Below are 115,343 nucleotides of genomic sequence, written 5' to 3'. Positions count from 1 at the left end.
CGAACCAGCGATTGAAGTTTTCCGGCGATTTCACCTGGGCGATCGGTGAGCCGACGATGGCGACCAATTCAGTCGAACCCTGAATCATGAGATGTACCCGCTTATTGGCTGTGTTGTGGGGCCGATACTGCAAGCGGGCCACAAGACGAACAATCAAAGCCTGGGGCGAATACGTTGATAATCGCAATGACAGTGCGATAATCGCAGTCTTTGCGTGATAAAGAGTCCGAGTCGATGAAACAGCCCACCATCCATTCGCGGGATTTGATCGTCGGCCTGCAAAAAGGCCTGGCGCTGTTGCAGCTGTTTTCCCAGGAGCATCCGCGCTTGAGCGTGCCGGAAGTGGCGCGCATGGCCGACATGACCCAGAGCGCCGCCCGGCGTTTTCTGCTGACGCTGGTGCATGACGACTTTGCGCAAACCGACGGCCGTTATTACTGGCTGACGGCCAAGACCTTGCGCATCGGCCAGGCCTATGTCGATTCAGCGGTATTGCCGCGCATGCTGCGGCCCATCGTCGAGCAGGTGGCGCGAACCACTCAGGAGCACGTGTCGGTAGGCGTGCGTGACGGCGATGACATTGTGCATGTGGTGCGCAGCCGCTACAGCCACATCACTTCGATGTCGATTCGCCCGGGTTCGAGGGTACCGATGTATTGCACCGGCAGCGGTCGGCTGTGGCTGGCGAGCCTTGCCGAAGAGGCACTTGCCGCCTATTTCGCGCGCAATCCGCCACGGGCTGTCACGCCTTATACCCTGACCGACGAAGCGCAGATCCGCAGCGAAATAGCCTTGGCCGCAGAGCGCGGTTACGTCCTGGTGGATCAGGAATATGAAGTGGGCATGCGGGTTTTGAGCGTGCCGCTGATCGATCGGGAAGGGCGGTTGCAGGCGACGCTCACACTCACCACTCACGCGTCGCGCATGACTATCGAGGACATGCGCGAGCGTTATCTGTCGGCGCTCTACGAAGGGCAGGCACTGCTGCGGCCGATCATGACACTCTGAGCGTAGGCCGCTTGCTCAAGTGAACACCCTTACAACGGCGGGATCCCGGTGTTCGTCAAACCCCATGAACAACGACGCTGTCACGCCGGTTTTGCTGTCCGCTTGCTACCCGTCGTTGCTTTACGCTTGGCCGGCTTGCGCTTGTTTTTCCACGGTGTCGCGCCACGTCCGGCGGGGCTGGCCGGGCCGCTGATGGTCAGGCTCAGGCCGGCGCAACGGCTGACCTGCTTGCTCATCCAGGCGGCTTGTTTGGTGACGAATGCTTCAAGGCTCATTTCGCCGCTCTGCACCATGTCCAGCGCCTGTTCCCAGATGGCCGTGGTGCCCGGATCGGCAATCGCCCGCGGGACTGCATCGATCAGGCTGAAAGCGGCGGGGGTGGCGGCCAGCGCCTTGCCGTTCTTGACCAGGTACCCACGGTCGAGCAGGCCCTGGATGATCGAGGCGCGGGTCGCTTCGGTGCCGATGCCGGTGGTGTCCTTGAGTTTTTGCTTGAGCAGCGGATCTTCCACCAGTTTGGCCACGTTCTTCATCGCCTTGATCAGATCGCCTTCGGTGAACGGTTTGGGCGGTTGCGTCCACAGGTCCTTGAGCTGCACGTTGGCCACTGCGCAATCAATGCCTTCCTTGAGGTTGGGCAGGGTTTGCGGGGCCGGTGCTTCACGGCTCCTGGCCGGGGCAAGGGCTTCGGGCAGCGCACGTTTCCAGCCGGGCTCGACGATCTGCTTGCCAACGGCACGCAAGGCCTCACCGGCGCAGTCGAAGTCGGCCTGGGTCCGGTCGTATTCGTGATTGGGCAGGAATTGGGCGAGGTAGCGTGCGCGGATCAGGGTGTAGACCGCGCGTTGTTTGCCCGCCAGTTTTTCGAGGTTCTTCGCGGCGGCGGTGGGGATGATGCCGTGGTGCGCGCTGACCTTGGCATCGTTCCAGGCCCGTGAACGCCGCTGGGGCTCAAGGTGGTCGTGCAAGGCGTTCAGCGCGGGGTCGGCCTGACGCAGCGCCGCCAGGATACCCGGCGCCTCGCTGTGCTGACTGACGGGCAAATAGCCGCAGTCACTGCGCGGGTAGGTGATGACTTTATGGGTTTCATAGAGCGCCTGGGCGATGTCGAGGGTTTCCTGGGCGCCAAGCCCGAGCTTCTTCGAACAGACTTCCTGCAAGGTGCCGAGGTCGAACGGCAGCGGCGCCACCTCGCGCATGCGTTCGGTGCGCAGCTTGATCACCCGGGCGCTCGCTGCACCGGTCATCGCAGCTGCCGCTTGTTGGGCCAGCGCCTGATTCAGGCAGCGATCCTGATCGTCGCAAACTTCGGAGGCCGCCCGCCATTGCGCGGTGAACGCGGTGCCGTCATGCAGCAGCTGGACATCGATGGCCCAATAGGCGACCGGTACGAAGTTGGCAATGCTGCGGTCGCGATCCACCACCAGGCGCAAGGTCGGCGTTTGCACGCGACCGACCGGCAACACGCCCTGATAACCGGACTGGCGCCCCAGCAGGGTGAACAGCCGACTCATGTTCATGCCGATCAGCCAGTCGGCCCGGGAACGCCCCAGCGCCGAATGGTAAAGGCTGAAGGTTTCCGCCCCCGGCTTGAGGGCGGCGAGGGCCTTGCGGATCGAGGCGTCGTCCAGCGCCGACAGCCATAAGCGGCGGATCGGCCCGCGATAACGGCAATGTTCCACCAGTTCCCGGGCGATCATCTCGCCTTCGCGGTCGGCGTCGGTGGCGATGATCAGTTCGTCGGCTTCGCCGAGCAGGCGTTTGACGGCCTTGTACTGACTGGCCGTGCGCGGTTTGACGGTCATTTTCCATTTGTCCGGAATGATCGGCAGGTCCGCCAGCACCCAGCGCTTGTAGCGCGCGTCGTAGGCGTCCGGCGGCGCGGTTTCCAGCAGATGGCCGATGCACCAGGTCACCGTGACGTCCGTTCCCAGCCAGCAGCCATCGCCACGGCGCCTGGCACCGAGCACAGCCGCAATGTCTTTGGCCTGGGAAGGTTTTTCACAGAGGTACAGCCGCATAACCACCATCGTCGATCAGTGCCCGGAGAGGTGCACAGAATGGCGGGAGATGGACGCGGGGGCAATCTTTATCTGTATGGATGTACAGTTTGTGCGTTGCAATGGTTTGCCTGATCCGTTCGGCTGCAAGGCGGTCGTGAGTGCGGAATTTGGGTTATACCTGATAAATCGTGGTCTCGGGTCATGGGGCTGCCGGGCAGCCCGTCGCGGGCAAGCCACGCTTCCACAGGGTCAATCATCGTCATGAGGAACGAACTCCATGAAAAGCACCGGTCCCAGTCCTGTCATCACCATCGCCGAGCAACCCGGCTGTCTGCTGGTGAAGTTCCACGGTATCCAGGTGGCCGCGTCTTCGCGCGCCCTGGTGCTGCTGGAGGCCAATTATCCGCCGGTGTATTACGTGCCGCGGGAGGACATCGACGAGCAGTATTACGCCCGCACCGATCACACCAGCTATTGCCCTTACAAGGGCGATGCCAGCTATTTCAGTTTGCAGGTGCCGGGGCATGAAGGGGCCAATGCGGTTTGGAGTTACGAAAATCCCAAGGTGTCGGTGGAGCAGATTCGCGGGTATGTGGCGTTCTATCCGGACCAGGTGACATTTGAGGTGGTCGAGCTCGACGAGTGAGTGATGTTCGCAATGCCTGCAGGAGCGAGCAGGCTCGCTCCTGCAGTGGGTTAAGGTCGTCCCTTAATTTTTGTGCAGGTCGACGTTGCGGGTCTCGCGCAAACAGATCAGTCCCACCACCAGGCTGACGCCGGTGATCACCACCGGGTACCAGAGCCCGTAGAAAATGTCCCCGGTGTACACCACCAACGCGAACGACACCGTCGGCAGGAAGCCGCCGAACCAGCCGTTGCCGATGTGGTAGGGCAGGGACATTGAGGTGTAGCGGATGCGCGTCGGGAACAGCTCCACCATCAGCGCCGCCAGCGGCCCGTAGCACATCGCGGAAATGATGATCAGTGCCACGATCAGCGCGACGATCATCGGTTTGTTGATCTGTTGCATGTCGGCTTGCTGCGGATAGCCGGCGAGGGTGACGGCGCCGCGCAATGCCGCTTCGTCAAACCCGTCGATCTTCACGTCGCCAACGCTGACCTGCACAGTGCTGCCGGCCGGCGCCACGGCGCTGGTATAGGGCAAGCCCTGTTTGACCAGGAAGGTTTTGACCTTGTCGCACGGGCTGTCGAATTTCGCCTTGCCCACCGGGTCGAACTGAAAGGTGCAGGTGGCCGGGTCGGCCAGCACGGTGATCGGTGCCTGACGGCTGGCCAGGTCGATGGCCGGGTTGGCGTAGTGGGCCAGGGTCTTGAAGATCGGGAAGTACAGCGCAGTGGCCAGCAGCAGGCCAATCATCAGCACCGGTTTGCGCCCGACCTTGTCCGACAGCCAGCCGAAGAAGATGAAGAACGGCGCGCCAATGGTCACGCTGACAATCAGCAGGCCGTTGGCGACGGCGGGGTCCATTTTCAAGAACTGGGTGAGGAAGAACAGCACATAGAACTGCGCGGCGTAAAAGGTCACGGCTTGCCCGGCGTTGATGCTGAACAGGGCGATAAGCACGACCTTGAGGTTTTCCCATTTGCCGAAGGAGTCACGGATCGGCGACTTGCAGAGTTTGCCTTCTTCTTTCATTTTCACGAAGGCCGGCGACTCGTGCAGGCTCAGGCGAATCCAGGTCGAGATGCCCAGCAGGATGATCGAGAACAGGAACGGGATGCGCCAGCCCCAGACTTCGAACTGATCGCCCGTGAAGTAACGGCAACTGAGCACCACCAGCAGCGACAACAGCAGGCCAAGGGTGGCGGTGGACTGAATCCAGCTGGTGTGGAAGCCGCGCTTGCCGATGGGGGCGTGCTCTGCGACGTAGGTCGCGGCACCGCCGTACTCGCCGCCCAGGGCCAGGCCCTGAAGCATGCGCAGCGCCACGAGGATGATCGGTGCGGCGATGCCGATGCTGGCGTAATTGGGCAGCAGGCCGACGCAGAAGGTCGCCAGGCCCATGAGGACGATGGTGGCGAGGAAGGTGTATTTGCGTCCGATCATGTCCCCCAACCGGCCGAACACCAGGGCGCCGAACGGCCTCACGATGAAGCCGGCGGCGAAGGCCATCAGGGCGAAGATGAACGCCGTGGTGTCGTTGACCCCGGCGAAGAACTGCTTGCTGATCACCGCCGCGAGGGCGCCGTAGAGGAAAAAGTCATACCACTCGAAGACTGTCCCGAGCGAGGAGGCGAAGATGACTTTCTGGGTGTCCTGGCTGGTACGCACGCTGCGTAAGCTTTCCAGGGGCTGAACGTGTTCTGACATATCGGTATCCCTCACAGTGATTGTTTTTGTTGTTCCACTGTCGACGCCGGCTTTGAGGGCGGGCGCCGCTGCTTCGATGTATCGGATGTACGCGTTTCCGTAGGAGCGAGCCTGCTCCGGGCGGCGTTCCGACGATGAACTTGAGAGCGCACATGGGTGTCAGGTTGTCAGCGTTATCGTTGACGACCATCGCGAGCAGGCTCGCTCCTGCAGTGTTCGTGTGGGTTTACGAGTGTGTGACCCGTTCCTTTGTCTCGGTGATGCTCCTTGTATTGGGGTTGAGGATCAGTTGTGCCGCTTTCTCGGCGATCATCAGCGTGGGCGAACAGGTATTGCCCGAGGTGATGCGCGGCATGATCGAGGCGTCGGCGATGCGCAGGCCGGGAATCCCGTGCACGCGCAGTTCGGCATCGACCACCGCGTGCGTGTCATTGCCCATGCGGCAAGTACCGACCGGGTGGAAAATCGTGGTGCCGATCCGGGCGGCGGCTTCGTGCAGCTCTTCTTCGCTTTGCAGGCTGTCGCCGGGCAGGTATTCGACCGGATTGAACGCCTTCAGCGCCGGTGCGGCAACGATGCGCCGGGTCAGGCGGATGGCGTCGGCGGCGACGCGCAAGTCCTCCGGATGGCTCAGGTAGTTGGGTTGAATCAGCGGCGCGTCCTGCGGGTTGGCGGAGCGGATTTCCACCCGGCCGCGACTCTGCGGGCGCAGGTCGCAGACCGATGCGGTGAAGGCGGGGAAGGCATGCAGCGGTTCACCGAAACGCTCCAGCGACAGCGGTTGCACGTGATATTCCAGGTTCGCCGAGGTCTGCTCCGGCCCCGAACGAGCGAACGCGCCGAGCTGGCTGGGCGCCATGGACAGCGGGCCGCTGCGGTCATACAGATAGCGCAGGCCCATGCCCATCTTGCCCCACAGGCTGCCGGCGATCTGGTTCAGGGTGCGGGCATTTTGCAGTTTGTAGATCAGGCGCAATTGCAGGTGATCCTGCAGGTTGCCGCCGACGCCGGCCAGTTCATGCGCGACGCCGATGCCTAGCCGTTGCAGGAGTGGGCGAGGGCCGATCCCGGAACGCTGCAGGATGCTCGGCGAGCCGACCGAACCGGCGCTCAGGACGATTTCCTTGCGAGCCTTGAAGGTCCTGGCCTGGCCCTGCCAGCGAGCGACGACCGCTGCAGCGCGGCCATTCTCCAACAGCACGCGGTCGACTTCGACGCCGGTCAGCACGGTCAGGTTGGGGCGATGGCGGATGGGCTTGAGAAACGCCTTGGCCGCGTTCCAGCGGACCCCGGCCTTTTGATTGACCTGGAAGTAGCCGCAGCCTTCGTTGTCGCCCTGGTTGAAGTCATCGATGCTGGCGATGCCGCTTTGCTCGGCGGCGCTGCGGAAGGCATCGAGAATCGGCCACGACAGACGCTGGCGTTCGACCCGCCACTCGCCGGCACCACTGTGAAACGCCGAGTCGCCGGCAAAGTGGTTTTCGCTTTTCTTGAACAGCGGCAGGACGTCTTGCCAGCGCCAGCCCGGATTGCCCTCAGCAGCCCAGTTGTCGTAGTCGCCTGCCTGGCCGCGCATGTAAATCATGCCGTTGATCGAGGAGCAGCCACCGAGCACTTTGCCGCGCGGATAGCTCAGGGCGCGGCCCTGCAAGCCGGGTTGGGCTTCGGTCTTGAAGCACCAGTCGGTGCGCGGGTTGCCGATGCAGAACAGGTAACCCACCGGGATGTGAATCCACGCATAGTTATCGCGGCCGCCGGCTTCGAGCAGCAGTACGCGGTGTTGCGGGTTGGCTGACAGCCGATTGGCCAGCAAACAACCGGCCGGGCCGGCCCCGACCACGATGTAGTCGTACTCATCAAGGGAAGTCTGCATCCCTGACCTCATGTTGTTGTTCTTGTTGATCCATCCTAGTTGTTAGCTTTCGTCAAAAGAATGTTAGTTTTTACGCAGCTGCTGTGCGTTTTTAAACACCTGTAAACAAGGACGATTCATGTTCGACTGGAATGACCTGCGGTTTTTTCTCGAGTTGCAGCGCAGCGGACGTTTGTTGACCGCAGCCCGACGCTTGAACACCACCCACGCCACCGTGGCACGGCACATCGAGGCCATCGAAAAAAGCCTCGGCACCGCGCTGTTCGTCCAGCATGCGCAGGGCTATGAGTTGACGCCGGCCGGCGAGGCGCTGCTCAAGCACGCCGAAGCCATGGAGAACGTCGCGCTGCTGGCCCAGGAGGAAATCACCCAATCCACGGCGCCCTTGGGCAAGATTCGCGTGGGCGTGACCGAGGGCCTGGGCATCATGTTCCTGGCCAGCCGCATGAATGGCCTGTTCGAACGCTATCCGGGGCTGGAGGTGGAACTGGTGGCGGTGCCGCGCTTTGTCAGCATTCTCAACCGCGAGGCGGAAATCAGCATCCACCTCGAACGACCGGCCGCCGACATGCTGGTCACCCGCAAACTCACCGACTATCGCCTGGCGCTGTACGCCAGCCAGGACTATCTCGATCGTTCGCCGGCGCTGCGTAGTCGCGAAGACCTGGGCCGGCATGCGTGGATCGGTTACGTCGACGATTTGCTGTTCAGCCAGGAACTGATGTTCCTCAACAGCTTCTGCCGCAACCCGCGGGTGGTGTTCCACAGCACCAGCGTCATCGCCCAGCAACAGGCCGCGCGCGCGGGCCTGGGGATCGCGGTGCTGCCGTGTTACATGGCCGGCGCCGATCCCGGACTGGTGCCGTTGCTGCCGGAGGAGAGCATCCAGCGCAGCTACTGGATCAGCACCCGCCGCGAGCTGCACAAATCCGTGCGGCTGCGTGTGTTGTGGGACTACGTGGTGCAATTGTGTGAACGGGAACAGGGCTTGTTGCTCGGCCCCAACCCCCTCTAGGGACGGCATCCCAAGGGGATGCTAGGGAGTAATGAGCGGCCGGGCATCCGGAATCGTCAGGGTTGCCTGCAATCCGCCTTCAGGTCGATTGACCAGGGTGATGCGTCCACCCAGTCGATGGGCAATGGTGTTGACGATCGTCAGCCCCAGTCCCGCGCCCTGGGCGTTGCCACGACTGTAGAAGCGTTCGAACACACGTACGCGATCCGCTTCGTCGATACCCGGTCCCTGATCCAGGACACTCAGCGCGTAGAAACCATCGACCTGTGTCAACTGCACGGTAATGACGCCGTGCTCGGGGGAGAAGTTCGCGGCATTGGTGATCAGGTTGTTCAGCGCGATGTCGATGGCGGCGGGGTCGGCGAAGACCTTGCAGGGGGGGTCACTGGCATCGAAGGCCAGTTCCAGATGTTTGCTCAGCAACCAGGGGGTGAGCTGGACCAGGCTGTCACGCACCGTTTCGTTCAGGTCGATGGCGTGCATTGCCGGTGTCTGGGCTTTGGGTTCGAGGCGGGCCATGGTCAACAGCTGGTTGACCAGGCGGCTGGTGCGATCGACGCCGGCGATCAGGAACGCCAGGGACTCGCGGCGCTCCTCTTCGGTGCCGGCCTCCATCAGGTTCTGCGCGTGCACCCGCAAGACTGCCAGGGGCGTGCGCATTTCATGGGCGGCATCGGCAATGAAGCGCCGCTCTCGGCCGAGCACTTCCTGAATCTGCGCCAGCATGCGGTTGAGTGCCGCCTGCATCGGTTCGAGTTCGCTCGGCAGGGGTGTCAGGTGCAACGGCTCGAGCGAGCCACTGTGGCGTGCCCGCAGGGTCTCTGCCATGTCGGCCAGGGGCTTGAGGCCCCAGCCAATGGCCATCCAGACCATTGCCGCGAGCACCAGGCTACCCAATATGTTCGGCCACAGGGTGTGGCGCACGATGCGATCCACCAGATCCGCGCGTACGTCGTCGCGCTCACCGACCCAGATCCGCAGCTCATTCTGTTTGTCTTCGAGCAGGAAGGCGCGCCAGTGTCGGTTGTTCAGGTCCACCACATCGCTGAAGCCCGGTGTGGCGGGCGGGGCGGTGAATGAGGGGGCGCTGAGGGTGTGCACCAGCACTTCGCCCTTGCGGTTCCAGACCTGGAAGGCGATTTTGGTTTCATAGGGATGGCCATCGACCTTTGGCTCCGCTTCGCTCAGGGCCTGGTTGAACGCCTGATACAGCTCGGCGTGTTGCTTGCTGGCCAATGGCATGCGCATCACGCCCTGCAGCAACCGGGCGTTCTGGGCCAGTTGAGCGTCATAGACCTCGGCGATTTCATGGTTGCTGTCATGCAGGTTGAGCACGCTGATCACGGCGAGACCGGTGAGCATCAGGCCAATGATCAGCGTCAGGGTGCGACGCCGGATCGAAGTCATCGACGCTCCTCCACCAAATAACCGACCCCTCGTATGGTGCGGATCAGATCGGTGGAGAATTTCTTGCGCAGGTGATGGATGTGCACTTCCAGGGTGTTGCTCTCGGCTTCTTCGTTCCAGCCGTACAGCAACTGCATCAGATGATCGCGGGTCATCACCCGGCCGGGTGGCGAGAGCAGTTCGTGCAGCAGTTGATATTCCTTGGGCGTCAGGGCGACCGGCTCGCCGTTATAGCTGACTTGCTGGGTGCCGGGGTTCAGGCTGATGCCGGCGTGTTCGATCAGCACCTGCGCGCGGCCGGCGCTGCGCCGCAACAAGGCCCGAAGGCGGGCCTTGAGCTCGGCCAGGTCAAAGGGTTTGATCAGGTAATCGTCGGCCCCGGCATCCAGCCCGGCGATGCGGTCCTCGGTGGCATCGCGGGCCGTGAGGATCAGCACCGGCAGGTTGGAGCCGCTGTCGCGCAAACGTCGCAGCACGTCGAGGCCGTCCATGCGCGGCAGACCAAGGTCGAGGACCGCCAGATCGAAGGATTCACTGAGCAACGCATGCAAGGCGCTGTTGCCGTCCTGCAACCAATCGACCGTGTAGCCCTCACGGCTCAGGGCCTGATGGATGCCTTCGCCCAAGGCCACGTCATCTTCAACCAGTAGTAAGCGCACACGGACTCCTGTCAGCCGAGTTTTTTATTGACGTCCACCAGCAATGCCTCGATTTCCTTGCGACGACCGGCATCAGCGGTTTCGCGGCCCGGTCTGGGCGCCGCTTGCAGGGCTTTTTGCAAGGCTGCCTTGGCTTCGGTGTAACGCTTTTGACGGTAAAGGTGATCGCCCCAGAAGTACAGGCTGTCGATGCCATTGGGGTTGAGTTGCAACGCTGTTTTGAGCAACTGCTCGGCCTTGTCCGCGTCGCCGAAGCCGATCGGCCAGCCGGGTACGCGATCATACAGCGCGGCAAGGCTGGTGTAGGCCGAGCCTTGCAGCGCCTTGGGGTCCAGGGCCAGGGCTTTTTCCAGGTCGACTTTGGCCTCCTTGACCTTGCTCAGCGCGCCAAGCCCGCCCTGGGCGCCGGCCCAACTGCTGGTGACGATCCCGGACCAGATCCAGGCTTCCGCCACATTCTGGCGCTCCTGGGTGAAGGTTGAGGCCTGGGCGGCAAGCTTTTCGAATGCGGCGGTTCGCTGGCCCTCGGGCAGTTCGTACTGAATGTGTGCCCAGTTTTGCTGGATGCCCAGCAGGCGTTGCTCGTCGGCGGCATCCAGTGCCCAGGCACTTTGGCTCAAGGCGCCCAGCAGCAGGTAAGCGGCGATTTTGTTCATGGTTTGAGATTCTCCTTGTCGGACTTCTGACTCAAGCTACGGATCAGTGGTAATTGCTTGCGCAGGCCTCGGTCCACCAGATTGGGCAGCAGGCTGTTGAGGCGCACGAAAAAACGTTCCGGCCAGCCCAGGTACAGATCGCGACGGTCACCGGCAATGGCGTGAATCACGGCGGCGGCCACGGTTTGCGGGTCGTCGACGTTGGACTTCAGGGCATCGTTGAGCGCCTGCGCCGCCGGGCTGTTCATGCTGGTGCGGGTGGCACGCGGGGCGACGTAGAGCACGCTGACCCGGGTGTCCGCCAGCTCCCGGCGCAGGGCTTCGGAAAACCCGCGCAACGCGAACTTGGTGGCGCAATAGCTGGCGTAGCCGGGATAGCCGATGGAACCGTAGGTTGACCCGACGTTGACCACCATGGCGCTGGTTGCCTGCTTGAGCAGTGGCAGGAGGGTTTTCGTCAGGCAGATCGGTGCACCGACATTCAGCGCGAGCATCGCGTTGATCTCGCTGTCATCCAGTTGTTCGAGCATGGCGAAATGATTGACCCCGGCGGCATTGATCAACAGGTTGATGCCACCGATGCTTTCGGCTTCGGCCAGGACTTCGTTGCGGTCCGCGAGCGACGTCAGGTCAGCTGCGATCCAGCACAGGTTATTGGGGTAACGCTCGAGCAACGGTTCCAACGGTTGTCGATGCCGGGCCACGGCCAAAACCCGGGCGCCGCTGTCGCACAAGGCCGTGGCGATGGCCAGGCCTATGCCGCCGCTGGCACCGGTCAATACCACACGAGCTTCAGACAGGCGCATGGGCGTTCTCCCCGTCACGTGGCAAACCGCGGAACATGTCGGCGTAGAGCTTGTACACCACTTTGGAGGCGTGAATGACGGCGGCCTGATCGTCCGGGTCGTCCAGCGTGTTCATCAAGCGACGGTAGGTCTGCATGTGCTCGATATCCAGGGAACCGTGGGAACTGAGGTAGCTGAAGGCGCTTTCCGGCAAGTCCAGGCGTTCGCGAATACTGCCGGCGGCGTGGGTGGCCAGGGCGATGCTGGTGCCTTCCAGCACGTTGACCATGCCGAACAGACCCACCGGGTTGTCCCGGGCAATCAGGTCGTAGAGAAAGCTCACCATCAACTCGATGGGGAGCGAAGGGCGACCGTCGCGGACAGCGGATTTGTCGCCACCGCAGACTTCGATGTCGTTGAGGATCCACTGTTCGTGGCCGTATTCGTCCTCGATGTACTCGCACACCGCTTGCCGCAGCCATTCCAGGCGTGAGGGCAGGCGCGCGCCACAGGCCATCATCAGAGGCACCGTGTGGCGAACGTGGTAGTAGGCTTGCGTCAGGAACGCCCGGTAGCTTTCCAGGCTGACCTTGCCCTCCAGGGCATCGCGAATGACCGGTAGGGTGAACAGTTCGTGGCGTTCCTGGTGGGTGGCTTCTTGCAGTGCGTCAAAAAAACTCATGATGCGGTGTCCTCTGAAAACGCAGATTCGGTCAGTTGTGCCCGGTACCGCTCGACAATGGCGTCGCGGCGGGGGCGGCCATTGGCGGTCAGCAGGCCATTGGCTGGGGTGAAGGGTTGATCCAGGCGGGTCCAGTGATGGACCTGGGCGTAGTCGGGCAAGTCCGCGTTGGCCTCGGCCACGGCGGCGGCCAGTTGCTCGTCCGGGCAGTCGGGGCGATGGGGCCAGAGCAACGCATGGTTGTGGGGCATGGCTTCGCCGTAGACGAACGCCTGGGCGATATGACGACGTTGGGTCAATTCGGCCTCGACCCACTCGGGGTTCACGTTACGACCGAAACTGGTGACGAACTGATGCTTCTTGCGCCCCTTGAGGTAAAGGAAGCCCTCGGCGTCGAATTCGCCGAGATCGCCGCTGGACCACCATTGATCGGTGTGCGGCGCGTCCCCCAGGTAGCCGAGCAGCGTCGATCCCTTGATCAGCACCTCACCGTCGTCGGCCAGGCGAATCTGCACATGGGGCAGGGGCCGGCCGACACTGCCGGGGCGACATGCCTGCGGCCGATTGAGGCAGACCACTGACGCGCACTCCGACAGACCGTAGCCTTCGTAGACCGGTATGCCCACGCGTTGCGCCCGCTGCAGCAACTCCGTGGCGACCCGCGCACCGCCCACCGCGGCAAATCGCAGGTGTTGCGGGTCGAAGCCTTTCTGCTCGGCGGCGCTGACCAGCATCAACAGCAATTGCGGCACCAGAATCAGACTCTGCGGTGCTCGGGCGGCCAGGCACCCCAGCAAGCGCGGTACATCCACGCCGCTGGCGCCCTGAATGCCCAGGGTTTTCTGGCTGGGCAGGCTCAAGGTCGCCCCCGCGTACAACGCCGCATAACAACCGATATTTTCCAGCAGGATGGCCAGCGGCAGCAGGGCCAGGTGGTGTTGCGGCTGGCTGGGTCGGCTGGCCAGTTCCAGTTCGCGGGCCACCTGCAAAATGCTCTCGGCACTCAGGCAGACGCCTTTCGGTGTGCCGGTGGTGCCGGACGTGAAGGTCAGCTTGGCGGTGCCTTCGGGCATCCGCCCGGGCCCCTTGAAGGTGCGGCGCCAGAACTCGCCGGTGTGCTCATATCCGCACGCTCGCAGGTCGCTGTCTAGCTCCGGCCCGGCGATCACGAGTTCGGCCTGGCTCTGCTCCAGACAATGGTTGCGTTGTGCGGGGCTGAAGAACGGCGGCAACGTCAGGCACGTCAGGCCTTCAAACAGGGCGGCCAGGTCCCAGAGCATCGCGTCGACGCCATTGTCCAGCGCCAAGGCGACCACCTTGACGTTCTCATCGCGCAGGCGCTGTCGGTGGCTCGTCACCTCGGTGTAGAGCGTGGCGTAGTCCAGCTTCGACTGATCGCCCCACAAGGCGATGCCAAGGGGTTTTTCTTCGGCGTGGCGGCGCAGGATCCGGTCGAATCGTTGCATTTCAGGCGACATGGTTGAACCCCTCCATGGACGTCGACAAACCCAGGCGAGCGAACAGTCCGATATTGCGTAAATGAATGAATCCGGCGCGGATATTGCCGACGTGCACCCAAGGCTTGCTCTCGTAATAGCTGCCCCAACTGTGCCGGTCCTCGCCCAGTCGCGCCGGGTCGGCGGCGCACAGGGTCACCGGCTTCAGACCGAGCCGGTGGAAGCTGTTGACCAGGCCGATGTTGCCGGTAAACGCCACCCATTCCAGGCCACCCATGGCCAGCAGGTAGGTGATGGCGATGATGCTCATTCGTGCGCTGCCGGTGTCACTGGCCGCCAGATTGCCCACTTCGACGATACCGGCCCGTTCCACCGGGCGATCAGCCGCGGCGCTGATCAGCGGGTCGATCGGTTCGTCCAGGTAACGCTCCAGAAACAGCTCTCCTTCATTGGCCAGACGCACGCCGGCCACTGCGCAGAGCTCACCCGCGTCATTGCTCATGCCGAACAGCTCCGGCATGAAATGGCGGATGTCGGCGCCATGGGCCTTGCGGAAACGTTGCTGGATAAAGGTTTCGAACGATTTGCGCTGGGGGTCATCCGGCAACGCTCTGGCCAGGCTCATCTGCGGTGTTTCCGCTTGGCCGAACTGCAGAGGCAAAGGGATGTTCCAGTAGGAATGGGGCATTGAAAGACGCCTCCCGGTGAAGTTTGAGAGGAGTATCGGAAGCATTTCTTAACGGAGTCTGAAGGTGAGAAAAAAGTTAAATCAACTCGTCTTCAGGTTCGCTTAAGATTGCGCTGGCAGGGTGGCGCACGATCAGGTTGTGCGAATGAGTCGCCAGCCTGGACTGACGCTCACGAGGCCCACCATGACCCGCGATTCAACGGCACAACGTTACGGAAAACTGTCTATCACGCTGCACTGGCTGATGCTGGCGCTGTTTGTCGGCGTATACGCCTGCATCGAAATCAAGGGGTTATTGCCCCGTGGCAGTACGGGGAGGAGTTTTTTCCTCGGGCTGCACGGTGTGTTCGGCTTGAGTATTTTTGCCCTGGTCTGGATCCGTCTGCTCGGACGGCTGACCCCGCGCCCACCCATCACGCCGGCGCCGCCCACCTGGCAGACCGGTGTTTCGCACCTGATGCATCTGGCGCTGTATGTGCTGATGATCGCCACGCCGTTACTGGCCTGGCTGATGCTGTCGGCAGGCGACAAACCGATGCCCTATTTTGAGTTTGCCCTGCCGGCACTGGTGTCTGTCGATCCCGACCTGGCCAAACAGTTCAAGCACTGGCACGAGCTGCTCGGAAATGCCGGCTACTGGTTGATCGGCCTGCATGCGGCGGCAGGCTTGTTCCATCACTATTGGGTCCAGGACAACACCCTGACGCGCATGCTGCCAGGCCGCTCACGGGATGCGCTCAACCCGCGTCAACCCTGATCTCGAAGGCTGAACTCGCCAGCCGTTCGCCATTGATCAACACATGCACCGCATGCCGGCCCGCATAGTGGCGACGGGTGGTCAGTTCCTTGATGTGCTGGCTGCGGGCGATGGATTCGGTGGCCTTGCCAGGCAATGTCAGGGCCTTGAGCTTGAACACCTTCGCCGACGTGCTGCCGTTGGCCTTGACGTAGTCGACGGCGTAGTCGATCACCAGGCGCTGGCTGACCTCTGCCGTGGATTTGACGGCAAAGGACAGGGTGATTTTTTCCCCCAGGCCAATCACTGGCGGATTGACCTGCAGGTCGATGATCTCGACTTCAGGCTTGCCGCTGGCGCCGATGATGGCCAGTGCCCTTTGATTACCCTGTTTAATCAGGCTGCGCAGCGCGTGCCTGGCGATCCACGCCGTGTGTTTGTTTTCCAGTGACCAGCTTTCGATCAGGTCCAGTACCCACTCGGGATGGTCCTTGGTGATGTCGTTGAGGTGATTGGCCACGGACTTGCGCACATACAGGCTGGGGTCGGCCTTGAGGTTGTCGAGAATGGCGGCCGCCAGGCGTGGCTCGGCCTGGATCGACTCCAGGCGAAACGACCACGGCAACCGTGGCCGGCAGCCTTCACTGGCCAGGCGCCGGACGTGTTCGTTGGCGTCCAGCGACCATTCATGCATCCGCTTGAGGGAACGCTCCAGATCGCGACGCAGGAAGTGGCGGATGGCGAATTCCGAAGAGCCGAAGGCGGTGAAGTACTTGAGTGCGTCCATCGACAGTTCGAATCGTTCGGCGCCATAAGTCGCGACGTAGTGCGGCAGGCACATGCTGACGAAGCCGCTGTTCAGGCGCGGCGCGAGGGCGCGCAACAGCGGCAGAGAGGCTTCGAAGTCCAGCGCCAGCACCGCGTGCAGGCATTCGCTGACGCGGGCCATGCGTTGCATCACCGACAGGTCCGCCAGACCGTTTTTCGCCAGCTTCAGGAACGCCCTGGCGTCGAACCCGGGATGGACCGCGGTCATCTCGGTGGCAATGTGCTGGAGGCGTTCGGTGTTGAAGATTTCCTTGAGGGCGGGGGAGGATGAATCAGCAGCCATTGTGGATTCCTTTGCGTTCGTTATGCATCCGATACAACGCGTGATCGTTCATCGCGGGCAAGCCCGCTCCCACAGGATCGTGGGGCAGGCAAAATTTCAGCTCATCCGAAATCATCGTGGGAGCGGGCTTGCCCGCGATGAGGCCCGTGCCAACGCATCATTCCCTGGCGGCTTGCTCTTCCAGCTGATCCGACTCAAACAGCCGCGCCAGTTCCGCCCGCGCTTCCTGGGCGGTCTGCATGACTTTCACCGCATCGTCGTACACCGCATGCTGGGCTTCAAGCACCTGCTCATCGTGATGTTTGAAGCGCTTGATCCGCGCATCCGCCTGGGCATGGGTCAATCCCAGCCCGATCAAGGTCTGCCGGCTCATTTCCAGGCTGGAATAGAAGGTCTCGCGCACCGGCAGGGCGTCCACGTCCATCAGCCGATGCACATGCTGGCGGTTGCGTGCGCGGGCGATGATTTTCATCTCCGGGTAGAGCTTGCGCACCAGCTCGGCGGTCTTGATGTTGGTGTCCGGGTCGTCGGTGGCAATCACGAAAAACTCCGCTTCGCCGACTTTCGCTGCCTTGAGGATTTCCGGGCGCATCGGGTCGCCGTAGAACACGGGCACGCCGCCGAAGCTGCGGGACAGTTCGATGGTTTCCACCGACGTGTCGAGGGCGACGAACTTGATGTTCTGCGCCCGCAGGATACGCGCGACGATCTGCCCCATCCGGCCCATGCCGGCGATCACCACACGGGGAGCTTCGGTGTCGAAGTCGCGGAATTTCTCAGGCACCTCCACCGGTTGCACCTTGGGGCTGAACAGACGGTCGCACACCAGCAGCAACAACGGCGTCAGCGCCATGGACAGGGTGATGGTCAACACCAGCAAGTCGTACAGATGCGGTTCGAACAGCCCCTGGTCGCGACCGATCTTGAACACCACAAAGGCAAACTCACCGCCGGCCGCCAGCACGATGCCGAGGCGAACGGCGTTGACCTTGCCCAGGCCTCCGGCCAGTCGGCCGACGACAAACAGCAGTGGCAGCTTGCAGGCGATGAGCAGCAGGGTCAGGCCCAGCACCAGGGCGGGCGCACTCAGCAGCAGGCTCAGGTTCGCGCCCATGCCGACACTGATGAAAAACAGCCCCAGCAGCAGGCCCTTGAACGGTTCTATCTGCGCTTCCAGTTCATGGCGGTACTCGGAATCCGCCAGCAGCAGGCCGGCAAGGAAGGCGCCAAGGGCCATCGACACACCGACCAGGTCCATCAACCATGCCGTACCGATGACCACCAGCAGCGCCGTGGCCGTGGACACCTCGGGCAGGCGGGTTTTGGCCACCACCCGGAACACCGGTCGCAACAGGTAGCGTCCGCCGATCACGACGACGGCTATGCTGCCCAGCACCCGCAAGCCGTGGTTCACATCGTCGGCGGTGCTGGAGTTGTGATCGACTCCGGCCAACAGCGGCACCATGGCGATCAGCGGGATCGCGGCGATGTCCTGGAACAGCAGAATGGCAAACGCCAGGCGCCCGTGGGGGCTGGTCAGTTCCTTGCGTTCGGCCAGGCTCTGCAGGCCAAACGCCGTGGATGACAGCGCCAGGCCCAGGCCCAGTACGATCGCGCTGTTGAGCGGCTGACCGAACACCAGCAGCGCCACCACACCGATCACCGAGCCGGTCAACAACACCTGCGCCAGGCCGACGCCAAACACCGATTTACGCATCACCCACAAGCGGCGCGGCGACAATTCCAGGCCAATGATGAACAGCAGCAACACCACGCCGAGTTCCGAGATATGACTGACACTCTGCGGATTGCCGATCAGGCCCAGCACCGAAGGCCCGATGATCACTCCGGCAAACAGATAACCCAGCACCGCCCCCAGTTGCAGCCGCTTGGCCAGCGGCACGGTGAGCACCGCCGCGAGCAGAAACACGACAGCGGCTTGCAGCAGATTGCCTTCATGGGGCATGAGAAAACTCCATTCACTCGGTACGGTGGGGGGGTAAGGATAAAGGCTGGGGTTGCCTCATATCTACCGTGGATCGATGGTGGATGTGCAAGTGACATCGTGGACTTGCCTGTGAGGAGGCCCTGTCAGCCAGGCGTGACAGTGGCTGACACACTGGGCGGCTCTACTCGATCCTGTTGTGGCTCAACGCCTGATCACCCAATCGGTACTGATTGTTCCCGCTGCGCTTGGCCGCATACATCGCCAGGTCGGCAATGTGGATCAGCCGGTCCATGCTCGGCGCATGGTCGGGGAATACGGCCACGCCCAGGCTGGTGCCGATGTGGCGCTGGTCGTTGCCGATGGTGACGGGCGGGGAGAGTTCGACGAAGATTTTCTGACAGATGCTGCGGGCTTCGTCTTGCAGGCTGCGGCCCTGAGGCAATCCCTGGAGAATGATCACGAATTCATCGCCGCCGATGCGGGCAACGGTGTCGGTCGCACGCAGGATCTTCTGGAGGCGGGTCGCGGTGGTCATCAGTACGCGGTCGCCGGCGGCGTGTCCATAGTGGTCGTTGATGGCCTTGAAGCCATTGAGGTCGACGAACACCAGCGCCACCCGCGTGTTGTTGACCCGCGCCTGTTCCAGCGCTTCGGCCAGACGTTCTTCGAGCACCAGCCGGTTGGGCAATCCCGTCAGTGGGTCAAAGTGCGCCAGGTGGCGCAGGTAACTGGCGGAAGCCTTTTCTTCGGTGATGTCGCGCACCACGCCCATCATCTTGATCGTTTTGTCGTGCTCGTTCTTCACCACGTTGCCGGTCTCGCGCAACCAGCGGAGGGTGCCGTCGGGCCAGACCACACGATATTCCTCGTCGTGATTCTCACCGGTTTCCAGGCAACGCAACTCGCCGGCCCGGACCCTGGCCCGGTCATCCGGGTGCACGCAGGCGCAGAACAAGGCGTAGGAGGGGGTCACTTCGCCGATCTTGAACCCGAACATGCCGTAGATCGCGTCCGACCAGTAGAGCCTGTCGGTATCGACCTCCCAGTCCCAGGTGCCGATGCGGGCAAAGTACTGGCTGCGTTTGAAACGCTCCGCGTCGCCTTTCTGGTGGATATGTTGTCCTTTGCAGAGGTTGTCGATCAGTGTGCGGCATTCGCTCAGTTGCTTGCGGAACGTGCGCTCGCGCCAGAGCAGCACGATGACCAGCGCGAGTATTACCAAGCCAAGGGCAGTGTGGGTCGAGAGCAAAATCATTCTGGGGTGGCCATCATGGCGATGCGAACCGTCCGGGGAGGTTCGGTTATCTTGGTTCAGGATACTTCGGCAAACAGCTTTCGACCCCGCGCCTGACGGCAGGAAGGGTTGCCAATCGAGTGCAGATCTGGGAAAACGGCGCCGGTCAGGCCCCTTTCGGGCAAGAAAGCATACGAGTGAATTCAATGAATGACGAGCTTCAGGTGATTGACCTCCAACCGGGCGACGGCAAAGCAGCCGTCAAAGGCGCATTGATCACCACCCAGTACCGCGGCTGGCTGGAAGACGGTACGGAATTCGATTCCTCCTACAGCCGGGGCAAGCCTTTCCAGTGCGTGATCGGCACCGGTCGCGTGATCAAGGGCTGGGATCAGGGACTGATGGGCATGCAGGTCGGCGGCAAGCGCAAACTTTCGGTGCCGGCGCACCTGGGCTATGGCGAACGCACCATGGGCAAGATCCCGCCGAACTCGAACCTGGTTTTCGAGATTGAATTGCTGGAAGTGCTGACCCGTGACGATTGACCGCGACGGCACTCGGGGCAAACCGCGCTGTTCTGGCCGGATGCCTCGGGTGCGGGCCTGATCGAATGATCGATGCAGCCGGTGGCACGAGCCGGCTCGTCACCGCCCCAATGCACCCCTCTGAATAAATATGACCTCAACGCCTTGCCAGCCCCCGGGCTATCGGCGACTATGCGCACCGTATAGGGGTAGGGGGTATAGGTATGTCGCACATTCACGAACACAAAGATGACTTGCTCAAACGGGTCCGGCGCATTGCCGGCCAGGTTCAGGCAGTGGAGCGCGCGCTTGAATCGGATGCCGATTGCGCCAAGACCTTACATTTGGTCGCGGCCATCCGCGGGGCGGTCAATGGGTTGCTGGAACAGTTCATCGACGCCCATGCCCGTGAGCATGTCGCGCATCCGGGGCTCAGCGACGAAGCTCGCGCCGAAGGCCTGGAAGACTTGTTGCAAGCCATCCGCCGTTACTCGAAATAGAGGTCTGGAACCATGACACTGACACCGCAGGCCTCGCGTTTTTCCCATGATCATGTGTTTCTGGGCGCCTCCCACGACGAAAACGCCCGCCGCACCTTATGGGTGGTGGTACTGACGTTTGTGATGATGATCGGCGAAATTGCCGCTGGGTACATGACCGGTTCGATGGCGTTGCTGGCCGATGGCTTTCACATGGCGACCCATGCCGGAGCCTTGGGCATCGCCGCGGCGGCTTACGGTTTCGCCCGCCGCAATGCCAACAACGCGCGTTACAGCTTCGGTACCGGCAAAGTCGGGGATCTGGCCGGGTTTGCTTCGGCCATGGTGCTGGGGCTGGTATCGATCGCCATCGCTGGCGAATCCATCCTGCGCCTGTTCCAGCCGACGACCGTGGCCTTTACCGAGGCGACGGTGATCGCGGTGGTGGGGCTGGCGGTAAACATCGTCAGTGCCTTCCTGCTGGCCGGCGATCACGGCCATCACGATCACGGGCACAGCCATGACCACGGCCATCATCACCATCACGACAACAACCTGCGCTCGGCTTACCTGCATGTGCTGGCCGATGCCCTGACCTCGATCCTGGCGATTGCCGCGTTGCTGGCAGGCCGCTATCTGGGCTGGGTCTGGCTGGACCCGGCGATGGGGATCGTCGGTGCCATCGTGATTGCAAAATGGGCGGTCGGATTGATGCGCGACAGCGCCGCCGTGCTGCTGGACGCGACGGACGAACACGTGGCTGAGGAAATTCGCGAGCTGCTCGAATCGTCGGACGATGCGCGGATCAGCGATCTGCATGTATGGCAGGTCGGCCCGCAGGCACGGGCGGCGATCGTCAGTGTCGTGGCGGCGGCAAACATCAGCGCCGACACCATCCGCGAACGCCTGGCGCCGGTCCACGAGCTGTCACACCTGACGGTCGAACTGCGCAACGTTTAACCAGGTTTCACGCGTTATCGTTGACGACCATCGCCAGCAGGCTGGCTCCTACAGGCCGCGCGTGTGCCAGCGAAAAACGAAAGACGCAAAACGCACTTAAAACAAAGCCCCCCATCGGCAGGCCGATGGGGGGCTTTTGTGCATCAGGCGTCAGGTCAAACCTTGACGATCCAGCCTGCTGGGGCTTCGACGTCGCCGGTTTGCACGCCGGTCAGCTCTTTGTAGAGCTTCTGGGTGATCGGGCCGACTTCGGTTTCACTGTGGAACACGTGCAGATGGTCGTTGTAGCTGATGCCGCCGATCGGCGTGATCACGGCGGCAGTACCGCAGGCACCGGCTTCCTTGAAGTCCGACAGCTTGTCGATGAACACGTCGCCTTCGACCACTTCCAGGCCCAGGCGGGTTTTCGCCAGTTCGATCAGCGACAGACGGGTGATGCCCGGCAGCACGGATGGCGAGTTCGGGGTCACGAACTTGTTGTCGTGGGTGATCCCGAAGAAGTTGGCCGAACCGACTTCCTCGATCTTCTTGTGGGTCATCGGGTCCAGGTAGATCGCGTCGGCGAAATGCGCCTTCTTGGCCTGGGAGCCCGGCATCAGGCTGGCCGCGTAGTTGCCACCGACCTTGGCTGCACCGGTGCCCTGCGGGGCGGCGCGGTCGTAGCTGGAGATCAGGAAGTTATGCGGGGTCAGGCCACCCTTGAAGTAGGCGCCTACCGGAATGCAGAAGATCGAGAAGATGAACTCGGGTGCGGTACGCACGCCGATGTTGTCGCCGACGCCGATCACGAACGGACGCAGGTACAGCGCGCCGCCGGTGCCGTAAGGCGGAATGAAACGCTCGTTGGCGCGGACCACTTCCTTGCACGCTTCGATGAACTGCTCGGTGGATACGTGCGGCATCAGCAGGCGGGCGCAGCTGCGTTGCATGCGCGCGGCGTTCTGGTCCGGACGGAACAGGTTGATCGAACCGTCCTTGCAACGATAGGCCTTCAGGCCTTCGAAGCATTGCTGGCCATAGTGAAGGGCAGTGGAGCCTTCGCTGATGTGCAGCACGTTGTCTTCGGTCAGGGTGCCTTTGTCCCACTCGCCATTACGCCAGTGCGACAGATAGCGCTTGTCGGTCTTGATGTAGTCAAAACCCAGCTTGTCCCAATTGATGCTTTCGTTACCCATGACACCCTCTATCACTTAACAACCGCCGAAACGGTTCAAGGCTTCTGACATTTTTTCGGATGGGCACAACAATACTTCATTCTCGGGCTAAATCGCAGCCCAGACTATCGGATGGCAGGCCGATAAATCGTGTTGGCCTCAAGAATTCGCGAGCAGGCTCGCTCCCACAGGGGATTGCATTTCAAATGTGGGAGCGAGCCTGCTCGCGAAGGGTCCGGTGTTGCCACCACCATTTAGAGGTGCAACGCGTGGCCAAGGGCCCGCAACGCCGCTTCCTGCACCGCCTCGCCGAGCGTCGGATGCGCATGGATGGTGCCACCGATGTCTTCCAGCTGCGCGCCCATTTCCAGGCTTTGCGCAAAGGCCGTCGACAATTCGGACACCCCGACGCCTACCGCTTGCCAGCCCACGATCACATGGTTGTCACGACGGGCGACCACGCGCACGAAGCCGCTTTTCGATTCCAGGGTCATCGCCCGGCCATTGGCGGCGAACGGGAAGCTGGACACGATGCAGTCCAGCCCGGCAGCCTTGGCTTCGTCCGGCGTCTGGCCGACCACCACCAGTTCCGGGTCGGTGAAGCACACCGCGGCGATGGCCGTCGGGTTGAACTCGCGGGACTTGCCGCTGATCAGCTCGGCGACCATCTCGCCCTGGGCCATGGCCCGGTGAGCGAGCATCGGTTCGCCGCTGAGGTCGCCGATGGCGTAGACGTTGTGCATGCTGGTCTGGCAACGATGGTCGATCTTGATCGACGCGCCGTTCATCGCCAGGTCCAGCGCTTCAAGGTTCCAGCCCTGAGTGTTCGGCTTGCGACCGACGGCCACCAGCACCTGATCGGTTTCCAGGTTCAGGGTGTCGCCGTTGGGGGCAAGCACTTGCAGGGTATTTGATTTGGAATCAAAGCCTTGAACGCTGTGCTTCAAGTAAAGTTTCACGCCGAGCTTTTTCAGTTCGTCATGCACAGGCTGGGTCAGTTCGGCGTCGTAGGCCGGCAGAATCCGCTCCTGCGCCTCGACCACACTGACCTCGGCACCGAGCTTGCGATAGGCAATGCCCAGTTCCAGGCCGATGTAGCCGCCGCCCACCACGATCAGCCGTTTTGGGACTGATTTCGGCGCCAGGGCTTCGGTGGACGAAATGATCGGCCCGCCAATCGGCAGCATGGGCAGGTTCACGCTTTTGGAGCCCGTCGCCAGCACCAGATGCTCACATTGAATGCGCGTGTCGCCCACTTCGACAGTCTTGCCGTCGATGACCCTGGCCCAGCCTTGAATGACCTGGACCTTGTTCTTTTTCAGCAGCGCGGCGACGCCGGTGGTCAGGCGATCGACGACGCCGTCCTTCCACTCGACGCTCTTGCCGATGTCCAGGGTCGGCGCCGACACGCTGATGCCCAGGGCCGAATGCTGGCTGTGCTGTTGCGTCTGGTGAAACTGTTCGGCGACGTGGATCAGTGCCTTGGACGGAATGCAGCCGATGTTCAGGCAGGTGCCGCCCAGGGACTGGCCTTCTACCAGAATGGTCGCAATGCCCAACTGGCCGGCACGGATCGCCGTCACATAACCGCCGGGGCCGCCGCCGATGATCAGCAGCGTGGTGTTCAGAGTTTGCATGCATGCCTCTCCAGAAATCAGTCCACAAACAGGGTGGCGGGTTGTTCGAGCAGGCCGCGCATGGCCTGGATGAATTGCGCCGCGTCCATGCCGTCGACCACGCGGTGATCGAAGGAGCTGGAGAGGTTCATCATCTTGCGGATCACGATCTGGCCTTTGATCACCATCGGCCGTTCGACGATCTTGTTGACGCCGACGATGGCCACTTCAGGCAGGTTCAGCACCGGGGTGCTGACGATGCCGCCGAGGGCGCCGAGGCTGGTCAGGGTGATGCTCGAGCCGGACAGTTCATCGCGGCTGGCCTTGCCATTGCGTGCGGCGGTGGCCAGTCGGGCGATTTCCGCCGCACTGTCCCACAGGCTGCGGGCTTCGGCGTGGCGCACCACCGGCACCATCAAGCCGATGTCGGCCTGGGTGGCGATGCCCACATGCACCGCGCCGAGGCGGGTGATGACCTGGGCTTCGTCGTCGTAACGGGCATTGATCTGCGGGAAGTCGCGCAGGGCGACGACCAGGGCGCGGACCAGGAACGGCAACAAGGTCAGCTTGCCACGGGTCGCACCGTGTTTTTCGTTGAGGTGCGCGCGCAGTTCTTCGACAGCGGTGACGTCGATTTCTTCGACGTAGCTGAAGTGGGCCGCACGCTGGGTTGCGTCCTGCATGCGTTGGGCGATCTTGCGGCGCATGCCGATCACCGGGATTTGCTCTTCATCGTTGCGCTGGGTGTAAGCGCTGCTGACGCTCGAGGCATTCGACTGGCCCTGGGCCAGGTAAGTCTCTAGGTCTTCGTGCAGCACCCGACCGGCCGGGCCGGTACCGCGTACCAGACGCAACTGGATGCCCAGGTCCAGTGCATGCTTGCGTACGGCCGGGGACGCCAGCGGACGCTCATTCGCTTCACGGGCCACCATCGGGCCCTGGCACACGGCCGGGCGTGGCGCGGCGGCAGCGACCGGTTTGCTTTCGACCACGGCTTCCACTTTCGGGGCTGCAGTCGGTGCTTCTTTGACAGCGGCCGCTGGCTGAGCCGACTCTTTAACGTTGCCCGCGCCTTCGACTTCAATGCTGATCAGCACACTGCCGACCGCCATGACTTCGCCTGGCTGGCCGCCAAGGGCGATGACTTTGCCATGCACCGGCGACGGGATATCGACCATCGCCTTGTCGGTCATGACATCGGCCAGCACCTGATCTTCGACGACCATGTCGCCGACCTTGACGTGCCACACCGACAGTTCAACTTCTGCAATACCTTCGCCAATGTCCGGCATTTTAATAACGTGCGTGCCCATTCAGACCTCCATGACCCGTTTCAACGCCGCGCCCACTCGGGACGGACCAGGGAAATACGCCCACTCCTGCGCGTGCGGGTAGGGGGTGTCCCAACCGGTGACGCGTTCGATCGGCGCTTCCAGGTGGTGGAAGCAATGCTCTTGCACCAGCGCCACCAGCTCGGCACCGAAACCGCAGGTGCGGGTGGCTTCATGGACCACCACACAGCGCCCGGTTTTCTTCACCGACTTGACGATGGTTTCCAGGTCCAGCGGCCACAGGCTGCGCAGGTCGATGACTTCGGCATCCACGCCGCTTTCTTCGGCGGCGACCAGCGACACGTACACCGTGGTGCCGTAGGTCAGTACGGTGACATCCTTGCCCGGACGGGCAATGGCGGCAACGTCCAGCGGCACGGTGTAATAGCCATCCGGAACCTGAGCGGCGGGGTGTTTCGACCAAGGGGTCACCGGACGGTCGTGGTGGCCGTCGAACGGGCCGTTGTACAGGCGCTTGGGCTCGAGGAAGATCACCGGGTCATCGTTTTCGATGGAGGCGATCAACAGTCCCTTGGCATCGTAGGGGTTGGACGGCATGACGGTGCGCAGGCCGCACACTTGGGTGAACAGTGCCTCGATACTCTGGCTGTGGGTCTGGCCACCGTAGATGCCGCCGCCGCAGGGCATGCGCAGGGTCAGCGGTGCGGTGAATTCGCCGGCCGAGCGATAACGCAGGCGGGCGGCTTCGGAAATGATCTGGTCGTAGGCCGGGTAAACGTAGTCGGCGAACTGGATCTCCACCACCGGCCGCAGGCCGTAGGCGCCCATGCCTACCGCAGTGCCGACGATGCCGCTTTCGGAGATCGGCGCGTCGAACACCCGCGAGGTGCCGTACTTGGTCTGCAAGCCTTCGGTGCAACGGAACACGCCACCGAAGTAGCCGACGTCCTGGCCGAACACCACGACATCGTCGTCACGCTCAAGCATCACATCCATGGCCGAGCGCAGGGCCTGGATCATGGTCATGGTGGTCGTGGTCATGGCGGTGTCCAACTGAATATTGTTGTTGTGATCGTTCATGTCAGATCCCCAGTTCCTGACGCTGGCGCTTCAAGTGCTCCGGCATCTCTTTGTAGACGTCTTCGAACATGGTCGCGGCGCTTGGAATCTGGCCGCCGGCGAGGGTGCCGTACTGTTCGGCTTCCTTCTGCGCGGCGATCACTTCGGCTTCCAGTTCGGCGCTGACGGCGGCGTGTTCCTCTTCGGACCAGTGGCCGACCTTGATCAGGTGCTGCTTGAGGCGCGCGATCGGGTCGCCCAACGGGAAATGACTCCAGTCGTCGGCAGGACGGTATTTGGACGGATCGTCGGAGGTCGAGTGTGGGCCGGCACGGTAGGTGACCCATTCGATCATGGTCGGGCCGAGGTTGCGGCGGGCGCGTTCGGCGGCCCAGGCAGAAGCGGCGTAGACCGCATAGAAATCGTTGCCGTCGACCCGCAGCGAAGCGATGCCGCAACCCACGCCACGACCGGCGAAGGTGGTCGCTTCACCACCGGCGATGGCCTGGAAGGTGGAGATCGCCCACTGGTTGTTGACCACGTTGAGGATCACTGGCGCGCGGTACACGTGGGCGAAGGTCAGGGCGGTGTGGAAGTCCGATTCGGCGGTGGCGCCGTCGCCGATCCAGGCCGAGGCGATTTTGGTGTCGCCCTTGATCGCCGAGGCCATGCCCCAGCCCACCGCTTGCACGAACTGGGTGGCGAGGTTGCCGGAGATGGTGAAGAAACCTGCGTCCTTGACCGAATACATGATCGGCAATTGACGGCCCTTGAGCGGATCGCGCTCGTTGGACAGCAGTTGGCAGATCAGGTCCACCAGCGGCACTTCACGGGCCATCAGGATGCTTTGCTGGCGGTAGGTCGGGAAGCACATGTCGTCGATGTTCAACGCCAGGGCCTGGCCGCTGCCGATGGCTTCTTCGCCGAGGCTCTGCATGTAGAACGACATTTTCTTCTGGCGCTGGGCGACCACCATGCGGTTGTCATAGATCCGCGTCTTGAGCATGGCGCGCATGCCTTTGCGCAGGATCTCGACTGGCACGCCTTCAGCCCACGGACCGAGGGCATTGCCCTGGTCGTCGAGCACGCGAATCAGGCCCTTGGCCAGATCGGCGGTATCGGTCGGTTCAACGTCGATGGAGGGTTTGCGCACCGTGCCGGCGTCGGTCAGACGCAGGTAGGAGAAGTCGGTTTTACAACCGGGACGGCCCGAGGGTTCGGGAACGTGCAGGCGCAGCGGTTCGTACGCTTGGTTCATGGCTTCTACGCTCGATCTTGTGAATTTCTTGTAGTGAGCTGACAGATTTCGTTCTGTGGAAGAAATCTTGTCCTACAAACATCATAGGCCCGGCCAAGAAGAATATTTCTCTCTGTTTCGTTGCGCTGACGATCATTTGCAGATAAAAAATCTCCATAAACATAAAAAACAGGTGGTTTTATCTCATGCGCAAACTGGACCGTACCGATATCGGCATTCTCAACAGCCTTCAGGAGAACGCGCGGATCACCAACGCCGACCTCGCCCGCTCGGTGAACCTCTCGCCGACACCGTGCTTCAACCGGGTCAAGGCGATGGAGGAGCTGGGCCTGATTCGCGAGCAAGTGACCCTGCTCGATGCCGACCTGCTGGGGTTGCACGTGAACGTGTTCATCCATGTCAGCCTGGAAAAACAGGTGGAGGAGGCGTTGCAGCATTTCGAAGAGGCGATTTCCGATCGCCCGGAAGTCATGGAGTGCTACCTGATGGCGGGAGACCCGGACTACCTGATCCGCGTGCTGGTGCCGACCATCCAGTCGCTGGAGCGCTTCATGATGGACTTTCTGACCAAGGTGCCGGGGGTGGCGAACATCCGTTCGAGCTTTGCGCTCAAGCAGGTGCGATACAAGACGGCGCTGCCGTTGCCGGCCAATGGAATGACGCTGGATAAATAACATTCGATGGCGTTGTTATTGTTGTTGAATCAATAAGTCACACCTGTACAACGCCAATCTACAGTTTGGGTCCATGTTTATCTGATAGGGCTCCGTTTATGTTGTTTCCTCCATTGTTAAATAACTGTTGAGGTACAAGATGAATTCCCTATTGGATAAAGTTGCATTGGCTAGTTCGCTGGATGTGTGTGTTGATGATCTGGATGCGCTCGGTCATATAAAAGAATACCTGCCTCCGGTTTTTGGACCTTACTTTGAAAGTGCGGCGGTCATACAGTCGGTAGATCCGCAATCGCTACTGAATCACGGGCCGGCATCCGCCAGCGATGAGTTCGAGATCGGAATAATGGGTGGCTGGTGTCCGGGAGGAAGCTGGAGCGGTGGCGTATGCAAGCCTTTCAATAATAATCGTACGCACTGGATGAGCACTTATACGGGCGTGCGGAATTTGCCGATACATTCGGCCATTTTGCCGGGTACTCATAATTCGGGATTTGACCTGAAGGCCGAGTTCGCTCCTTCTATGGAAGTTTGCCAGGATGTTTCGCCTCATGAACAACTGAACGCGGGCATTCGAGTGCTGGATATCAGGGTTCACCACTATTCCGGATATCTGGCGGGTGATCCCCGGCGATTCATGGTTTATCACAGCACAACCAATGGCCGAACCATTCAGGGCGATATCATTAATGGAATCAAGTCCTTTCACTTCGGTTCGGGATGGGACCGTAGAAAAGAAATCGTGATCGTGAACTTCCATCAATTCCGGAAATTTACCTCTGCGGCGCATGCAGAACTTATAGGTATTTTGAAGTCTTCTTTCGGCGACTCGATTATTTCCCCAACGTATAAGAATTTGAGTGTGTCTCAGATCTGGGGCTTGCCGGGATTCAAAAATGTTGTCGTCTCTTATAACGCTGGCGAGCGAGACCCCGGTTTCTGGCCGGGCGTCAATCAACGCTGGATCGGTTCCAACACCCCTTCGGACTCCGCTCTCAAGGCCTTCATCGACGAGGTGGGTAAAGAGGTCAAGCCTGCGGGTGAGCTCAGATCGATTCAGGCCGCCCGTATGGTGCTTCCTTTTTTTGTGCCGAAAGACATATCGGGCTCACTGATGTCATGGTTCGGGGCCGGTAATGCCAATTCTCCTATCATGAATCATTACATCATCAATACAGACTGGTCGCTCAGGCATCGACTGGTCGATAACATCATCTACTCGAATCAGTTTCGTGCACGTACGTTGGGGCTTCAGGATGTCGAACAGGCCAACCCCACTGTCGCACGTGCCAAAAGCCTGCCCTCGGCCCGTCACATGCTGTTCAGAATCAGTGACGAGCATTGGTCGCCGACGGTCTCACTGCCTCCCATCCTGAGTGCGGAATCACACAGGCTGCTGGTCTGTTCGGACGCCAGCGCTGAATGTGTACTGGATATGCGCAACAGTGATGTCCCGATGGCTCGGGTGACGCTGTCAGCAGGTGATGCAGTGGCCTTCGTCTGTCTCGACGGTAGCGAGCAATGGCAATTACAGGTCCGCGACTGTTCGCCTGAAGATCATTCGCAATCGATTCCTGCACCCTGCGATGGAGAAAAGTTTGTTCGATACACGTTGTCCTACGGCAACTATTTGCCCTTGGTGTATCTACCGGACGTGGCGGCGGCCAATGGCGTAGTTTTGGTCGTCAGCGAGGCACCCTACGAAACCAGGATATGTCATGCCCGGGGGGCGGATGAAATCGAGCATGTCATTGAGGCGGGTCAGACGCTTGCATTCACCTACAACGAGCCTGCCGGCGGCTGGAGTATGGAGCCGGTTTTGACCAACGCTACATCTGATTGATCGGAATTTTCAGGTAGGTCACGCCATTACCTTCCGCGGGCGGCAGATTTCCCGCCCGCACATTGACCTGGATCGCCGGCAGCAACAACGTCGGCATCCCCAGCCCCCTGTCGCGCCGGGTGCGCATGGCGACGAAGGTGTTTTCGTCGATGCCGTCATGTACATGAATGTTGCTTTTTCGTTGCTCGCCAACGGTGCTCTGGCATTGCGCTTGCCGACCTTCAGGCGGGTAGTCGTGGCAGACGTAGAGTTTCACACCGGCCGGGAAGGCCAGCAGCTTCTGGATCGAAGCGTACAGATGATGCGCATTACCGCCGGGGAAGTCGCAACGCGCGGTGCCCACGTCCGGCATGAACAGTGTGTCGCCCACCAGGATCTGCTCGCCGTCGATCACGTAGGCCATATCCGCCGGGGTGTGGCCGGGGACGTGCAGGGCGGTGGCTTTCAGATTGCCGATCCTGAACGATTCGTCCGGGGCGAACAGATGGTCGAACTGCGAACCGTCCACGCAGAACTCTGGCTCAAGGTTGAACAGCGCCTTGAACACCTCCTGGACCTTGCTGATCGATGCGCCGATGGCCATCTGGCCGCCCAGTTCCCGACGCAAATACGACGCAGCCGACAGGTGATCGGCATGGGCGTGGGTTTCCAGCAGCCATTGCACCTGCAACCGGTGTTCGCGAACGAACGCGATGATGCGGTCTGCCTGGGTGCTGGCGGTGCGCCCCGCAGCCGGATCGTAGTCGAGCACGGGGTCGACGATTGCGCACTGACTGCCATCGGCTTCATAGACCACGTAACTGTAGGTCGAGGAGGCCGGGTCGAGGAAGGCTTCAATCAAGGCGGGCATGGTGGCTGTTTCTGTCTGGACGAGTATTGAGGGTAGTTTCATTTTCCCCGTGGTGGTGGCCTGCATGTCATTGAAGGCGGCTGTCCAGTCAGTAGCGGTTCCTGTGGCCCCCACCTCGGGGGCCACAGGCCCTACACCTTAAGTTGCTGGCCCTGCCGACAAGCGGTCTTACGCCGAACTTGTTGCGCACCGCCGGCCGCTCCAAAGCAGCTGCAAACCGCCCCCAAGGCAGCGTATGGCGCCGCCGGTCCGCTTTCGATAATCGCCTCCGACACCTCGTCACCAGTCGCGGAGCGCGCCATGCACAACAATAAGAACTTCAAGCATCGTCTTTTACCGGTCTTCATCGCCAGCCTGCCGGCCCTTGGCCTGAGCTCGATGGCCGAGGCCGAGATCATGCTGTACGACAAGGACCAGACCACGTTCTCCACTGACGGCTATATCAACGCCTTTTACGTGAACAGTGACGTCAACCGTGAAGGGGACCAGTACGACCGTCGGCAGGCGCGGGTGAAGATGGGGTTCCTGCCCAACTACCTGGGCTTCAACATGGGCAAACAGGTCGATGATCTCAAGCTCGGCGCCCGGGCTTCGTTCTGGGTGACCATCAACGACAGTGAAACCAATGGCACCGACACCGCCATCGATGTCCGCCAGTTCTACGGCACCGTGGCCAACCCGCAATGGGGTGAAGTGCTGATCGGCAAGGACTTCGGCCTGTTTGCCCGCTCCAACATCCTGCTCGATGAACTGCTGGCCGGGTACGGCCAGGTCAGCGACACCCTGGGGCTGGTGGACGGTGGCGGGGTCTCGTTCGGCAACATCGGCACCGGTTATCCCTATCCTTTCCCGACGTCGCAGATCACTTACCGCACACCGGTGATGGACGGTCTGCGCGTGGCGGTGGGCATCATGGACCCGGTGGACACCAACGACAGCAGCCCGACCGGCAAGGCCTATCAGGAGAACCCGCGCACCGAGAGCGAAATCACCTACCAGTTCGACCTGGCCGGCGCGCAGATCTATAGCTGGGTCAACGGCAGCTACCAGACATCCGACAATACCGACTCCACCGTCAACAGCGTCACTTCAAAAGGCGTCGGTTATGGGGTGCAGGCGAAAATGGGCGGGCTGACCCTGGTCGGTTCCGGTTTCCAGGCCAAGGGCATCAACCCGTTCTTCACCAACAATGCCGGGGAGCCGACCCTGCGCAACGTCGACAGCGACGGTTATCTGCTGCAGGGCTCCTACAAACTGGGGAAAAACCGCCTGGCGCTGTCCTGTGGCAAGACCAATGACGATGGCAACGGCGTGGTCGGCAGTGGCGCCGACTATGAAACCCGCGGCGTCGCGCTGTTCCATGACGTGAACGACAACCTCAAGCTGGTGGCCGAGTACAACCAGTTCAAAATCGACGGGCACGATACCAGCGCCCAGAACGAAGACACCGATACGTTTGCGGTGGGGGCTGTCGTCACCTGGTAAGGGGTTGATCGTCCGACCCTTTCCAGTGGCGAGGGCGCTTGCTCCCGCTTTGGGTCGCGAAGCGGCCCCTGCTTCTGGTCGCGCATCGGCCAAGCAGGGGCCGCTTCGTCGCCCGGCGGGGGCAAGCTCCCTCGCCACAAAAGCCCCCGCCATCCAGTTTCCACGCTCCGGCTCTCATCCCATCGAAGCGCCTGACCGCTACCCAAGTAGCATAGGTCGCACCCCCGCAGGCTTCGTACACTCGTACCTCATACATGCGCACCTGCGGGAGGCGACGATGCAGCAGGTCCAGAACGAAGGTATCGTCAGCGCGATGTCCCAGGCCACTGATGCCCGGCAGGTGGCGCAGGAGCTGGCGCGACAGTTATTGCATCCGCACCTGGGGTTCGTGCTGTTCTTCTGTTCCGCCGAGTACGATTTGCAGGCGCTGGGGCAGGCCTTGCAACAGAGCTTCGGCGGCATTCGCCTGGCGGGCTGCACCAGCGCCGGGGAAATCACGCCGCTGGGGTATGGACGCAATTGCGTGACGGCGGTCGGTTTCGATCACCGGCACTTCTCCATCGCCCTCGAACTGATCGACGAAATGGAACGCTTCAGCCTGATCGACGCCCAGCAAATGGTCGAGCGCCTGGTCGGCGGCTGTCGCAGCAACACCCTGGCACCGATCAAGGGCAACAGCTTTGCCCTGACCTTGCTCGATGGCCTGTCCAGCCGCGAAGAAATGGTCCTGGCGGCCTTGAGCGCCGCGCTGGGCGACATTCCGCATTTCGGCGGTTCGGCCGGCGACGACAACTACCTGACCCACACCCATGTCTACTTCGACGGCGAGTTTCACAGCGGCGCGGCAGTCGTGGTGCTGGTCAATACGTGGCTGGACTTCGAAGTGTTCACCACCCATCACATCCTGCCCCGGGCGGAGAAACTGGTGGTCACCGGAGCCGACAGCGCTTCGCGGCGGGTCTTCGAACTCAATGCCGAGCCGGCCGCCGCCGAGTACGCCCGACACATCGGCGTGCCGGTGGCCGAGCTCGATCACCGGATCTTCGCCGCGCACCCCTTGGCGGTGCGGATCAACGAGCAGTATTACGTGCGTGCCATTCAGCAGGTTCATGCCGATTTGAGCCTGAGTTTCTATTGCGCCGTGGAGAACGGCATCGTCCTCACCGCCATGACCCCCGGTCCCATGCTGCCGAACCTGCAGAGCCTGTTCGACGGCTTGCAGGAGCGTCTCGGTGATTTGCTGCTGACCATAGGCTGCGATTGTTTTCTGCGGCGCCTGGAGCTGGAGGACGACGGTAGCCTCGAGCAGATCGGCGCCTTCTTGCGCGAGCAGCGGGTGATGGGGTTCAACACCTACGGAGAACAGTTCAATGGCATGCACATCAACCAGACATTCACCGGCGTTGCCATTGCCCGAGGGCGGTCCCTCGGACTGCGCTGAACTGCGGGCGCAGATCGCCGGCCTGCAACACGACAACCAGAAACTGCAACGCATCAACGCCGCGTTGATCGAACGCATCGAGTCCGGCATCACCCGGGGCAATGATCCCTACGCCGCGTTCCAGCATTCGGTGGTGCTGGCCGAGCAGGTGCGAGAGCGCACCGACGCCTTGAACCAGGCCATGGCCGAACTCAAGGCCGGCAACCACTTGCTCAGCGAAGCGCGCTTGCGCGCAGAAACAGCTCATCAACACCTTATCGACGCGATCGAGAGCATCTCCGACGCCTTCGTGCTGTTCGATGCCCAGCAATGCATCGTCCTGTTCAACAGCCGCTTCAAGGCCTTCTGGAGCAACAGCCGGGTGCGGATCAGCGCCGGCATGCGCCTGACCGAGGTCAAGCGCCTGATGATGAACAACGGCCTGTTCACCGAAGAGCCGCGCGGGCATGCCGACGAAAACCTGCTGTATCGCCTGCAGGACGGTCGCTGGTTGCAAGTCAGCGAGCGGCCTACCCAGGAAGGCGGGCGGGTGATTCTGTTCACCGACATTACCGACGTCAAACTCAGCGAAACCGTGCGCCGCGAGCAAGCGGTGGCGCAGAAGTCGCACCTGTTGCAACGGGCGGTGGACAACCTCTCCCAAGGGGTGGCGATGGTCAACGCCGAAGGCATCCTGGAACTGTGGAATCGCCGGTTCCTCGAACTCAGTGGCCTGGCACCGGTAGCGGCCCATCGTCCGTTTGCCGAAGTGATCGCCGACAGCGAATTGACCCTGCTGACCCCGGCCAGCCGCGACGCCAACGGGCGGCCCACGCAGGAGTGCGAACAACGCCTCTACGATGGCCGGGTCCTGGAGATTCGCACCCATCCGCTGCCCACGGGCGGATTCGTCAACACCTTCACCGACATCACCGAACGCTACCAGCACGCCGAAGCCCTGAGCGAAAGCGAGCGCTGGATCCGCCTGATCACCGACCATGTGCCGGCGTTGATCGCCTATCTGAACGCCGACCTGGTCTACGAATTCACCAACAAGGTCTACGAAGAATGGTACTGCTGGCCACGGGGCGTGATGCTCGGCCAAAGCTTGCGCGAAGTGCACAGCGAGCAGCATTACCAGCGCCTGGAGTCCTACGTGGCCAGGGCGCTGGCGGGGGAGAGCGTGACGTTCGAGGTCGCCGAAACCAACGTCAATAATCAGGAACGCTACATGCTGCGTTCCTACGTGCCCAATCGGCTGGCCAGCGGCGAGGTGGTGGGGATTTTCGTGTTGATCCGCGACATCACCGAGCGCCGCCGCACCGCCGAGGCGTTGCATCAGGCTTACCAGAATCTGGAGCTGCGGGTGCGCGAACGCACTGCGGAACTGACCACCCTCAACGACCAGTTGTTGCGTGAGATCGAGGAGCGTCGCCGGGTCGAATCACGCTTGCGCGAGGCCAAGCAGGAGGCCGAGCAAGCCAACCTGTCGAAGACCAAGTTTCTCGCAGCCGTCAGCCATGACCTGCTGCAACCCTTGAACGCGGCGCGGTTGTTTACCAGTGCCTTGCTGGAGCGCCGCGAGGCGGTCAGCAACGAGGTGCTGGTGCGCAATGTCAGCAACTCCCTGGAAGACGTGGAAAACCTGTTGGGCACCCTGGTGGATATTTCCAAACTCGATGCCGGGGTGATCAAGGCCGACATTGCGCCGTTCGCCCTGAGCGAGCTGTTGGACACCCTGGCGGCGGAATACACCCAGGTCGCTCGCAGCGAAGGCCTGGAGCTGCATTTCATTGCCTGTTCGGCACTGGTGCGCAGCGATATCCAGTTGTTGGCGCGCATCCTGCGCAACCTGTTGAGCAATGCCATTCGCTACACCTACAGCGGTCGCGTGGTGCTGGGTTGCAGGCGTCATCACCAGCGCCTGTCGATTCAAGTCTGGGACAGCGGCATGGGCATTGACGAAAATCGCCTGGAAGAGATTTTCCAGGAGTTCAAACGTGGCGATGTGCAACGCCCGGATCAGGATCGCGGCCTCGGGCTGGGCCTGGCGATCGTCGAAAAGATCGCCGGCATTCTCGGGCATCGGGTTCAGGTTCGTTCGTGGCCGGGCAAGGGCTCGATGTTCTGCGTCGAAGTGCCGTTAAGCGCCACCGCGCCGCAGGCAGCCCCCGGTTTGCTGATGAGCGAGCCGATGCTCGAACGGCTGCGCGGGGCGCGGATCTGGGTGCTGGACAACGATGCGACCATTTGCGCCGGCATGCGCACGCTGCTGGAAGGTTGGGGCTGCCGGGTGGTCACGGCACTGTCGGAAGAGGACCTGGCACGGCAAGTGGACAACTACCACGCCGACGCGGACCTGCTGATCGCCGACTATCACCTGGACAACGATCAGAACGGTGTGGACGCCGTGGCCCGGATCAATGCCCGGCGCGGCTCACCGATCCCGGCGATGATGATCACCGCCAACTACAGCAACGAGCTCAAGCAGCAGATCCGCGAACTGGGGCACACCCTGATGCACAAGCCGGTACGGCCGATGAAGCTCAAGACAGCCATGAGTCATTTGCTCGCTCGGCCTTGAGTGCTCGGGTGCAGGTGCCGGCCCCTTCGTCGGAACGCCGCCCTGCTCCCACACTGGATCGGCTAAATCCCTGTGGGAGCGAGCCTGCTCGCGATAGCCGTTATGCGGTCTTCAGGCAAGCCTCACCGCCGCAAATACGACCCGAAATCAATGTCCCCGGCACTCAGGATCGCCTGCACCCGGTTGTGCACGTTGAGCTTGCGCAGGATCGCCGAGACGTGGGCCTTGACCGTGGTTTCGGCGATTTCCAGGGTGTAGGCGATCTGTTTGTTGGACTCACCCTTGGTCATGCGTTCCAGCACCTGCAATTGCTTGCGGGTCAGGGCCTGGAGCAGCTCCGGCGGGAAGCTCGGGGTGTCGTTCATCCGCCGGTGCGTGCCGGTTCTGGCCGAGCGGATAATGTCCGGAGGCAAGTAGACGTTGCCGTTGAGAATCTGCTGGATCGCATCGGTCATCTGGCTGCGGGGCGAAGATTTGGTAATGAAGCCCACGGCGCCGTAAGTGATGGCTTGCAGGACGATTTGCTTGTCTTGCTCGGCGGACACGATCACCACCGGAATGGTCGGCGCTTCGTTGCGCAGGTTGATCAAGCCATTGAGCCCGTGCATGCCGGGCATGTTCAGGTCGAGCAGGATCAGGTCCAGGTCATCGTGTTCCTGGGTCAGGGCCAGGGCGCTGTCCAGGTCGGCGGTTTCCATCACTTCGCTGCCGGCAAAGCCGTCGCTGATGACGTTATGGATGGCTTCGCGAAACAGCGGGTGATCATCGGCAATCAGAATTTTGTACATAGCCTTTCACCTCATTATTTTGATTATGGTGTGGCAACAACACGCACGCGTAAAGCTCAGGGAAAGGGTTCGGGCCGGGCCGGCGTCACCGGCAGGTTGGCCGCCTGCCAGGCGTCCACACCGTCACGGTACCAGTACAGTGTCTTATAGCCCAGGCTGGCCGCGCGCTTGACCGCATTCCAGCTCAGCCAGCAGTCGGAGCGGCAGTAAAAGACCAGTGGTTGCGTCGGGTCACCGGCGGTCAGTTTTTTCAGGTTGTGCGCGAAATAGTCTTGCCACTGTGGCGTCAGCTCACCATCACCGGTATTGGCCAGCCAATGGCTGCCGGGCAGGTTTTCGTGGGGCTGGTCTTCGATGAATTGGCCTTGCAGCCATGGGCGGCGGTAGACGTCGATCAGCAGCGGGCGCGGGCTTTGTTCCAGCAGGGTTTGCAGGGCCGGTGTGTCGACGAGGGTCGCGCCCGGCAACTCATGGGGCGTCGGGCTGCGGTACAGGTCGATGCGATAGCCCTCTGCGGAAAACAGCGGGGCTTGAGCGTGGGCGTTGCCCAGCCACAGGCTCAGCGACAACGCAGCAAGAGAGAGACGCAGCAGGCGACGTCGGGCATGCGGCATGGGTTCAGTCCTTATCGTTATGGACCCATTACATGCCAGTCACGCTGCGTTTGGAATGCGACGATAGACAGGAAAACCAGTACTAAAGTAGTAATTTTGGTCCTTCGGGAGGTCGGTCAGCCGGATTTGCGCAAGGCGGCGTGTTGCGGGTTGAACGTCAACACGGCCAGCAACGAAAACAGCAGGGTCAGCCCCACGCACACCGCCAGCGCCAGGGCATTGAAGCGTTCATACAAGGCAAACCGCACCAGTTCCACGGCATGGGTGAACGGGTTCAGGGCGCACAGCCAGTACAACCATTCACTCGACTCGCGCATCTTCCACAGCGGATACAGGGCCGAAGAGAGGAAAAACAGCGGGAAAATCACGAAGTTCATGACCCCGGCAAAGTTCTCCAGCTGGCGGATCGCGTTCGACAGCAAAAGGCCCAGGGCACTGAGCATCAGCGCCACCAGCAGCAACGCCGGCAAGGCCCACAACAGGCCCATGGCCGGCGGTCGCACACCGTAGACCCAGGCGATCGCCAGAAACGCATACACCTGCAACAACGAAATCAGCGCCGTGGCCAACAGCTTGCTGCACAGCAGAAAGGTCCGGGGCAGGGGGCTGGTCAACAGCACGCGCATGCTGCCCATCTCGCGGTCGTAGACCATCGACAGCGAACCCTGCATGCCGTTGAACAGCAGGATCATGCAGGCCAGGCCCGGAATGATGTACACCTCGTAAGGAATGTAGGTGTCGTAGGGCTCGATGATCGCGATGCCGAGGGCCGCACGAAAACCCGCGGCGAACACCAGCAGCCACAACAAGGGCCGCACCAGCGCGCTGAGAAACCGCGTGCGCTGCAGAACGAAACGCAGCCATTCGCGCAGCACGATGCCGCTGAAACATTGCCAGTACGCATTCATCGGGCAGCTCCGGAAGTCGTGAGACGGGTGAAGGCCGAACCCAGATCGCCGCCGTGTTCCAGGCTCAGCGCGTCGGCCTGCCCACTGGCGACCAGCCGGCCTTGATGGAGAATCAGCAAGTCATCGCTGGGCTGCACTTCGTCGAGCAAATGGGTGGTCCAGAGCACGCTGATGCGCTGCTCGCGGCACAGGTTGCGAATGTGCTGGTTGAGCGCCAGGCGACTGGCCGGATCGAGTCCGGCGCTGGCTTCGTCGAGCAGCAGAAGACGTGGCTCATGCAGCAGGGCGCGGGCAATTTCCACCCGCCGGCGATGCCCGCCATTGAGTTCACGTACCCGTTCGCGCCGGCGTTCGGTCAGGGCCTGCCGGGCCAGTTCCGCCTCGACCCGCAGGGCGCTCTGGCGCCGGGACAGGCCATGCAGCGCTGCGTGATAACGCAGGTTCTGCTCGACGCTGAGGTCCAGGTCGAGGGTGCTTTGTTGAAACACCACGCCCAACTGCCGAAGTGCCGGGCGCGGCGTCCTCGACAACGAGCAGCCACCGACGCGGATGTCTCCGTGCTGTACGTCATAGAGCCGGGTGAGCAGGGCGATCAGGGTTGATTTACCGGCTCCGTTAGGCCCCAGCAGCGCCGCGAAGCGTCCCGATGCCAGACTGAAACTGACTTGGCGCAAGGCCTCTCGGGCCCCGTAGGCGAAGCTCAGGTCGCTGACCTCCAGGGCGTTCATGGGGTCACCACCACGCCCCAGGGATAGCGTCCGACCTTCACCGATTTGATGACCTTGAGGCTTTCGACATCGATCACCGAGACGTCGCCGCTGACACCATTGGTGGCCAGCAACTGCTTTTGATCCGGGGTAAACGCCATCTGCCAGACCCGTCGCCCCACCAGCAGGTAGTCGAGAATCTCGAAGGTCTTGGCATCGATCACCGCCACATGGTTGGCCGGGCCCAGCGCGACGAAGCCGTACTTGCCATCGGCGCTGAGCTTGACGCCCACCGGCTGGACCTTGTCCGGGTGCACGCCCTTGATCTGGAAGTTCAGGGTCTTGAGGATCTTGCGGCTGGCCACGTCGAGAATGGTCACGGTGCCGCCGATTTCCGCCGAGGCCCACAGCTGCGAACCGTCCGCCGAGAACTCGACGAAACGCGGGCGCTGATCCACCAGGGTGCTGTCAGCCAGGGTCTGGGTGCCGGTGTCGATCCAGTGCAGCATGTTGGTGGTTTCGCTGGTGTTCACCGCCCATTTCCCATCGGGGCTGACGGCCATGCCTTCGGGTTCGACGCCGACGTTGATCTGGCTGAGGACCTTGGAGGTTTCGGTGTCGATCACCGTGACCAGCGCATCGTCTTCGTTGGACACATACAACCAGCGATTGTTGGGGTGCAGGGCGAACTGCTCGGGATCCTTGCCCGAAGGCAGTTCCTTGATGATCTTGCGCGTGGCCACGTCCATCACCTGCACCCGGTCCGAGTCGCTGGCGCAGATGTACAGCAGCTTGTTGTCGTGGGACAGCAGCAGGCCACGCGGACGCTGGCCGACGGGCAAGGTCTCGGTGACTTGCAGGGTCTGCATGTCGATCAGGCTCAGGCTGTTGTCCTTTTCGTTGGAGACCCAGGCGGTGCTGGCCGCGGCGTGTCCCGCAGCGAGCAGCAGGGCGCATGAGAGCAGGGTGCGGCGCATGGCAGATTCCTTATTGTTGTCGTTGTTGTGAAAAAAGGGATCAGGGAAAGCGGCAACTGACCTCGGGCTTGTCGTAGCCCAGGCTGTCCATTTCGTTGAAGGGGTGCAGAAAGCCGTCCTGGGGCGAGGTGCTGACCAGCGCACGGGGTTGCACGATGGGGATCGGCTGGCGCAACTGGCCGTTCCACGGCCGATAACTGAGCTTGCGCCCCTTGAAGCCGTCCAGCGGCAGTTGATCGCTGATTTCCAGCTGACGGATCGCCATGGGCTCGGTCTGGCGCAGTTTGCTCACGGCGCTGGCGATGCTGCGCACGGCCATCCATGCAGCGAAATCGCGGTCGTTCATCCAGCGCCCGGTCAGGGCTTCGAAACGTTTCTGCAACTGCGCGGCACCGTAGGTTTCCACGGTTTTGTGCCAGCCCACCGGGGTCAGGCCCTGGGTGCCCGCCACCGGGCGCGGGTACCAGGTCTGGTACGGCACGTATTCACCAAAGTCGCCGCGTTCGTCGGCCACCAACACCACGTCGTATTCAGCGGTCTGGGTGAACAGCGGCATGTCGGCCTGGGCGCTGCGTCGTTGATCGTTGTCGAAACTCCAGGCTTTTTCCGCCACCAGTTGCACACCGAAGCGTTTGGCCGCGCGGCGCAGGGCGGCGGCGTAGGCTTGATCGTCTGCGGTCGGGCCGACGATGAGCAGGGCCCGCTGCCATTTGCGCACCACCAGGAATTGCCCCAGGGCATCGGCGAGCATCGCCCGGCTGGGCAGGCTGTGCAGCACATTCGGCAGGCAATCGGTGGTGCGCAGGCTGTCGTCCGGGCTGCCGGCGTTGAACAACAGGCTGTCGGGAAGTACCGCGCTGAGCCGGCGCAGACTCTCTGCCGGCGCATTCACCACAAACAGGCGCAGGCCCTGTTCGTGCTGGGCCTGGGCGGCATGAATCAACGCATCCGGGCTGTCGACGCTGGCACTCACCAGGCTGTAGCTGTGGTTGAGAAAACGCCCGGTGCTGTTGCTGTCGGTGATCGCCAGTTCAGCACCGCGCAACCCGGCATCGGTCGGTTCGGGAATGACGTTCGACAGCAGCGGTCCCGGGTCGGGGCGATAGCCCAGGTAGCCGATACGCACCTGCAACGGCGCATCGGCGGCCTGGCTTTGAGTCGCCAGCCCCGCCGCGCAGGCAATCGCCAGCACGTAGAACAAGGCGTAAGGGGCAAGCTGGCGCATAGGGCACTCCATTACAGGTAGCGCCAGCATAGGAAGCCTGAAGGCCGGATGAAATATGCAGAAAGTACCAGCGAGGCAGTACCAAGGTAGTAGCTCGCACCGTGCGGTGCGGTTTTAGCATGGGCTGAAACGGCCATTACCCTGGAGGCAATCGATCATGCGAATTCTCAAAGCGCTGCTCCTGCCGTTTTTACTGGTCCTGAGCCTGATCGGCGTCGACAAGCTGCACGGCCCGCGCCCCGCGCCGTTGCTCGTCATGCCCGCGACACCGGGACGCTAGGCATGTCGGCCCTGTGGCGGATCAACCTCTGGGTGTGCGGTTTTTTCGCCCTGGTGACGTTGGCGTGCATGGGGTTGCTGGTGCATCAGGCGCTGGCGGATGTGGAGCGTGAGCTGCAATCCGCCGAAGCGGTGGTCGAGTACCTGAGCGAAACCGCCGAGCGCAATCCTGCCAGCCTGCAACCACGGCTGACGCGCAGTTTGCGTCACGTGCGGGTGCGCTGGCTCGAGCCGGGCGAAGCGGAACGGCTGCCGGTGCAGGACGGGCTCGATGCCTGGCTCGGACGGCTGTTGTTTGCCGAGGCCCGACACAGTGAACGGGTTCTCCAGTTACAGGACGGCCGCCGCGTGCAGATCGCGGTCGATCCACGGGATGAAATCGACGAAGTCTGGGATTCCCTCCAACAATTGCTGAGCCTGTGTGGCCTGGCGTTAGCGTTGAGTCTGCTGACCATTCGCTGGGCCGTGCGTCGGGGCCTGGGCCTGCTCGACGACTTGCTGCGTGCCCTGCAGCAGGTCTCCGGCGGCCAGCTCAAGGTGCGTTTGCGTGCGCAAGGCCTGCCGGAGGCGCGGCAACTGGCGACGCATTTCAACCGCATGACCGACGCACTGGAACAGGCACGCGCCGACAACACCGAACTGACCCGGACGTTGCTGGCGGTGCAGGAACAGGAACGCACACAACTGGCGCAGACCCTGCACGACGACCTCGGACAATACCTGGCGGGGATTCGCGCCCAGGCCTGCCTGCTGCGGCTGGTGGCGGATCAGCCAGACACCGTGGAACGCACAGTGCGTGAGCTCGAACACAATTGCGAACACCTGCAACAGGGCTTTCGGGCGCTGGTGCATGGCCTCTATCCGGTGGTGTTGCAACACCTGTCGTTGTCCGAAGCCTTTGGCTTGCTGGTCGAGCAATGGCAAGGCCGGCAGGGGATCGATTGCCAGTTGAGGGTCAGCGCGCAGTTGCCGCCGTTGTCCGTACCGGACAAGACTCATCTCTACCGCCTGTTGCAGGAAGCCCTGACCAACATTAGCCGTCACGCCGGCGCCAGTGAGGTGCGGGTTCGCCTGCAACATCATGGCGGCCATCTGCGCTTGCTGATTCGCGATAACGGTCGCGGCGCCCGACAGCCACCCCGGCCGGGTGTCGGTTTGCATTCGATGTTCGAGCGCGCCCGCAGCCTGGGCGGCGAACTGCGGGTGATCAGCCGGCCCGGCGCCGGTTGGGCGCTGGCCTTGAGCATGCCTTTGGAGGTGTCATGAATATTCTGTTGGTCGATGACCATGCGGTGGTCCGCCAGGGCTACGCGAGTCTGTTGCGCGCGGTGCTGCCGGCAATGGACGTGCGAGAAGCGGCGACCGGCGAGGAGGCGCTGGCCAGGGTGCAGGAGGCTGTGCCGAATCTGGTGATCATGGATTTCGGTTTGCCGGGGATCAGCGGCCTGGAAACCACACGACGCCTGCGGCAGCGCCTGCCACAGTTGCGGGTGCTGTTTTTCAGCATGCACGACGAGCTGCCCCTGGTGCGTCAGGCACTGGACGCGGGGGCCTCGGGCTACCTCACCAAAAGCTCGGCGCCGCAAGTGCTGATCGAAGCGGTGCGGCGGATTCTCGCGGGCCATGCCTACATCGAACAGCCTCTGGCCACCCAACTGGCCTGCCACCCGCCACAGGACGCCAGCGATCCGCGTTTGCAGAGCATGACCCAGCGCGAGCTGGAAATTTTCGTGATGATCGCCAAAGGCACCCCGGCCCGGATGATTGCCGAACAGCTGAGCATCAGCAGCAAAACAGTCTCCAATCACCTGACGTTGCTCAAGAGCAAGTTGCAGGTCTCGTCCCATGCCGAACTGGTGCACCTGGGCATCGACATGGGCGTGGTGCGGGTGGCCGGCTGATTCACCGCCCTTGTGCCTGCGTAGGAGCGAGCCGGCTCGCGAAGAACGTCAACGATAACGCGGGGAGCCTGATACCCCGCGGCGCTCTCGGGTTTTTCGCGAGCAGGCTCGCTCCTACAAAAGAGCAAGCATCGACATCTGCTCGCGAAGAACGTCAACGATAACGCGGGAAGCCTGATACCCCGCGGCGCTCTCGGGTTTTTCGCGAGCAGGCTCGCTCCTACAAAAGAGCAAGCATCGACATCTGCTCGCGAAGAACGTCAACGATAACGCGGGGAGCCTGATACCCCGCGGCGCTCTCGGGTTTTTCGCTTGTACCTTTGTAGGAGCGAGCCGGCTCGCGAAGAACGTCAACGATAACGCGGGGAGCCTGATGCCCCATGGCGCTCTCGGGTTTTTCGCGAGCAGGCTCGCTCCTACAAAAGAGCAAGCATCGACATCTGCTCGCGAAGAACGTCAACGATAACGCGGGAAGCCTGATGCCCCGTGGCGCGCTCGGGTTTTTCGCGAGCAGGCTCGCTCCTACAAAAGAGCAAGCATCGACATCTGCTCGCGAAGAACGTCAACGATAACGCGGGGAGCCTGATACCCCGCGGCGCTCTCGGGTTTTTCGCTTGTGCCTGTGTAGGAGCGAGCCTGCTCGCGAAGAACGTCAACGATAACGCGGGAAGCCTGATGCCCCGCGGCGCTCTCGGGTTTTTCGCTTGTGCCTTTGTAGGAGCGAGCCTGCTCGCGAAGAACGTCAACGATAACGCGGGGAGCCTGATGCCCTGCGGCGCGCTCGGGTTTTTCGCTTGTGCCTTTGTAGGAGCGAGCCCGCTCGCGAAGAACGTCAACGATAACGCGGGAAGCCTGATGCCCTGCGGTGCGCTCGGGTTTTTCGCGAGCAGGCTCGCTCCTACAAAAGAGCAAGCATCGACATCTGCTCGCGAAGAACGTCAACGGTAACGCGGGGGAGCCTGATGCCCCGCGGCGCTCTCGGGTTTTTCGCGAGCAGGCTCGCTCCTGCAAAGGAGGGGGAGGGGTTAGCGATTCCAGGTGGTCGGGCAGCCGCTGCAGCCCTCCATGTTTGCATCCTGAAAATTCGCGTAGTGCTGGCGCGAGCCGCTGAGGTTGGCGCCCTCCAGGTTGCTTTCGCCCAGCTTGGCTTCTTGCAGGTTGGCATCACTGAGATTCGCGCCCTTGAGATCGGCCTTGCTCAGCCAGGTCATTTCCAGATCGGCGGCCCGCAGGTTGGCGTTGTGCAGTTTGGCTCCGGAGAGGCGGGCGAATTGCAGGTAAGCGCCGCTGAGGTCGGCGTCCTGGAGTTGCGCGCCCTGGGCGAACAGGCCCCAGCCCTGGATCGCGATCAATGTTGCCCCGCTGAAATCAGCTAACCGCAGATTGCTTTGCTGCAGGCTGGCGCGAGTCAGGTTGGCGCCTTGCAGCCGGGCTTTTTCCAGATTGGCCAGGTCGAGGTTGGCGTGGCGCAGGTCGGCATCGCGCAGGTCGGCGCCGGCCAGGTTCATGTTGCGTAAATCCTGATTGCTCAGGTTGGCGCCCCTGAGATTGGCGCCGGGGCACTGGCTGTGTACGGCGAGGGTGCAGCCGTTGATGACCAGCGGGGCGTCGTCGCCCTCGTCGGCCTGGGCCAGGGAAAGACTCAAGAGCAGTAGGAAGGGCAGGTATTTCATCACGAGACCTCTGGTGTTCCTGTGGCGAGGGAGCTTGTCGAAGTGTCGAATCGTCCCGCTCGGCGGCGCAGCAGTCACTAGACCTGAGCGCATGGTGTGACTGAAGGAATGCCGGGGCCGCATCGCAGCCCGACGGGAGCAAGCTCCCTCGCCACAAAGGCGGCCCCGCATCCTAGGAGGGGTTACTTCTGGGCGGTCTTGTTATCCCAGCTCGGAATCTTGAACACCCAGAACGACCCGCCCTGTGCCACGGGTTTGGTCAGTTCGGCCATGTCGCCGCCCCACAACGGCACGGCGCCGCCATAACCGACGGTCACGCCGATGTATTGCTCGCCGTCCTGTTCCCAGGTAATCGGTGGCGAGACGATGCCGCTGCCGGTCTGGAACTTCCACAGCTCCTTGCCGGTTTTGGCGTCGAAGGCCTTGAAGAAGCCGTCGCCGGTACCGGTGAACACCAGGTTGCCCTTGGTCGCCAGTACGCCGGCCCACAATGGCAGATGCTCCTTGTGCTCCCACACCACTTTGCCCGTGGTCGGGTTCATCGCCCGCAGGGTGCCAACGTGATCGTCGTACATGCGCTTGATGCGGAATCCCATGCCCAGATACGCCGAGCCCTTCTTGTAGCTGACCTCTTCGGTCCAGTATTCCTCTTTCCACTGGTTGCCCGGAATGTAGAACAGCCCTGTGTCCTGGCTGTAGGCCATCGGGTTCCAGTTTTTGCCGCCGAGGAACGGCGGCGAGACTTCCACCGGTTTGCCTTTGGTCTCGCCCGGTAGCGGTTTGGCCGGACGCTGGCCCTCGTTCTCGACCGGCCTGCCGGTCTTGAGGTCGATGTGGCTGGCCCAGGTGATGTTGTCGACGAAGGGGAACGCGTTCTGCAATTTGCCGTTGTTGCGATCGACCACGTAGAAGAAGCCGTTTCGGTCCGCGTGGCCGGTGGCCTTGACCGTTTTACCGTCCTTGTCCTTGTAGTCGAACAGCACCAGCTCATTGTTGCCGGAGAAATCCCAGGCATCGTTCGGGGTGTGCTGGTAGAACCATTTCACCTCGCCGGTACTCGGGTCGACGCCGACCTGGCCCGAGGTGTAGAGGCTGTCGTAGTCGTGGGGATTGCCGTCCTTGGCGGTGCGCGCCCAGGTGTTCCACGGCCCGGGGTTACCGGCGCCAACGATGATGGTGTTGGTCTCCGGGTCGAAACTGGCGCTCTGCCAAGGGGCGCCACCGCCATGGCTCCAGGCCTCGACCTTGCCGGTTTCGGTGGTCGGGTCATTCGGCCAGGACGGTGCCTTGACGTCGCCGGTCGGGGTGCTGTCCTTGCCGTTCAAACGGCCCATGTGGCCTTCGACGAAGGGCCGCATCCAGACTTCTTCGCCCGTGTCCGGGTCGCGGGCAAACAATTGCCCGACGACGCCGAACTCATCGCCGGAGCTGCCGTGAATCAGCAGCACCTTGCCACTGGTCTTGTCTTTGATCAGCACCGGGGCGCCGGTCATGGTGTAGCCGGCAGCGTGGTCGCCGAACTTCTTGTTCCAGACCACCTTGCCGGTGTTCTTGTCCAGGGCGATCAGCCGCGCATCGAGGGTGCCGAAGTAGATCTTGTCGCCATAAATGGCGGCGCCGCGATTGACCACGTCGCAGCACGGGCGAATGTTGTCCGGCAAGCGATGGTTATAGGTCCACAGGCGCTTGCCGGTCTTGGCGTCCAGGGCAAATACCCGCGAGTAGGAACCGGTGACGTACACCACGCCGTCGCTGACGATGGCCTGGGATTCCTGGCCGCGCTGCTTCTCATCGCCAAACGAGTAGGACCAGGCCGGCGTCAGCTTGAACACGTTCTTGTCGTTGACCTGGGCCAGCGGGCTCCAGCGCTGGGCGTTGGTGCCCATGCCGTATTGCAGCACGTCCTTGGTGGTCAGGTGATCGTTGGCAATGTCTTCCCAACTCACATTGCCGGTCGGGGCGGCGGGGGCTGTCGCGGCGTAGCTGGCCGCGCTCAGGGACACACTGCCCACCAGCAGAAAAGCCTGCACGGCGAGTGTCAGCGGGGAAAGGGCGGGTAGCGATCTTATTGTCATGGTTGCAGTTCCCAGTGGAGGTTTTGGCCTGCACAGGTTGGTGCGCGCAGCGTTTGCCGGATACGGAAAAAGTCCCGCTGTGGCCGGGAAGACTTCCCGAACGGCACCTGATTTGGGTGTGCGCCACAAGCCCTACTACCAAGGTACTGGGCCGCGACCACCAAAGCAGCATGGGGCCGGCGCGGCGGGGTTCCTAAGATGGTTGCCATAGCCTCTGCCAAGAGGTTTTGCGTGCAATCCTGAGGGCATAACAATGACAACAAAACGCAACGCCTTGCTCGTTGCCGGACTGCTGGCCGGCTTTATCAGCGCAGGTTCCGTATGGGCCCACGGCAACGTGGTGCCACAAGCCGTCGAAACCAAAGGCCTGACGCCCATCAAGGATGCCGGCGTGACGGTGGATGGCGATGGCTGGGCCGCGGTGAACCCGTACCGCAATTCTCCGGAACACGACAAGGCCCTGGAAATCGGCTCATCGGCCTATAACCAGAACTGCGCGGCCTGTCACGGCCTGGAAGCCAAGTCGGGCGGTATCGCACCGGACTTGCGCATGCTCGATGTCGGCGACGCCGGTGATGAATGGTTCGTCGAACGGGTACGTCACGGGGCCGTGCGCGACGGTCGGGTCTACATGCCGAAAATGGCCGACTACCTGAGCCAGGAAGCCCTGTGGGCGGTCCGCACTTATCTGGACAGCGTCCACGTCGAGGAATAACCCATGCGCCTGCTCGCGGTGTTGATCAGCGCTGTGTGGCTGTGCTGCCAGTCGGTGCAGGCGCAGGTCCGCAACTATGACGAAATGATCGCCGCCGGCGAACTGAAGGTAGCGGTCTACAAGGACTTCGCGCCCTACAGTTTTGAAGACGCCGGCCAGCCCCGGGGTGTTGACGTCGAACTCGCCCAGGCGCTGGCCAAGGCACTGGGCGTGCGCCTGACACTGATCTGGGCGCCGGCCGGGGAAAAACTCGACGACGACCTGCGCGACTACATATGGCGTGCCAGCCCACTGCACAAGCAGCAACTGGCCGATCTGATGATGCGCGTGCCCTACGACCGCGACTACGCGCAGAAGCGCAACGAATTCGGCGAGATGGAAAACGGTCATGTGGTGATGTTCGGCCCTTACCAGAACGAGCAATGGCAAGTGGCCTACGACCGTCGGCGCCTGGACAAGGTCGGCAGTGTCGCGGTGTTCGAGCAGCACCCGATCGGCGTCGAAGTCGACAGCGTGCCGTCGTTCTACCTGACCTCGGTGTTCAACGGCATGCTCGCCGGCAAGACCCATCACTACCCGGGCGTACCCCAGGCGTTTGCGGCGATGAAGGCCGGTGAGGTCGACGCGGTGATGGCCATGCGCGGCGAGATCGACTGGCAGGTGCACGAGGCTGCCGACCCGCAAGTGGCGCTGGCGCAAAACGCTTACCCGAACATGGGCAAGCAGCTTTGGGAAATCGGCATGGCCGTGCACGAAAGCAACCGGCAACTGGCCTATGCCGTGGAAGAGGCGCTGGAAGGCCTGATCCGCGAGGGTTCGGTGAAAACCATCTATGGCCATTACGGCCTGCGTTATGACGTACCCGAGATGTATCAATAGGAGCGGGCGATGACCTGGCGAGCGAGTTGTCTGTTGGCCTGCTGTTTGAGCCTGGGCCAGGCCGCACAGGCTGCCGGGATTGAATCGGGCAAGGACCCGGTGCCGTCGGTCATGTGGTCGTTTTATCACAAGCAGATGCTGGGCGACGCGCCGTTCGTGTTCGATGAACGGGTCAAGCTGCTGGCACCGCCGTTTGCCGAGGACGCCCGACAAGTGCCCGTGGAAATCGACGCCCGGGCGTTCAAGGGCGAGGTGGTGCGAATACTCGCCTGGGCCGAGCTCAATCCTCTGCCGAAAATCGTCGACTTCGAGCCCGTGTCCGGTGTGTTGCCGTGGCTGTCGGTGCGTATTCGCGTCGAACAGGCGACCCCGTTGCGCGCCGCGGTGCTGACCCGCGACGGGCTGTGGCATGTCGGTTCGACCCTGATCGACGCAGCGGGTGGAGGCTGTACCGCGCCCAGTGTGGTGCGTACCCAGCCAGGCTGGGAGGAACACATAGGCGAAGTACTGGGCGGTCGCTACCCGCGTGGTGATTTCAGCCGTTTGCGATTGCAGGTGGCCCACCCGATGGACAACGGCATGGTCAGCGGCATTCCGGAGTTTTTCATCAACCATGCCGAATTGCGGGACTCGAACAATCAAGTAATGGCCCGCCTGGAACTGTTTCCCGCGGTCAGTGAAAACCCCAACCTGGCGTTTGACATTGAAGGGGCAGGGCAGACGCGCCTGGTGTTGCGCGACAACAGCGGCAATGAATTCGATGCGTCGATACCCTGACCCCAAGGAGCGCGTCATGCGCTGGATGCTGCTGTTGTTCATGAGCCTGAGCCTGCCGGCCATGGCCGATCTCGACTATGCGCTCAAGCCCCGGCAGATCGCCGAAGACACCTGGCTGCTGGAAGGCAGCACGGACAATTTCGCCACGGCCAACGGCGGCAACATCGTCAATACCGCGTTCATCGTCACCGAGCGTGGCGTGGTGGTGATCGATACCGGGCCATCGAAGCGCTACGGCGAAGCCATGCGCCGGGCGATTGCCGCCGTCACGGATAAACCGGTGATCGAGGTGCTGCTGACGCACCATCACCCGGACCACGTGCTGGGCAACCAGGCGTTCACCGATGTGCCGATCGGTGCGCTGGCCGGCACCACCGAGCTGTTGCATCAGCAGGGTGATGCCATGGCGCAAAACATGTATCGGCTGGTGGGCGACTGGATGCGCGGCACCGAGGTGGTGCTGCCGACCCGGACGCTGACCGCCGGCGTGCAACGTTTTGGGAACCACGATCTGCAGCTGCTGAGCCTGGGTGGGCATACGGGTGCGGATCTGGCTATTCTCGACCAGAAAACCGGCGTGCTATTCGCCGGGGATCTGGTGTTTTATCAACGGGCGCTGACCACGCCCAACAGTCCGGGGTTATCGGTGTGGCTGGCGGACATCGCCACCCTGCAAGCGTTGCCCTGGACGCTGATCGTGCCCGGCCACGGGCCGGTGGCCAGCGATGCAAAACCGTTCGCGCAGATGCGCGACTACCTGGGCTGGCTCGACCAGTTGATGCGCGACGGCGCCGCCCAGGGCAGCGACATGGCCGAGATGATCCGCAGCCCCATTCCCGAACGCTTCGCCGGGATCAGCCTGAGCCGCTATGAACTCATCCGCAGCGTCAGCCACCTGTACCCGCGCTATGAGCGTGCGCAAATGAAGCGCGTCGATTCCGCCGCGCAGCAATGATCAACACCCTCCCTTGTAGGAGCGAGCCTGCTCGCGATGAACCTGAGAACGCCGCGGGGTGTCAGGTTTCCAACGTAATCATTCACCACCATCGCGAGCAGGCTCGCTCCTACAGGGGGAGCGCGCCATCTCCACACCCAACCCCCTACCAAGGAACTAGAAATCTCCACACAGCGGGTCATTGTTGTAAGGGCGGCGGCGCCCAAGAATCTGCATCACACCGGGAAAATTTCCCGGGTATAACAAAAACCGCAGAGGTAGCCGTCATGACTCAACCCGCACGTTGCCAGCCCTTCGTCTTGAGCCTGTTGCTCAGTGCCATGCTGTTATCCGGCCAGGCATTGGCCGGCGTCACCGATCAAGACATTCTCCAGGACCCCAAGAACCCTGAGCAGATCGTCACCAACGGCCTGGGCGTTCAGGGTCAGCGCTATAGCCCGCTGGATATCCTCAATGTCGGCAACGTGAAGGAGTTGCGGCCGGTCTGGGCCTTCTCCTTCGGCGGTGAAAAGCAGCGCGGTCAGCAAGCACAGCCGATGATCAAGGACGGCGTGATGTACATGACCGGCTCCTACTCGCGGGTCTTCGCCGTGGATGCGCGCACCGGCAAGAAACTCTGGCAATACGATGCGCGCCTGCCGGATGACATCCGTCCCTGCTGCGACGTGATCAACCGTGGGGTGGCGTTGTATGGCGACCTGGTGATCTTCGGCACCCTTGACGCCAAGCTGGTGGCGCTGAACAAGGACACCGGCAAGGTGGTCTGGAGCAAAAAAGTCGCCGACCACAAGGAAGGCTACTCGATCAGTGCCGCGCCACTGGTGATCAACGGCAAATTGATCACAGGCGTGGCCGGTGGCGAATTCGGCGTGGTGGGCAAGATCGAAGCCTATGACCCGAAAAACGGCGACCTGCTGTGGACCCGGCCGACCGTGGAAGGCCACATGGGTTACGTCTACAAGGACGGCAAAGCCGTGGAGAACGGTATCTCCGGCGGCGAGGCCGGCAAGACCTGGCCCGGCGACCTCTGGAAAACCGGTGGCGCAGCGCCCTGGCTGGGCGGCTACTACGACCCTGAAACCAATCTGCTGCTGTTCGGCACCGGTAACCCGGCGCCGTGGAACTCGCACCTGCGCCCTGGCGACAACCTGTACTCCTCGTCGCGCCTGGCGCTCAACCCGGACGACGGCACCATCAAATGGCACTTCCAGAGCACGCCACACGACGGCTGGGATTACGACGGCGTGAACGAACTGGTGTCGTTCAACTACACCGAGGGTGGCAAGGAAATCAAAGCGGCGGCGACCGCCGACCGTAACGGTTTCTTCTACGTGCTGGATCGTACCAACGGCAAATTCATCCGCGGCTTCCCGTTCGTGGACAAGATCACCTGGGCCACCGGGCTCGATAAGGACGGCCGGCCGATCTACAACGAAGCCAGTCGTCCAGGCGCACCGGGCACCGAAGCCAAGGGCAGTTCAGTGTTCGTGGCACCGGCCTTCCTCGGCGCGAAAAACTGGATGCCGATGGCGTACAACCGCGACACCGGTCTGTTCTATGTGCCGTCCAACGAATGGGGCATGGACATCTGGAACGAAGGCATCGCCTACAAGAAAGGCGCGGCGTTCCTCGGCGCCGGTTTCACCATCAAGCCATTGAATGAAGACTACATCGGCGTGCTGCGGGCGATTGACCCGAAAACCGGCAAGGAAGTCTGGCGCCACAAGAACTTCGCGCCGCTGTGGGGCGGGGTACTGACCACCAAGGGCAACCTGGTGTTCACCGGGACGCCGGAAGGGTTCCTGCAAGCGTTCAACGCCAAGACCGGCGAGAAAGTCTGGGAGTTCCAGACCGGTTCCGGCGTGCTGGGCTCGCCCGTCACCTGGGAAATGGACGGCGAACAGTACGTCTCGGTCCTCTCGGGTTGGGGCGGCGCCGTACCGCTGTGGGGCGGCGAGGTGGCCAAGCGCGTCAAGGACTTCAACCAGGGCGGCATGCTCTGGACCTTCAAGCTGCCGAAGGATCTGGTGGCCAAGCACTGACGCCAGGACCACCGCATAACCCCTGTAGGAGCGAGCCTGCTCGCGATGGCCGTCAACGATAACGCTGGATTCCTGAAATCCCGCGGTGCTCTCAGGTTTTTCGCGAGCAGGCTCGCTCCTACGACCAAATAACGAGAGCCCCCCCTGCCAACGGCGCATTCGTCTGGCGCGCGGGGCTCTCTAGTATCGGTTCATCGCCTGTTGGTTCGACAGGCATCGACCCAGACAGAGGCCCACCATGATCTACGCACAACCCGGAACACCAGGCTCAGTCGTTTCCTTCAAACCACGCTACGGCAACTTCATCGGCGGCGAGTTCGTTGCGCCGGTCAATGGCGAGTACTTCACCAACACCTCGCCGGTCAACGGTGAAGTGATTGCCGAGTTTCCGCGCTCCAGCGCCGCCGACATCGACAAGGCCCTCGACGCGGCCCATGCCGCCGCCGACGCCTGGGGCAAGACCTCGGCCCAGGACCGCTCCCTGGTACTGTTGAAAATCGCCGATCGCATCGAGCAAAACCTGGAAATCCTCGCCGTCACCGAAACCTGGGACAACGGCAAGGCCGTGCGTGAAACCCTCAATGCCGACGTACCGCTGGCCGCCGACCACTTCCGTTATTTCGCCGGTTGCATCCGCGCTCAGGAAGGCGGCGCCGCCGAGATCAACGAACTGACCACCGCCTATCACTTCCACGAGCCATTGGGCGTGGTCGGGCAAATCATTCCGTGGAACTTCCCGCTGCTGATGGCGGCCTGGAAACTCGCCCCGGCCCTGGCTGCCGGCAACTGCATCGTGCTCAAGCCGGCCGAACAGACGCCGCTGTCGATCATGGTGTTTGCCGAACTGATCGCCGACCTGCTGCCGGCGGGCGTGCTGAACATCGTCCAGGGTTTCGGCCGTGAAGCCGGCGAGGCCCTGGCCACCAGCAAGCGCATCGCCAAGATCGCCTTCACCGGGTCGACTCCGATCGGCGCGCACATCATGCATTGCGCCGCCGAAAACATCATTCCAAGCACCGTGGAACTGGGCGGCAAGTCGCCGAACATCTTCTTCGAAGACATCATGAACGCCGAGCCTGCGTTCATCGAAAAAGCCGCCGAAGGCCTGGTACTGGCGTTCTTCAACCAGGGCGAAGTGTGCACCTGTCCTTCCCGGGCGCTGGTGCAGGAGTCGATCTACGAACCGTTCATGGCCGAAGTCATGAAGAAAATCGTCAAGATCAAGCGCGGCAATCCGCTGGACACTGAGACCATGGTCGGCGCCCAGGCGTCGGAGCAGCAATACGACAAGATCCTCTCGTACCTGACCATCGCCCAGGAAGAGGGTGCCGAACTGCTCACCGGTGGTGCGGCCGAGCGTCTTGAAGGTGACTTGTCCAGCGGCTATTACATCCAGCCGACGCTGCTCAAGGGCACCAACAACATGCGCGTGTTCCAGGAAGAAATCTTCGGTCCGGTGGTGGGCATCACCACCTTCAAGGACGAAGCCGAAGCCCTGGCCATCGCCAACGACACCGAGTTCGGCCTGGGTGCCGGGCTCTGGACCCGCGACATCAACCGCGCTTACCGCATGGGCCGGGCGATCAAGGCCGGGCGTGTATGGACCAACTGCTACCACCTGTACCCGGCGCACGCCGCGTTCGGTGGCTATAAGAAATCCGGCGTCGGCCGGGAGAACCACAAGATGATGCTCGACCATTATCAGCAGACCAAAAACCTGCTGGTGAGCTACGACATCAACCCGCTGGGGTTCTTCTAACCTTCCTGCAACAACACTGAAAAAACCTGTGGGAGCGAGCCTGCTCGCGATGAGGCCATGACATCCAACATCCATGTTGACTGTTACGCCGCCATCGCGAGCAGGCTCGCTCCCACATGGGTATGTGGGGTTCTTGAAAGTCTGCGTACACCCCCTACCAACGCACCCTGCCACCTCCTTCGAAAGTAGCATTCGGGCGTCCGGCGCCCCGTGCATTAATGGTTCTACCGGAATCGCCCGGCACAACAAGAGGATTGACCCATGTGGACTAAACCCGCGTTTACCGACCTGCGTATTGGCTTCGAAGTGACGATGTACTTCGCCAACCGTTGATGGTTCACCCGGCCAGCCAGGGTGTTGGCCGGGCCTGCCTTTAGGGAGCATTGCCCATGCACATCCGCGTTCTCGGTTCCGCCGCCGGTGGTGGTTTTCCGCAATGGAACTGCAACTGCCGGCAATGCGCCGGTATGCGCAATGGCAGCCTGCGCGCACAACGGCGCACCCAGTCATCGATTGCCCTGAGCGACGACGGTGTGGCGTGGGTGCTGTGCAATGCTTCACCGGACATCCGTGCGCAACTCGAGAGTTTCGCGCCGTTGCAACCGGCCCGTCACCTGCGCGACACCGCCATTGCCGGCGTGGTGCTGATGGACAGCCAGATCGACCATTGCACCGGCCTGCTGAGCCTGCGTGAAGGCTGCCCCCATGACGTCTGGTGCACCGAACGGGTTCATCAGGACCTGAGCACGGGATTCCCGTTGTTCAACATGCTTGCCCATTGGAACGGCGGGTTGCACTGGCAACCGCTTGGCCTGGATCGCCAGCCATTCAGCATCCCGGCCTGCGCGCATTTGCAGTTCCGGGCGATTCCCCTGGTGAGCAACGCGCCGCCGTATTCACCCAATCGCGGCAACCCGCAGCCAGGCGACACCATCGGCCTGTTCATTGAAGACCAGCGCAGCGGTGCGTCGCTGTTCTACGCGCCAGGCCTGGGGCAAATCGACGAAGAGGTGCTGGGCTGGATGCAGCGCGCCGATTGCCTGATGGTGGACGGCACCCTGTGGCGCGACGATGAAATGCGCGTGTGTGAAGTCGGCCAGAGCCTGGGCAGCGACATGGGGCATCTGTCGCAAAGCGGGCCCGGCGGCATGCTCGAAGTGCTGGAAGGCTTCCCCCGTCAGCGCAAGGTGCTGATCCATATCAACAACACCAATCCGATCCTCGATGAAGACTCGGCCGAACGGGCGCTGCTGGAGCGGCGGGGGATCGAAGTGGCGTATGACGGCATGAACATTGAGCTGTAGCCGACGGCCCCATCGTCGGAACGCCGCCCGGAGCAAGCCCGCTCCCACATTTGGAATGCGAACTCCTGTGGGAGCGGGCGTGCCCGCGATGGGGCCAGACCAAACACCGCAGGGCTTCCAGGAGAATCCGCAATGACCGACACCCCCATGACCCCCACCGAATTCGAACAAGCCCTGCGTGCCAAAGGCGCCTATTACCATATCCATCATCCGTTCCACCAAGCCATGTACGCCGGGCGTGCCACGCGTGAGCAGATCCAGGGCTGGGTCGCCAATCGCTTTTACTACCAGGTGAACATCCCGTTGAAGGATGCCGCAATCCTGGCCAACTGCCCGGACCGCGACGTGCGCCGGGAATGGCTGCAACGCATCATCGATCATGACGGCGCACCCGGCAGCGAGGGTGGCATCGAGGCCTGGTTGCGCCTGGGCGAGGCGGTGGGGCTTGAGCGTGAACGGATCCTGTCCCGGGAACTGGTGTTGCCCGGTGTGCGGTTTGCCGTGGACGCCTACGTCAATTTTGCCCGGCGTGCCTGCTGGCAGGAAGCGGCCAGCAGCTCGCTGACCGAGCTGTTCGCGCCACAGATCCATCAATCGCGGCTCGATGCCTGGCCCACCCATTACCCGTGGATCGACGTCGCCGGCTATGACTATTTCCGCACCCGGCTGAGCCAGGCCCGACGCGATGTCGAGCACGGTTTGCGCATCACCCTGGCGTATTACACCACCGCCGAGGCGCAGCGGCGCATGCTGGACATTCTCCAGTTCAAGCTCGACGTGCTGTGGAGCATGCTCGATGCCATGAGCATGGCCTATGAACTGGAGCGCCCGCCGTACCACACGGTGACCCGCGACAACGTCTGGCACCGGGGGATTGCCCTGTGAGCCCGATCCGCCGCGACCAGGCCCTGTCCTTGCGCCGGGGTTTTCGCCTGCAATGGGAACCCCGCCAGGACTGCCACGTGCTGCTGTACCCCGAAGGCATGATCAAGCTCAACGCCAGTGCCGGGCAGATCCTCGAACGGCTGGACGGCCAGCGCAGCGTGGCCACGATCATCGACCAATTGACCGCGAGTTTCCCCGGTGTGCCGGGGATCGACGAGGACGTGTTGGCGTTTCTGGAGGTGGCCCATGCACAGTTCTGGATCGAGTGAGGCGCTACCGGGGCCGCCGCTGTGGCTGCTGGCGGAGCTGACGTATCGCTGTCCCTTGCAATGCCCTTATTGCTCCAATCCTCTGGACTTCGCCGGGCAAGGCGAGGAGTTGAGCACTGAAGAATGGATTCGGGTGTTCCGCGAGGCGCGGGAAATGGGCGCCGCGCAATTGGGTTTTTCCGGTGGCGAGCCGCTGGTTCGCCAGGACCTGGCCGAGCTGATCAAGGCCGCCCGGGACATGGGGTACTACACCAACCTGATCACCTCGGGTATCGGCCTGACCGAGCAGAAAGTACGCGACTTCAAGGTCGCCGGGCTCGATCACATCCAGATCAGCTTCCAGGCCGCCGACGAAGCGGTGAACAACCTGCTCGCCGGTTCGCGCAAGGCCTTCGCGCAGAAACTGGCTATGGCCCGGGCGGTAAAAGCCCAGGGCTATCCGATGGTGCTGAACTTCGTCACCCATCGGCACAACATCGACCGCATCGAACAGATCATTGACCTGTGCCTGGAGCTGGAAGCGGATTTCGTCGAATTGGCCACGTGCCAGTTCTATGGCTGGGCCGAGCTCAACCGCGTCGGGCTGTTGCCGACGCGCGAGCAACTGCAGCGAGCCGAGCGCATCACCAACGAGTATCGCGAACGTCTCGAGGCCCAGGGGCACCCGTGCAAGTTGATCTTCGTCACCCCGGACTATTACGAAGAGCGACCCAAGACCTGCATGAACGGCTGGGCCAACCTGTTTCTCGACATCACCCCGGACGGCACGGCCTTGCCTTGTCACAGCGCCCGGCAGTTGCCGGTGCCGTTTCCCAACGTGCGCGAACACAGCATCGAGCACATCTGGAACCACTCGTTCGGCTTCAATCGTTTTCGCGGCGATGACTGGATGAAGGAGCCGTGCCGCTCCTGCGACGAGAAGCACAAGGACCTGGGCGGCTGTCGTTGTCAGGCCTTCATGCTCACCGGCGACGCCGCCAATGCCGACCCGGTGTGCAGCAAGTCGCCCCATCACGGGGTCATCCTCAAGGCACGGGAGGAGGCCGACGCGCCGGGGCTGGGGATGGAACACCTGACCTTGCGCAACGAAAAAGCGTCGCGGCTGATCTACCGCGGCTGATTGAACACACACATCCCCTGTAGGAGCGAGCCTGCTCGCGATGGTGTATCAGTAAAAGGTGTGGCGACTGACACTCCATCGCGAGCAGGCTCGCTCCTGCAGGGGCATTGGTTGACGCGACAATCCAGGTACACAGCCAACCCCCATCAGGATCTGCAGTGAATCCGGCCATTGGTCTGATTGCATTCGCAGCTGGATGCTTTAGTGTGAGCGCTATCTTTCAAAACAATAAAAACAGGCTTTCCAATGAGCCAGAGTCTCAGCCAGCTGCGTAAATTCGTTTCGCCTGAAATCATCTTTGGTGCCGGTTGCCGGCACAACGTCGGTAACTATGCCAAGACCTTTGGCGCCCGCAAGGTCCTGGTGGTCAGCGATCCCGGGGTGATTGCCGCCGGTTGGGTGGCCGATGTCGAGGCCAGCCTGCAAGCCCTGGGCATCGAATACTGCCTGTACAGCGCGGTGTCGCCCAACCCGCGTGTCGAAGAAGTGATGCTCGGTGCCGAGATGTACCGGGAAAATCACTGCGATGTGATCGTCGCCGTCGGCGGTGGCAGCCCGATGGATTGCGGCAAAGGCATCGGCATTGTCGTTGCCCACGGTCGCAGCATTCTCGAGTTCGAGGGCGTGGACACCATCCGCGTGCCCAGCCCGCCGCTGATCCTGATTCCGACCACCGCCGGCACGTCGGCGGATGTTTCGCAATTCGTGATCATCTCCAATCAGCAGGAGCGCATGAAGTTCTCCATCGTCAGCAAGGCCGTGGTGCCCGACGTTTCGCTGATCGACCCGGAAACCACCCTGAGCATGGACCCGTTCCTGTCGGCCTGTACCGGCATCGACGCGCTGGTGCATGCCATCGAAGCCTTCGTGTCCACCGGGAACGGGCCGTTGACCGATCCCCATGCGCTGGAAGCCATGCGCCTGATCAATGGCAACCTGGTGCAAATGATCGCCAACCCGACGGACATCGCGTTGCGCGAGAAAATCATGCTGGGCAGCATGCAGGCCGGGCTGGCCTTTTCCAATGCGATCCTGGGCGCGGTGCATGCCATGTCCCACAGCCTGGGCGGCTTTCTCGACCTGCCCCACGGCTTGTGCAACGCGGTGCTGGTGGAGCACGTGGTCGCTTTCAACTACAGCTCGGCGCCGGAACGTTTCAAGGTGATTGCCGAGACCTTTGGCATCGACTGCCGTGGCCTCAATCACCGGCAGATCTGCGGGCGACTGGTGGAACACCTGATCGCGCTGAAACACGCCATCGGTTTCCACGAAACCCTCGGGTTGCACGGGGTCAGTACTGCGGACATTCCGTTCCTGTCGCAACACGCGATGGACGATCCGTGCATCCTGACCAACCCGCGCGAATCCAGTCAGCGTGATGTCGAGGTCGTGTATGGCGAAGCCCTCTGACGAGCAGCAACGGGCGCTGGCCGGGCTGCTGGGGTTAGGCAGCCATTCGGCGCGCAAGAGCCATTACCCCGAGCTGGCCGCGCGCCTGGACGAACTGGAAGCCGAGCGCAACCGCTACAAATGGCTGTTCGAAAACGCGGTCCACGGGATTTTCCAGGCCAGCCTGCAAGACGGTATGCGCGCGGCCAACCCGGCACTGGCGCGCATGCTCGGTTATCAGGACCCGCAGGAAGTGCTGTTTTCCCTGACCGATCTGGCCAGCCACCTGTTTTCCGGTGGCGTGGCGGAGCTGCAAAGCATCGGTGAAATCCTCAGGCAGCAACGCAGCCTGCACGGTTACGAAACCCGTTTGCGGCGCAAGGACGGCAGCCACCTCGATGTGCTCATGAACCTGCTGCTCAAGCCCGATCAGGAAGGTCTGGTGGAAGGTTTTGTCGCCGACATCACCGAGCGCAAACTGGCCCAGCAGCGCCTGCAACAACTCAACGACGAACTGGAACAACGGGTCACTGCGCGCACCGATGAACTGCTGGAAGCCAACCGCAACCTGCAGCAGCAGATCGCCCAGCGTCAGCAGATCGCCCAGGCCTTGCGCGATGCCCGTGATGCCGCCGAGGCGGCCAATCGCAGCAAGGACAAATACCTCGCCGCCGCCAGTCACGATTTGCTGCAACCGTTGAACGCTGCGCGCTTGCTGATCTCGACCCTGCGCGAGCGCAAGCTGCCGGAGGTCGAGCAGGTGCTGGTCGAACGCACCCACCAGGCACTGGAAGGCGCCGAAGACCTGCTGACCGACTTGCTCGACATTTCCCGGCTCGATCAGTCGGCGGTCAAGCCCGACATCGCCGTCTACCGCCTCGACGAACTGCTCGGGCCGCTGGTGTCGGAATTTCAGTCGGTCGCCGAGGCGGCGGGGTTGAATCTGCGTGTGCACATGGGCCATTACGCCGTCAGTACCGACTTGCGCCTGATGACGCGGATCCTGCGTAACTTCCTCAGCAATGCCTGCCGCTATACCGACGAAGGCTGCATCCTGCTGGGGGCCAGGCGCCGGGGTGAGATGCTGCGCCTGGAAGTCTGGGACACCGGGCGCGGCATCGCTGCGGATCGGCTCGATTCGATTTTCCTCGAGTTCAACCAGTTGGACGTCGGCCGCGCCGCCGACCGCAAGGGGGTGGGCCTGGGGCTGGCCATCGTCGAGCGCATCGCCAAGATCCTCGGCTACAAGATCGGTGTGCATTCGCTGCCGGGGCGCGGCTCGATGTTCAGCATCGATGTGCCGATTTGCGCCGAGATGCCGTTGCCCGTCAGCCTGGCCGCGCCGCAGCCGGGGACGGGCAATCCGCTGCCGGGCCGGCGTTTGCTGGTGCTGGACAATGAAGTGAGCATTCTGCAAAGCATGAGCGCGTTGCTCGGGCAGTGGGGCTGCGAAGTGGTCACCGCCACCGACGAAGCCTCGGCACTCTCGGCCTTGCGCGGCCAGGCACCGGAACTGATCCTGGCGGACTATCACCTCGATCACGCGGTGGTCGGTTGTGATGTGGTCCGGCATCTGCGCGAACATTTTCATCAGACCATCCCCGCCGTGATCATCACCGCCGACCGCACCGATCAGTGTCGGCGTGCGTTGCAACGCCTGGACGCGCCGTTGCTCAACAAACCGGTGAAACCCGGCAAGCTGCGTGCGGTGTTGAGTCAACTGCTGGGTTAGAGCGCTCGATAGTGCAGGGTGAAACCAAGTTCGGTGGACTGTCCCTGTTCGAGTAAACGCAAGCCTGGCCGACCGGGCAGGTGATGGGCGTTGACCGGGTGGCTGACCGGTTCGATGCAGAAAAAATCCAGGCCCACCGGGCAATAGAGCAGGTAGTAATCGCTGCCGCTGGCCTGGCACTCCAGTTCATAGCCCAGGTCCGGTTGCTGAATCAGGCAATGGCCGTCCCATTCGCAGAAGCCGTTGTCGACCAGCGTTTCCGGCAACGCCCCGGGGTGCTGGAAATCCCATTCGGCAGGCAGTTCGCCAAGCTGTGTCGGCAATTTTGACGCGTCGCAAAACCACACCTGGCGTGCTGCCGCCTGCAATCGGGTGTTCGCGGTTCGCGGCAAGTAAGGGTGCAACCCCAGGCCATGCCAGACCGCGCGTTCGGCCAGGTGGGTGACGCTCAATTCGATGCTCAGCTTGCCTTCGCTCAAATGAAAACGCTGACGCGCGCGATAGGCGAAGGGCGTGCTGCTGTCGAGTTGCAGGACCGCTTCATCCGCCGTCCGGGACACCACTTGCCATGCCTGCTGCCACGCACTGCCATGAATCGGCAGGGGATCGGTGAGGCTGTTGGGTGTCAGCGCCTGCCAGCCATCCGGGCAATCGAAACCGCCTTCGGCGATGCGGTTTGACCAGGGCACCAACGGAAAGCAGCCGAGTTTGCCGGGCAGGCCGGTGTTCAGCGCGTGGGCGTCGGCATGGCGCAGCAAGGGCTGGCCAGTAGCGCGTACGGTCCAGTTGACGATGCTCCCGCCGAGCTCAGGGGCGAGGGTGAGGCGGGTGAATTGGTCTTCGAGTTCCAGGATTACTAGCGTCATGGCCTTCTCTGCAGGTTGATGAGCTGTTGTGGCGAGGGCGCAAGCGCCCTCGCCACAAAGCGTTTTGCGAGTCTTGGTTACAACACCAGATGCGGCAACCACAGTGACAGCGCGGGAATGTAAGTCACGGCGATCAACACCAGGAACAGCACGCCGTAGAACGGCAACAGGGCTTTGACGGTGGATTCGATACTGACCTTGCCCACGGCCGACCCCACAAAGAGTACCGCGCCCACGGGCGGTGTGATCAAGCCGATGCCCAGGTTGACCAGCATGATCATGCCGAACTGCACCGGGTCTACGCCAATGCCGAGGATCACCGGCATCAGGATCGGCGTGAGGATCAGGATCAGCGGCGCCATGTCCATCACCGTGCCGAGCAACAGCAGCATGACGTTGATGCACATCAGGATCACGTAACGGTTGTCCGAGAGCGTGAGGAACATCGTGGTGATTTTCGCCGGGATCTGCATCAGCGTCATGATGTAGCCGAAGCTGGCGGCGAAGCCGATCAGGATCATCACGATCGAAATCGTCCGCACCGTGCGGTGCATCAGTTTCGGCAGGTCGCTCCACTTGTAGTCGCGGTAGATGAACATGGTCACGAAGAACGACCACAGCACCGCAATCGCCGCCGACTCGGTGGCGGTGAAAATCCCCGACAGAATGCCGCCCAGGATGATCACCATGGCCATCAGGCCCCACAGCGCTTCACCGCAGATCTTCAGCGCTTCGCGCATCGGAATGACTTCGCCCTTGGGGTAGTCACGCTTTTTGGCGAAGATCAGGCACAGCACCATCAGGCACGCGCTCATCAGCAGGCCGGGCACCACGCCGGCCATGAACAGCGAGGCAATCGACACGGTGCCGCCAGCGGCCAGCGAATAGAGCACCGAGTTGTGGCTCGGCGGGGTCAGCAGGGCTTGTACCGAACCGCTGACGGTGACCGCCGTGGCGAACTCCCGTGGATAACCGCGCCGCTCCATCTCAGGGATCAGCACCGAGCCGACCGAGGCGGTGTCGGCTACCGAAGAACCGGAAATCGCGCCGAAGAAGGTCGAGGCCATGATGTTGACCAGCGACAGACCGCCACGGACGAATCCCACCAGCACCCCGGCAAACGCCACCAGCCGTCGGGACATGCCGCCTTCGGCCATGATCGCGCCCGCCAGGACGAAGAACGGAATCGCCAGCAGGGAGAATTTGTTCACGCCACCGGCGACCTGAATCATCAATGCCTGGAACGGAATATCGATCCACCATGCGCCGATCAGGGCCGACAGCCCCAGGGCATAGGCGACCGGCATGCCGATCAGGATCAAGGCGATAAAGCTGCCCAGCAGAATCAATGCGTCCATTCAGGCAGCCCCTTCGTTTTCTTCAACCAGGTCGAAGCGCACGACCCGCCGGTTGCTCTGGTCACCGAGCAGGAGTTTTTCCAGCACAAAGACCAACGTCAGCAAACCGCCAATCGGGATCGGCATGTAAGTGATGCCGACGCGCAGGGTCGGCACGGCGCTCATGAACTGGTTCCAGGTCGACAGGCACAGCTTGGTCCCCCAGATCGCCATGAACAGGCTGATGGTCGCCATCAGCAGTTGCGCAAACACGCTCATGGCTTTGCGCAGGTTCGGTGGCAGGCGATCAGTGAGCATCGCCACCGCCATGTGGGAGCCGGAACGATAGCTGGCGGCGGCGCCAATGAAGGTGAACACCATCATCAGCAAAATGGCGCTGGGCTCCGGCCAACTGGAGCCGGTGCCAAGGACGTAGCGGGCAAACACGCCCCAGGGAATGATCAGGGCAATGGCCAGCACGGACAGGCCCGCGACCCAGATACAGGTCATGTAAATCCTGTCGTTGATGCGCAGCAGTAGATTCTTCATCGGGTTTCACCGTAACCGGGCGCGCACTGACAGACACCCGTGTCAGTGGCGCCGGGCCTTTCTTGAATGCAGGGAGGGATTACTGAACGGCTTCGATGCGCTTGATCAGGTCGGCATAGGGCGCGCCGTATTTCTCGCGGATCGAGGCGGTGGCCTCATAGAAAGGTTTTTTGTCGACGGTGATGAACTCGACGCCCGCCGCCTTGAGCTTCTCTTCGCTGCTGGCCGATTTGGCGTCCCACAGGACGCGTTCCTGTGCCTGCGCGGCCTTGGCGGTTTTCTTCACCAGTGCCTGTTGCTCGGGGCTCAGTTTTTCCCAGGTGATCTTCGACATCACGATCGGTTCTGGCAGGATCAGGTGCCCGGTCAGGCTGTAGAACCTGGCGTTCTGGTAGTGGTTGTGTTCGAGCAGGGTCGGCGGATTGTTTTCCGCGCCGTCGATCACCCCGGTCTGCAAGGCACTGAAGATTTCACCGGTGTCCATGGCAATGCCGTTACCGCCCATGGCATTGATGGTGTCGATGAACATCGGGTTGCCTTGCACGCGAATCTTCATGCCCTTAAGGTCTTCCAGGCTGCGCACCGGTTTCTTGGTGTAGATATTGCGCGTGCCGCCGTCCATCCAGGCCAGGGCGACCAGGCCGAATTCGGAGTCGGTGATTTTGTCGAGGATCGCGTCGCCGACTTCGCCGTCGATCACCTTGCGCATGTGCGCCTGGTCGCGGAACACGAACGGCATGTTGAACACGTTCACGTCCGGCACCACCGGCCCGACGATGCCGAGGCTGACCCGGGCCATCTGGATGGCGCCGACCTGGGCTTGTTCGATCACTTCCTTTTCCGAGCCGAGCACACCGCCGGCAAACATCTTGAAGGTCAGTTTGCCGTCGCTGTCGGCCACCAGGGTTTTACCCAGTTGTTCCTCGGCCACTACGGTCGGGTAGCCGGCAGGGTGGATGTCGGCGAATTTGATTTCCAGCGCATGGGCGGCGCTGCTGAGGGAGAAGGCGAGGGCTGCGGTGAAGGGGAGTGCAGCGGCGAGCAAGGTGCGTTTGAAGTCCATTGGGGGTGTCTCCTGTTTTATTGTTTTTGTGTTCAAGGCACAGCGTTGCAGCACGAGCAGTTGCGGTCAGACGTTGAAAAGTGGCTCCGGCAAACCCTTGACGCCGGGGTTGAGGGCGAACACGCCACCGGCCAGTGACTGTTCGTCGTGGTCGTCTGCGGGGCGGATCGAAGTGACGAACAAGGTGTCCAGGCGGCTGCCACCGAAGGCACACATGCTCGGTTTTTTTACCGGTAGGGCGAGGGATCGGTCCAGGCGTCCGTCCGGGGTAAAGCGGTGAATCAGCCCGGCGTCGTTGGCACAGATCCAGTAGCCACCCTCGGCATCGACCGCGGCCCCATCGGGGCGCCCGGCGTAGTGATTCATGTCGACAAACAGCCGGCGATTGCTCGGCGTGCCGCTGTCGATGTCGTAGTCGAAGGCCCAGATCTGCTGGACGGCGGGATGGGAGTCGGACAGGTACATCGTGCGCCCGTCCGGACTGAAGCCCAGGCCGTTGGGCACGATGAAGCCGTTCAGTTGGGCGTCGAGCGGTCCGCGTTGTCCGGCGCTGTAGCGGTAGAGCCGGCCCTCGGCGGCGTTGGCGCCCATGTCGAGCACCATGCTGCCGGCCCAGAACCGCCCCTGACGGTCACAGCGACCATCGTTGAGGCGCATGTCGGGGCGGCTGTGATCGATGCCGGCCAGGGGCTCGCTGTCGAGGCTGCCGTCGTTGTGCGGGCGTAGCTGGAAGAAGCCGCTCTCCATGCCGGCGACCCAGCCGCCGTCAGGGTGACGGGCGATGCACGCGAGCATTTCCGGGGTTTTCCACGCCGACACATGGCCGGTGTCGGCGCTCCAGCGTTGCAGGCCGCCGGCCGGGATATCGACCCAGTACAGGGCGTTTTCTTCACCGACCCATACCGGGCATTCACCCACCGCGTTGCGGGCATCGACAATCAATTCAGCTGGCATGGCAACTCATTCCCTTGGTTTTTGTTGTGGGGATCAAGCGGTAAGCACTGACGGTTCAGTCGCCGAACGGGCCGGCCACGCAGAAGGCGCCGCCCTGGTAGATCCGCGTTGGATCATCGGCGGCTGGAAGCGGCTGCGCTTCGACCTTTTCGCGGAACACTTCGGAGCTGTCATTCGGTACATAGCCCAGGACCGTGGCGTAACGGTTGTCCCACCAGACGTTCTTGTTGTCGGACGCGCCATAGACCACGGTGTGGCCGACATTCGGCGTGTACAACGCCCGTTCGAGCAGTTGGGTCAGGTCGCCGAAGCTCAGCCAGGTGCTCATCATCCGGCGGTTTTGCGGCTCCGGGAACGAGGAGCCAATGCGCACGCTGACGGTTTCGATGCCATAGCGATCGAAGTAGAAAGTGGCCATGTCTTCACCGTAGGACTTGGACAAGCCGTAGTAACTGTCCGGGCGGCGAGGGGAGTGGGCGTCGATGACTTCGTCTTGCTTGTAGAAGCCGATCACGTGGTTGGAACTGGCGAAGATCACGCGCTTCACGCCATGACGGCGCGCGGCTTCGTAGATGTGAAAGACGCCGCAGATGTTGGCGCCGAGGATCTCTTCGAACGAGCGCTCGGTGGACACACCGCCAAAGTGCAGGATCGCGTCGACGCCTTCGACCAGTTGATGCACGGCTTGCTTGTCGGCCAGATCGCACGGCACGACTTCTTCTCGGTCGTCGATGGCCGGCGCGATGTCGGCGATGTCCGACAGGCGAATGACATTGGCGTAGGGGCGCAGGCTTTCGCGAAGGACCTTGCCCAGGCCACCGGCGGCACCGGTCAGCAGCAGGCGATTGAAAGGGGCGCGGGCAGTGGGAGTGGTGGTCATGGAGAGTCCTGGACAAGCAATGGTGGTTATTGAATTTGTTGTAGGTTGTCGTACGACTATTGGCAGTATCGTAAGGCTTTCCGTTTCTTGTCAACGCGTCTTGTGGCGAATTTGACGAAGGGTTGGATTCTCAGGGCGGCCTGTGGCGAGGGAGCAAGCTCCCTCGCCACAAGAGCGGTGTCAGCGAACCGTCTTACAACAACGAAATCGGATAGCTGATGAAGATCCGGTTTTCGTCGAACTCGTTGGTGCTGAAGTTTTTGCGGATGCTCGCGTTACGCCATTTGACGTTGAGGTTTTTCAGCGGACCGCTCTGCACCGTGTAGGCCAGTTCCGATTCACGGCCCCATTCCTTGCCGTCGGTGATGCTTCCGGTGTGCACGTTATCGCCGCTGATGTAGCGGTTCATCAGGGTCAGGCCCGGCACGCCGAGGGCCACGAAGTTGTAGTCGTGACGCACTTGCCAGGATTTTTCCTTGGCATTGTCATAGCTGGAGTTGTAACTGTCGTTGGCCAGGGTGCCGCCGCTGGTGCCGTTGACGCGCATCCAGACATCGTCGCCCGTGAGCTTCTGCAGGCCGACATAGAAGGTGTTGCCACCGTACTTGGCCGAGAGCAGGGCGAACGCGGTTTTGTTATCGAGGTCGCCGGCCAGGGCGCTGCCGTCTTCCTTGCCGATGAAGTAGCCGAGGTTGGCGCCGAGGGTCCAGTCGCCAATGGGCTGGCTGTGGCTCAGGTTGAAGTATTGCTGTTGGTAGATATCGCTCAGTTGCGCGTACCACACGCCGACCTGGGTGCGTTTTTCGTTGAAGGCGTATTCGCCGCCACCGAAGTTGAAACGATCGGAGGTGAACGCCGCTTTGCCGTTCATGAACATGTCTTCCATGCTCCCATCGTTACGCGGGCTGTTCTGGCGGAACTGCCCGCCGTAGAGCGTCAGGCCGCTGATTTCAGTGGAGGTGACCTGACCACCACGGAAGGTTTGCGGCAGGGAACGGCCGTCGTCCGAGCGCAGGATCGGCAGCACCGGCATCCATTCACCAACCTTGACTTCGGTCTTCGAGATCTTGCCCTTGAGCGCCACGCCCAGGCGCCCGAAGTTGTCGGCCGGGCGACCGTCGTGGTCCAGTGGCAGCAACTGTGTACCGCCGGTGCCCTTGCCGCCATCGAGCTTCTGCGAAAACGTGCCCAGCACGTCCACACCAAAGCCGACCGTGCCCTGGGTGAACCCGGATTTGGCGTCGAGGATGAAGTTCTGGGTCCATTCCTCAGCCTTGCCCTGGGGGTAGGCCGGGTTGGTGTAGTTACGGTTGAAGTAGGCGTTGCGCAGGTTCAGCGTGGCTTTGGCGTCATCGGTGAAACCTTCGGCGTGACTGGTCATGGGCAGGGCGATGGCCAGGCTGCTGCAACCGATCAGGCTCAGGGCATGACGGCGGGCAAACTGTGGACGTGGGGCACGGGGGGACGAATTGCGGGCGGGCTTGCTCACTGTAACGCTCCATTTCTTTTTTGTTTTTATTGTTGTTATACGTCGTCGTACAACATTGGAGGCGATTATTTACGCGGCGTTTCAGTGTTGTCAATCGGAAGTTGTACGATGACTTGGTGTATAGAATTCTTATGTGGGAGCGAGCCTGCTCGCGAAAGCGGAGTGTCTGTTACATCAATGCTGACTGTGGCGACGCCTTCGCGAGCAGGCTCGCTCCCACAGGGCGGCGGGTCTTAACTCGAAATCATTGGCGGCAGGGTACCCAGCAACGAAACCGCCGCCACCGCGCCAATGCCCAGCAACCATTCGGCGATCACGCTTTTACGCAAGGCCGACAGGCGCTGTTCGCAGTCCTTGATCCGCAGCCGGTTGAACAACGCCAGGCCGAGCAGGGCGGCGGTGGTGAGGGCTTTTTTGAGCAGCATTGTCGGGTTCCTGTCAGGCAGTGGCGAAGTGGCGTCAGTTTAGCCGCCGGAGGCCCGTTGTACGAAGTTTGGTTTTCCCCTGTCGCCGCGAGGTAGAGCGGATGCTAGTCTTGTTTAACGCTGTTGTCAGGGAGCCCTCATGGGCAATCACAAGATCGATATTCGTCGCAGTAACGTCGAGAAAATTCTGCTGGGGGCCGAGAAGGTCTTCGCCGAGAAAGGCTTCGGCAGCACCGCCATGGCCGACATCGCCGCCGAAGTGCAACTGCCGCGCTCCAACCTGCATTACTACTTCAGCACCAAGACCGAGTTGTACAGCGCCGTGCTGTTCGACTTGCTGGAAGTCTGGAAGCAGGACGCGCTGTGCTTCGAGATGTTCGACGACCCGCGCGTGGTGCTCAGCAGTTACATCCGCGCCAAGATGAACCACTCCCGCAGCCGTCCCTACGGTTCGAAAGTCTGGGCCAACGAAATCATCCACGGCGCCCCGACCCTGGGGGAGGCACTGGATGCGAGCCTGTACGACTGGGCCAAGATGAAAGAAGCGAAAATCCGCCAGTGGGTGGACGACAAGCGCATCCTGCCGGTGGAGCCTTCGAGCCTGCTGTACATGATCTGGGCCTCGACCCAGCACTACGCCGACTTCGACCACCAGGTGAACATCCTCAACGACCACCAGCCGCTGTCGGACATGCAGTTCGAACGGGCGATACAGACCGTGACCAGTGTGATTTTGCGCGGGATCGGGTTGGAGCCGTAAGTTTTGTGGCGAAGCTGATGGCCTCATCGCTGGCGAGCCAGCTCCCACAGTAGATCTTCAGTCGACACAAAATTTGTGAACACCAGAGACCCTGTGGGAGCGAGCTTGCCCGCGAAGGCGTCTTTTCAGGCGCAGCCCATCTCAAGGACTGACGTGATAGGGATTCCTCGGATCATGGTTCCAGTCCAGAAACGGCTTGCCGTTTTCCACCGGCACCATCTCGATGCAGTCCTGCACCGGGCAGGTGATCTGGCACAGGTTGCAACCCACGCATTCATCCTCGATCACTTGATACTTGTGCGTGCCGTCCGCCTGCTTGAGGCTGGCCACGGCCTGGTGCGAGGTGTCTTCGCAGGCGATGTGGCAGCGGCCGCAACCGATGCAGGCGTCCTGGTCGATTTTGGCGATGACCTGATAGTTGATGTCCAGGTACTTCCAGTCGGTGGTGTTGCCCACGGCACGCCCGGAAAACGCTGAAATGCTGGCGTAACCCTGACTGTCCATCCAGCGCGACAGGCCGTCCTTCATCTCTTCGACAATCCGGAAACCATGCAGCATGGCCGCCGTGCACACCTGCACCGAGCCGCAGCCCAGGGCAATGAATTCGGCGGCATCGCGCCAGTTGCCGATGCCGCCGATGCCGCTGATGGGCAGGCCGCGGGTCTGTGGGTCACGGGCGATTTCGGCGACCATGTTCAAGGCGATCGGCTTGACCGCCGAGCCGCAATAGCCGCCGTGGGTGCTCTGGCTGCCGACCATGGGGTTGGCGACCATGCGCTCCAGGTTGACGCTGGTGATCGAGTTGATGGTGTTGATCAGCGATACCGCATCCGCGCCGCCACGGTGCGCCGCGCGGGCCGCAACGCGGATGTCGGTGATGTTCGGCGTCAGCTTGACGATCACCGGCAGCGAGCAATAGGTCTTGCACCAGCGGGTGACCTGTTCGACGTATTCCGGCACCTGACCGACCGCCGCGCCCATCCCGCGTTCCGGCATGCCATGGGGGCAACCGAAGTTCAGTTCGATGCCGTCGGCACCGGTGGCTTCCACCAGCGGCAGGATGTGTTTCCACGATTCTTCGACGCAGGGCACCATCAACGACACGATGAGCGCACGGTCCGGCCAGTCCTTTTTGACCTGGGTGATTTCCCGCAGGTTGATCTCCAGCGAGCGGTCGGTGATCAGTTCGATGTTGTTGAAACCCATGACTTCACGGTTAGGACCGAAGTGCGCCGAGTAGCGCGACGATACGTTGACCGCCGCCGGGTCTTCACCCAGGGTTTTCCAGACCACGCCACCCCATCCGGCCTCGAAGGCGCGGACCACGTTGTAGGCCTTGTCGGTGGGCGGCGCGGAGGCCAGCCAGAACGGGTTGGGGCTTTTGATGCCGGCGAAGACAATCGAGAGATCGGCCATTTACGCAGCCTCCACGTTGAGCATCAGTTGAGCGTTGATGGCCTCGGCGGCCAGTTTGCCGTGCTGCACGGCCTGAACGGTGAGGTCCTGGTCGAGGCTGGTGCAATCGCCGCCGGCATACACGCCGGGGACGCTGGTGCGCAGCTGTTCATCGACCTCGATACGATCCCCCCGGCGCTTGAGTTCACCGGCCAGCGGGTCGGCGAGGGCGCTGCTGTCGAAGGCCTGGCCGATGGCTTTGAAGATGGCGTCGGCGGCCAGTTCAAAGGTTTCGCCGGTGGTTTGCAGACGATCTTCGACCAGATGGGTGCGCGCGAATCGCATGCCGCGCACGCGGCCGTCGGCATCGAGCAGGACTTCTTCAGGTTGTGCCCAGGTCATCAGGCGCACCTGATTGGCCTTGGCGATGTCCTGTTCGTGGAGGGTAGCGCCCATGTCCTCGACACCACGGCGGTACACCAGATTGACGTCATGGGCTCCAAGGCGTGCCATCTGTACGGCCATGTCGATGGCGGTATTGCCGGCACCGAGCACGATGCAACGATCAGCCAAGGGCAGTTGAGTCAGGTCATCGGCCTGGCGCAGTTCACGGATGTAGTCGGTCGCGGCCAGCAGCCCCGGCGCGTTTTCATGGGCCAGGCCCAATTGCTTGCTCGCCGCCAGACCCAGGCCGAGGAACACCGCATCGAATTGCTGATGCAGTTCGGTCAGGCTGAGGTTCTCGCCAAGTTTTTGCCCGTGACGGATCTCGATCCCGCCGATCTGCAGCAGGAACTCCAGCTCCTTCTGCGCATAGTCATCCACCAGTTTGTACTTGGCGATCCCGTATTCATTGAGGCCGCCGGCCTTTTCCCGAGCTTCGAAAATCACCACGTCATGGCCGTGCATGGCGCTGCGATGGGCGCAGGACAAACCCGCCGGCCCGGCACCGACCACGGCGATGCGTTTGCCGGTGGCGGCGGCGCGGGGGAACGGGTGTTCGCTGAAGTGTGCGTTGTCCACGGCGTAGCGCTGCAGCAGGCCGATCAGCACCGGTGCGCACTCCTGAGCGTTGTTGCGCACACAGGCTTGCTGGCAGAGGATTTCGGTGGGGCAGACCCGGGCGCAACTGCCGCCGAGGATGTTCGCCGAGAGGATTTTCTGTGCTGCACCCTGCACGTTGTCCTGATGGATATTGCGGATGAACGATGGAATATCGATCTCGCTCGGACAGGCGTTCACGCACGGCGCGTCGTAGCAATACAGACAGCGCGAGGCTTCAAGGTGAGCCTGGCGGTCGTTGAGCGGCGGTGCCAGGTCGGTGAAATGACTGGCGAGGACGGCCGCCTGCTCTACGGGATGCGGGAGATGGGTCAAGGTCTTGATCACGGTATTGGCCTCACGGTGATGGCGGTGCTGCCTCTGTCGGGCATTGTTTTTGTGTGGTTCGGGCTGACGCCATCGCCAGCAGGCTGGCTCCCACAGGGATTTCAGGTGTTCACAAAACCTGTGGGAGCGGGCTTGCCCGCGATAGGCCGAAGGCCTCGATCTCAGCGTTTCACGGCAACCGGCTGATTCAACTCAGCCCGCTTGCTCAGCAAATCAAACACCGCCGGATACGCCGGCCGTTCGATATAGCGCCCGGCACCGCGTTCGGCCCGCAGATCGCCGTCGGCCCAGACCACCCGGCCCTGGCTGATGGTGTGGCTGGGCACACCGCGAACGGTCTTGCCTTCGAAGATGTTGAAGTCGACTTGCTGGTGGTGGGTCTTCGCCGAAATCGTGCGCGTGCCCTGCGGGTCCCACAGCACCAGGTCGGCATCGGCGCCGACGCGTATCGCACCTTTGCGTGGGTAGAGGTTGAAGATTTTCGCGGTGTTGGTGGAGGTCAGCGCCACGAAGTGCTGCATCGACAAACGCCCGGTGTTCACCCCTTCGTCCCAGAGCACGGCCATGCGGTCTTCGATGCCGGCAGTGCCGTTGGGGATCTTGCTGAAATCATCCTTGCCGGCGGCTTTCTGCTCGGCGCAGAAGCAGCAGTGGTCGGTGGCGGTGGTGTGCAGGTTGCCGGCTTGCAGGCCATGCCAGAGCGCTTCTTGATGGCCGACGGGGCGGAACGGCGGGCTCATCACGTAACCGGCGGCGGTCTGCCAGTCCGGGTGTTGATAGACGCTGTCGTCCAGCAACAGGTGCCCGGCCAGCACTTCGCCGTAAACCGGTTGGCCCTTGGCCCGGGCATAGGTGATTTCGTCGAGGGCTTCCCTGGTCGAGACGTGCACCAGGTACAACGGTGTGCCGAGGGTTTCGGCGATCCGGATCGCCCGGCTCGCCGCTTCACCTTCCACTTGCGACGGACGCGACAGCGGATGCGCCTCCGGCCCGGTCATGCCCTGGGCCATCAACTTGCGTTGCAGGTGATAGACCAGCTCGCCGTTTTCCGCGTGCACGGTGGGCACCGCGCCGAGCTCCAGGCAGCGTTCGAAACTCGCCACCAGCGTGTCGTCGGCGGCCATGATCGCATTCTTGTAGGCCATGAAATGCTTGAAGCTGTTGACCCCGTGGTGTTTCACCAACTCGGCCATTTCTTCGCGGACCTGCTCGCTCCACCAGGTGATGGCGACGTGGAAGCCGTAATCGGAAGCCGACTTCTCGGCCCAGCCACGCCACTGATGGAACGCTTCCATCAGTGATTGTTGGGGGTTGGGAATCACGAAGTCGATGATCGACGTGGTGCCGCCGGCCAGACCGGCCGCCGTGCCGCTGTAAAAGTCTTCACTGGCCACGGTGCCCATGAAGGGCAGTTGCATGTGGGTGTGCGGGTCGATGCCGCCGGGCATCAGGTATTGGCCGCTGCCATCGAGTATTTCGGCGCCTGTGGGAGCCTCGAGGTTTTCGCCGATGGCCTTGATCACGCCGTCTGCGCAATACACATCGGCGCGATAACTTTCATCATGGGTAATAACGGTGGCGCCACGGATCAACAGAGACATTCCGAGTTCCTCGCAGGCAATGACCGGCTGATGCCGGCTCTCAATGTTTTATATGAAGCGAGTTGCACAGGTTTATTCCTGTCATCGCTGTCAAGATTGAAAGCTAGCTGGTGTTATTGAAATCAGCAAGAATAATTTTTATAAGCTTATATGTGTTTTAAGTTGTTGATTTTTAACGGTAAAAATTAAAAATCACCAAAATGGTGAGGCCTCTCACCATTTTGACGCACTTGACAGGATCCAAATATGGTCAAGATTTCTTATGTGAAATCAGCCGTTTGAGGATGGTCTATGGTTGATGCGCAACGTTTAAAAAAAGATTCACGCACCAGATTGAGTCCTGACTGTTTGGACAACTTGCCTGGCATTCGGCCTGAGTGGCATGGCAAGTGACCGGAGACTGAATGGTTGAATAAATAAAACTGATAATAATCAGCTGTTTATAAAACGTTTATGGAACTGCCCGATGCGTAAGCGGGGTATCCGGCACGTTTATTGATGCCGCCAGCCCTCGATGAGCAATACAAAACAACAATGGAGCGGCCATGCAACAGATCAGATCACAAGTGACCGAGCGCGACGGCTTGTTTGAGTTGGAGGCCGGCAGCGACGTCCTCGACAGTCCCCGATACAACCATGACATGGCACCGACCAAGGTGCGCGAACGAACCTGGAACCAATGGCACATCACGGCCTTGTGGATCGGCATGGCGGTTTGCGTGCCGACCTACACCCTGGGCGGCGTGCTGACGGCGTACTTCGGGCTGAGCGTCGGCGAAGCGCTGCTGGCGATCCTGTTTGCCAACATCATCGTATTGATCCCGCTGACCCTGAACGCCTTTCCCGGCACCAAGTACGGCATCCCGTTTCCGGTGTTGCTGCGCTCGTCTTTCGGCGTCCTCGGTTCCAACATTCCGTGCCTGATCCGCGCCTTGGTGGCGTGCGGCTGGTTCGGCATTCAAACCATGTTCGGTGGCCTGGCGATTCACCTGTTCCTGGGGTCGGTGTTCGACGGCTGGAAATCCCTGGGCGGCACCGGCGAAGTCATCGGCTTCATGATCTTCTGGGCGCTGAACCTGTGGGTGGTGATTCGTGGCGCCGAGTCGATCAAATGGCTGGAAACCCTGTCTGCACCCTTGCTGGTGGCGGTAGGCGCAGGCTTGCTGGTGTGGGCCATGCCCAATGTGTCGATGACTGAACTGCTGGCGATTCCGGCCAAGCGTCCCGAAGGGGCCGGCGTGGCCAGTTATTTCGCCGCCGGATTGACCGCGATGGTCGGCTTCTGGGCCACGCTGTCGCTGAACATCCCGGACTTCAGCCGCTATGCGAAAAGCCAGAAGGACCAGATCGTCGGGCAGATCATCGGTTTGCCGTTGACCATGTTCCTGTTCGCCTCGCTGGGCGTGGTGATGACCGCCGCGTCGGTGAAACTGGTGGGCGTGACCGTCTCCGATCCGGTGACGCTGATCGGCCATATCCAGAGCCCGGTCTGGGTCGCGGTGGCCATGGCGCTCATTATCATTGCCACCTTGTCCACCAACACCGCGGCCAACATCGTTTCGCCGACCAACGACTTCCAGAACATTGCGCCCAAGGTGATCAACCGCACCAAAGCCGTACTGCTGACCGGGTTTGTCGGCCTGGCGCTGATGGCCCATGAGCTGCTGAAAAAACTGGGCCTGATCGTTTCTGACGTGAGCCTGGAAACCGTCTATTCCAACTGGTTGCTGGGCTACTCCAGCCTGTTGGGGCCGATTGCCGGGATCATGGTGGTGGACTATTTCCTGATCAAGAAACAGCGACTGGACCTCGCCGGGCTGTACCGCGATGACGTGTATCCGGCGTGGAACTGGAACGGGTTCCTGGCGTTCGGGGTGCCGGTGGTGTTGACGCTGCTGTCGTTGGGCAGCGATGCCTTCAGCTGGTTCTACAGCTACGGCTGGTTCACCGGCTCGGCCCTGGGCGGGTTGATTTATTACGGCTTGTGCTCGATGCGGGCGCAGCCGTCTGCCGTGAAATCGGCGGTGTAGTGGCTGGCCCTGTCGCGAGCAGGCTCGCTCCCACTTTGGGTACGCGTTACCCCTGCGGGAGCGAGCCTGCTCGCGATGACGGCCTCAAACACACCGACGAAATGCCTGACAGAATCCATAAGAACTGCCTGAGGAGATCATCATGAACGCAGCTGTAGATGTTCTGCAGTCCACCCATCAGCACATCAACCGCGACCGTCTGTGGCAGTCGCTCATGGAGCTGGCCAAACTCGGCGCCACGGTCAAGGGCGGCGTTTGTCGCCTGGCCCTGACCGACCTCGATCGCCAGGCCCGGGATATTTTCGTCAGATGGTGTGAAGAGGCGGGCTGCACCGTCAGCATCGATGCCGTGGGCAACATCTTCGCCCGGCGCCCCGGGCGCAATCCGGACTTGCCGCCGGTGATGACCGGCAGCCACATCGATACCCAACCCACCGGCGGCAAGTTCGACGGCTGCTTCGGCGTGCTGGCCGGGGTCGAAGTGCTGCGCACCCTCAATGACCTGGGCGTGGAAACCGAAGCGCCGCTGGAAGTGGTGGTCTGGACCAACGAAGAGGGCTCGCGTTTCGCCCCGTGCATGATGGGCTCCGGCGTGTTCGCGGAAAAATTCACCCTCGAGGAAACCCTGGCCAAGGTCGACGCCGAGGGCGTTACCGTGGGCGAGGCGTTGAACGCCATTGGTTACGCCGGGTCGCGCGCGGTCAGCGGCCACGCGGTGGGCGCCTATTTCGAAGCGCATATCGAGCAAGGCCCGATTCTCGAGGACGAGCGCAAGACCATTGGCGTGGTCATGGGCGCCCTCGGGCAGAAATGGTTCGACCTGAAACTGCGCGGCGTCGAAGCCCATGCCGGGCCGACGCCGATGCACCTGCGCAAGGACGCGCTGGTCGGTGCCGCGGTGATCGTCGGCGCGGTCAATCGCGCCGCCCTCGGCCATCAACCCCACGCCTGCGGCACGGTCGGTTGCCTGCAAGCCTATCCCGGTTCACGCAACGTCATTCCCGGCGAAGTGCGCATGACCCTGGACTTTCGCCATCTCGACCCGGCGCGCCTGGACTCGATGATCGCCGAAGTCCGCGAAGTCATCGAAACCACCTGCGAGGAACACGGCCTGACCTATGAACTCACCCCGACCGCCGACTTCCCGCCGCTGTACTTCGACAAGGGCTGCGTTGAGGCGGTGCGCGGGGCGGCGCAAGGCTTGGGCCTGTCGCACATGGACATCGTCAGCGGAGCAGGGCACGACGCGATCTTCCTCGCCGAACTTGGCCCCGCCGGGATGATCTTCGTACCGTGCGAAGGCGGCATCAGCCACAACGAAATCGAAAACGCCTTGCCGGATGACCTGGCGGCCGGATGTGCGGTGTTGTTGCGGGCCATGCTGGCGGCTTCGGCGGCGATTGCCAGCGGGCAATTGGCCGCTTGAAGCGCAACAGATCGTAACCCTCGGCATCCCGTGGAGGCAGTGCTGGTCGAACGCGTGCAGGAACTTCGCACGATTGCAGGCTCTGGCGGTCGTACTTGTCACCGGAGTGCAATTGCTCCGCCGTACGTATGGAGATGCAATGAGCCAAGACGTCCTGACCACTGAAACCAGCCGCCGCCAATTGCAGCAGATCATCACGGGCCTGTCCGACGGGGTGATCCTGCTCGATCTCGACCAGACCATCGTCTGGGCCAATGACGCGGCGCTGGCCATGCACGGCATCGAGCGGATCGGCGACCTTGGGGCGAACGCCAAGGAGTACGCGCGCCGCTTTGCCCTGCGTTATCGCAACCATCACCCGGTGCCGGTGGCCAGTTACCCGATCAGCCGTGTCGCCCGTGGCGAGACCTTCAGCGATGTGCTCGTCGAGCTGACCCCGGTTGATGACGAAGAACATACCTGGGTGCATAAGGTGCGCAGCCTGGTGGTCACCGATAGCCGCGGTGAGCCGGAGTCGTTGGTGCTGATCATGGACGATGTCTCCGAGTGGGCCAGCGCCGAGCAGCGCTTCGAGAAAACCTTCGCCGCCAACCCGGCCCCGGCGGTGATCTGCCGGCTCAGCGATCTGCGCTACATCAAGGTCAATCCCGGGTTCCTCGAAATGACCGGTTATGCCCGTGATCAGGTGATCGGTAGCTCCACTTATGAACTGGATATATTGGACCAGGCGCAAAACAAGGACCTGGCCAAGCAGCGTTTGCGCGAAGGCGCGACCATTCCGCAAATGCAGGCCGAACTGCGCGTGGCCGAGGGGGGAACCAAGCAGGTCATCGTCGCTGGCCAGCCGCTTGAGCTCAACGATGAGCCCTGCATGCTGTTTTCCTTCGTCGACGTGGAGCCGCGGCGCAAGGCTGAAGTGGCCCTGCGCCAGAGTGAGGAGCGTTTTGCCAAGGCGTTTGGCCTGACCCCGGTGCCGATCCTGGTGTGCAGTGCCAGCGATCAGGTGGTGATGGATGTGAACGAGGCATTCCTCGAGACCCTCGCGTATCCGCGCGAGGAAGTGCAGGGCAAGACCATCGCCGAAATCGACTTCATTCACGACAAGGGCGCGAGGACGAAACTGTTCAGCGCCCTGGAGAAAACCGGGCGTCTGGATCGGGTGGATGTCCGCGTTCGAAAGAAAGATACCGAACTGATGGATTGCGCGGTTTGCGCCGACACCGTGAATATTCAGGACAGGGCTTGCTACCTGCTGGTGTTGATGGACATCACCGAGCGCAAACGCACCGAACTGGAGTTGGTGGCGGCCATTGAAGAGGTGATGAAAGATGCCTCCTGGTTCAGTCGTACGCTGATCGAAAAGCTCGCCAACGTGAAGCATGTCAATTCGCCGCAGTTGCCCAGCGTGTCCTTCACTGACCTGACGGCCAGGGAGCGCGATGTGCTGGAGTTGATCTGCGAAGGCCTGGCGGACAAGGAAATCGCTGCGCGCCTGAAGCTGGCACCGAACACGGTGCGCAATCATGTGGCGACGGTGTATTCCAAGCTCGATGTGCACAGCCGCAGCGAGGCGATTGTCTGGGCACGCGAACGCGGGTTGTTTTCCAGTGCGTGGCGGCAAAAGGGTCAACGGTAGGTGCAAATGCACCAGGCGATGGGGTGCAAATTCACGTTCTGGCAGGCAGGTGGCAAGCCTTAGGCTGAGTGCGTGCGAATGACAGTTTCGGATCATTCGTCCGCCCCGAAGTCGCTAAAGGAACAGCCATGCATCCCGAGCGTTTTACCTGCACAGTCGCCTGTCGCCGAGGGCCATCGCAATGATTTACCTGGCGCAACTGCGGACGCAGCTTGAGCGGACCTTTTCACCCCTGGCCTGCGAATGCGCTGTCACAGGCGATCATTCGTTGACCATCAAGCTCTACCATCCAGTGACCGGGCAAGTTGATCTGGTGGTCAGCGGTTTGAACATGACGAGGCTGCAGACGCCCGATTCGATCGCGACGCTCATTGAAGAGCTGCGTTATGAACTGGAGAGCAACAGCCTGCAACGCCCCGACCCGGTGGTGTAGGAATCGCCAGCTTTCCCCGGTCTGGACGGCTGGTTACGCGATAAGAATGTACAAAAGTGATATTTCTGCACCTGCCCCGTGAACTTTTGGGCGGTGTTTTGTTGTCACACCTCTGTGTACATCCTTTTCTCGCGGGTCATCCTATGAACAGTCTTGGGAAACGCGTTTTTGCTCCAACGTCGCTCGTACTCTGCGCCATGATTCTCGGCGCCTGCGCCAGTCCGCCTCCGCCACCTCCCGCTGCACCGCCTCCACCCCCTGAACGCACCTGCCAGACCCTGGATAAAACCGATGTCATGGGCGATGTGAGGGCCGAAGGCGAGGTGACTCGGGTCACCACGACCACCCGCTGCGTGACGCAGTAGAGCGGGTATGAGAAAGGCATTACCTGCCCATCAGTCAGATGAACGACTGCCTCTTCTGTAGGAGCGAGCTTGCTCGCGATGGATTTGTAGACTCCGCGTTGAGTCAGTAAACACGCGTTATCGTTAACGACCATCGCGAGCAGGCTCGCTCCTACGGGGGCGTGAGTGCCAAGGGCTGTGGGATCAGGACAGGAAACCACCGTCCACGTTCAGCGAAACGCCGGTGGTGTAGCTCGATGCATCGCTTGCCAGATAAAGCACGGCGCCGGCCATCTCGCTCGGGTCGGCCACGCGCTTGAGCGGAATCTGTGCCAGGGCGGTATTGAGGATGGCCTCGTTCTTCACCAGCGCCGAAGCGAACTTGGTGTCGGTCAGGCCCGGCAGCAGGGCGTTGCAGCGGATGCCGAACTGCGCACATTCCTTGGCGAACACCTTGGTCATGTTGATCACCGCAGCCTTGGTCACCGAGTAGATGCCCTGGAACACGCCCGGCGAGACGCCGTTGATCGAAGCGACGTTGATGATGCTGCCGCCGCCGTTTTCACGCATCAGCTTGCCGGCTTCCACCGACATGAAGAAGTAGCCGCGGATGTTCACGTCGACGGTTTTCTGGAAGGCGCTGAGGTCGGTGTCCAGCACGTTGCAGAACTGCGGGTTGGTCGCCGCGTTGTTGACCAGGATGTCCAGACGCCCGAATTGTTCCTTGATGGCGGCGAAGACCTGGCTGATCTGCTCCATTTCGCCGATGTGGCAGGCGATGGCGGTGGCCTTGCCGCCCTCGGCGATGATCGCGTCGGCCACGTGCTGGCAGCCCTCGAGTTTGCGGCTCGAAACGATCACGTGGGCGCCTTGCTGCGCCAGCAGCTTGGCGATGGCTTCACCGATGCCACGGCTGGCGCCGGAGACGAATGCGATCTTGCCGTCGAGGTCGAACAACTGGGTCTTGGACATGGGATTCCCTTATGAAAAGTCTTGTTATCGAGTCAAATGCCGGGTTGCGGCCAATGCTGTTCAGTTGAGGCCCGTCAGTGCGCGTTATCGTTCACGATTTTCGCGAGCAGGCTCGCTCCTGCGGGGATCGCGTACGGTCACAGGCTGGATTTCTGGATGACCTGCAGGCTCATCTGTTCCAGCAGTTTGTTCATGTGAATGAACTGCGCGAAGCGTTTGTCCTGGGTCTGTCCATGGTAGAAGCGGTAGTAGATCTGCTGCACGATGCCGGCCAGGCGGAACAGGCCATAGGTGTAGTAGAAGTCGAAGTTGTCGATCCGGATGCCGGAGCGCTCGGCGTAGTAATCGACGAACTCGCGGCGGGTCAGCATGCCCGGCGCGTGGCTTGGCTGGCGACGCATCAGTTGCACCGGCGCCGGGTCACCGGCTTCGATCCAGTAGGCGAGGGTGTTGCCCAGGTCCATCAGCGGGTCGCCGAGGGTGGTCAGTTCCCAGTCGAGCACGCCGATGATCTGCATCGGGTTGTTCGGGTCGAGGATGACGTTGTCGAAACGGTAGTCGTTGTGGACGATGCTGGACGTCGGGTGATCGGCCGGCATCTTGTCGTTGAGCCAGGCTTTGACCGCTTCCCACTGTGGCGCGTCGGGCGTCAGGGCTTTCTCGTAGCGGTCGCTCCAGCCTTTGATCTGGCGTGCCACGTAACCTTCGGGCTTGCCGAGATCACCCAGGCCATAAGCCTTGTAGTCGACCCGGTGCAGCTCGACGAACTTATCGATGAAGCTCTTGCACAAGGCTTCGGTTTTCGCGGCATCCAGGCCGAGCTCCGGCGGCAGTTCGGAGCGCAGGATGATCCCCTTGACCCGTTCCATCACGTAGAACTCGGCGCCGATCACCGATTCATCGGTGCAGTGCACGTAAGCCTTGGGGCAGTAGGGAAAACCCTCGCGCAGCTGATTGAGGATGCGAAACTCGCGGCCCATGTCGTGGGCGGACTTGGCTTTGTGGCCAAAGGGCGGCCGACGCAGGACGAACTCCTGTCCGGGGTATTCCAGCAGGTAGGTGAGGTTGGACGCGCCACCGGGGAACTGGCTGATCTGCGGCAAGCCGCTGAGGCCTGGAATGTGCGCCTTGAGGTATGGGTCGATCAGGCTGGCATCGAGTTCTTCGCCGGTACGGATACGAGTGGACTGGTCAGTAAGCGCCATGCTTATCCCTTCTGCTTATTCTGGAGGCCTGAAACTATTGACTAATCTAATGCGCCCACCCGGCACCCACAACCATGAACGGCCCTTATAGGTGAGCGTGTTGCCGGGCAATCATTATTTTTGATACGCCTGTTTGAATTGTCCTACAGGACCGCGTTACTGATGCGGGTCGGCAATTCAACCGGGGTGAGCACCGGTTGCCCGGAAAAGAATGCCACGAGGTTGCGACCCACCAGTTCAACCGTGCCTTCGATCGCTTCCGGGGACAATCCGGCGACGTGCGGGGTGAGCACCACATTGGTCAGCGACTTGAGCGCGTCCGGCACATGAGGTTCGGCATCGAAGACATCCAGCGCGGCCCCGGCGATGCGGCGTTGTTCCAGGGCGCTGATCAGGTCGGCGGTGACCACCACGCTGGCCCGGGCAATGTTGACCAGAAAGCCCTTGGGCCCGAGGGCGTCGAGCACCTGGCGGTTGATCAGGTGTTTGGTGGTCAGGCCTCCCGGAGTGGCGATAACCAGAAAGTCCGAGGCGCGTGCCAGTTCAGTGGGCGTGGAACAGAAGCTGTAGGAGACGTCGCTGCGATGTTGCCGGTTGTGGTAGCTCACGCTCATGTCGAAGCCGTTGGCGGCGCGTTTGGCGATGGCCATGCCAACGGCGCCGAGGCCGAGGATGCCCAGGCGTTTGCCGGCCAGGGAAGGGCGCATGATCTTCGGCCACTCGCCCCGGCGCACGGCAGCGTCGCAGCGCGGAATATCGCGTACCAGTGACAGCAGCAAGGCCATGGCGTGGTCCGCCACTGAAGAGGCGTTGACCCCGGCGCCATTGGTGACGGTGATGCCGCGGTCGGCCGCCGCTTGCAGGTCGACATGCTCATAACCGGCGCCGATCACGCAAATGATCTTCAGATTGGGCAGGGCAGCGATTTCATCGGCATACAGGCCCAATGGGCCGCGGGTCAGGACCGCGTTGATCTGGCCGCTGTGCCGGGTGATGGCCTCGGCGCGTTCGGCAGGCGTAGGCGCCAGTATCAGGTGAAAGCCCTGATGTTCGAGGATGGGCAGATAATCATTGATGGTTTCGACCAGTACCAGAACGGTTGCAGGCATGCTTGGCTCCCTGTGGGCATCGGAATATCGGACTCGAACATCGGTGGAGATGGCTGGCTGCCGGACGTCCTGGCAATCAGCAACATCGTTGCCGCGTCACTCAGTGTAGGAGCTGATGCGGCAGGCGAGGGTTTTCTGTGGTGGCCAGGCATTCAGCGTGGGGCAGGGGATGCAGGCACCGCGCCGAGAAAGCCCTTGGCCGCCTCCAGTATTTCATCCGACAGGGCGTCGCCACGCGTGGCGCGGGCCAGCGTCAACGCACCGACCATCAGCGAATACTGCACCAGCGCTTGCTGGCGGTTATTGGCGGCGTCGTCCGAGTCCATCAGCTGACTCAGGGTGTCGAGCAGCCTGTTCAGGCCGGTCATGAACGTCTCGCGCAAGGCGCTGTCGGCGGACTCGTGGCACATGTCACCGGCAAACGCCACCACCGGGCAGCTGTCACCCGGGTTGTCGCGGCTGGCGGTCGACAGGTAGGGCTCGATCAAGGCGCGGCGTGCGGCGGCGTGGTCCTCGGCCGCCACAGTCCACTCCCGCCAGCGCCCTGCCGCCTGTTCGAACGCCCGGCCACTGGCCTCAACGGCCAGCGCCTCCTTCGATTCAAAATGACCATAGAACCCGCCGTGGGTCAGGCCCGCTGCGCCCATCACATCGACGACACTGATCCCGTGCAGGCCGCGCTCGCGAAACAGCCGTGTGGCCGCCTCGACGATGATTTCGCGGTTGAGGTCGGCTTGCTTGCGGGAGACTCGGGGCATGGGGTACTCACAGAAATTGAATTGCAAAAATCAGAGGGCGTACTGGGCAATGCCATTGCCAAACGACCAGTTCTCTTTCTTCACTTCCACCAGATTAATGAAAACGTCTTCCAGACGCACCGCCAGTTCCAAGTCAAGGCTCTCGGCGATGGTTTTATAAAGCAGTTTTTTCTGCTCGACGGTGCGGCCTTCGCTCAGGGTGATCTGAATGATGACCAGGTTGTCGCTGCGCTGGATGCCCAGGTATCCGGGATCAAAGATGAAGTGCTGCCCGTCGTGTTCAGAGAGGATCTGGAAGTTATCGTCCTCCGGCACGCCAATGCTACTGCGCATGGCAGCGTAGACCCGTTGGCCGATGCGTTTGGCGTAGGTCGGGTCCTGTTGCTTTTTGATCTCGATGCGAACCAGTGGCATGGGAAGACTCCGAAAGAGAGACAGGTTCAATCATAAATACATGATGCAGGACCTTTATCAAGCGGGGATTGCGCTTGGGCGATGAACGCCAATGCACAAACCCTGTGGGAGCGAGCCTGCTCGCGATAGCGATGGATCATTCAAAAGCGGTGGCGCCTGATGCGCCGCCATCGCGAGCAAGCACGCTCTACAGGGCCCGCAGGTTGTTCGATTTCAGCCACCTGGCACCACCGTTCCTCACCTAAGTCTTTGCTTCTGTTCACTAATCCCGGACAATCGCGCCCCTGTTTCGGCCAGGGCGCTACTTGTCGGGTACTCCGACGCGTTCTGACCGGGTGGCAAGTGACCGGAATGTGGAGATCCCACCGGATGAATGATCAGGCCAATAGCGTTAACGAACGCTATTTAGACGCGACACCAGCGACCCTTTCGAGCTGGAATCGCCAAGACACCACCTGGATGCTTGGCCTGTTTGGCACGGCGATTGGCGCCGGCACCCTGTTTTTACCGATCAACGCGGGCGTGGGCGGCTTCTGGCCCTTGCTGGTGCTGGCGCTGCTGGCTTTCCCGATGACCTACTATGCGCACCGCGGCCTGACCCGCTTCGTATTGTCGGGCCGTGAAGGCGCGGACATCACTGAAGTGGTCGAAGAGCATTTCGGCATCCAGGCCGGCGCGCTGATCACCCTGCTGTATTTTTTCGCAATCTTCCCGATCCTGTTGATCTACAGCGTGGCCCTGACCAACACCGTGGGCAGTTTCCTGGAGCATCAACTGCACATCATGCCGCCGCCCCGCGCGCTGCTGTCGCTGGTGCTGATCCTCGGCCTGCTGGCCGTGGTGCGCTGTGGCGAGCAGGTGATCGTCAAGGCCATGAGCCTGATGGTGTATCCGTTCATTGTCGCCTTGCTGTTCCTGGCGGTGTTCCTGATTCCTCACTGGAACGGTGGCATCCTGACCACGGCCAGCACCTTGCCTGAGCCATCGGCGCTGCTGCACACCCTGTGGCTGGCGATTCCGGTGATGGTGTTTTCGTTCAACCACTCGCCGATCATCTCGGCGTTCGCGGTCGATCAGAAGCGTCGTTACGGCGACCACGCCGAAGAGCGCAGCTCGCAAATCCTGTCCCGTGCCCACGCCTTGATGGTGGTGATGGTGCTGTTCTTCGTCTTCAGCTGCGTGCTGACCCTGTCCCCGGCACAACTGGCCGAGGCGAAGGCGCAGAACCTGTCGATCCTGTCGTACCTGGCCAACCACTTCAGCAACCCGACCATCGCCTTCGCGGCGCCGTTGATTGCCTTCGTGGCCATTTCCAAGTCGTTCCTGGGCCACTACATCGGCGCCAGCGAAGGCTTGAAAGGCCTGATCGTCAAGAGCGGCAAACGCCCGGGCGCCAAAGCACTGGACCGCATCGTCGCGGCGTTCATGCTGGTGGTGTGCTGGATCGTCGCCACCCTCAACCCAAGCATCCTCGGCATGATCGAAACCCTCGGTGGCCCGGTCATCGCGGCAATCCTGTTCCTGATGCCGATGTACGCAATCCGCAAGGTACCGGCCATGGCGCGCTATCGCGGCCAGGCGTCCAACGTATTCGTGGTGGCGGTGGGGCTGGTGGCGATTACGGCTCTCGTCTACTCGCTGATGGCTTGATCGTCCGGCCTGCTCGCGCAGTACCGGATTGACAGTTACAGTGGCCGCTGCGCGTGATACGCGTAGCGGTTTTTTTTCGACTGTCGAACGGAGACACCGGATTGTCGAGCGCCTCAACCCCCAACCCTGTTGAATCCACCCATCGCTGGCAGGATGTTCTGGCCGGGCTGTCGATTGCCGGTCTGTTGCTGCCCGAGGCGGTCGCCTATTCGAGCATTGCTGCGTTGGCGCCGCAGGCCGGGGTGATCGCGCTGTTTGCCGGGTTGCTCTGTTATGGGCTGTTCGGCACCAGCCGGTTTGCCATTGTCTCGGCCACTTCGTCGGCGGCGGCGGTGCTGGCGGCGGCGACGGCGACCCTGGCCAACGGCGATCTGCAGTTGCGTTCGACCCTGGCGGCCGGGCTGGTGCTGGTCACCGGCGGGCTGTTTTTGCTGGCCGGGATCTTTCGCTTTGGCAGCGTCACGTCCTTTATTGCCAAACCGGTGTTGCGCGGGTTTGCCTTTGGCCTGGCGCTGACCATCATTCTCAAGCAGGTCGCCAGTGTGGTCGGTGTGCATTTGATCGACGCCAACCTGGTGCGCTTCGCCCCGCAATTACTCGCACAATTGCCGCAATGGAACTGGCCGGCAGCCGGTGTAGCGGCGGTGGCGCTGGCGTTATTGCTGCTGTTTTCGCGGTTTCCACGGGTGCCCGGTGGCTTGCTGGTGGTGGTGATCGGCATTGCGGCCGGCCAGTGGCTGAACCTGCCGGCGTATGGGGTGAAGATGATCGGGCTCATCGACCTGAGCCTGGAAGTGCCGAACCTGCCGGTATTGCCATTTGCCGATTGGCTGCGTTTGGGCGAAGTGGCGTTTGCCATGGTGATGATCCTGTACGCGGAATCCTATGGCTCGATCAGTGCCTACGCGCTCAAGCACGGTGACCGGGTCAAATCGAACCGCGACCTGCTGGCGCTCGGTGCCACCAACCTGCTGTCCGGCCTGTTCCATGGCCTGCCGGCGGGGGCAGGGTATTCAGCGACATCGGCCAACGAGGCGGCGGGTGCCACGTCACGGCTGGCCGGTGGCGTGGCGGCGCTGGTGGTGTTGCTCATCGTCATGACGGTATTGCCGTATATCGCCTTGACCCCGGAGCCGATCCTCGCTGCCATCGTCATCCATGCCTTGGCGCGCGGGTTGAGCCTGCAGCCGTTGGGGCGATATTTCATCTGGCGACGTGACCGTGTGCTGGTGATGTGCGCCGTGGGCGCGGTGTTGGTGCTGGGGGTGCTGGACGGCTTGCTGGTGTCCGTGGCGATCAGCGTGCTGCTGATGCTCAAGCAAATGTCGGCGGCCAATATCCAGATTCTCGGCCGGATCGACGGCGGGCACGACTTTGTCGACGTGCAACGTCATCCAGCGGCGAAAACAGTGCCGGGCGTCCTGGTCGTGCGACCGGATGAAGCGTTGTTTTTTGCCAATGTCGAGCGGATTCTCGGTGCTGCGTTGCACTTGATCCGGCACCCATCGGCGCCGATCCACACCGTGATCCTCAGTCTGGAAGAGTCCCCCGATCTGGATGGCACCAGCATCGAGGCGATGCAGGAGTTTTTCGTCCGGGTGCATAACGAAGGCAAACGACTGATTCTGGCGCGTCTCAAGGACAGTGCGGAAACGGTATTGTCGGCGTTGCCCGAAGTTCGGGCCAACGGGGTGATGCTCAGCGGGCTGAGCGTGGATGGCGCGGTGCAACGAGCCTACAAGGATTAAGGCGTGACCTGTGGGAGCAAGCTGGCTCCCACAAGGGGCATGCCACTAAAGCCTGGGCATAAAAAAACGCCGCTCATCTCACGATGGGCGGCGTTTTTCATTGCCTTGCAGCGTTAGGCTTGAACGACCGGGATGTTGGCGTTCGCAGCCGCTTCGCGGAACTCGGCGATCTGGTCGAAGGACAGGTAGCGGTAGACATCAGCCGCCATGCTGTCGATCTTGCCAGCGTATTCCATGTACTCCTCGACGGTCGGCAGGCGACCCAGGATGGAAGCCACCGACGCCAGCTCGGCCGAAGCCAGGTAGACGTTCGCGCCGTCACCCAGACGGTTCGGGAAGTTACGGGTCGAAGTCGACACAACAGTCGAGTTCGGCTCTACACGTGCCTGGTTACCCATGCACAGCGAGCAGCCCGGCATTTCCATGCGCGCGCCAGCCTTGCCGTAGATGCCGTAGTAGCCTTCTTCGGTCAGTTGGTGAGCGTCCATCTTGGTCGGCGGCGACAGCCACAGACGGGTAGGCAGCTGACCCTTGACCTGTTCCAGCAACTTGCCGGCAGCGCGGAAGTGACCGATGTTGGTCATGCACGAACCGATGAACACTTCGTCGATCTTCTGACCGGCAACGCTGGACAGCAGGCGAGCGTCGTCCGGGTCGTTCGGCGCGCAGAGCACAGGCTCCTTGACGTCGGCCAGGTCGATCTCGATGACTTCGGCGTATTCGGCGTCTTTGTCCGCTTCCAGCAGCTCAGGGTTGGCCAGCCAGGCTTCCATCGCTTGAGCACGACGCTCCAGGGTACGGGCATCGCCGTAGCCTTCGCCGATCATCCAGCGCAGCAGGGTGATGTTCGACTGCAGGTACTCGGCGATCGACTCTTTGGACAGCTTGATGGTGCAACCGGCAGCCGAACGTTCGGCCGAGGCGTCGGACAGTTCGAACGCTTGCTCGACGGTCAGTTTTTCCAGACCTTCGATCTCCAGGATGCGACCGGAGAAGGCGTTCTTCTTGCCTTTCTTCTCTACGGTCAGCAGGCCAGCCTGGATCGCGTAGTAAGGAATGGCGTGAACCAGGTCACGCAGGGTGACGCCTGGTTGCAGTTCGCCCTTGAAGCGAACCAGGATCGACTCAGGCATGTCCAGCGGCATGACGCCGGTGGCTGCGGCGAACGCAACCAGACCGGAACCGGCCGGGAACGAGATGCCGATCGGGAAACGGGTGTGCGAGTCGCCACCGGTACCGACGGTGTCTGGCAGCAGCATGCGGTTCAGCCACGAGTGGATGATGCCGTCGCCCGGACGCAGGGAAACGCCGCCACGGGTCATGATGAAGTCAGGCAGGGTGTGGTGGGTGGTCACGTCGATCGGCTTGGGGTAAGCCGCGGTGTGGCAGAAGGACTGCATCACCAGATCGGTCGAGAAGCCCAGGCACGCCAGGTCTTTCAGTTCGTCACGGGTCATTGGACCGGTGGTGTCCTGGGAACCCACGGTGGTCATTTTCGGTTCGCAGTAGGTGCCTGGACGAATGCCGGTCACGCCGCAAGCCTTGCCGACCATTTTCTGCGCCAGGGTGAAACCCTTGGTGCTTTCAGCCGGTGCTTCAGGCTTCTTGAACAGCGTCGAAGGTGGCAGACCCAGCTCGGCGCGAGCCTTCTCGGTCAGGCCACGGCCGATGATCAGCGGAATACGGCCGCCGGCGCGAACTTCGTCCAACAGGACCGGAGTCTTCATTTCGAAGGTGGTCAGGACTTCGTCGGTACCGTGCTTGCAGACTTTGCCAGCATGCGGGTACAGGTCGATCACGTCGCCCATGTTCATGTTGGAAACGTCGAACTCGATTGGCAGTGCGCCGGCATCTTCCATGGTGTTGTAGAAGATCGGAGCGATCTTGCTGCCGAAGCAGAAACCGCCTGCGCGCTTGTTCGGCACGTAAGGAACGTCGTCGCCGAAGAACCACAGTACCGAGTTGGTAGCGGATTTACGCGAAGAACCGGTACCGACCACGTCGCCGACGTAGGCGATCGGGAAGCCGGCGTTGCGCATTTCTTCGATCTGCTTCATCGGACCGGTGACGCCTTGTGCGTCAGGCACGATGCCGTCGCGAGCCATTTTCAGCATGGCCAGGGCGTGCAGCGGGATGTCTGGGCGGGACCAGGCGTCCGGAGCAGGGGACAGGTCGTCGGTGTTGGTCTCGCCGGTAACCTTGAACACGCGCAGGCTGATCTTGTCGGCCAGCACCGGGCGCTTCACGAACCACTCGCCGTCAGCCCAGGATTGCAGTACGCCCTTGGCGTGAACATTACCTTTCTTGGCTTTTTCAGCGACGTCGTGGAAGGCGTCGAACATCAGCAGGGTGTGCTTGAGTTCTTCGGCCGCTACTGGTGCCAGTTCGGCGTCGTCCAGCAGGTTCACCAGGGTCACGATGTTGTAGCCGCCCTGCATGGTGCCGAGCAGTTCAACAGCGCGTTTTTTGTCGATCAGAGGGGATTTGGCTTCGCCTTTGGCGATGGCGGACAGGAAGCCGGCCTTGACATAGGCTGCTTCGTCCACTCCCGGTGGAACGCGATTGGTGATCAGGTCAACGAGGAAAGCTTCTTCGCCAGCCGGGGGATTTTTCAGCAGCTCGACCAGGCCTGCAGTTTGTTCGGCGTTTAGCGGCTGGGGAACGATTCCCAGTGCTGCACGCTCTTCGATATGTTTGCGGTAGGCTTCAAGCACAGTATTACCCTCATCAGTGGTCCCAAATGGGTGTCCGGGACGCTCATCCAGAAATTGCCGTACTCATGCGCTTCATGGCGTTGTGAGCCGCTTAGCCAGAATTACCGGCAATTTCTTACAGAAGCTGCTTTCAAAGTTTTACGCCTGCAGAACGGGAACTGATGAGGGTTGGCGTCGGGTTTTTCCCCGCTGGAAAAAACCTTCGCCAACACCGTTCTGAAGGAGCGACTGTGCTCGTGACGCTTTGAAAACAGCTTCCAACGGACATTGGCGCCTAAAAAGGCTGGCTGATTCTACGGTAAAAAATTTTTAAAGGTAAGTCGGGCTCTATTGGACTTTGGTGGTGAGCCGACCCCGGAATGTTGACGCGCCGGATGCGCTGAGCGTTGAGGGGTGATCAATGGCGGACAAAGGGCTAACATGCCGGCCTGTTTTGCTTTTTCGCGTTCTCCCCTATGCCCAATCAGACCATCAAGACCCCTTGCGTCGGCCTCTGCTCCACCGTTTACGGTGATCTGGTGTGTCGTGGCTGCAAGCGTTTCCATCATGAAGTGATTCACTGGAACGGCTACAACGAAGAAGAAAAGCGCGCGGTGTGGCTGCGTCTTGAGCAGTTGTTGTCCCAGGTGATGGCGGCCAAGGTGGAGATTTTTGATCCGGCACTGCTCCGCATGCAGCTGGAGCAGCGCAAGATCCGCTTCGTGCCCCATCAGTCGGAATACTGCTGGGCTTATCAGTTGATCGCGCGGGGCGCGCGGGTCATCAACAACCTGGAAGCCTACGGCATGGTACTGCTGCCGGAGTTTCGCGACTGGAACCTGCCGGAGCTGCGGGACGCCATTGATCGGGAATTCTTTTTGCTGTCAGAAGCGCATTACCAGCGCTACATCGCGCCGGGGTTTCTGAATGATGCGTTTGGCGGCTAAGAGCATCGCGGGCAAGCCCGCTCCCACAGGTTTTTCATCGACCTTGTGGGAGCGGGCTTGCCCGCGATGGCAATCTATCAGGCACGGCAGGGCTTAATGCTTGCTCGCGATTTCATCCAGATGATCCTCGATTTCCTGCGGCTTGAGCACCAGCACATCGCTCTCCACCACGTCGAGCACCACCTCTGCCGTATTGCCGATCAGCGTCCCTGAAATCCCCCTGCGCGCCACGGTGCCGATCACCGTCACGGCCGCCTGCAGCTTGCGCACCATGAACGGAATCAGCACGTCCGCCGGGCCTTCGGCGATGTGCAGGTGTTCATCGTCGACGTCGAATTCCGCCTGGAACGCCTTGCACTGTTCGCGATAGCGCGCTTCGATGGTTTCGCTGAGCTGGAAGGTCGGGTCGGCCGACGACAGCATGGGCGACGGATGGGCGCTGATGACATGCAAGTGCGCTTTGGCCATGCTGGCAATGTCATAGCCGTAATCGATAATGGTGTTGTGCAGATGGCGGTGCTCACTGTCGATGTTGCCGACATCGACGGCCGCCAGAATCACTTTGTCCTTCCAGGAACCGGCGGTTTTCACCAACAGGACCGGAGTCGGGCAGGTGCGCAACACTTTCCAGTCTTCCGGGGTCAGCAGGGCCTTTTTCAGCGGGCTGTCGGGGTAATGCTGCTTGATGACCAGACCGCAGCCTTCGGCTTGCTGCACCGTGACGATGGTTTCATGCAGGCTGCTTTCCCAGGCCTGTTCGGTGGTGACGCTATAGCCATCCGCCACCAGCGCCGCCTTGAGCACGCCGAGCATGGCGCTGTGGTCGTGCTTGCGGTCGCAGACCAGCAGGTGCAAATGAGCCTGGGTCACACCGGCAATCAATTTGGCGCGCTTGAGCGCGAGGCTTTCCGAGTGCTCGGGTTCAAGAACCACCAGAATGCTGCGAATGGCTTGCATGATCGGGATCTCCGGAAAGTAAGGATTGCGTGAAACTACTATAGATGCTGGTCGCCTGCACGGGACTTGATGCATATCAACGGTAGCGTCTGGTGGTCTTCGGGCAGGCCGGTATAATCGGCGCCCTTCGTTTTGAACCTTTTGTCCGTGGGCCCCATGATCCTTCCCGAAATACACGAATTCCTTGGCTGCCGTACCCCCGATGGTTGGGTTCAAGCTGCACTGGCCGATCAGGAAACCCTGCTGATCGACCATAAGAACTGCGAATTCAAGGCTGCCAGCACGGCGCTCAGCCTGATTGCCAAGTATCACTCCCACGTCGATCTGATCAACATGATGTCGCGCCTGGCCCGGGAAGAGCTGGTGCACCACGAACAGGTCATGCGTCTGATGAAAAAACGCAAGATCGGACTGCGTCAGCTGTCCGCCGGGCGTTACGCCTCGGGGTTGCGCAAAGTGGTGCGCAGTCACGAACCGGTAAAACTGGTGGATACGCTGGTGGTCGGCGCGTTCATCGAGGCCCGCAGCTGCGAGCGTTTTGAAGCCTTGGTGCCACATCTGGACGAAGAGCTGGGCAAGTTCTACTTTGGCCTGCTAAAAAGCGAGGCCCGGCATTTCCAGGGCTACCTGAAGCTGGCTTATCAGTACGGAGACGCCAAGGATATCGCCCAGGTCATCGACAAGGTCCGCGCCGCCGAGCAGGAGCTGATCGAGTCGCCGGATGTGGAGTTCCGCTTCCACAGTGGTGTGCCGGCCGCACAGGGGGATTGCGGTGGCGCATGATGGTCAGCCTAGCGGCTCAGGCCCAGGCGCTCATGCCACTCGGCAATGGACTCTTCGGGATAGACATCGAACTGCCGGTCCTTCCCATGCGCCTCGACCTCCACCCACGATGCTCTCGAGCCGAGCATCAGGTGCGTGTGCTCCGGCGGGACCGGTAGCGGGGTGTCGATGGCCGAGGCGAACGGGTGAATCAGCTCGGGCCATTCAGGACTGAACAACCACAAGCCCGAACCGCACAGCGAGCAGAAATGCCGCTCGGCGGTGCTGCTGTGGGCGCGTTTGTCACCTTCGTTCTTGAGCCGCGCATGGTAGATCGCGATGTGTTTGCGCCCGCGTACTTTCAGGCTGACGGCATCGCCGCCCAGATTGATCGCATAGCCGCCACCGCCCTGGGTCTTGCGGCAGATCGAGCAATAGCAGCGTTGATAAGGGTAGGGGTGGGCGCTGGTCAGGCTGAATGACACCGCGCCGCAATGGCAGGAGCCTTCGAGTTGCATGGTGCTCTCCAGGATTTGAATCGTCCGTTTAGCCTAGAAGATGTATGGCGCGCGTGCCGACGCCTTCGCCGGCAAGCCAGCGCCTACAGGATTGTGGGCGCGTGGCTCCTGTGGGAGCTGGCTTGCCAGCGATGAACGATAACGCGGTGCCACTGGACGGCTACCGACAGCCAAGTCAGCATGGGCACCACCCATTCCGGACCAGGCCCGATGCGACGACTACCCTCCCTGGCAGCACTGCGAACCTTCGAATGCGCCGCGCGCCATGCCCATTTCGGCCGGGCGGCGGCAGAGTTGTGCGTGACCGACAGCGCCGTCAGCCATCAGATTCGTCAGTTGGAAGAACAGCTGGGCGTGTCGTTGTTCGTCCGTGAAGGTCGGCAGATTCGCCCGACCATGGCCGCGGGGCGGCTGATGCAAAGCTTGCAGCAGGCCTTCGAACTGATCGGTGACGCCTGCGATGAATTACGCGACCCCTCGTCCCTCGCGGTGTTGCGCCTGGCAGTGACCGCCGAACTGGCGCAAAAGTGGCTGATGAGCCGCCTCACCGATTTTTATGCGCGCTATCCGCACATCACCTTGCACCTCTACGAACAACCGATTGACGCCACGGCGCCGGGGGAAGACATCGACCTGGCGATCACCTACGGCACCGGTCCGGTGGACAGCAGCGCGTATTTCGTCCGGCCGTTGCCGGCATTGCAGTTTTTTCCGGTGTGCAGCCCCGGTCTGTTCAACCAGGGCACGCTGAAAGCCCCCAGGGATCTGGCACGTCACTGCCTGCTCCACGACGATCAGGACGGCAAGACCTGGACGGCCTGGCTCACCAGCCATGCCGGCGATCAGCGCCCCGAACGGCAGCTGTATTTCGCCCACGCCGGGCTGGCGCTGGAGGCTGCGGCCCAGGGGCAGGGCGTGGCCATGGGCGACAACCTGACCGCCCAGGAAGACTTGCTCAGCGGTCGTCTGGTCCGGCCTTTTACTTCCAGCATGACGGCGTTGGGCCAATACGCCCTGGTGTGCGAACGGGTGCGCCTGGATCGGCCGGCAGTGGCGCAGATGCTGGAATGGTTCAACGATCAGTTGGTCGATTGATGAGTTGAATTCAAGTATTCCGAAATAATCATCGTTGGCGAGGAGGTCGCCACCGACCTTAGCCTGTGGTCATTCCAATCCCCGCTGATGAGGTTTGCCCATGGCACGTTTGCTCGATTCCACTCCCAAGCTCGACGGTTTCCGTTTGCCCGGCGAATTCGAAACCAAGTCCGGCTGCTGGCTCGGCTGGCCGGAGCGCACCGACGTCTGGCGCAATGGCGCCAAGCCTGCGCAGAAAGTCTGGGTGCAGATCGTCACCGCGATCGCCCAGAGCGAACCGGTCACCGTGTGTGCTTCCGCAGCGCAATTCGCCACCGCACGCCGCCAGCTGCCGCCGCAAGTGCGGGTGGTCGAAATGACCTGCAACGACACCTGGTTTCGCGACAGCGGCCCGTGCTTCGTGGTCAACGACCAGAGCGGCGAAGTGCGCGGCGTCGACTTCGAATTCAATGCCTACGGCGGTCTCGACGGCGGTTTGTACTATCCATGGGACAAGGACGACCAGATCGCGAGCAAAATCCTCGAAATCGAGCGCTTCGACCGCTATCGCGCGCCATTGATCGCCGAACTGGGCGGTATCCAGAGTGACGGCCAGGGCAGCATCCTCACCACCGAGCAATGCCTGCTCAACCGCAATCGCAATCAGCACCTGGGCAAGGACGAAGTCACCCGGCGCCTGACCGATTACCTCGGCGCCGAGCAGGTCATCTGGCTGCCGCGCGGCTGCAAGTTCGACGAAACCGATGGCCATGTCGATGACCTTGCATGCTTCGTGCGCCCCGGAGAAGTGGTGCTGCAATGGACCGACAACCGCGATGACCCGCAGTGGGAAATCTACCAGGAGGCCTACGACATCCTGCGCAGCACCCGCGACAGCCGTGGCCGCGAGCTGATCGTGCACAAACTGCCGCAACCGGATGTGCTGGAGTGGACCGCTGAAGAGGCCGAAGGCCTGGATCAGCAGGACAGCACCCACACCCGTCAGGCCGGCACCAAAATTTGCGCGTCGTACATCAACTACTACGCGGGTAACACGTCGATCGTGGTGCCGCTGTTTGGCGATCGCAATGACCAGGTGGCGCAGGCGACCCTGGCGGAGCTGTTCCCACGGCACACAATCGTCGGCATCGAAAACTCCCGGGAAATCCTCCTCGGTGGCGGCAACGTCGCGTGCATCACCATGCCTCAGTACGCCGGCGCTGCCAGCCAGAAGAAGGGAGCGTGACCATGGGCCTGCACAAACTGACTCAAGCAATACTGCTGGTGCTTGCACCCCTGTGTGTGCAGGCCGCCGACACCGCCAAACCGGTGGTGAATCTCTATATCTGGGGCGAGTACCTGGCCCCGGACACCCTGACCAATTTCGAGAAGCAGACCGGTATCCATGTGGTTGCCGATCACTTTGACTCCCTGGAAACCGTCGAGACCAAACTGCTCACCGGCCGCAGCGGCTACGACCTGGTGCTGACCGCCGGGCAGCATCTGTCCCGGGCCATCCAGAGCGGCGCGATCCAGCCCGTGGACAAGCAGCGACTGCCGCACTTTGCCGGCGTCGGCGAGGAGTTTCGCCAGCACATGGCAGTGTTCGATCCGGGCAATCGCTATGCCGGGATCTACGCCTGGGGCACCACGGGCGTGGGCTTTCAGGATGAGGCGGTCAAACAGCGCCTGCCCGACGCGCCGACGGACAGTTGGGCCATGCTGTTCGACCCGGCGGTGGTGGCGAAATTCGCCGATTGCGGGGTCAGCCTGCTCAATGATCCCAACGAGGTGTTCGCGGCGGTCATGAAGTACATGGGCCTGGACATCAACCGCCAGAACCTCGATGACCTGAAACGCGCCGAGGCGCAACTGGCGAAGATCCGCCCCTACATTCGCTATTTCGACAACGACCTGAACATCAGCGACCTGGCCAACGGCAACACCTGTGTGGCGATGTCGTGGAACGGTAACGTGGCCATCGCTGCCGGCCAGGCCGAAGCGGCGGGCAAACCTTACAAGCTCGGTTACCGGATACCGAAGGAGGGCACGTTGATCTGGTTCGATGCCATGGTCATTCCCAAGGATGCGCCGCATCCGCAGGCCGGCCTGGCCTTGATGGACTATTTGATGACGCCTGAAGTGATGGCGCCGATCACCGACACCATTCACTACGCCAACGCGATCACTGCGGCGGACAGCCTGATCGACCCGGCGATTCGCAATGATCCGGGGACCTACCCGCCGGCCGAGGTTCGCGCTTCGTTGTACAGCAAGAATGACAACGGCAAGGCCTTCAACCGGGCGTTGATCCGGGCGTTCAGCCGGTTGAAATCGGGGTTGTGACTGGCGTTGGAGAGCAAGCTCGCTTCCTAAGGATCGGTGCCGACCCTGTGGGAGCAAGCTTGCTCGCGAAGAACGATAACGCGGTCTACCGGCCAGGCACCCGCCACAAATACCAGGAAGCCACCGTCCGATAAGGACTCCACGCCAAGCCGATTTCAACCATCTGCTTGCGCGTCGGCTGTGCTTCCAGGCCCTTGAGCCGCCGATAACCCTCACGCACCCCAAAATCGTCGGCCGGCAGGATGTCCGGCCGTTCCAGGCTGTAGATCAGCAGCATTTCCACGGTCCAGCGGCCCACCCCGCGCAAGGCGATCAAACGTTCGATCAGCGCTTCATCGTCCATGGCCAGGGCCGTGGCGTAATCCGGCACGACGCCATCGAGGGTGGCCTGGGCGATGCCTTGAATAGTGGCGATCTTGCTGGCGGAGAACCCGCAACTGCGCAGTTGATCGAAGTCGCTGGCCACGATCTGCTCGGGCCTGGGGAACGCGCCCGACGGGAACAGGGCCAGCAAGCGGCCGATGATCGCATCGCCGGCCCGGGCATGCAGTTGCTGATAGGCAATCGCCCGCACCAGCGACTCATAGGGATCGCGGGCGGCATGGGGTTGGTGCAGGCAAGGGCCGACCGCCGCGATGTGCCGGCGCCAGTCATCATCGATTGACGACAAAAACGCCGTGGCAGGTTGATAGCGCTCGGGCATGGGCTCAGGCATTTGCGCAGGGCTTCAATGGCGCGTTGATTTCGTCATGGGGCTGTTCGTGCATCTGCGTTTCGAGCCTGTCCATTGAGTGTCCTTATGAACAACAGTGGGCGATCAGAAGGCAAGTTGTTGGGTGATCTGCACGGCGGCTTTTTCCAGCCTGAGCAGAAACGCCTTGCGTGGCTGTCCGCCACCATAGCCCGTCAGTGAGCCATCGGCACCGATCACCCGGTGGCACGGCAGGACGATCGAAAGGCGATTGTGCCCATTGGCCAGGCCGACCGCGCGGCTGGCGCCGGGTTTGCCCAGCCTGGCGGCAATGGCCCCGTAGGTGGTGGTCTGGCCATAGGGGATGGTCGCCAGGATGGCCCAGACCTGGCGGGAAAATTCGCTGCCGGGCAGGTGCAGCGCCACGTTGAACTCGGTCAGGTCGCCGGCGAAATACCGCGCCAGTTCCTGCTCGATTTGCTGCAGGTGGTGGTTGTGCCCTGGCGCCACGGCATAGCCAAAACGGTTCTGCAGGGCTTCAATCTCCCGGGTCAACGCCGGCCGGTCGAGGAACTCCAGCAACACCAGTCCCCGTCGTTCGGCCATGGCGATCATCGGTCCCAGCGGCGTGGTCAGGCGCGTGAACAGCAGCGGCTCACTGTTGGCTGCGCGACCGGGGGTGATGCGGAAGGATTTGCGGAAGGCATCGCGAAAACCGCTCAGGGACTCGTAGCCGGAGTCGAACGCCGCGCTGTCGATGGAATCGCCCTGTTTAATACCGCCCAGCGCCATGCCCAGGCGGCGCGTGCGCAGCCAGGCATGAAAGGTCATGCCGAAATGCTGCTTGAACCAGCGACGCAGTTTCAACGGCTCGATGCCGGCGGCCAGCAACTGGGCATCGGTCCAGCGCTGCTCGGGATCGGTTTCCACCGACTTGAGCAGCGTCTGTACCCAGTCAGGGGCGATGGCTGCGGCGTCCAGGGACTTACAGCGCAGGCAGGCGCGATAGCCCGCCGACAGGCACTCGTCGGCATGGGCGAAGAACTCGACGTTCTCCGGCTTTGGCTTGCGTGCGGTGCAACTGGGACGGCAGAAAATCCCGGTGGTTTTGACCGCGGTAAAAAACACCCCCTCGTAGGCGGTGTCGCGTTCGAGCATGGCGCGAACCATCTCGGCGTGGGGCGGAAGTAGCGTGCTGTGCAAGTTCATGGGGCCAGCATAGAGCGCGAATCCGGCAGCCTCCACCGGAAAATCGACAGGGAATTGCGGAGCGTTCCAGACTCCGCTCCATCAGCAATTGCCGGTGGACGACTAGTGCTTGTGACGATGATGGATGTCTGGAAAGTGCGCATGGCTGTGCCGCATGGGCGTGTGTGGGTGTTCATGGCTGTGGGGTTCGGTGCCGTCCCACTCAAATTCATGTTCGTGTTGGTGGTGTTCATCGTGGACGTGTCGATGACGGTGAAGCAGTGCCTGGTGTTCATGTTCATGGGCATGGCTTTCCTTGAGGTGAATCCAGACCCCCAGGCCCATCAACAATGAGGCCGCCCAAAAACTCGCCGTCACCGATTCGCCCAGCAGCAGAATGGCAATGGCGGCGCCGAGGAACGGCGCGGTGGAAAAATAGGCGCCCGTTCGTGCGGAGCCCAGCCCGCGCAAGGCCAGTACAAACAACACCAGGCTGATACCGTAACCGAGGAAACCGACGATCAGGGTCGGTCCCAGCACCGTCATCGGTGGCAACGATGCACCGAGCGACAGCGCCAGGGAACAGTTCACCAACCCGGCGCACAAACCCTTTACACCCGCAATGAACAGCGCGTCCGAGGCTGACACTTTGCGCGTCAGATTGTTATCGATAGCCCAACAGGCGCAGGCCAGGGCGACCAACAACGGGCCGGTCCAGCCCTGGGAGTGAACCGCTCCCTGTGGCCAGGCCAGCAGCACGCCCCCTGCGACGATCGCCAGCATGCCGATGACGATGCGTCGGTCGGCGTTCTCCTTAAACACCACCCACGCCAGCACGGCGGTCAGCACTGATTCGAGGTTCAGCATCAAGGAGGCTGTGGCGCCAGAGGTTAAGGTCAGGCCGAACATCAATGCCACGGGGCCGAGAATCCCGCCAAACGCAATCGCGCCGATCAGCCAGGGCCATTCCGGTGAGGTCAGTCCGCTGGGGCGCCAGCCCCGGTCGCGGATCAATCGGGCAAGGGTCAAGCCCAGGCCGCTGCCCATGTACAGCAGTCCGGCCAGCAGGATGGGCGAAAGGTTCAGCCCCAACAACTTGGCCAGTGGCGTACTTGCACCAAACAGCGCAGCGGCGGCAAGGGCGTAAAGAATGCTTGTGTTCATTGGGGCCTGGCTTTCACATCAATGGCGGGATGACCTATTTAGTCACAGGCGCGGTTTCCGATCCATGCTGGCGGAGAAGGCCATGAAGAAAAAACGGCTCAGGCCCGACGCGCCATCAGCAACACCGAAGCCGCCGCCGACAGCAGCCCGGCGCAGCAGCGGTTGAAGAGGCGCTTGCCCGACGGCTTGGCGAACCAGCGGCGCATGTGCAGGCCCATGTAGGCGTAGGCGGCGATGGCGATCCATTCCAGTATCAGGAACAGCGCGCCCAACACCGCGAATTGCGGGGTGATGGCGCGGGTTGCGTCGACGAATTGCGGCAGGAACGCGGTGAAGATCAGGATCGCTTTCGGGTTGCCCGCCGCCACCAGGAACTCTTGCCGGGCCAGCGCCAGCATCCCCGCCGGAGCGCTGGCCACCACGTTCGCAACGCCAGGATCGGCGCGCCACAACTGCCAGGCCAGGTAAAACAGGTAGGCCGCACCGAGAATCTTGATCCCGTAGAACAACAATTCCGAGGTTTGCAGCACCACCGCCAGGCCGGCCGAGGCCAGGGCGATCATCCCGGCGAACGCCAGCAGGCGCCCGAGGCCAGCTAGGCACGCGGTGCGATAGCCGTAGCGGGTCGAGTTGCTCACCGACAGCAGGTTGTTCGGGCCGGGCGCCATGTTCAGCGCGAAGCAGGCCGGGAGAAAGAGGGAGAGGGTGGCGAGGTCCATGATGGGCTCCAGTAGCGAGAACGTATTTTTATCACAGCCCTTGAAGGGGCCGCCCCGTACAGTCATGGACCTAAAGTGCCGTATCAGTGGCTAGCGGGAGAACTTTTTCGCCCCGGCGACGCAGAGGATCACCGCGACCGTCACCCCGAGCATGCCCAGGCTGACCTGTTCGTGCAGCAAGGTCGCCGCCAGCGCCAGGCCAAAAAACGGCTGCAGCAATTGCAGTTGGCCGACGGCGGCGATTCCGCCCTGGGCGAGGCCGCGATACCAGAACACAAAGCCGATCAGCATGCTGAACAGTGACACGTACCCCAGGCTGAGCCAGGCGGGCGCGCTGATGTTGGCGAAAGTCGCGGGCACTCGCCACCAGGTTACGGCGGCCATGATCGGCAGCGCCAACACCAGCGCCCAGCAAATCACCTGCCAGCCACCGAGCGTCCTGGACAGCTTCGCGCCTTCGGCATAACCCAGGCCGCAGGCCAGGATCGCCAGCAGCATCAGGAGATCGCCTTGCGGTGCCGCGGTCAGCCCTTGGGACGCGGCGAAACCGACGACCAGCAGGCTGCCCAGCACCGAGAACACCCAGAACACCGGCCGGGGCCGCTCGCCACCGCGCAAGACCCCGAACACCGCAGTCGCCAGCGGCAACAGGCCGACGAACACGATGGAATGTGCGGACGTCACGTATTGCAGCGCCAGTGCCGTCAACAGCGGAAAGCCGACCACCACACCCAAGGCCACGATGGCCAAGGGCAGCAATTGCTGGCGCGCGGGGCGCTTCTCCTTGAACAGCAGCAACAGGCACAGTGCCAGGATCGCCGCGAGGGTGGCGCGGGCGACCGTGAGGAATACCGGATCGAACTCCAGCACCGCCACCCGCGTCGCTGGCAGCGAGCCGCTGAAGATCACCACGCCGATCAGGCCATTGATCCAGCCGCTGGCATTGCTTTGCAGTGACGGGTGTTGCAGGTTCGAAGTCCGTTCCATTTCGCTCTCGCTCAGAGTCTGGTTGCATGAAAGCCATCCTATGACCGACTATCGGTACAATCAAAAAATTGTCATGGATACATCTCGACATGCCTCGCTCCCGCTACAAATCCCTGGTAGACGCCTTTGCCGCCGACATCCGCGCCGGTCGCCTGTCGCCCGGTACACGCTTGCCGACTCACCGACAACTCGCCTCCGAGCAAGGCTTGGCGCTGGTCACGGCCAGCCGGGTGTACGCCGAGCTTGAAAGCATGGGCCTGGTCAGTGGCGAAACCGGGCGCGGCACCTTTGTCCGCGAGACGTCGCTGCCGCCCGGGCAAGGCATCGCCCAATCGGTGGTGGCGGCAGGGATGATCGACCTCAACTTCAACTATCCGTCGTTGCCCGGTCAGGCCGATCTGTTGCGCAACGCCCTGCGGCAGTTGGCGTTGTCCGGGGACCTGGAAGCGCTGCTGCGTTATCAGCCCCACGCGGGGCGTCTGCATGAGCGGGCCTCGGTGGCGCGGCACCTGATTGAGCGCGGGCTCAACGTGCCGGCCGAACAGGTCATGATCGTCAGCGGCGCCCAGCACGGCCTGGCGGTGACCCTGATGACCTTGCTCAAGCCCGGCGATGTGATCGCTGCGGATGCGTTGACGTACCCCGGTTTCAAGACGCTGGCCGAAACCCTGCATCTGGAGGTGCTGCCCATTCCCGTCACCGAAAATGGGCCTGATCTGGCAACCCTCGAAACCTTGTGCCGGACCCGTTCGGTACGGGCCGTGTACGCGATGCCGACGCTGCACAACCCCTTGGGCTGGGTGATGGCGGCCGAACAGCGGGAGCAGTTGGTGTCGATAGCCCGTAAGCATGACCTGAAGATCATCGAAGACGCGGCCTACGCCTTTCTTGCCGAAGACGTTCCGCCGCCCCTGGCGACCTTGGCACCGGAAAGGACGGTGTACGTTTCAGGCCTGTCGAAGAATATCGCCACCGGTTTGCGCGTCGGATTCATGGCTGCGCCCGTACCCTGGGTCGCGGCCTTCGAGCGCACGATCATGGCGACCACCTGGAACACACCCGGCGTGATGACCGCCATCGCCTGCGGCTGGCTCGATGACGGCACCGTCCTCAAGCTGGAAGCACACAAACGTGCGGACGCCCAGGCCAGGCAGGCCCTGGCGCGCAAGGAACTGGCGGGGCTCCGGATCATCAGCCATCCGTCTTCGTATTTCATCTGGCTGCCACTGACCGACGATGCTCGCGCCGACCAGATCGCCATGGCGCTGATGCGCGAGCAGGTCTCGGTCTCGCCCGCCGACCCCTTTGCGATCTCGACCCATGTGCCCCATGCGATCCGCCTGGCGCTGGGCTCGGTGGACATGGACTCGCTGCGCCAGGCACTGGTGAAGGTGAAGCGGGTGGTCGACTTTTACGCCTAGGGCAGTTTTCTTCAATACGCACGCCAGCAGGCTCTTTACCTTGGGGCCTGGTTCAACTGACAGGAACAGGTGTGCGATGAGTTTGATGATGTCCATGGCGGCGTTTGCGTTGGCCGCTTCGATTACGCCGGGGCCGGTGAATATCGTGGCGTTGAGTTCCGGGGCGCGCTTCGGCTTTCGTGCCAGTCAACGGCATGTGGCCGGGGCGACCCTGGGCTTCGTGTTGCTGCTGGTGTTGATGGGGCTGGGGTTGCATGAGGTGTTGCGGCTGTGGCCGGCGATGACCCGGGTGGTGCAGTGGGCGGGCGTGGCGTTCCTGTTGTACATGGCGTACAAGCTCGCGGCCGACAATGGACAGCTTGAGGCGAAGGATTCTGCCCGCGCCCCGTCGATGCTGTATGGCGCCGTGATGCAATGGCTCAACCCGAAAGCCTGGCTGGCCTGCGTGGCTGGCATGGGCGCGTTTGTCGCCGATGGCGAGGCGCGACTGGTCTGGCAGTTTGCGGCGGTGTACCTGGTGATTTGCTACCTGTCCGTCGGTTGCTGGGCCTACGCCGGGACGTTTTTGCGCGGCTACCTCAACAACCCGGCGGGCATGCGCTGGTTTAACCGGGTGATGGCGTTGATGCTGGCGGTGAGTGCGGTTTATCTGATTGTGGAATGAGTGACAGGTCTGTGGCGAGGGGGCTTGTCGGATCGCCACAGGAAACTCATGGCCAAAAATTTCCTACAACCCCGGCGCATCTAGATACGGAAGCCTCCTACGCCACCCTCGGAAACCTCCTATTTCAACCCGTATCCCCTTCGTGAAAGCTGTCACGCGCTTGAACGAGGGTGGAAAAAATGCCTCCCCGTGCACCTCAAACAGGCCAGGGAGGTCTGAATTTTGCAAATCGCCTCGCGTATTTTCTTCGACCACAGCCGCCACAAACTCCAGGTCCGCGACCTCAAGGCCACCCTCGATGTGCTCGCCTTCGAAGGCCAGGAACGCCTGAGCGAGCCCTTCCTCTACACCATCGAATTCACCAGCAGCGACCTCGACCTCGGCGCCCCGCAACTGCTCGGCCAGGACGCGCGGTTCAGCCTGCACGCGCCGCCGATCAAGCCCTTGCCGGGGCTGAGCCTGCCCGAGGTCAAGCCGTTGCGCACCGTGTTTGGCGTGGTCAGTGGCTTCAAGCGCTTGTCCGCGTCGGTGGACGAAGCGCGTTACGAAATCACCCTGCAACCGCGCCTCGCCCTGCTCGATCGCGGCCGGCAGTACCGCATCTACCAGCAGCAATCGGTGCCGGAAATCGTCGAGGGCATCCTGCGCAGCCGCCATGGCTTCCGGGGCCAGGATTTCATCTTTCGCCTGGTGCGCGAGTACCCCAGGCGCGAGCAGGTGATGCAATACAACGAGAGCGACCTGATGTTCATCAGCCGGCTGCTGGCCGACGTCGGCATCTGGTATCGCTTCACCAGCGACGAGCGCCTGCGTATCGACGTGGTGGAGTTCTGCGACGACCAGCGCGGCTACCAGTTCGACGTGCGCCTGCCGCATCATCCGCCCGCCGGCCTGAGCAGCAGCGACGAGGACGGCGTCTGGGACCTGCAAACCCGCCATCAGGTGGTGGAACGGCAGGTCAACGTCCGCGCCTATCACCACCGCGATGCCCACGCCTACCTCGACGGCGACGTCGACCAGACCCGTGGCGCCACCACCACCTACGGCGAGGCCTACCACTACGCCGAAGGCTACCGCGAGCTCGGCAACGCCTACCTCCAGGATGAAGACCTGCAAAGCGAAAGCGGCTACTTCTACGCCCGCCTGCGCCACGAACGCTACCTCAACGACCAGACCCGGCTCAGCGGCGTCAGCAGCAGCGCCACCCTGGCGCCCGGCCAGGTCCTGAAAATCGCCGGCGGCGCGCCCCAGGCCTTCGCCCCCGGTGCGGTCATCACCCGACTGGTCACCCGCGCCGCCCGCGACCGCAGCTTCGAAGCCCGCTTCGAGGCCATGCCCTATGCCGAGACCATCTGCTTTCGGCCGCCGCTGATGGACAAACCGCAAATCGCCGGCACCGTCCCGGCGCGCGTCACCAACCCCCAGGCCAACGACCCCTACGCCGAAATCGACCTCGAAGGCCGTTACCGGGTCAACTTCCTGTTCGACCGCGACACCTGGAAACCCGGCCAGGAAAGCATGTGGCTGCGCCAGGCACGCGCCTACGCCGGCGACACCCACGGCCTGCACCTGCCGCTGATTGCCGGCACCGAAGTGGCCATCGCCTTCGAACAAGGCGACCCCGACCGCCCCTACATCGCCCACGCCCTGCACGACAACCAGCACCCCGACCCCGTCACCCTGGCCAAGCGCGACTACACCCGCAACGTGCTGCGCACCCCGGCCAACAACAAGCTGCGCATGGAGGATCGGCGCGGGCAGGAGCACGTCAAGCTCAGCACCGAGTATGGCGGCAAGAGCCAGCTGAACCTCGGGCATCTGGTGGATGCGAAGAAGCACAAGCGTGGGGAAGGGTTTGAGCTGCGGACGGATGATTGGGGGGCGATTCGCGGTGGTAAGGGCATTTTTATCAGTGCCGATGGACAGCCCAAGGCGCAAGGCCAAGCACTGGAAATGCAAACCGCCGTGGACCGTCTGCAACAGGCCGGCGAACAACTGCAACAACTCTCGGTCGACGCCCAGGCCGCCAGCGCCGAACCGGCGGACGTGGCCGCGCAACTGCAGCTGCTAAGGCAGGACCTCGAACAGCTCAAGTCCCAAGTGCTGCTGCTCAGCGCCCCCAAAGGCATCGCCCTCACCAGCGGCCAGCACCTGCAACTGGCGGCGCAACACAACCTGATGCTCAACGCCGGCGGCCAAGCGGACCTCAGCGTGGTCAAGCGCCTGTTCATCGGCGTGGGCCAGGGCTTGAGCCTGTTCGTGCGCAAGCTCGGCATCAAGCTGATCGCCAACCAGGGCGCGGTGCAGATCCAGGCGCAAAACGACAAGTTGGAGTTGATGGCGCGGCATGGTCTGGACATCACCAGTACCGAGGATGAAATCCGCATCACGGCGAAGAAAAAAATCGTCCTCAATGGCGGTGGCAGTTACTTCACGCTGGACGGGGTCGGCATCGAGTCGGGTACGGCGGGGGATCACAAGGTTAAGGCCGCGCACTTCGCCTACAGCGGTGCGGCCAAGCAAGAGCTGCAAATGCCAGCGCTGCCACAACTGACCGAGCACGAAGCCAAGTCCATAGGGCTTTCGGATTTCTCTGCCTGATCCCTTTTGCAGAACAAGGAGTGATATTTCAACATGGCCAGTTTGCTTGCCCGACTGTTTGGATTACACGACAACCGCAGGGACGCGCGATGGGATGAGGTGCTGCCGGCACCCGCTCCCCGGCCCGCCCCCGCACCATTGGCTGCGCCTACCAGCGCCGAGCTATTGCCGCCGCTGAAGAACTGGTGCCACCCCTTCAAGGACACACGGCAACCACTGGCGCAACTGACCCACCTGGCCAACGCCAAGGCCGGTTACTACCCCATCGGCCGCAGTGGCCTGTTTCACGGCGGCGTGCATTTCGACAGCGGCACCGGCGTCACTCCGGATAAATCCGTGCACTGTCTGGCCGACGGCGAAGTGGTGGCCTACCGTGTCGACACACAGTCACCGACTACGCGCTACTTCATCAATACCCTCACCGTCGACAAACCCTTCTCGCGCAATTTCGTACTGGTGCGTCACCGGATGCAGCCACCCAGGATCAACGGCAGCCCGGAGACGCCGCCCAGCCTGACCTTCTACAGCCTGTACATGCACCTGCGGGATTGGCAGATGTACCGGAAAGATCCCGCCACGGCGCGCCCGGCGTTCTGGCCCCCGAGCCCGACCCTGCGCGTCAAGCAGACGGCGAATGACGTGCATCCCCGCCACCCCGAGGCGCGTGGCCTGAACGTGCGTCATGCGGACAACCAGGGCCAGATCATCGACCTCCTGCCGCGCGGCACAGCAGTGGCCGTCAGTGGCGCGGGGCGCTACCGCAAGCTGGAAAACAGCCTGGGCCCCGCCGACCTGATCAACGTCGACGGCTCGCTGAAGGGCTACATCGCCGCCAGTGTTCTGCAACCGATGACCGGCAACGAGTACCGCATCCGATCGTCCAGAGCGTCGGTTTACGTGCGTGCCGAACCGGTCAAAACCGGTCAGGAACTCAGAGAGTTACCGACTGGCACGGTCGTCACGGCCATCGGCGAGGGCGAATACCGCAAGCTGGAGCGCGTCAACCAGTACGTGTATTTCGACATGCTCGAAGCCGAACCGGAACCGCTGGCGCTGGATCGCATCGTGGTGCTCGATCAGCCTGTCCCGATCAAGGCCGCCGCGTTGATCGGCCACCTCGGTGAGTATCAGGACAGCGGCGCAGAACTCCCCGAGGAAAAGCTGCATCTGGAAGTGTTCACCGATGTTGAAGAGATCGATCTATTCCTTAAGGACAGTCGCGCCTGGGCCAAGCGCCTGCCGGAGAAAGATCGAACCTTGCTCAAGTTGGCCAAGGGCACTCCGGTGGTGGCTCATCAGGAGAATGCCACCGCTGCTCAAATGAAAGCGCGCAGTAGCTCCAGCCCACTCAGCGCAGCCGACCTGCTGGTGCCCAAAAGTCTGCTGGATGACCTGCCGCCCGAGCGAAAAATCCACGTACCCGCCGGCGGCAGCCACAACGCCCGCCACTGGTATCGCCTGGACGGGCTGCTGCACGATGCGAACAACAACCTGCTCAATGGCTGGGTGTGCGAAGAGGTGGGTGTCACCCCATGGCTCAGTCCATGGTCGTGGGAGGGGTATGACCTCATCTTCGACTACAACACGTCCAGAGACGCCATGGCGTCGTTTTTCAGTGCCGTCGACCGCTTCACGGAAACCCAGCGCGAGCGCTTTCGCGCCATGGCTGAGGAAGACCTTAAGGGGCCAATGAAGAGCCGGCTGTACGACATCATCGACCGCAACCGCGACGGCAAGCTGACCGCCGACGAACTGCAGGCGGCAATGCGCCTGCCAGCCCACGCGCAAGCGATCTCGCAGATGATCCTCTACAAGGAAAGCGAGTGGTTTCACAACACGCAAAAGTGGGATGCACTGGACGAACTGCTCGGCCATAGCGGCTCGACGCCGCACTTGAATTGGGTGGCGGAGAAGCAGCGTATCGAGCAGATGGGGTGGTGGTCGGAGGTTGCGAAAAAGTTGGGGTTTTCGTCTTGGGGGAAGGCTTATCACTTTCATCCGGTAGGGTTGTTAAGCAACTTTCCAAGAACAGGCGAGTTAATTAATGTAGATGATTTTCTGCAGCAGTATGAACTTGTGCACACATTTTTCTTGCCTGGCACACCGGCACTTACAGCAGACTCAAGAAAGAATTTAAAAAAATTAGTACGCACTATAAATAACCATTATAAATCCTCGTCTCTTAGTGCAAATATTTACGAGATATCCTACATGCTGGCGACCGTAAGGCATGAAACTTATTACTATCCAACTGGAGAGTTTTTTAGCGAAAAACCGGAGATTGGAGAACTATCCTATTTTAATAAATATGATCCGATTCTTGCGCCAACTGAAAAGCTTCGGATGAGGGCTAGACAGAATGGAAATACCGAGGAGGGTGATGGGTACAAATACAGAGGTCGCGGTTGCGTGCATCTGACATGGAAAAATAATTATCAGAAATTTTCAAGATTACTCGGGTTTGATTTTGTCTCAAATCCTGAGGCTGCAGGAAAATTTGAGTATTCCGTGCCGATAATGATTATTGGCATGAGTAGAGGCTTATTTACGGGGAGAAAAATGGCTGATTACTTAAATAGAAAAGGAATTGATTATTTATCAGCTAGAAAAATCATAAACGGCACTGACAAGCAAGAGTTGCTGGCATCGCACGCAGAAAAATTCGAGTCAATTCTCAAAAAAACTTCTCAACTGTCAGTGGAATTCCACGAATGATACGAAGCGCCTTAGTTTTCATGTCTTTCATCTTTATATTTTTCAATGCGTCCGTGATTGCGGGGGAGTTAATAAATGGATCTGAGGCAGGTAGTATTATATTGCGTGATAGCGGCGGTGAAAAAGTGTACAAAAACATTACTGGAACTGAGTACGAAGTTGATCGGAGTCTGGTCGAAATAAATGAATCTCCTGGGTTGCTCGTTCTGTCTAAGGATACTTTTTACTTTACGCTATTAACAAAAGATCATTCGGTAGTAATTGATTGCGCCTATTCCGACAAGCGCAACAACTATAATGGAGCCAGAATGACTGCCGGAATGTGCGGATTGAACACCATGCTTGATGAAAATTATATTGAGATTGCTGAGAGCAACTCAAATAAATGGTGGTCTTCTATTTATTCTTTCGATACGCGACCGGTATTCAAAGATGGTTTGGCGACCAATTTTTTACTCGGATCTATTGGCAATATTGAAATTTATGATAGATACGAATCAAGAGAATCCCTAATAAATGCAGCGCCACGAAAATACGTTAAAGGCCCTCTTGGTTGTTACGATTTCGGATCCTCTGTCGTTTTTTTTGTCTTCTCTAAAGAAGACGGATCAAAGCCTAAATACCTTGACCTTCTTCAGTCTGAAGAGCCTATAAGGCTTCAAAGATTAAAGGAAAAAGATCTGGAAGGATTAGCCATTAAGAAATGTGCGCAGGGAGAGCTTTAGCTACTCCTATTGAGAAAGACAATTCAAAAGAACAATGACATGAACTCAAATAAGTGAGCCGCAAATGCCAATCTCAACATTCAAAGCCAGTCATTGATAAACATGGTGGCTTGCAGATAACTACAGATGAATTAAATGACAATCATCTTATAGGCTTGACACTCTACATAGTGGTGATCTCATTTTTTGCACGAATACTGCGATGAGGGATCCGATTGCAAAGCAATAACTAATGATGCCTATGGGGCTCGGAACTTGGGGGTCGAAAATTATACTAGTGACGATGACTAGAAGCACAGCAGGCCCAGAGAGAAATAGAAAGCTTGGCAACGCAGAGATAGGTGGTGGTTAATTTTATAAGAAGGTGTTTGTGTGCATTGGATATGGAAGAGCAATTTCAAGAAATTTAACACGCTCGGTAAGGTTCTATTGTGCTTATTAATTGTTTTTGTCGCGACTATTCGTGTTTTTGCAAGTAACGAAATCTCATGAGTGAAAAACAAGAGCGGCCAGGTGCATCTTTCAATGACGGACGGAACAGCCTACGACGTGAAGTTACTTCCCAGCGTAGATGGTGTGTTCTATGACAAAAGAAAGCACGAACTTGGCGAGATTGAGTATGTTTCGCTGTTTCAGGTCTCACCCTCTAACGCTGGAAATCCGTTAGGACTTTGTGGCGCAGGAAACGAAATATGGCTTCATGTTTATCGAATAACCGGCACGGCATTGACTGAGATAACCAGGACGCTGGTGAGCAGTTGTTTGCATTCGATTTCAATGACAAGTCAGAACTCGGGGACGGCGATGCAAGACCAGGACTTCTCTTCGGTGCAGTGGAACTTGCAGGGGTTTTCCATTGAGTGGTTCGAGCAGCGTGATGCGGCTGGGCGCTCTTTGCAGTTTTCGAATTTCGTATTGCATGACGGCGTTTTTTTACAGCAAGACGTAGTGAGTCAAGAGCACTCGAATCAGTAATTATCGATTAATAAAAAGGAGCAGGAATATGCAAGGCATCATTCGCGTGGGAGACAAAAACACCGGCGGCGGCACCGTACTGTCGGGCTCATCCGACATGCTGTTTGACGGCATAGGTGTGGCGCGTGAGGGCGATCCGGTGCGCTGCCCGGTTCCGGGTCATGGCCGCACAGTGATCGCCGAGGGGCACCCGGCGTTTCGCGACAATGGCGTGCCGGTCGCGTTCGACGGTCATCGCTGCGCTTGCGGCTGCGTGTTGATTTCCTCACTGCCTGTCGCGGGCGCGAACTAGCCATGCCGATCAGACTGGATCAGATCCCTGCGCCGGCGTCGCGACCGGCACCTCCTCGTGTCTGGCTTTGGCTAGTTTTACTTCCGCTTTTTTTGCTGGTGGGTATTGGGGTGGCCTGGGTGTTCGCGCCTCCAGCGTGGCGCGAGCAGCCAATGATGTTGTGGGGGGCGGCGTTGGGCGTGCCTTTGGCGGGGTGGTGCTTGCTGGGTTTCGGGCGGACGGCGCTTTACCTGGGTCAACATCGGGTCGCTGATGGCTGGGATGAAGCGCGTCAGGACGATCTGATCAGCCAAACCCGGCAAGGGCGACGTTCTCAGCAAATACTGGGCGTGAGTTTATACACCGCGCTTCGAACTCCGGGGTCGCCGCCAACCGGCCAGCTCGATGCCTTGCTGGATGGAAACGCCTCACTTGAGGCTCAACCGGCCAGTCAGGGTGAATTACCCCTGCGGCACAGTCGTTTGCCTGGCGACAGGAAAGATCCAGAGCTCGCGTTGCTGAGGATGCTGCTGCAGGTCCTCGAAGACCTGAGGCAAACCCTGGAGCCGTTACCGGACGCTACGCCGCTGGCATTGTTGCTGGAGGTCGATAGCGGTTTGCCTGACAGCACGTTGCAACGCCTCTGGCGAAAGGCCTGGAGTGAATGCGGCATCCGCCAATCGACGGTCGCCGTCGAGGGCCATGGCCTGGCTGCGGTGGATCAATGGCTCGACCAGCGCATTAACGATCAGGCCCTGCTGATGGTGGTGGCGGCGCAGTTCGCACCGGAACAGGCCGAAGGCACGGCGGAAGCAGCCGTTGGCCTGTTGTTCGGCAACCGCCTGACGCAAACCACCCTGGCGCCGATCGCCTATCTGCATCGCCCTGAGCAGGAGCGCACACCCACCGGTGCCGATCTGCTGTACGCCGCGCGTCAGGCGCTCGACTGGGTGCCGTTGCCTGCGCCGTCGATCGAACAGGTCTGGCGGGTCGGTATCGATGCGCAACGTCGTGCCGACCTGGCAACGGTATCGGCCGACGTTCCTCTGCCAGCCAAGCCCAAGCAGGGCTTGTGCGACCTCGATGACTTGCTGGGCCATCCCGGGAAAGCCTCACCCTGGCTGGCGATCGCCGCCGCGACGCAGACGATTGAACGCGGTGCCGGAGCGCAATTCATTTTCAGCGGGGGCGATGTCGCTGCTGGACTCTGGAGCACGGTGTTAATGCCCGTGTCACCCCTTTCGAAACAGGAATAACGAATGCAGTTGCGACGCGCGGTAGGATTTTATGGGCTGTTTGGCGTGCTGTTACTCACGGGTGTGGTGTTGGGCGTTTTGGTCTGGTATCACCCTGAATCCTTGGGCATGGCTGCCGGCAGCGTGCGGCAAACCCTCTGGTTTTCCGTGATCTCGGCCACCACCTTTGTGCTGCTGGCGTTCCTGGGGGGGTATTACCTGCTGGGGCGCCCGTTGGGGCGCTCGGTGTATCGTCGGCCAGATGCGGATGATGTGCGCCAGCCTGCGCAAACGTCCCCAGACAAATCCGTCGATACGCCGGCAGCGCGAACCTTAGCGGCGATCAAAGCCCGTCAGAGCAAAAACCACGGCCCCTTCTGGCGCCGCAAGACCCGGATCTTTCTGCTCATCGGCGAACCCGAACAGATCAACGCCATCGCCCCCAACCTGAGCCCGACACATTGGCTGCAAGGCCACGACACCGTGCTGCTCTGGGGCGGCAGCGTGCAGGGCAGGCTCGACGATTCGGTCATCGACCTGTGCCGTCGCTTGACCCGCTGGCGCGCCCTCGACGGTGTGGTCTGGGCATTAAGCCGCGACCAGAGCGCCGATCAGCGAGCCGTCAGCCTCGGCGTGAATCACCTGCAATCCCTCGCCCGTGAGCTGAAATGGCCCTTGCCCCTGCACCTGTGGCAGGTCTGCGACAGTCAGTGGGCGCAGGACGGTCGCCCGGTCCAGCCCGTCGGTTGCCGGCTGCCAACCGACCTGACACCCGAAGCTCTGGACACGGCGCTGGCCAGCCTGCTCGAACCGCTGCGCCGCGAAGGCCTGGCGCAGATGAACGAGCAGCGCCGGTATGACTTTCTGTTGCGTCTGTCCCGTGATTTGCAAGTCGAGGGCATGGCCCGCTGGCGCCAGGCGCTGACGCCGGTATTCGGTGTGTTGGCTCAGGAGGTGCCGTTGCGCGGGCTGTGGTTCAGCCTGCCGTTGGCGGGTGGGTCGGATGCTTCCGAGCACCATTGGCCCCTGGAGCCGGCCTGGGAAGGCGTGCTTGGCGACCGGGCGCGCCAGCGTCGGCGCCTGGGCTGGAGCGCCCCGCGCATCGCCTACGTGCTGGTCCTGGGCCTGGCGTTGTTGTGGGGCGCCGGGTTGCTGTTGTCGTTCGTCAGCAACCGCGTGCAGATCGCCCAACTGCACAGCTCGCTGGCGGCGCTGCAGCCGTCGGGCCAGGGCGATGAGCAGTTGCACGCGCTCAACGAACTGGCGCGTGAATTGTCGCGCCTGGATTACCGCGCCGAACACGGCGTGCCGTGGTACCAGCGCTTTGGCCTGAACCAGAACGATGCGCTGCTGACCGCGCTGTGGCCGCGTTACGTCGAGGCCAATCAGCGGCTGCTGCGCGACCCGGCCGTGAGCCAGCTGGAGGCGCAGCTCGACCGCCTGATCAAGCTGCCGGCGGACAGCCCCGAGCGCGCCCGACGTGCCGGTGCGGCCTACGACCAGCTCAAGGCCTACCTGATGCTGGCGCGTCCGGACAAGGCCGATCCGGGTTTTCTCTCCAAGACCTTAATGGCGGTCGAGCCGCCGCGCGGGATTTCGCCGGGGCTCTGGCAGGCGCTGGCGCCGACCTTGTGGCAGTTTTACGCGCAGCAACTGGCCGCCCACCCGGACTGGCGCATCGAGGCCGACCCGAAGCTGGTGGCCCAGGCCCGGCAGGTGCTGCTCGGCCAGTTGGGCCAGCGCAATGCCGAGTCCAGCCTGTACCAGAGCGTCATCGACGCCTCGGCCAATCACTTTCCGGCGTTGAGCCTGCCGCAGATGGTCGGTGATACCGATGCCGCAGCGCTGTTCTCCAGCAAAGCCCAGGTCCCCGGCGTGTTCACCCGTCAAGCCTGGGAAGGCCAGGTGCGCCAGGCCATCGACGAGATCGCCGAGGCGCGCCGCGAAGAAATCGACTGGGTGCTCAGCGACAACCCCACCGACATCGCCGCCGAACTGACCCCGGATGAACTGCGCCAACGCCTGACCGAACGCTATTTCCAGGACTACGCCAACGCCTGGCTGGACTTCCTCAACCGTCTGCGCTGGCGCCAGGTGCAAAGCCTGGGCGAGGTCATCGACCAATTGGCGCTGATGAGCGATGTGCGCCAGTCGCCGCTGATTGCCCTGATGAACACCCTGGCGTATCAGGGCCAGGCCGGCATGCGCGGTCAGGCGTTCGCCGATTCGCTGGTCAAATCGGCGCAGAAACTGATCGGGCAGGACAAGGTGCCGGTGATCGACCAGCAGCCGCAGGGCCCGGTCAGTCCACTGGACGCCACCTTCGGGCCGTTGCTGGCGCTGCGGGCAAGGACACCGAGAGCCGCAACGACAGCGACCGCCTGAGCCTGCAAGCCTTCCTCAACCGCGTCACCCGGGTGCGCCTGAAACTGCAACAAGTGAGCAACGCCGCCAACCCGCAGGACACGACCCAGGCCTTGGCGCAGAGTGTG

The 115,343-nt window shown here is 61.6% G+C and carries 99 protein-coding genes and 2 pseudogenes (2 of these 101 running past the window's edge); 49 read left to right on the top strand and 52 right to left on the bottom strand.

Annotated features, from left to right (window positions below; translation table 11 throughout):
• Window positions 1–88: the 5' portion of a shikimate dehydrogenase family protein gene (locus tag ACX3YF_RS26475; RefSeq protein ID WP_130208742.1), read on the bottom strand. The gene continues 731 nt to the left of window position 1, outside the view; the window shows 88 of its 819 coding nt (coding positions 1–88); its start codon is at window positions 86–88; the stop codon falls past the left edge of the window.
• Between the two features lie 146 nt (window positions 89–234).
• On the opposite strand from ACX3YF_RS26475, the gene ACX3YF_RS26470 reads away from it, so the two are divergent.
• Window positions 235–1,008, top strand: a complete 774-nt coding sequence (locus ACX3YF_RS26470; protein ID WP_196585833.1) for an IclR family transcriptional regulator domain-containing protein — start codon at window positions 235–237, stop codon at window positions 1,006–1,008.
• Window positions 1,009–1,088: 80 nt separating this feature from the next.
• Here ACX3YF_RS26470 and ACX3YF_RS26465 read toward each other — a convergent pair whose 3' ends face one another.
• Window positions 1,089–3,029, bottom strand: a complete 1,941-nt coding sequence (locus ACX3YF_RS26465) for a DNA topoisomerase III (protein ID WP_458974580.1) — start codon at window positions 3,027–3,029, stop codon at window positions 1,089–1,091.
• 259 nt (window positions 3,030–3,288) lie between these two features.
• Between ACX3YF_RS26465 and ACX3YF_RS26460 the strand changes: the two genes are divergently transcribed.
• Complete coding sequence (locus tag ACX3YF_RS26460) at window positions 3,289–3,657, top strand: DUF427 domain-containing protein (RefSeq protein ID WP_090468789.1); 369 nt, start codon at window positions 3,289–3,291, stop codon at window positions 3,655–3,657.
• Between the two features lie 63 nt (window positions 3,658–3,720).
• On the opposite strand, the gene ACX3YF_RS26455 is transcribed toward ACX3YF_RS26460, so the two are convergent.
• Window positions 3,721–5,343 carry an MFS transporter gene (locus ACX3YF_RS26455; RefSeq protein WP_458974579.1) on the bottom strand — a complete coding sequence of 541 codons (1,623 nt, stop codon included), beginning with the start codon at window positions 5,341–5,343 and terminating at the stop codon, window positions 3,721–3,723.
• Window positions 5,344–5,569: 226 nt separating this feature from the next.
• Complete coding sequence (locus ACX3YF_RS26450) at window positions 5,570–7,216, bottom strand: GMC family oxidoreductase (protein WP_458945445.1); 1,647 nt, start codon at window positions 7,214–7,216, stop codon at window positions 5,570–5,572.
• Window positions 7,217–7,334: 118 nt separating this feature from the next.
• Between ACX3YF_RS26450 and ACX3YF_RS26445 the strand changes: the two genes are divergently transcribed.
• Window positions 7,335–8,231: a LysR family transcriptional regulator gene (locus tag ACX3YF_RS26445; RefSeq protein ID WP_130208732.1), complete on the top strand. Its 897-nt coding sequence runs from the start codon at window positions 7,335–7,337 to the stop codon at window positions 8,229–8,231.
• Window positions 8,232–8,252: 21 nt separating this feature from the next.
• Here the strand turns inward: ACX3YF_RS26445 and ACX3YF_RS26440 are convergent, their stop codons facing one another.
• The 7 genes from ACX3YF_RS26440 to ACX3YF_RS26410 are packed head-to-tail and all read right to left on the bottom strand — an operon-like array spanning window position 8,253 to window position 14,565.
• Window positions 8,253–9,638, bottom strand: a complete 1,386-nt coding sequence (locus ACX3YF_RS26440; RefSeq protein WP_458974578.1) for an ATP-binding protein — start codon at window positions 9,636–9,638, stop codon at window positions 8,253–8,255.
• A complete protein-coding gene (locus ACX3YF_RS26435) occupies window positions 9,635–10,297 on the bottom strand; it encodes a response regulator (RefSeq protein WP_130208728.1) in 663 nt (220 codons plus the stop codon). Before ACX3YF_RS26435 ends, ACX3YF_RS26440 begins: the two co-directional genes overlap by 4 nt.
• Before the next feature lie 11 nt (window positions 10,298–10,308).
• Window positions 10,309–10,953 (bottom strand): tetratricopeptide repeat protein, encoded by a 645-nt coding sequence (locus ACX3YF_RS26430; protein WP_130208726.1) that lies wholly within the window; start codon window positions 10,951–10,953, stop codon window positions 10,309–10,311.
• Window positions 10,950–11,759: an SDR family oxidoreductase gene (locus tag ACX3YF_RS26425; RefSeq protein WP_047528140.1), complete on the bottom strand. Its 810-nt coding sequence runs from the start codon at window positions 11,757–11,759 to the stop codon at window positions 10,950–10,952. The genes ACX3YF_RS26430 and ACX3YF_RS26425 overlap by 4 nt, the downstream gene beginning before the upstream one ends.
• On the bottom strand, window positions 11,746–12,420 hold the full coding sequence (locus tag ACX3YF_RS26420) for a TenA family transcriptional regulator (protein WP_130208724.1): 675 nt from the start codon (window positions 12,418–12,420) through the stop codon (window positions 11,746–11,748). Before ACX3YF_RS26420 ends, ACX3YF_RS26425 begins: the two co-directional genes overlap by 14 nt.
• Window positions 12,417–13,898 carry an AMP-binding protein gene (locus ACX3YF_RS26415; RefSeq protein WP_458974577.1) on the bottom strand — a complete coding sequence of 494 codons (1,482 nt, stop codon included), beginning with the start codon at window positions 13,896–13,898 and terminating at the stop codon, window positions 12,417–12,419. Before ACX3YF_RS26415 ends, ACX3YF_RS26420 begins: the two co-directional genes overlap by 4 nt.
• Window positions 13,888–14,565 (bottom strand): thermostable hemolysin, encoded by a 678-nt coding sequence (locus ACX3YF_RS26410; RefSeq protein ID WP_458974576.1) that lies wholly within the window; start codon window positions 14,563–14,565, stop codon window positions 13,888–13,890. Before ACX3YF_RS26410 ends, ACX3YF_RS26415 begins: the two co-directional genes overlap by 11 nt.
• Before the next feature lie 184 nt (window positions 14,566–14,749).
• Here ACX3YF_RS26410 and ACX3YF_RS26405 point away from each other — a divergent pair, with 184 nt between their 5' ends.
• Window positions 14,750–15,322 (top strand): cytochrome b, encoded by a 573-nt coding sequence (locus tag ACX3YF_RS26405; protein WP_458974575.1) that lies wholly within the window; start codon window positions 14,750–14,752, stop codon window positions 15,320–15,322.
• Here the strand turns inward: ACX3YF_RS26405 and ACX3YF_RS26400 are convergent.
• From ACX3YF_RS26400 to ACX3YF_RS26390, 3 genes are all read right to left on the bottom strand, one after another.
• A complete protein-coding gene (locus ACX3YF_RS26400; RefSeq protein ID WP_130208716.1) occupies window positions 15,303–16,412 on the bottom strand; it encodes a DNA alkylation repair protein in 1,110 nt (369 codons plus the stop codon). The genes ACX3YF_RS26405 and ACX3YF_RS26400 overlap by 20 nt on opposite strands.
• A gap of 157 nt (window positions 16,413–16,569) precedes the next feature.
• On the bottom strand, window positions 16,570–18,378 hold the full coding sequence (locus ACX3YF_RS26395; protein WP_458974574.1) for a monovalent cation:proton antiporter-2 (CPA2) family protein: 1,809 nt from the start codon (window positions 18,376–18,378) through the stop codon (window positions 16,570–16,572).
• Between the two features lie 163 nt (window positions 18,379–18,541).
• On the bottom strand, window positions 18,542–19,615 hold the full coding sequence (locus tag ACX3YF_RS26390) for a diguanylate cyclase domain-containing protein (RefSeq protein ID WP_448646478.1): 1,074 nt from the start codon (window positions 19,613–19,615) through the stop codon (window positions 18,542–18,544).
• Between the two features lie 185 nt (window positions 19,616–19,800).
• Here ACX3YF_RS26390 and ACX3YF_RS26385 point away from each other — a divergent pair, with 185 nt between their 5' ends.
• The 3 genes from ACX3YF_RS26385 (at window position 19,801) to dmeF (ending at window position 21,557) form a co-directional block, all read left to right on the top strand.
• Complete coding sequence (locus tag ACX3YF_RS26385; RefSeq protein ID WP_103404264.1) at window positions 19,801–20,139, top strand: FKBP-type peptidyl-prolyl cis-trans isomerase; 339 nt, start codon at window positions 19,801–19,803, stop codon at window positions 20,137–20,139.
• A gap of 203 nt (window positions 20,140–20,342) precedes the next feature.
• Complete coding sequence (locus ACX3YF_RS26380; RefSeq protein ID WP_047528162.1) at window positions 20,343–20,618, top strand: metal/formaldehyde-sensitive transcriptional repressor; 276 nt, start codon at window positions 20,343–20,345, stop codon at window positions 20,616–20,618.
• A 12-nt stretch (window positions 20,619–20,630) separates the two neighbouring features.
• The gene (gene dmeF, locus ACX3YF_RS26375) at window positions 20,631–21,557 is read left to right on the top strand and encodes a CDF family Co(II)/Ni(II) efflux transporter DmeF (protein ID WP_458974573.1); all 927 of its coding nucleotides are present in this window, start codon (window positions 20,631–20,633) and stop codon (window positions 21,555–21,557) included.
• 155 nt (window positions 21,558–21,712) lie between these two features.
• On the opposite strand, the gene ACX3YF_RS26370 is transcribed toward dmeF, so the two are convergent.
• The 5 genes from ACX3YF_RS26370 to ACX3YF_RS26350 form a co-directional block, all read right to left on the bottom strand.
• Window positions 21,713–22,732 (bottom strand): branched-chain amino acid aminotransferase, encoded by a 1,020-nt coding sequence (locus ACX3YF_RS26370; RefSeq protein ID WP_047528166.1) that lies wholly within the window; start codon window positions 22,730–22,732, stop codon window positions 21,713–21,715.
• A 233-nt stretch (window positions 22,733–22,965) separates the two neighbouring features.
• On the bottom strand, window positions 22,966–24,348 hold the full coding sequence (lpdA, locus tag ACX3YF_RS26365) for a dihydrolipoyl dehydrogenase (RefSeq protein ID WP_448646480.1): 1,383 nt from the start codon (window positions 24,346–24,348) through the stop codon (window positions 22,966–22,968).
• 17 nt (window positions 24,349–24,365) lie between these two features.
• Complete coding sequence (locus ACX3YF_RS26360) at window positions 24,366–25,640, bottom strand: dihydrolipoamide acetyltransferase family protein (RefSeq protein ID WP_458974572.1); 1,275 nt, start codon at window positions 25,638–25,640, stop codon at window positions 24,366–24,368.
• Window positions 25,641–26,699: an alpha-ketoacid dehydrogenase subunit beta gene (locus tag ACX3YF_RS26355; RefSeq protein ID WP_458945436.1), complete on the bottom strand. Its 1,059-nt coding sequence runs from the start codon at window positions 26,697–26,699 to the stop codon at window positions 25,641–25,643.
• A gap of 1 nt (window position 26,700) precedes the next feature.
• Window positions 26,701–27,936 (bottom strand): thiamine pyrophosphate-dependent enzyme, encoded by a 1,236-nt coding sequence (locus ACX3YF_RS26350; RefSeq protein ID WP_458974571.1) that lies wholly within the window; start codon window positions 27,934–27,936, stop codon window positions 26,701–26,703.
• 185 nt (window positions 27,937–28,121) lie between these two features.
• Between ACX3YF_RS26350 and bkdR the strand changes: the two genes are divergently transcribed.
• Both bkdR and ACX3YF_RS26340 read left to right on the top strand, forming a co-directional pair.
• On the top strand, window positions 28,122–28,610 hold the full coding sequence (bkdR, locus tag ACX3YF_RS26345; protein WP_047528178.1) for a Bkd operon transcriptional regulator BkdR: 489 nt from the start codon (window positions 28,122–28,124) through the stop codon (window positions 28,608–28,610).
• Window positions 28,611–28,749: 139 nt separating this feature from the next.
• The gene (locus ACX3YF_RS26340) at window positions 28,750–30,453 is read left to right on the top strand and encodes a hypothetical protein (protein ID WP_130208698.1); all 1,704 of its coding nucleotides are present in this window, start codon (window positions 28,750–28,752) and stop codon (window positions 30,451–30,453) included.
• Here the strand turns inward: ACX3YF_RS26340 and ACX3YF_RS26335 are convergent.
• Window positions 30,440–31,303: an MBL fold metallo-hydrolase gene (locus ACX3YF_RS26335; protein ID WP_458974570.1), complete on the bottom strand. Its 864-nt coding sequence runs from the start codon at window positions 31,301–31,303 to the stop codon at window positions 30,440–30,442. The genes ACX3YF_RS26340 and ACX3YF_RS26335 overlap by 14 nt on opposite strands.
• Window positions 31,304–31,603: 300 nt before the next feature.
• Between ACX3YF_RS26335 and ACX3YF_RS26330 the strand changes: the two genes are divergently transcribed.
• The 3 genes from ACX3YF_RS26330 (at window position 31,604) to nahK (ending at window position 36,792) form a co-directional block, all read left to right on the top strand.
• Window positions 31,604–32,788 carry a porin gene (locus tag ACX3YF_RS26330; protein WP_454838041.1) on the top strand — a complete coding sequence of 395 codons (1,185 nt, stop codon included), beginning with the start codon at window positions 31,604–31,606 and terminating at the stop codon, window positions 32,786–32,788.
• Window positions 32,789–33,065: 277 nt separating this feature from the next.
• Window positions 33,066–34,229, top strand: a complete 1,164-nt coding sequence (nosP, locus tag ACX3YF_RS26325; RefSeq protein WP_130208692.1) for a nitric oxide-sensing protein NosP — start codon at window positions 33,066–33,068, stop codon at window positions 34,227–34,229.
• Window positions 34,198–36,792 carry a hybrid sensor histidine kinase/response regulator NahK/ErcS' gene (gene nahK / locus ACX3YF_RS26320; protein ID WP_130208788.1) on the top strand — a complete coding sequence of 865 codons (2,595 nt, stop codon included), beginning with the start codon at window positions 34,198–34,200 and terminating at the stop codon, window positions 36,790–36,792. Before nosP ends, nahK begins: the two co-directional genes overlap by 32 nt.
• A 122-nt stretch (window positions 36,793–36,914) precedes the next feature.
• On the opposite strand, the gene ACX3YF_RS26315 is transcribed toward nahK, so the two are convergent.
• From ACX3YF_RS26315 to ACX3YF_RS26290, 6 genes are all read right to left on the bottom strand, one after another.
• Window positions 36,915–37,580 (bottom strand): response regulator transcription factor, encoded by a 666-nt coding sequence (locus ACX3YF_RS26315; protein ID WP_047528184.1) that lies wholly within the window; start codon window positions 37,578–37,580, stop codon window positions 36,915–36,917.
• Window positions 37,581–37,636: 56 nt separating this feature from the next.
• A complete protein-coding gene (locus tag ACX3YF_RS26310; RefSeq protein ID WP_196586907.1) occupies window positions 37,637–38,194 on the bottom strand; it encodes a PQQ-dependent catabolism-associated CXXCW motif protein in 558 nt (185 codons plus the stop codon).
• Window positions 38,195–38,310: 116 nt separating this feature from the next.
• A complete protein-coding gene (locus tag ACX3YF_RS26305; protein ID WP_047528186.1) occupies window positions 38,311–39,102 on the bottom strand; it encodes an ABC transporter permease in 792 nt (263 codons plus the stop codon).
• Window positions 39,099–39,830, bottom strand: coding sequence for an ATP-binding cassette domain-containing protein (locus tag ACX3YF_RS26300; RefSeq protein WP_458974569.1), 732 nt, complete (start codon window positions 39,828–39,830; stop codon window positions 39,099–39,101). Before ACX3YF_RS26300 ends, ACX3YF_RS26305 begins: the two co-directional genes overlap by 4 nt.
• Complete coding sequence (locus ACX3YF_RS26295) at window positions 39,827–40,786, bottom strand: YVTN family beta-propeller repeat protein (protein WP_454838043.1); 960 nt, start codon at window positions 40,784–40,786, stop codon at window positions 39,827–39,829. Before ACX3YF_RS26295 ends, ACX3YF_RS26300 begins: the two co-directional genes overlap by 4 nt.
• A 40-nt stretch (window positions 40,787–40,826) precedes the next feature.
• Window positions 40,827–42,011, bottom strand: a complete 1,185-nt coding sequence (locus tag ACX3YF_RS26290; RefSeq protein ID WP_130208684.1) for an ABC transporter substrate-binding protein — start codon at window positions 42,009–42,011, stop codon at window positions 40,827–40,829.
• Between the two features lie 157 nt (window positions 42,012–42,168).
• Here ACX3YF_RS26290 and ACX3YF_RS26285 point away from each other — a divergent pair, with 157 nt between their 5' ends.
• The 3 genes from ACX3YF_RS26285 to ACX3YF_RS26275 are packed head-to-tail and all read left to right on the top strand — an operon-like array spanning window position 42,169 to window position 44,191.
• Window positions 42,169–42,291, top strand: a complete 123-nt coding sequence (locus ACX3YF_RS26285; protein ID WP_262984254.1) for a hypothetical protein — start codon at window positions 42,169–42,171, stop codon at window positions 42,289–42,291.
• 2 nt (window positions 42,292–42,293) lie between these two features.
• Window positions 42,294–43,556 carry a sensor histidine kinase gene (locus ACX3YF_RS26280; protein WP_130208682.1) on the top strand — a complete coding sequence of 421 codons (1,263 nt, stop codon included), beginning with the start codon at window positions 42,294–42,296 and terminating at the stop codon, window positions 43,554–43,556.
• The gene (locus ACX3YF_RS26275; protein ID WP_047528192.1) at window positions 43,553–44,191 is read left to right on the top strand and encodes a response regulator; all 639 of its coding nucleotides are present in this window, start codon (window positions 43,553–43,555) and stop codon (window positions 44,189–44,191) included. The genes ACX3YF_RS26280 and ACX3YF_RS26275 overlap by 4 nt, the downstream gene beginning before the upstream one ends.
• A 1,025-nt stretch (window positions 44,192–45,216) precedes the next feature.
• Here the strand turns inward: ACX3YF_RS26275 and ACX3YF_RS26270 are convergent.
• The gene (locus ACX3YF_RS26270; protein WP_130208678.1) at window positions 45,217–45,864 is read right to left on the bottom strand and encodes a pentapeptide repeat-containing protein; all 648 of its coding nucleotides are present in this window, start codon (window positions 45,862–45,864) and stop codon (window positions 45,217–45,219) included.
• A gap of 182 nt (window positions 45,865–46,046) precedes the next feature.
• Entirely contained in the window at window positions 46,047–47,939 is a 1,893-nt protein-coding gene (exaA, locus tag ACX3YF_RS26265; RefSeq protein WP_448646486.1) for a quinoprotein ethanol dehydrogenase, read from the bottom strand.
• 253 nt (window positions 47,940–48,192) lie between these two features.
• Between exaA and pedF the strand changes: the two genes are divergently transcribed.
• From pedF to ACX3YF_RS26200, 13 genes are all read left to right on the top strand, one after another.
• The gene (pedF, locus tag ACX3YF_RS26260) at window positions 48,193–48,654 is read left to right on the top strand and encodes a cytochrome c-550 PedF (RefSeq protein WP_103404281.1); all 462 of its coding nucleotides are present in this window, start codon (window positions 48,193–48,195) and stop codon (window positions 48,652–48,654) included.
• Between the two features lie 3 nt (window positions 48,655–48,657).
• Window positions 48,658–49,533 carry a substrate-binding periplasmic protein gene (locus ACX3YF_RS26255; protein ID WP_448646487.1) on the top strand — a complete coding sequence of 292 codons (876 nt, stop codon included), beginning with the start codon at window positions 48,658–48,660 and terminating at the stop codon, window positions 49,531–49,533.
• Between the two features lie 9 nt (window positions 49,534–49,542).
• The gene (locus ACX3YF_RS26250) at window positions 49,543–50,310 is read left to right on the top strand and encodes a quinoprotein dehydrogenase-associated SoxYZ-like carrier (RefSeq protein ID WP_090468833.1); all 768 of its coding nucleotides are present in this window, start codon (window positions 49,543–49,545) and stop codon (window positions 50,308–50,310) included.
• 16 nt (window positions 50,311–50,326) lie between these two features.
• A complete protein-coding gene (locus ACX3YF_RS26245) occupies window positions 50,327–51,265 on the top strand; it encodes a quinoprotein relay system zinc metallohydrolase 1 (protein ID WP_448646488.1) in 939 nt (312 codons plus the stop codon).
• A 266-nt stretch (window positions 51,266–51,531) separates the two neighbouring features.
• Entirely contained in the window at window positions 51,532–53,307 is a 1,776-nt protein-coding gene (locus ACX3YF_RS26240; protein ID WP_458974568.1) for a PQQ-dependent methanol/ethanol family dehydrogenase, read from the top strand.
• 238 nt (window positions 53,308–53,545) lie between these two features.
• Window positions 53,546–55,066 (top strand): acetaldehyde dehydrogenase ExaC, encoded by a 1,521-nt coding sequence (exaC, locus tag ACX3YF_RS26235; protein ID WP_103404285.1) that lies wholly within the window; start codon window positions 53,546–53,548, stop codon window positions 55,064–55,066.
• 261 nt (window positions 55,067–55,327) lie between these two features.
• Window positions 55,328–55,399 carry a pyrroloquinoline quinone precursor peptide PqqA gene (pqqA, locus tag ACX3YF_RS26230; RefSeq protein WP_003253598.1) on the top strand — a complete coding sequence of 24 codons (72 nt, stop codon included), beginning with the start codon at window positions 55,328–55,330 and terminating at the stop codon, window positions 55,397–55,399.
• 56 nt (window positions 55,400–55,455) lie between these two features.
• Window positions 55,456–56,370 (top strand): pyrroloquinoline quinone biosynthesis protein PqqB, encoded by a 915-nt coding sequence (gene pqqB / locus ACX3YF_RS26225; RefSeq protein WP_448646489.1) that lies wholly within the window; start codon window positions 55,456–55,458, stop codon window positions 56,368–56,370.
• A gap of 132 nt (window positions 56,371–56,502) precedes the next feature.
• Window positions 56,503–57,255 (top strand): pyrroloquinoline-quinone synthase PqqC, encoded by a 753-nt coding sequence (gene pqqC, locus ACX3YF_RS26220; RefSeq protein WP_458974567.1) that lies wholly within the window; start codon window positions 56,503–56,505, stop codon window positions 57,253–57,255.
• A complete protein-coding gene (gene pqqD, locus ACX3YF_RS26215) occupies window positions 57,252–57,524 on the top strand; it encodes a pyrroloquinoline quinone biosynthesis peptide chaperone PqqD (protein ID WP_130211321.1) in 273 nt (90 codons plus the stop codon). The genes pqqC and pqqD overlap by 4 nt, the downstream gene beginning before the upstream one ends.
• Window positions 57,502–58,644 carry a pyrroloquinoline quinone biosynthesis protein PqqE gene (gene pqqE / locus ACX3YF_RS26210; RefSeq protein WP_288098176.1) on the top strand — a complete coding sequence of 381 codons (1,143 nt, stop codon included), beginning with the start codon at window positions 57,502–57,504 and terminating at the stop codon, window positions 58,642–58,644. Before pqqD ends, pqqE begins: the two co-directional genes overlap by 23 nt.
• Before the next feature lie 246 nt (window positions 58,645–58,890).
• Window positions 58,891–60,054 (top strand): alcohol dehydrogenase-like regulatory protein ErcA, encoded by a 1,164-nt coding sequence (gene ercA, locus ACX3YF_RS26205; protein WP_103404289.1) that lies wholly within the window; start codon window positions 58,891–58,893, stop codon window positions 60,052–60,054.
• Complete coding sequence (locus ACX3YF_RS26200; protein WP_448646491.1) at window positions 60,038–61,765, top strand: PAS domain-containing hybrid sensor histidine kinase/response regulator; 1,728 nt, start codon at window positions 60,038–60,040, stop codon at window positions 61,763–61,765. Before ercA ends, ACX3YF_RS26200 begins: the two co-directional genes overlap by 17 nt.
• On the opposite strand, the gene ACX3YF_RS26195 is transcribed toward ACX3YF_RS26200, so the two are convergent.
• The 8 genes and pseudogenes from ACX3YF_RS26195 to ACX3YF_RS26160 all read right to left on the bottom strand — a co-directional run.
• Window positions 61,762–62,631, bottom strand: a complete 870-nt coding sequence (locus tag ACX3YF_RS26195; protein ID WP_458974566.1) for an aldose 1-epimerase — start codon at window positions 62,629–62,631, stop codon at window positions 61,762–61,764. The two genes, ACX3YF_RS26200 and ACX3YF_RS26195, sit on opposite strands and share 4 nt — an antisense overlap.
• Window positions 62,632–62,708: 77 nt before the next feature.
• Complete coding sequence (locus ACX3YF_RS26190) at window positions 62,709–63,989, bottom strand: TRAP transporter large permease (RefSeq protein WP_458974565.1); 1,281 nt, start codon at window positions 63,987–63,989, stop codon at window positions 62,709–62,711.
• Window positions 63,990–64,517, bottom strand: a complete 528-nt coding sequence (locus tag ACX3YF_RS26185; RefSeq protein ID WP_130211317.1) for a TRAP transporter small permease — start codon at window positions 64,515–64,517, stop codon at window positions 63,990–63,992.
• Window positions 64,518–64,596: 79 nt separating this feature from the next.
• Window positions 64,597–65,580, bottom strand: coding sequence for a TRAP transporter substrate-binding protein (locus ACX3YF_RS26180; protein WP_448646494.1), 984 nt, complete (start codon window positions 65,578–65,580; stop codon window positions 64,597–64,599).
• Between the two features lie 66 nt (window positions 65,581–65,646).
• Window positions 65,647–66,534 (bottom strand): SMP-30/gluconolactonase/LRE family protein, encoded by an 888-nt coding sequence (locus ACX3YF_RS26175; protein WP_458945425.1) that lies wholly within the window; start codon window positions 66,532–66,534, stop codon window positions 65,647–65,649.
• Between the two features lie 55 nt (window positions 66,535–66,589).
• On the bottom strand, window positions 66,590–67,414 hold the full coding sequence (locus ACX3YF_RS26170; protein ID WP_196586179.1) for an NAD-dependent epimerase/dehydratase family protein: 825 nt from the start codon (window positions 67,412–67,414) through the stop codon (window positions 66,590–66,592).
• 193 nt (window positions 67,415–67,607) lie between these two features.
• Window positions 67,608–68,903 (bottom strand): OprD family porin, encoded by a 1,296-nt coding sequence (locus tag ACX3YF_RS26165; protein WP_130211313.1) that lies wholly within the window; start codon window positions 68,901–68,903, stop codon window positions 67,608–67,610.
• A 233-nt stretch (window positions 68,904–69,136) separates the two neighbouring features.
• Window positions 69,137–69,325 (bottom strand): annotated as a pseudogene (locus ACX3YF_RS26160) (copper homeostasis membrane protein CopD); the annotation flags it as partial.
• A 142-nt stretch (window positions 69,326–69,467) separates the two neighbouring features.
• Here ACX3YF_RS26160 and ACX3YF_RS26155 point away from each other — a divergent pair.
• A complete protein-coding gene (locus ACX3YF_RS26155) occupies window positions 69,468–70,088 on the top strand; it encodes a TetR/AcrR family transcriptional regulator (protein WP_458974564.1) in 621 nt (206 codons plus the stop codon).
• 141 nt (window positions 70,089–70,229) lie between these two features.
• Here the strand turns inward: ACX3YF_RS26155 and preA are convergent, their stop codons facing one another.
• From preA to hydA, 3 genes are all read right to left on the bottom strand, one after another.
• A complete protein-coding gene (gene preA, locus ACX3YF_RS26150; RefSeq protein ID WP_448646496.1) occupies window positions 70,230–71,504 on the bottom strand; it encodes an NAD-dependent dihydropyrimidine dehydrogenase subunit PreA in 1,275 nt (424 codons plus the stop codon).
• Entirely contained in the window at window positions 71,505–72,872 is a 1,368-nt protein-coding gene (locus ACX3YF_RS26145; protein ID WP_458974563.1) for an NAD(P)-dependent oxidoreductase, read from the bottom strand.
• A 161-nt stretch (window positions 72,873–73,033) separates the two neighbouring features.
• The gene (gene hydA / locus ACX3YF_RS26140; protein WP_288098182.1) at window positions 73,034–74,473 is read right to left on the bottom strand and encodes a dihydropyrimidinase; all 1,440 of its coding nucleotides are present in this window, start codon (window positions 74,471–74,473) and stop codon (window positions 73,034–73,036) included.
• A 545-nt stretch (window positions 74,474–75,018) separates the two neighbouring features.
• On the opposite strand from hydA, the gene ACX3YF_RS26135 reads away from it, so the two are divergent.
• From ACX3YF_RS26135 to ACX3YF_RS26120, 4 genes are all read left to right on the top strand, one after another.
• Window positions 75,019–76,503, top strand: coding sequence for an NCS1 family nucleobase:cation symporter-1 (locus ACX3YF_RS26135; RefSeq protein WP_130211309.1), 1,485 nt, complete (start codon window positions 75,019–75,021; stop codon window positions 76,501–76,503).
• A gap of 142 nt (window positions 76,504–76,645) precedes the next feature.
• Window positions 76,646–77,929: a Zn-dependent hydrolase gene (locus ACX3YF_RS26130; RefSeq protein ID WP_458974562.1), complete on the top strand. Its 1,284-nt coding sequence runs from the start codon at window positions 76,646–76,648 to the stop codon at window positions 77,927–77,929.
• A 139-nt stretch (window positions 77,930–78,068) separates the two neighbouring features.
• Complete coding sequence (locus ACX3YF_RS26125; RefSeq protein ID WP_458974561.1) at window positions 78,069–79,565, top strand: PAS domain S-box protein; 1,497 nt, start codon at window positions 78,069–78,071, stop codon at window positions 79,563–79,565.
• A gap of 181 nt (window positions 79,566–79,746) precedes the next feature.
• Window positions 79,747–79,998, top strand: coding sequence for a DUF1652 domain-containing protein (locus tag ACX3YF_RS26120; protein ID WP_196586492.1), 252 nt, complete (start codon window positions 79,747–79,749; stop codon window positions 79,996–79,998).
• Between the two features lie 548 nt (window positions 79,999–80,546).
• Here ACX3YF_RS26120 and ACX3YF_RS26115 read toward each other — a convergent pair.
• The 5 genes from ACX3YF_RS26115 to ACX3YF_RS26095 form a co-directional block, all read right to left on the bottom strand.
• Window positions 80,547–81,314, bottom strand: coding sequence for an SDR family oxidoreductase (locus tag ACX3YF_RS26115; RefSeq protein ID WP_130210765.1), 768 nt, complete (start codon window positions 81,312–81,314; stop codon window positions 80,547–80,549).
• A 137-nt stretch (window positions 81,315–81,451) separates the two neighbouring features.
• Window positions 81,452–82,519: a phosphotransferase family protein gene (locus tag ACX3YF_RS26110; RefSeq protein ID WP_448646500.1), complete on the bottom strand. Its 1,068-nt coding sequence runs from the start codon at window positions 82,517–82,519 to the stop codon at window positions 81,452–81,454.
• A 143-nt stretch (window positions 82,520–82,662) separates the two neighbouring features.
• Entirely contained in the window at window positions 82,663–83,628 is a 966-nt protein-coding gene (locus ACX3YF_RS26105; RefSeq protein ID WP_130210763.1) for a 2-hydroxyacid dehydrogenase, read from the bottom strand.
• 152 nt (window positions 83,629–83,780) lie between these two features.
• Window positions 83,781–84,386: a TetR/AcrR family transcriptional regulator gene (locus ACX3YF_RS26100; protein ID WP_448646501.1), complete on the bottom strand. Its 606-nt coding sequence runs from the start codon at window positions 84,384–84,386 to the stop codon at window positions 83,781–83,783.
• Between the two features lie 30 nt (window positions 84,387–84,416).
• Window positions 84,417–84,800, bottom strand: a complete 384-nt coding sequence (locus tag ACX3YF_RS26095; RefSeq protein WP_130210759.1) for a tautomerase family protein — start codon at window positions 84,798–84,800, stop codon at window positions 84,417–84,419.
• 369 nt (window positions 84,801–85,169) lie between these two features.
• Between ACX3YF_RS26095 and ACX3YF_RS26090 the strand changes: the two genes are divergently transcribed.
• Together ACX3YF_RS26090 and ACX3YF_RS26085 are read left to right on the top strand one after the other, a co-directional pair.
• Window positions 85,170–86,450: a serine/threonine transporter gene (locus tag ACX3YF_RS26090; protein WP_458945420.1), complete on the top strand. Its 1,281-nt coding sequence runs from the start codon at window positions 85,170–85,172 to the stop codon at window positions 86,448–86,450.
• 101 nt (window positions 86,451–86,551) lie between these two features.
• On the top strand, window positions 86,552–88,198 hold the full coding sequence (locus tag ACX3YF_RS26085; RefSeq protein ID WP_454838061.1) for a SulP family inorganic anion transporter: 1,647 nt from the start codon (window positions 86,552–86,554) through the stop codon (window positions 88,196–88,198).
• 113 nt (window positions 88,199–88,311) lie between these two features.
• Here the strand turns inward: ACX3YF_RS26085 and acnB are convergent, their stop codons facing one another.
• Window positions 88,312–90,912 (bottom strand): bifunctional aconitate hydratase 2/2-methylisocitrate dehydratase, encoded by a 2,601-nt coding sequence (acnB, locus tag ACX3YF_RS26080; RefSeq protein WP_130210743.1) that lies wholly within the window; start codon window positions 90,910–90,912, stop codon window positions 88,312–88,314.
• A 455-nt stretch (window positions 90,913–91,367) separates the two neighbouring features.
• Between acnB and ACX3YF_RS26075 the strand changes: the two genes are divergently transcribed.
• Window positions 91,368–91,838: a DUF1289 domain-containing protein gene (locus tag ACX3YF_RS26075; RefSeq protein WP_047528256.1), complete on the top strand. Its 471-nt coding sequence runs from the start codon at window positions 91,368–91,370 to the stop codon at window positions 91,836–91,838.
• Window positions 91,839–91,931: 93 nt separating this feature from the next.
• Here the strand turns inward: ACX3YF_RS26075 and ACX3YF_RS26070 are convergent, their stop codons facing one another.
• Window positions 91,932–92,795 (bottom strand): universal stress protein, encoded by an 864-nt coding sequence (locus ACX3YF_RS26070; protein ID WP_454838062.1) that lies wholly within the window; start codon window positions 92,793–92,795, stop codon window positions 91,932–91,934.
• A gap of 156 nt (window positions 92,796–92,951) precedes the next feature.
• Between ACX3YF_RS26070 and ACX3YF_RS26065 the strand changes: the two genes are divergently transcribed.
• Window positions 92,952–93,578: a MiaE family protein gene (locus tag ACX3YF_RS26065; RefSeq protein WP_130210739.1), complete on the top strand. Its 627-nt coding sequence runs from the start codon at window positions 92,952–92,954 to the stop codon at window positions 93,576–93,578.
• Between the two features lie 8 nt (window positions 93,579–93,586).
• Here the strand turns inward: ACX3YF_RS26065 and ACX3YF_RS26060 are convergent, their stop codons facing one another.
• A complete protein-coding gene (locus ACX3YF_RS26060; RefSeq protein ID WP_458974560.1) occupies window positions 93,587–94,075 on the bottom strand; it encodes a GFA family protein in 489 nt (162 codons plus the stop codon).
• A 210-nt stretch (window positions 94,076–94,285) separates the two neighbouring features.
• Here ACX3YF_RS26060 and ACX3YF_RS26055 point away from each other — a divergent pair, with 210 nt between their 5' ends.
• The 3 genes from ACX3YF_RS26055 (at window position 94,286) to ACX3YF_RS26045 (ending at window position 97,495) form a co-directional block, all read left to right on the top strand.
• Window positions 94,286–95,170: a LysR substrate-binding domain-containing protein gene (locus ACX3YF_RS26055; protein ID WP_458974559.1), complete on the top strand. Its 885-nt coding sequence runs from the start codon at window positions 94,286–94,288 to the stop codon at window positions 95,168–95,170.
• A 100-nt stretch (window positions 95,171–95,270) separates the two neighbouring features.
• The gene (gene aguA, locus ACX3YF_RS26050) at window positions 95,271–96,395 is read left to right on the top strand and encodes an agmatine deiminase (protein WP_130210733.1); all 1,125 of its coding nucleotides are present in this window, start codon (window positions 95,271–95,273) and stop codon (window positions 96,393–96,395) included.
• A 2-nt stretch (window positions 96,396–96,397) separates the two neighbouring features.
• On the top strand, window positions 96,398–97,495 hold the full coding sequence (locus ACX3YF_RS26045) for an extracellular solute-binding protein (protein WP_130210731.1): 1,098 nt from the start codon (window positions 96,398–96,400) through the stop codon (window positions 97,493–97,495).
• 85 nt (window positions 97,496–97,580) lie between these two features.
• Here the strand turns inward: ACX3YF_RS26045 and ACX3YF_RS26040 are convergent, their stop codons facing one another.
• The 5 genes from ACX3YF_RS26040 to ACX3YF_RS26020 all read right to left on the bottom strand — a co-directional run bounded on the left by ACX3YF_RS26040 (window position 97,581) and on the right by ACX3YF_RS26020 (window position 102,244).
• On the bottom strand, window positions 97,581–98,198 hold the full coding sequence (locus ACX3YF_RS26040) for a DNA-3-methyladenine glycosylase family protein (RefSeq protein ID WP_458974871.1): 618 nt from the start codon (window positions 98,196–98,198) through the stop codon (window positions 97,581–97,583).
• Between the two features lie 114 nt (window positions 98,199–98,312).
• On the bottom strand, window positions 98,313–99,395 hold the full coding sequence (locus ACX3YF_RS26035) for a bifunctional transcriptional activator/DNA repair enzyme AdaA (RefSeq protein ID WP_458974558.1): 1,083 nt from the start codon (window positions 99,393–99,395) through the stop codon (window positions 98,313–98,315).
• 102 nt (window positions 99,396–99,497) lie between these two features.
• A complete protein-coding gene (locus tag ACX3YF_RS26030; protein WP_458974557.1) occupies window positions 99,498–100,538 on the bottom strand; it encodes a DMT family transporter in 1,041 nt (346 codons plus the stop codon).
• A 98-nt stretch (window positions 100,539–100,636) separates the two neighbouring features.
• A complete protein-coding gene (locus tag ACX3YF_RS26025) occupies window positions 100,637–101,257 on the bottom strand; it encodes a LysE family translocator (RefSeq protein ID WP_448646511.1) in 621 nt (206 codons plus the stop codon).
• Window positions 101,258–101,347: 90 nt separating this feature from the next.
• A complete protein-coding gene (locus ACX3YF_RS26020; protein WP_130210723.1) occupies window positions 101,348–102,244 on the bottom strand; it encodes a DMT family transporter in 897 nt (298 codons plus the stop codon).
• 89 nt (window positions 102,245–102,333) lie between these two features.
• Between ACX3YF_RS26020 and ACX3YF_RS26015 the strand changes: the two genes are divergently transcribed.
• From ACX3YF_RS26015 to ACX3YF_RS25975, 9 genes and pseudogenes are all read left to right on the top strand, one after another.
• Window positions 102,334–103,665 (top strand): aminotransferase-like domain-containing protein, encoded by a 1,332-nt coding sequence (locus ACX3YF_RS26015; protein WP_458974556.1) that lies wholly within the window; start codon window positions 102,334–102,336, stop codon window positions 103,663–103,665.
• 76 nt (window positions 103,666–103,741) lie between these two features.
• On the top strand, window positions 103,742–104,329 hold the full coding sequence (locus ACX3YF_RS26010; RefSeq protein ID WP_448646514.1) for a LysE family translocator: 588 nt from the start codon (window positions 103,742–103,744) through the stop codon (window positions 104,327–104,329).
• Window positions 104,330–104,551: 222 nt separating this feature from the next.
• The gene (locus ACX3YF_RS26005; RefSeq protein WP_458974555.1) at window positions 104,552–106,930 is read left to right on the top strand and encodes a type VI secretion system Vgr family protein; all 2,379 of its coding nucleotides are present in this window, start codon (window positions 104,552–104,554) and stop codon (window positions 106,928–106,930) included.
• 33 nt (window positions 106,931–106,963) lie between these two features.
• Entirely contained in the window at window positions 106,964–109,645 is a 2,682-nt protein-coding gene (locus ACX3YF_RS26000; protein ID WP_458974554.1) for a hypothetical protein, read from the top strand.
• 20 nt (window positions 109,646–109,665) lie between these two features.
• Window positions 109,666–110,370, top strand: a complete 705-nt coding sequence (locus tag ACX3YF_RS25995) for a hypothetical protein (protein WP_458974553.1) — start codon at window positions 109,666–109,668, stop codon at window positions 110,368–110,370.
• A gap of 492 nt (window positions 110,371–110,862) precedes the next feature.
• A complete protein-coding gene (locus ACX3YF_RS25990) occupies window positions 110,863–111,345 on the top strand; it encodes a hypothetical protein (protein WP_458974552.1) in 483 nt (160 codons plus the stop codon).
• A gap of 28 nt (window positions 111,346–111,373) precedes the next feature.
• Window positions 111,374–111,637, top strand: coding sequence for a PAAR domain-containing protein (locus tag ACX3YF_RS25985; protein ID WP_448645551.1), 264 nt, complete (start codon window positions 111,374–111,376; stop codon window positions 111,635–111,637).
• Window positions 111,638–111,756: 119 nt separating this feature from the next.
• Window positions 111,757–112,872, top strand: a complete 1,116-nt coding sequence (locus tag ACX3YF_RS25980; RefSeq protein WP_458974551.1) for a hypothetical protein — start codon at window positions 111,757–111,759, stop codon at window positions 112,870–112,872.
• A 3-nt stretch (window positions 112,873–112,875) separates the two neighbouring features.
• Window positions 112,876–115,343, top strand: a pseudogene (locus ACX3YF_RS25975) (ImcF-related family protein) (it continues 885 nt past the right edge of the window).

The sequence above is a fragment of the Pseudomonas fluorescens group sp. PF-69 genome, from assembly GCF_054481235.1.
This window is presented reverse-complemented; position numbering and strand designations above follow the sequence as displayed.

Coding starts and splice junctions, on each gene's coding strand:
- lpdA (WP_448646480.1), bottom strand. CDS start 24,348: ATGCAAACTCTGAACACCACGCTGCTGATCATCGGCGGCGGCCCCGGC.
- ACX3YF_RS26335 (WP_458974570.1), bottom strand. CDS start 31,303: ATGCCCGCCTTGATTGAAGCCTTCCTCGACCCGGCCTCCTCGACCTAC.
- ACX3YF_RS26455 (WP_458974579.1), bottom strand. CDS start 5,343: ATGTCAGAACACGTTCAGCCCCTGGAAAGCTTACGCAGCGTGCGTACC.
- ACX3YF_RS26115 (WP_130210765.1), bottom strand. CDS start 81,314: ATGTCCAAGACCCAGTTGTTCGACCTCGACGGCAAGATCGCATTCGTC.
- ACX3YF_RS25985 (WP_448645551.1), top strand. CDS start 111,374: ATGCAAGGCATCATTCGCGTGGGAGACAAAAACACCGGCGGCGGCACC.
- ACX3YF_RS26190 (WP_458974565.1), bottom strand. CDS start 63,989: ATGGACGCATTGATTCTGCTGGGCAGCTTTATCGCCTTGATCCTGATC.
- ACX3YF_RS26425 (WP_047528140.1), bottom strand. CDS start 11,759: ATGCGCCTGTCTGAAGCTCGTGTGGTATTGACCGGTGCCAGCGGCGGC.
- ACX3YF_RS26380 (WP_047528162.1), top strand. CDS start 20,343: ATGTCGCACATTCACGAACACAAAGATGACTTGCTCAAACGGGTCCGG.
- ACX3YF_RS26460 (WP_090468789.1), top strand. CDS start 3,289: ATGAAAAGCACCGGTCCCAGTCCTGTCATCACCATCGCCGAGCAACCC.
- pqqC (WP_458974567.1), top strand. CDS start 56,503: ATGACCGACACCCCCATGACCCCCACCGAATTCGAACAAGCCCTGCGT.
- ACX3YF_RS26300 (WP_458974569.1), bottom strand. CDS start 39,830: ATGAACGCCCTGGAGGTCAGCGACCTGAGCTTCGCCTACGGGGCCCGA.
- ACX3YF_RS26350 (WP_458974571.1), bottom strand. CDS start 27,936: ATGAACCAAGCGTACGAACCGCTGCGCCTGCACGTTCCCGAACCCTCG.
- ACX3YF_RS26035 (WP_458974558.1), bottom strand. CDS start 99,395: ATGAACTTGCACAGCACGCTACTTCCGCCCCACGCCGAGATGGTTCGC.
- ACX3YF_RS26255 (WP_448646487.1), top strand. CDS start 48,658: ATGCGCCTGCTCGCGGTGTTGATCAGCGCTGTGTGGCTGTGCTGCCAG.
- ACX3YF_RS26270 (WP_130208678.1), bottom strand. CDS start 45,864: ATGAAATACCTGCCCTTCCTACTGCTCTTGAGTCTTTCCCTGGCCCAG.
- ACX3YF_RS26285 (WP_262984254.1), top strand. CDS start 42,169: ATGCGAATTCTCAAAGCGCTGCTCCTGCCGTTTTTACTGGTCCTGAGC.
- ACX3YF_RS26445 (WP_130208732.1), top strand. CDS start 7,335: ATGTTCGACTGGAATGACCTGCGGTTTTTTCTCGAGTTGCAGCGCAGC.
- ACX3YF_RS26405 (WP_458974575.1), top strand. CDS start 14,750: ATGACCCGCGATTCAACGGCACAACGTTACGGAAAACTGTCTATCACG.
- ACX3YF_RS26030 (WP_458974557.1), bottom strand. CDS start 100,538: ATGAACACAAGCATTCTTTACGCCCTTGCCGCCGCTGCGCTGTTTGGT.
- ACX3YF_RS26450 (WP_458945445.1), bottom strand. CDS start 7,216: ATGCAGACTTCCCTTGATGAGTACGACTACATCGTGGTCGGGGCCGGC.
- ACX3YF_RS26250 (WP_090468833.1), top strand. CDS start 49,543: ATGACCTGGCGAGCGAGTTGTCTGTTGGCCTGCTGTTTGAGCCTGGGC.
- ACX3YF_RS26020 (WP_130210723.1), bottom strand. CDS start 102,244: ATGGAACGGACTTCGAACCTGCAACACCCGTCACTGCAAAGCAATGCC.
- ACX3YF_RS26120 (WP_196586492.1), top strand. CDS start 79,747: ATGATTTACCTGGCGCAACTGCGGACGCAGCTTGAGCGGACCTTTTCA.
- pqqE (WP_288098176.1), top strand. CDS start 57,502: ATGCACAGTTCTGGATCGAGTGAGGCGCTACCGGGGCCGCCGCTGTGG.
- ACX3YF_RS26200 (WP_448646491.1), top strand. CDS start 60,038: ATGGCGAAGCCCTCTGACGAGCAGCAACGGGCGCTGGCCGGGCTGCTG.
- aguA (WP_130210733.1), top strand. CDS start 95,271: ATGGCACGTTTGCTCGATTCCACTCCCAAGCTCGACGGTTTCCGTTTG.
- ACX3YF_RS26100 (WP_448646501.1), bottom strand. CDS start 84,386: ATGCCCCGAGTCTCCCGCAAGCAAGCCGACCTCAACCGCGAAATCATC.
- ACX3YF_RS26135 (WP_130211309.1), top strand. CDS start 75,019: ATGCAACAGATCAGATCACAAGTGACCGAGCGCGACGGCTTGTTTGAG.
- ACX3YF_RS26395 (WP_458974574.1), bottom strand. CDS start 18,378: ATGCCCCATGAAGGCAATCTGCTGCAAGCCGCTGTCGTGTTTCTGCTC.
- ACX3YF_RS26185 (WP_130211317.1), bottom strand. CDS start 64,517: ATGAAGAATCTACTGCTGCGCATCAACGACAGGATTTACATGACCTGT.
- ACX3YF_RS26355 (WP_458945436.1), bottom strand. CDS start 26,699: ATGAACGATCACAACAACAATATTCAGTTGGACACCGCCATGACCACG.
- hydA (WP_288098182.1), bottom strand. CDS start 74,473: ATGTCTCTGTTGATCCGTGGCGCCACCGTTATTACCCATGATGAAAGT.
- ACX3YF_RS26420 (WP_130208724.1), bottom strand. CDS start 12,420: ATGAGTTTTTTTGACGCACTGCAAGAAGCCACCCACCAGGAACGCCAC.
- ACX3YF_RS26465 (WP_458974580.1), bottom strand. CDS start 3,029: ATGCGGCTGTACCTCTGTGAAAAACCTTCCCAGGCCAAAGACATTGCG.
- pqqB (WP_448646489.1), top strand. CDS start 55,456: ATGCACATCCGCGTTCTCGGTTCCGCCGCCGGTGGTGGTTTTCCGCAA.
- ACX3YF_RS26370 (WP_047528166.1), bottom strand. CDS start 22,732: ATGGGTAACGAAAGCATCAATTGGGACAAGCTGGGTTTTGACTACATC.
- ACX3YF_RS26125 (WP_458974561.1), top strand. CDS start 78,069: ATGAGCCAAGACGTCCTGACCACTGAAACCAGCCGCCGCCAATTGCAG.
- ACX3YF_RS26000 (WP_458974554.1), top strand. CDS start 106,964: ATGGCCAGTTTGCTTGCCCGACTGTTTGGATTACACGACAACCGCAGG.
- ACX3YF_RS26440 (WP_458974578.1), bottom strand. CDS start 9,638: ATGACTTCGATCCGGCGTCGCACCCTGACGCTGATCATTGGCCTGATG.
- ACX3YF_RS26240 (WP_458974568.1), top strand. CDS start 51,532: ATGACTCAACCCGCACGTTGCCAGCCCTTCGTCTTGAGCCTGTTGCTC.
- exaC (WP_103404285.1), top strand. CDS start 53,546: ATGATCTACGCACAACCCGGAACACCAGGCTCAGTCGTTTCCTTCAAA.
- preA (WP_448646496.1), bottom strand. CDS start 71,504: ATGGCCGATCTCTCGATTGTCTTCGCCGGCATCAAAAGCCCCAACCCG.
- ACX3YF_RS26055 (WP_458974559.1), top strand. CDS start 94,286: ATGCGACGACTACCCTCCCTGGCAGCACTGCGAACCTTCGAATGCGCC.
- ACX3YF_RS26330 (WP_454838041.1), top strand. CDS start 31,604: ATGCACAACAATAAGAACTTCAAGCATCGTCTTTTACCGGTCTTCATC.
- ercA (WP_103404289.1), top strand. CDS start 58,891: ATGAGCCAGAGTCTCAGCCAGCTGCGTAAATTCGTTTCGCCTGAAATC.
- ACX3YF_RS26195 (WP_458974566.1), bottom strand. CDS start 62,631: ATGACGCTAGTAATCCTGGAACTCGAAGACCAATTCACCCGCCTCACC.
- bkdR (WP_047528178.1), top strand. CDS start 28,122: ATGCGCAAACTGGACCGTACCGATATCGGCATTCTCAACAGCCTTCAG.
- ACX3YF_RS26065 (WP_130210739.1), top strand. CDS start 92,952: ATGATCCTTCCCGAAATACACGAATTCCTTGGCTGCCGTACCCCCGAT.
- ACX3YF_RS26175 (WP_458945425.1), bottom strand. CDS start 66,534: ATGCCAGCTGAATTGATTGTCGATGCCCGCAACGCGGTGGGTGAATGC.
- ACX3YF_RS26430 (WP_130208726.1), bottom strand. CDS start 10,953: ATGAACAAAATCGCCGCTTACCTGCTGCTGGGCGCCTTGAGCCAAAGT.
- ACX3YF_RS26280 (WP_130208682.1), top strand. CDS start 42,294: ATGTCGGCCCTGTGGCGGATCAACCTCTGGGTGTGCGGTTTTTTCGCC.
- pedF (WP_103404281.1), top strand. CDS start 48,193: ATGACAACAAAACGCAACGCCTTGCTCGTTGCCGGACTGCTGGCCGGC.
- ACX3YF_RS26060 (WP_458974560.1), bottom strand. CDS start 94,075: ATGCAACTCGAAGGCTCCTGCCATTGCGGCGCGGTGTCATTCAGCCTG.
- ACX3YF_RS26340 (WP_130208698.1), top strand. CDS start 28,750: ATGAATTCCCTATTGGATAAAGTTGCATTGGCTAGTTCGCTGGATGTG.
- ACX3YF_RS26105 (WP_130210763.1), bottom strand. CDS start 83,628: ATGCCTGCAACCGTTCTGGTACTGGTCGAAACCATCAATGATTATCTG.
- ACX3YF_RS26295 (WP_454838043.1), bottom strand. CDS start 40,786: ATGCGCCGCACCCTGCTCTCATGCGCCCTGCTGCTCGCTGCGGGACAC.
- ACX3YF_RS26470 (WP_196585833.1), top strand. CDS start 235: ATGAAACAGCCCACCATCCATTCGCGGGATTTGATCGTCGGCCTGCAA.
- nosP (WP_130208692.1), top strand. CDS start 33,066: ATGCAGCAGGTCCAGAACGAAGGTATCGTCAGCGCGATGTCCCAGGCC.
- ACX3YF_RS26180 (WP_448646494.1), bottom strand. CDS start 65,580: ATGGACTTCAAACGCACCTTGCTCGCCGCTGCACTCCCCTTCACCGCA.
- ACX3YF_RS26385 (WP_103404264.1), top strand. CDS start 19,801: ATGAATGACGAGCTTCAGGTGATTGACCTCCAACCGGGCGACGGCAAA.
- ACX3YF_RS26360 (WP_458974572.1), bottom strand. CDS start 25,640: ATGGGCACGCACGTTATTAAAATGCCGGACATTGGCGAAGGTATTGCA.
- ACX3YF_RS26290 (WP_130208684.1), bottom strand. CDS start 42,011: ATGCGCCAGCTTGCCCCTTACGCCTTGTTCTACGTGCTGGCGATTGCC.
- ACX3YF_RS26070 (WP_454838062.1), bottom strand. CDS start 92,795: ATGCAAGCCATTCGCAGCATTCTGGTGGTTCTTGAACCCGAGCACTCG.
- ACX3YF_RS26040 (WP_458974871.1), bottom strand. CDS start 98,198: ATGCCCGAGCGCTATCAACCTGCCACGGCGTTTTTGTCGTCAATCGAT.
- ACX3YF_RS26410 (WP_458974576.1), bottom strand. CDS start 14,565: ATGCCCCATTCCTACTGGAACATCCCTTTGCCTCTGCAGTTCGGCCAA.
- ACX3YF_RS26245 (WP_448646488.1), top strand. CDS start 50,327: ATGCGCTGGATGCTGCTGTTGTTCATGAGCCTGAGCCTGCCGGCCATG.
- ACX3YF_RS26155 (WP_458974564.1), top strand. CDS start 69,468: ATGGGCAATCACAAGATCGATATTCGTCGCAGTAACGTCGAGAAAATT.
- ACX3YF_RS26315 (WP_047528184.1), bottom strand. CDS start 37,580: ATGTACAAAATTCTGATTGCCGATGATCACCCGCTGTTTCGCGAAGCC.
- ACX3YF_RS26415 (WP_458974577.1), bottom strand. CDS start 13,898: ATGTCGCCTGAAATGCAACGATTCGACCGGATCCTGCGCCGCCACGCC.
- ACX3YF_RS26025 (WP_448646511.1), bottom strand. CDS start 101,257: ATGGACCTCGCCACCCTCTCCCTCTTTCTCCCGGCCTGCTTCGCGCTG.
- ACX3YF_RS25995 (WP_458974553.1), top strand. CDS start 109,666: ATGTCTTTCATCTTTATATTTTTCAATGCGTCCGTGATTGCGGGGGAG.
- ACX3YF_RS26110 (WP_448646500.1), bottom strand. CDS start 82,519: ATGGCGCTTACTGACCAGTCCACTCGTATCCGTACCGGCGAAGAACTC.
- ACX3YF_RS26090 (WP_458945420.1), top strand. CDS start 85,170: ATGAATGATCAGGCCAATAGCGTTAACGAACGCTATTTAGACGCGACA.
- ACX3YF_RS26390 (WP_448646478.1), bottom strand. CDS start 19,615: ATGATTTTGCTCTCGACCCACACTGCCCTTGGCTTGGTAATACTCGCG.
- ACX3YF_RS26075 (WP_047528256.1), top strand. CDS start 91,368: ATGCCCAATCAGACCATCAAGACCCCTTGCGTCGGCCTCTGCTCCACC.
- ACX3YF_RS26310 (WP_196586907.1), bottom strand. CDS start 38,194: ATGCCGCATGCCCGACGTCGCCTGCTGCGTCTCTCTCTTGCTGCGTTG.
- ACX3YF_RS26305 (WP_047528186.1), bottom strand. CDS start 39,102: ATGAATGCGTACTGGCAATGTTTCAGCGGCATCGTGCTGCGCGAATGG.
- exaA (WP_448646486.1), bottom strand. CDS start 47,939: ATGACAATAAGATCGCTACCCGCCCTTTCCCCGCTGACACTCGCCGTG.
- ACX3YF_RS26170 (WP_196586179.1), bottom strand. CDS start 67,414: ATGACCACCACTCCCACTGCCCGCGCCCCTTTCAATCGCCTGCTGCTG.
- ACX3YF_RS26130 (WP_458974562.1), top strand. CDS start 76,646: ATGAACGCAGCTGTAGATGTTCTGCAGTCCACCCATCAGCACATCAAC.
- ACX3YF_RS26010 (WP_448646514.1), top strand. CDS start 103,742: ATGAGTTTGATGATGTCCATGGCGGCGTTTGCGTTGGCCGCTTCGATT.
- ACX3YF_RS26400 (WP_130208716.1), bottom strand. CDS start 16,412: ATGGCTGCTGATTCATCCTCCCCCGCCCTCAAGGAAATCTTCAACACC.
- dmeF (WP_458974573.1), top strand. CDS start 20,631: ATGACACTGACACCGCAGGCCTCGCGTTTTTCCCATGATCATGTGTTT.
- ACX3YF_RS26045 (WP_130210731.1), top strand. CDS start 96,398: ATGGGCCTGCACAAACTGACTCAAGCAATACTGCTGGTGCTTGCACCC.
- ACX3YF_RS26275 (WP_047528192.1), top strand. CDS start 43,553: ATGAATATTCTGTTGGTCGATGACCATGCGGTGGTCCGCCAGGGCTAC.
- ACX3YF_RS26095 (WP_130210759.1), bottom strand. CDS start 84,800: ATGCCACTGGTTCGCATCGAGATCAAAAAGCAACAGGACCCGACCTAC.
- ACX3YF_RS26015 (WP_458974556.1), top strand. CDS start 102,334: ATGCCTCGCTCCCGCTACAAATCCCTGGTAGACGCCTTTGCCGCCGAC.